Genomic DNA, 115,343 nt, shown 5'->3' on the forward strand with positions numbered 1-115,343 from the left:
ACTCTGACCCCAAATGTTGCAGCAGATGTCCTATAGGAAGCGTTAGGCTCTTTCGAATAAGTACGAGGCCTGTACTCAACACATGTCACTTCGTCGGGGCGGCACGGGACTTCTTTTGTAAGAATTAGGCAAGAGGGGATTGCTTTTGATCTCCTTTTGGCTCGGGTGTGGGCGAAGCACCACGACCTTTATCAAACGGAGTTTGATTATCTCAAGACCGATCAGGGATGCAATCCCACGACGTTAGTCAGGCTCAGCCTGATAAAAGCAAACCCAAAGTATGAATTTTCGCCCAAATCCAACCCAAAAATCACCAAAATTCAAAACTTTGGCTAGGCTTAAGCAAGCCTCCCCCAAACTCATAAAACAAAAGGATTTGTTTATGGCTCTCGCCTGTGTTGCAACCCGCGCAAGTAGCGGCGTCGATGCCCCTGCGGTGACAGTAGAAGTGCACCTAAGCAACGGCTTACCCGCATTTTCTCTGGTCGGATTGCCCGAGGCCTCAGTCAAAGAAGCCAAAGAGCGAGTTCGCAGCGCATTGATAAACGCAGGCTTCGAGTTCCCGATGCGCAGAATAACCGTCAACCTCGCCCCAGCCGATCTGCCAAAACAGGGTGGCCGTTACGATCTGCCCATCGCGATTGGTATTCTTGCCGCATCAAAACAGATCCCATTGCAATCGATTGAGCAGCATGAGTTTGTCGGTGAATTAGCACTTTCAGGCCATGTGCGTGGTTGCCAAGGCATATTACCGGTCATCGTTGCGGCAAGCCAAGTCAATAGCCGCTTAGTACTGCCTATTGATAACCGCGCCGATGCTGAACTTGTAGGTTATCAGCAAGTGCTATTTGCGACCCACCTGCAATCTTTAGCCGCCTACCTGCATGGACAGTCAGAATTACCCGGTATCGATCTTGATCTTGAATGGATCACACCGATCTCTAATAGCGGTGACAACAATAACTGCCTTAGTGAAGTGGTTGGCCAGCAACACGCAAAACAGGCGTTAGAGATAGCTGCTGCGGGCGGCCATAATTTGCTGATGCTTGGCCCGCCAGGTACAGGCAAAACCATGCTAGCTAGCAGAATGATGCAGTTACTGCCCTCGCTAAGTTATACCGATGCACTTGAGGTAGCTGCGATTCATTCAGTCGCAGGGCTTAATATACAGCCGACACAGTTCTATCAACGGCCTTTTAGAAGCCCACACCATACCAGCTCAGCAATATCATTGGTGGGTGGCGGTGCGATCCCCAAACCAGGGGAGATATCTTTAGCGCATCGCGGCGTGCTTTTTCTCGATGAAGTGGCGGAGTTTCCACGCAAGGTGCTTGACTGCTTACGTGAACCAATGGAAACCGGTGAAGTGAGCATCTCCCGCGCGGCGGCTAAACTCAATTTTTTGTGTCGCTTTCAATTGGTGGCGGCGATGAACCCAAGCCCTTGCGGTGACGTCGATAACGCCAGAGCCAGTAATGAGCAAATTTTGCGCTACCTTTCTAAGCTTTCAGGGCCATTTTTAGACCGTTTTGATTTGACCATTGATGTGCCTAAACTACCACTTGGCACTTTGAATAGCTGTGATACACAAGCTGAAACGAGCGCTGTTATCGCGCAACGAGTACATGCCGCAAGAGAGCTACAATTGGCCCGTTCAGGTGTGCTCAATAGTGAATTGACCGGCAAGCAGCTTAAGCAAGAGGCAAGATTTAGCAGTGAGGACCTGCTATTTCTAGAGGAGAGCGTCAATAAACTCGGTTTATCAGTGCGCAGTTACCATCGGCTGCAACGAGTAGCCCGCACCATCGCCGATCTACAACAGCAACAAGATGTATCTCGCCCACAAATTGCCCAAGCGCTGGGTTATCGCGCCATAGATCGGCTTCTGGCCAGCTTGAAGCAGTACTAAGTATGGCTGATAGAACACATTATTCGCTGCTTATAGCAGCAAAAATTAACATCTAGATTGAGACAAACCCCGACAACGAGTACTATAGGTCTCCGTTTTTTATCTTGGGGTTGTTAATGGGCGCGATAGTGTCACGCATTAAGGGAAGCTTAGCGTTCTTCTGCTACTTTATTAATACTATTTTTTGGGTCACTCCCATTTTAATCGTTAGTATTTTTAAGCTAATCCCACTCAAATTGACGCGTACAGCTTGCACCTATTTTCTTGATTTTTGTGCCAGTTCTTGGATCCGCTGTAATGGCGTTATTGAAGATGCTTTTCATCGAGTGACCATTGATGTGCAAGGTGATGCACAACTATCAACCAAAGAATGGTACATGGTAATAGCCAATCATCAGTCTTGGGTCGACATTCTAATTTTACAACGAGTGCTTAACGGCAAGATTCCATTTCTGAAGTTTTTCTTGAAACAGCAACTGATTTTTGTGCCTGTTTTAGGCTTAGCTTGGTGGGCCCTCGATTTTCCATTTATGCGCCGCTATAGCAATGCTCAGCTGCGTAAAAACCCGAAACTACGCGGTAAAGATATAGAGATCACCCGCAAAGCCTGCGCCAAGTTTAAGCATAAACCTGTCAGCGTAATGAACTTTGTCGAGGGCACACGTTTCCATCCAGGAAAACATAAGAAACAAAACTCGCCCTTTACTCACTTACTTAAACCTAAGGCTGGCGGTATGGCTTTTGCGTTATCGGCAATGGGTGAGCATATCCATAAGCTCGTTAATGTGTCTATCTACTATCCAGGAAAAGTGCCGACTTACTGGGAGTTTATTAGCGGTCAAGTCGATGAGATTAAAGTGCATATAGAGGTCAGTGAAATCGGCGACTCATTGCGTGGCGATTACATAAAAGATCGTGAGTTTAAAATTGAATTTCAAAATCAATTGAACCAAATTTGGCAACAAAAAGATCAAGTGCTTACCCAGTTAGCACAAGCAGATACAAGCAGCAAAGAGGCTTAAGTACAATGTTGAATTTTTTACCCGGCTCACTGTTATATTTTATGAGCACCACTTTATTAATCATCAACACCGTTTTATGGGCCTCACTTATCTCTATTGGTGGAATAATTAAACTTGTGGTGCCTTTTACCGCAGGTCGCAACGCATTAACCCATTTGATGAATCGTTTTATGTGGGCTTGGGCTACTTGTAATGGCGGGATCCTTCACTTACTAGCGGATATCGAGTGGGATATTGAAGGGCTAGATAATCTTGATAAAAACAGCTGGTACCTACTGATTAGCAATCATTTAAGTGGTTTTGACATTGCAGCGCAAACCTATGTATTGCGTAATCATATCCCTATGCTTAAGTTCTTTTTAAAACGCGAGCTTATGTACGTCCCTTTTCTTGGTTTAGGTTGCTGGGCTCTTGATATGCCGTTTATGAGCCGCACCAGTCCGGCTAAATTAAAGAAAAACCCTAAACTCAAAGGCAAAGATTTAGAGAGCACCCGCAAAGCTTGTGAAAAATTCCGCTTTATGCCGACCTCAATCATTAACTATGTTGAAGGCAGCCGATTTACTGAAGAGAAACATCGACGTCAAGATTCACCTTACCGCTACTTGTTACGCCCTAAAGCAGGTGGTATCGCCTTTGCCTTATCAGCAATGGGCGAACAGTTTACCAACGTCCTTAACGTAACAGTGCTCTACCCTGAAGTGTTTAAGAAAGATGCCTTGTACGAAGTGATGCATGGCCGTCTAAAGAAGATTGTAGTGCGTGTGAAGGTATTGCCGGTACCAGAAGTAGACAATAAGCGCTATTTTTCAGAGTCGAGTTACCGGGTTGAGTTCCAGCGCTGGTTGAATCAACTTTGGCTGGAAAAGGATGAAGAGATCCATCAGCTGATGATAAAACATGGTGCACCAACGGAGCCCAGCCAAGAAAAAAAGCCAACCATATAAGTTATTAGGACTGAGTATCCCTAAATTAAGGTGCACATCATGTGCACCTTTTTTATGTAAAACGGTTAATTTATCCCCAGCCATAACCCCATACAAATCACGTTAAAGATCACATAAACAATAAAAAAAACAAAACATAACAACGCTTAATATCAAGCACTTAAACAAACAAACCATCTAAACCAAGATATTCAACCGTCTCTGGAGTAAAACCGTCTTAAATTACGGGTTACAAAACTAGACACTAATACTTTTGGACTATATATTGCCATCTACAGTTACATTTAATCAACACAAGCATCAAAAGGTACGTTCCATGCATATAACTTGGCCCACACATAAAAATACCTTTCTGCTATGTTTATTTTTGCCTCTTTGGTTGGCCGGTTGTTCAAGCAACATCATTCAACAACAGAGCCCAAGAATTCTGCAACTAGAGAGTAAGGATTTCGCTAAATATTGGGTGACAAAAGATAAGCTAATTGATTGGCGTAAGGCGCTACCAGCAGAATTGCACAATGATTCCAAAGAAAATACCAGTCAATATAAAGCATCATTTGTAGTCGACAGTCAGGGTCAAATGACCCAGTTAGTGATTATTAATAGTGTAACTGGCGAGCTGTTAGAGCAAGCTGCTTTGGCGGAAATATCTAGCCAAGAGTTTTACCCTACCGCACAAAATAGTGCGCTGCAGGCAGTGCGGATAAATACCAGCTTTCGATTATAGCATTGGCTTTTAGAATGCTATTAAGAGCATAAAAAAAGCTCCTTTAAGGAGCTTTTTTTATGCCGAAAAGGAGAGATTAAACTCGACGCTCTACCAATTTAACCCAACCATCAGGCCCCGCAATATGGCCTTTTTGGATCTCAGTCAATACTTTATAAATGCGCTTGGTATGCTCGCCAACATTGCCATCACCTACCGTAACCACACGATTATCTTCAAAGATATATGAGCCTACTGGTGATACTACTGCAGCAGTACCAAAACCGCCCGCCTCGATAATTTCGCCAGATTCTATATCAGCAATAAATTGGTCTAACATCACGGTTTCTTGGCGAACTTCACAGCCTAGTAACTCACCTAAATCGAGAATCGATTGCGAGGTAATCGACTTCAAAATAGTGTCGGTAAATTTAGGAATGATAATGCTGCCATCTTTAAGCACATGGAAATGGTTCATCGCGCCCACTTCCTCAATCTGCTTGTTATTAGCATCTAAATACAGTACTTGCGCTGCACCATATTCAGCGGCCGCTTTACCCGCTTTCAGTGACGCTGCATAGTTACCCGCCGCTTTTGAGGCGCCAGTGCCACCCGATACAGCACGGTGAAAGCGTTCACTAATCAGCAAACGAATCGCCTTATCAAAGCCATCGGTATAATAAGGGCCACTAGGGCTGAGCATCACACAGAATGTGTATTGCTCACTTGGGCTGACAGAAAGCCTATCTTCAGTTGCAAATACAAACGGACGGATATAAAGACAAGCATCTTCTTGCATTGGGAACCACAAACGGTCGACATCAATCAACGCATTAATGGCTTCAATTTGTAGCGTTTCAGGGATTGCAGGAATACAGATAATGTCAGCTGAGCGGTTTAAACGCTCGGCATTTTTATCAATGCGGAAGGTATAGATTTCGCCATCTTCATGCTGAAAGGCTTTAGCGCCTTCAAACACTGATTGGCCATAATGCAATGCAATTGCACCGGGGGCGACCTCAAATGGACCATAAGGCACGACTCTAGGATCACACCATTGGCCATCACGGTAATCCATTAAAAACATATGGTCAGTTCTGAGGTTACCAAAACCAACATTTGTGGTTGGTTTGAACTGCTCTTTACGGCGCTCTGACGCAGGTTTTAAATTATAGTTTATTTGCATTGCATACCACCTTGAATACTGACTGAGCAGCCTATGCAGTGGTCACAAAAAAGTCAAGTGAAACGCGGGTTAGCATCAATAATTTCAGTCCAAAAATGCAATTCAACTACAGCTAAATTTCATTGAAATTGACGACCCGGCCAGCTTATTCCTATTCATATCCCAGGCTGACGACAATCGTTCAGCTTTCCAATGGCTAAGCAAGTATCACAAGTTCGAATTTTGCCCTGCCCTCTATCCAGAAAGTCACTTATTCTGTGACTCAAATTTTGCATCATTTCTTGGGTAATAGGCTTACGCCACTGATAATGATTCATTAAACGGCTGATGTGGCGATAGGCTAATATATCTTCGCTAGTAAAATACTGCTCATCCATCAACTTGCTCTCAAAGGAAGAGGTCGCCCCCGCTAGAAAGAAATACAGCGCTTGGCTCAAATCTCTGATATCTGCACTTGTTGCGTGTAAATCGCCACTGATAACAGCATCTTCTAATGGCCGCTTAATTCGACTCCAAAATAGATTAACTCTATTTCTTAATATTTCTATTTTGTCTGAGCTGGCTAACTGCCAGAACATACTATTTATTGATACGACTCGCAAAATATTAAATATTGGGCTTCTTTTCACAACTTCGAAAGTAAATAAAACCGCAACAACAGAACGTTCATTAATAGTTAAGTCTGGATTTTCTTTTATAAAAATGGGTATTTGGCTCGATGTTGTATTACGTAAAAAAAGACAAACCAACACATCTTCTTTGGACTCAAAATATTTATAGAGGGTATTAGTTGAACAGCCAGCACCCTTTGCTATCTGCGCAAACCTAAAAGATACAACACCTTGATTATCAATAAGTTCCTCAGCAACATCTAACAATTGATTACAACGAATTGCATCTGCATGGCTATTTGGACATTGCATTTTTATACCTAACTAAATATAAAACTTACTTCATTTTATTGCCTTAATGCTATTTAGATACATAAAAGAAACATTTTCTTGAACAGCACCACAAAAAACTTTCTTACCCGATACAAAGTGTGATTTAGCGCATAATTGAATCGCAAGCAGAAGCATATTGTAACCCCAAGTTAATTGGAGATAACAATATGCAAACAAGACGTTCGTTTTTAAAATTTGGAGCTGGAGCTGCTGCCGTTGGCGCACTTTCACCATTAGCAGTAAGCGCTAATTCATCTGATGTTGAATGGGATGAAAAACATGAAATCGTTATCGTGGGTTCTGGTTTTGCTGGTTTAGCTGCTGCTGTTGAAGCAGGTAAATTAGGCGCCAAAGATATCGTCATTTTTGAAAAATTAGGCGTATATGGCGGCAACAGTACCCTCAATGCTGGCCAAGCTTGTTTTGCCAATACAGACCTACAAAAACAACTCGGCATTGAAGATAGCGCCGAACTGATGGTGCAAGACCAACTCAAATCAGGTCGCGGTTATGCAAGTGAAGAACTGCTTAAACACAGCGCCGAGCTAGGTCCGTACATCTACCAGCTCACTAAAGATTGTGGCTGTGTTTACCGTGATCACATCATCAATACTGGCGGAACCAGCGCCACACGCAGCCACCAAGTGGTTGAACGCAGCGGCGCAGGCTTTATCCGCCCAATGCTAAAAACCGCACGCAGCTACGGTGTTAAAACCAAAATCCGCCATAAGTTTGAACATTTAATCACAGCCAAAGACGGCACTGTACTGGGCATCCAAGTTAGACGCGGCTACCACTTCGGTCATGAAAATTCTGGTGAGTTAATCAATGTAAAAGCAGAGAAAGGTGTGTTGATTGCAACTGGCGGCTTTGGTGCCAATGTCAGCTTCCGCCAAGCACTAGACCCAAATTTAGGTAATGAAGTGGGTTGTACCAACGCACGTGGTGCCACCGGTGATGGCCTTATCGCCATGCTGGCAGAAGGCGCTATGCCTGTGCATTTGAGCTTTATTCAGTCAGGTCCATGGGCATCTCCCGACGAAGGCGGCTTTGGTTACGGCGCAGGTTTCTCACTGTATAACTTCCCTCATTCTATTGCTATCGACCGTAATACTGGCCAGCGCTTCATGAATGAAACCGCTGACCGTAAAACCCGTGCCGACTTAGAAGTACAGCGCCGCGATAAAGACGGTAATCCTAACCCAGCCCTTCTCATCGCACCTAAGCATGAAGCGATGAAAGACCCATCTATGGCCAATGTTTTGAAATACAACGTTGCTTGGGAGTTTGACAGTGTCGATGCGATTGCTAAGCACTTTGATCTGCCTAAGAAAGCGCTTAAAAAGCAAATTGATGACTGGAACTCATACGTTAAATCTGGCGACGATCCGCAGTTTGGTAAACGTATGAACATGAGCACTGGTATCTACCTGACTGCACCATTCATCGTGCAACGCTTATGGCCAAAAGTGCATTACTGCCAAGGCGGTATCCAAATTAATGCCAAAGCAGAAGTGATTGCCGCGAAAACAGGACAAAGCATTCCAGGGCTTTATGCCGCAGGCGAAGTTTCCGGTGGTGTGCATGGCGTGAGCCGACTTGGTGGCTGTTCAACACCTGAGTGTATGGCATTTGGCGTAACTGCTGCTCGTTCAATGATGAAGGCATAAGGAAAATTACCATGAAGACAGTTAACACATTACTTGCACTCATTCTTGGTGGTTGCATTGCCGTTTCAGCACAAGCTCGTGACCAACGCGACTACCACGAAATGGTTTACGACTCAGGTTGTAAAACCTGTCATGACCAGGGAATGAAAGCTTTCCCATCGGACGATTCTTGTTTGCAATGCCACGATATGAGCGAACTGGCAGAACAAACAAAACGTGAAGGTCATGAAGCAAGACAGAACCCTCATGACAGCATGCATTACGGTCAAGAAGCGCCGTGTATGGAGTGTCATGGTGAGCATACACCTAAGCAAGCCATTTGCATGGATTGCCACAACTTTGATTTCCCTAAATTTAAGCAATAAACATAAAACTACATATATATAAGGAAGATGATGATGAAAAAACTACTCGCGATGTCAGCCATTCTTGTTACAGGTTGTGCTGTAGCCGGTGATAAGCCAGCAGATAAGCCTTGGCACAATGAAAAGCCAACCTTGTCGACCATTAATGCACCGACCAAAGTCATGCCAATGGTGTGTAAGCAAGAGCAAGCGATGAAGTACCTTGAAGAATTGAAGTCTGGCAAAAAAGACATCAACTCTATCATGTCAAACGATCACGGCGGCACTGGTGCTAACGAATCTGGCTGGTTAACTTGGCGTGTTGATGACCCAAGCAATCTTATCCCTTGTCCTGAAGGCGGCGCTGGCGCTACTGAAGTTGGCATGTGTTGGAAAGAGCTAAACGATGAGCCAACAGTAATTGGTTTAGTGCGAGTTGCACCAGGTACGGCTGCACCTCACTACCATCGTGAAATGGAATGTTACTACGGTCTAAGTGGTCAAGGTCTAACGTGGGCTCAAGAGCGCATGCAACCATTTGGACCTGGTGACTACATTGAGATCCCAAGTAAAGCAATGCACTACACACCAAACACCTATGATGATCAAGATCTGATCTACATGTACTGGTTCCCACTTGACGGTAAGTTCTCAACCTTTAAGTACCAGTGGCCACAAGATGTAGGTCCAGGTGAGCAGCTAATGTTCGACTTTATCCCATACACCAACTCTAAGCTTGTGCGCTCAGGTAATGGTGGTTACGGCTGGGATGTTGTTCAAAAAGCCAAGTAGTCCGACTTAAACTCCAACAAGAGTATGGGGCCAAGTTTAATTGGCCCCATTATAAAATATGAAAAATCTTATCCTGGCATTTAGTTTACTGTTTAGCTCGTCTGTTATCGCAGAAGAGCCGGTATCAATTCTATGGCACAACTTGGCTCCTGGAGCGGCAGATATGCCAGTTGAGACCAACGTCAACTTAGCCCTTGATGGCAAGAAGGTGGTAATTCCCGGTTTTATCGTACCGCTTGATGGTAAAAATAGTGGTTACGTAAAGAACTTTCTATTAACACCTCAGCAAGGTGCTTGTTTCCACAAGCCACCATCACCGCCTAATCAATTGATCCATGTTTCTTTTGATGTCCCTATCGCAATACCCGATCTCGAGCAGCCTATGTATGTGACTGGCATTTTGAACGTAAAAAGTGCTCAGGCAGGATTTGCTAAAACAGGTTATCACTTGAGTGGCATAGAAACGATCCCTTATCCAGTGAAGATCAATACTGCCGAAGAGCAAGATCACGCTCACTAAACAGCTAGCCGATAAGAAAAGCAAGGAATGATGATGAACAAGAGCAATAGATTTGTACTGTCGTTGGTCGCGGCAGCAATCGCACTTTCTAGCTCAACTGCATTTGCAGAGCAGCAAGAAGATGGCATTAATGTAGGCGGTGCGGTCAGGGTCAACTACGGTTATAAAGATTACAGTGAAGCGTCAAAAGATAAAGGTGGCGATCTTACCTTTGACATGGCGGCGATTAAGTTTAACGGCAAAAAAGGTGATTGGGGCTTAGCGGCCGAATACCGCTTTACCTCTGACACTAACTATATCAAGTATGGCTACGGCATTTACGATATCGATCCTGAGTGGCAGCTACAATTTGGTATCAACAAGGTCCCCTTTGGTAATCCTGAATTTATCTCCAACAGCTTCTGGTTTGGTATTCCCTACTACTTAGGGTTTGAAGATGACCATGATGTAGGTGTTAAAGCTATTTTTGAAAAAAATGGCTGGCATACAGATTTGGCTTTCTACAAGAATGCTGAATACGGTCCAACAGAAAACAAGCGTTATGCGACCGATCTGTACACTGGCACCATCAATGGTACAGAGTACAACAACGAAGAAACCAACCAAATTAATGTCCGCCAAACTTATACCATCGAGCACAATGGTGGTTCAACAACCTTGGGTGGCTCAGCGCAATTTGGCCAGATCTACAACAGTAAAACAGGCAACAATGGCGATCGTTATGCCGTCGCTCTGCACTTAGATTCAAGCTTTAACGGCTGGAATCTGCAGCTACAAGCGATGCAGTATGAGTACGATGCTGCTGATGCTGACGATCCAAATAAAATCGGCGTATCAGTGGTTAGCTGGCAGTATGAAATTGCCTCTAAAGGCCAGTCTTACAGCGCTAATATCGCTAAAACGTTTAATACCGATTGGGGAAGCGTTAAGTGCTACAACGATTTTGGCTTAATGACGCCTGATGTTGATGACGATGATTACGACAACAGCATGCAAAACGTCACTGGTTGTGCCATTGCCGCTGGCCCAACTTACACTATGATCGACTTTATCATGGGTAAGAACATGACTTTCTCAACGGCTAACAACGATCACGTTGGCTTGCCAGAAATGGGCGATGATTGGGATAAGCGAGTAAACATCAACTTTGGTTACTATTTCTAGTCATGCAGTTCCCCTGCGGCTCATGGTCATTGCTCCCAATATATACAATGACTATGAGCTTCAATTTTAGGATCGACAGCAACACCTCTATACATCACTAGTCGACACCATCTAATTTCGATCCAGCCCTCTAGATTGAGGGCCTTTTTTTGCCTAACGAGCAATAGCCTCTAAACGAGAACAGCTAGAGTTGACATCATTGTTAGCAGCACATAAGGCACTACAAGCAGCGCAGGTCATATGGTCGCGATAATGCTTATCAAAAAAGTCTGAACTTCTTTGCTCTAATGATTCAAACAGTTCAGGAGTTAAAGGTTTGTTCCATTTGTACTGCCCCATTAGTCGCGCTAAATGGCGGTAACAGGTTTCACGGCGATTGCCTAAATACTCAGGAGCAATAAGCTGACTCTCGAATTGAGTCAAAGAGCCTGTTAGGTAGAATGCGATACCTTGAACCAGTTCCTTAACCTGCAAAGGGGTCGCTTCGAGCTCTCCTCGCTCCACGGCTTCATTAAGTGATTGGGTAAACCAATTCCAAAAACCATTGATACGTTGCTTAAATTTGGCAATTTTTTCATCACTCGCCAACTGCCATACCATGGTGTTGACTGACACCGAACGTAACGTAAAAAAGCTTTTACTGCGCTTAATGGTTTCGAAGGTAAATAACACCGGCAGCAATGTCTTTTCCTGAGCGGTGAGTTCAGGATTCTTACTGACAAAAATAGGCAGATGATTAGAGGTTGCACCTCGAAGAAACAAGCACACCAATACATCCTCTTTACGCTCAAAGAATTTGTACAAGGTACCTGTAGAACAGCCAACCTCTTTCGCAAGTTGAGAAAACTTAAATGACACTATTCCTTGTGACTCTATTAGCAGCTCCGCAGCATCGAGTATTTGATTACAACGCATCATGGGTAGTGCTTCAGTCGGGCATTTCATCATTAAGCCTTATTATTAATTTGCGCTAATTATGCGCTGTTAATAATTGTTGGTTTAGTTGAGGCATCGCTAATCGAGATTAACATCACGCTAAAACTGCTTTATTGCTAACCTTTGTGAGTTACTTCAAACAAACATTCCAACTCAAACTATTAACTCAGTATAAAATCCTGTCACATTTTTCGCCTTAACTCGCTAACCAATTTTACTTAGAGAAAAGATCTTCGAGATCGGCCTCACGAATAAATTTGTCGCTGAAAAAATCGCGTGACTTAGTTCACCTTTAGCAGCCGAACTTGCGTTTATCGTTACCTCATTCCGATTCAGAGGATTTAAGAATGCAAGGCAGAAGAAACTTTTTGAAATTAACCGCGGGTGCCGCAGTTGGCACCGTAGCTGCAACATTACCCGGTACGGTTCAAGCAAACACATGTGGCGAAATTAACTGGACAGAAACTGTCGATACCTTAGTCGTCGGCTCAGGCTTCGCTGGATTATCTGCAGCGTTAAATGCCAAACGCCAAGGGCTTGGTTCGGTATTAGTGTTAGAAAAAATGCAGGTGATTGGTGGCAACTCGGCAATTAATGGCGGTTGGTTAGCGATTCCTAAAAATCCAGTACAACTGGCGCAAGGCGTTAATGACGATTCACCAGAAGAGCTGGTTAACGATCAGATTATTTCTGGTCGTGGTATGCAAAATGAAGCGGCGCTGCGTCAAATAGCCAATCGCGCATTAGATGCTTATGAGCTCTGTATCGACACGGGCGTTAAATTCAAAAAAGACTTCAACATTCAAGTTGGTGGCCATAACAAAGCGCGTGCTATCCGTACTCAACACGGCACAGGTGGCGATATCACCACCAAACTTTATGAAGCAGGTGTAAAAGAGGGCGTTGAATATCGTCTGCAGCATTACATCGAAGACTTCATCATGGACGGTCAGCAGATCATCGGCGTAAAAGCACGTAAAAACTACCGTTTTCCCGATCTAAAGACCGGCAGCAATATTTTCATTAAAGCTAATAAAGCGGTCATTTTAGCTAATGGCGGCTTTGCCCGTAATATGGCGCTGCGCGAAGCGGTTGATCCATCACTTGATCCAACATTGGACTGTACCAATGCTTTAGGCGCGACCGGTGAAGTGACCTTAACCGCGATGGCTCATGGTGCACTGCCAGTACACATGAACCTGATTCAAACTGGCCATTGGGGCTCGCCTGACGAGGGTGGCTTTGGCTGGTCTAATGCTTTGTTATCAATCGGTTGGCATCAAGGTGCTTCGATTAGCGTATTGAACGGTAAACGCTTTATGGATGAGCGTGCCGATCGTAAAACCTGCTCTGAAGCGATAATGAAAAACCGCTATCAAGACGGCAGTCCTGCCTACCCAATTGTACTGTTTAACTACAACAACTACGCCAAAGATGATCGAGTCGTGCGTGCAATCCGCGACAAGATGGCTTGGAAACTCGACTCGCTCGACGATATCGCTGCCAAATTCGATATTCCAGCAACCGAACTCAAACGCAGCATCAGTGAATACAACACCCACGTTGCCGCACGTAAAGATCCGCTATTTGGCCGCAAGATGGACACTGCAGAAGAACTACAAGGCCCGTTTGTCGTTTCACGTATTTGGCCAAAAGTGCACTACTGCATGGGCGGCTTAAAAACCGATCTTGGCGCTCGTGTGGTAGATGGTCGCTCAATGAAACCGATTAAAAACCTCTATGCCATTGGCGAAGTCACTGGCGGTATTCATGGTGAGGCACGCCTGAGTTCAACCTCATGCCTAGAGTGCCTCGCAATGGGAATTGTTGTTGCTGAAACCATCAAAGCTGATCTACAGGGAGCCGTCTAATGAACAAATTATTGCTAACCGCTCTGCTATCAATCGCTATCTCTGGCGGCGCTGTGGCCGGTGAACTGGTCAAAATGAAAGGCAGCACTAAAGGCCGAGTTAATCACGAAATTATTTATCAAGATGGCTGCCAGTCTTGCCATCAAGGTTCAGGTAAGAAAAACGCTACCGATGCGGCATGCGTTGAGTGCCACGGCGATATCAACAGTATTGAGGTTGATCAGAGCAAACTTGCAATTCCAGAAGCAGATCCACACAAGTCACTGCATTACAACCAAGGCGCTAGTTGCCTGGCATGTCATGGCGAGCACGAGAAAAAGGCACCAGTTTGCGCAGAGTGTCACCGTACTTGGTTTGAAGAGATGTAATGCCACAAATTGAAATACAAAAAATCTAAAAATAGATAGGGGAATGATGATGAAAAAAACCACTAAGTTTATGTTGTCGATGGTGGCTACAGCAATCACACTTTCAAATTCAGCGGCCTATGCCGACGAGCAGGAAGATGGTATTAACGTAGGTGGCGCTGTGCGCGTTAACTACGGTTACAAAGACTACGATGAAGCCTCAAAAGATAAAGGTGGCGATCTCACCTTTGATATGGCGGCGATTAAGTTTGACGGCAAGAAAGGCGATTGGGGATTAGCGGCAGAATACCGTTTCACCTCAAGCACTAACTATATTAAGTATGGTTATGGCTTCTACGATATTGACCCAGATTGGCAGCTACAGTTTGGTATTAACAAGGTGCCTTTTGGTAACCGCGACTTTATCTCCAACAGCTGGTGGTTTGGTCTGCCTTACTACCTAGGTTTTGAAGATGACCACGATGTAGGTGTAAAAGCCATCTATGAGAAAAATGGCTGGCACACAGATTTAGCTTTCTACAAGAATGCTGAATATGGACCAACAGAGAACAAGCGTTACTCTACCGATCTGTACACTGGCACCATTAATGGTACTGAGTACAACAACGAAGAGACTAACCAATTCAACGTACGCCAAACCTATACTGCAGAACATGAAGGTGGTGAAACAACCTTCGGTGGTTCAGTACAGTACGGCCAGATCTATAACAGCAAAACCGGTAACAACGGCGACCGTTATGCGGTAGCACTGCACTTAGACAGCAGCTACAAAGGTTGGAACTTGCAACTACAAGCGATGCAATATGAGTACGACGCCGCTGATGCTGAAGATCCAAACAAAATCGGTGTATCGGTTGTTAGCTGGCAGTATGAAATCGCCTCTAAAGGTCAAGCTTATAGCGTTAACTTAGCAAAAACCTTTAACACTGATTGGGGTAGCGTTAAGTGCTACAACGATTTTGGTTTAATGACACCAGATGTTGATGACGATGATTACGACAACAGCATGCAAAACGTGACCGGTTGTGCTATTTCAGCAGGCCCAACTTACACCATGCTCGATTTTGTTATGGGTAAAAACATGACTTTCTCAACAGCCAATAACGATCACGTTGGCCTACCAGAGATGGGTGATGATTGGGACAAACGCGTAAACATCAACTTTGGTTACTATTTCTAAAGGATAAAGAAATAGTCGACTAAAGCGTAGGCGAGGAAGTTGCTCCCACTTCCCCGTCTACCACCAGCTCTGTTAAGCACCGAGCGACAGCAAATCTTGACGGTTCACCTACCACAGTTGTAACCCCTACAAGTCGATTCCAATACAGCCAGAATCGCCCATTTCAACAAGAAAAAACCATGAAAACAATAGTGAAATTGCCCCTGTACTTCTGCGTTGCAGCGCTTCTATCTACGCCAGTGTTAGCCACTGAGTATCACTTTGGCGGCTTTTTAAAGGCCAACGCTCGCTATGTTGACGGTAACATTGCCTTTCAGGATAGCTGGACAGGTGGAGGAAGCGTGACAGAATCGGCTAAGCGTAGCCAGTTCAGCGCCGCTGAAAGCCGCTTTAACTTTAGCGCAAAACAGGGTGAAGTCAGTGGTTTTGCAGAAATCGACTTTGTAGGTTCAACCCAAGGTAACGCGGTGATTTCTAACTCTTACAGCCCACGCCTTCGCCATGCATTTATCGAATATCGAGGCGTCACTGCTGGGCAAACTTGGTCGACCATGGTCAACACCAGCGCCTTTGCAGAAACCGCCGATCTTGGCGGGCCACTCGTCGGCCAAGCAATGGTCCGTCAAGCACTCGTACGCTATCAAACTGGTCATTGGCAGTTTGCGTTAGAAAACCCCTACACCTATGGCACTACCGAACAAAGTTCAGATTTACAAAAGCAGTGGATAGACACCAGCAACGACTACGTCCCCGACGCCGTTGTCCGCTATGACCAGCAAGGTGACTGGGGCAATGTCTCAGTGTCTAGCTTATTACGTTATTTAGACCCGGAGGATAGCGCCCAATTTGGCGCTGGTGTTTCGGTCGCCGCCAAGTTACACACCTTTGGCAGAGACGACTTACGGCTGCAATTGCACTACGGCAATTTAGGCCGTTACGTTGGTACTGATGCCGCGCGGGATATTGTAAATGGGGAAATTGAAACAACCACTTCCGCCATGTTTACTTACCGTCACTTTTGGACCGACCGCACCCGCTCAAGCCTGTTTTATGGCCGCACGTTCACCAAAGTAGAGCAAACGGATCGCTTCCACATTGGCGCCAACATTTTTACTAATCTAAGCCCAGTATTAGCGCTAGGGTTTGAGTTGGGACGCTACCAAATAGATGACCAGTTGTCTGTGTATTCACAGCAACCCGCACCTCAAGGTTCATCTAATTACGCCCAGTTAAGCTTGCAGTTTCACCTTTAACCATCATTAAAGAAAAGAATATTCGCGACCCTGCTCACGAATAAGTTTGTTAAGCAAAACGCGGCGTGATCCATTTCAAACTTACGCCTTGATGATCGCTTTATTGTTAGTGCAAGCCCGTTAAAACGAGCAAAATATCGCAGCGAAAGCTGCACCAGCAAAATAGGATAGGAATGATGAAACTAAAAATGATCTTCGGCATTGCCGCAATGACTTCAACTGTTGCCATGGCAGCAGGACCGCAATGTGACCATGCACAACTACCATACCAGCAGATGACGCCAGTGCCATACGACAGCACACCATATTCACCACAAGACACTATGCCAGTGCAGTGTAGCAACCCAGAAGTTGAAGCGTATATTGCAGATTGGGAAGCGGGCAAGATTGATTTTAACAGCATAAAATCAAACAGCAGTATCGCTGCCGATCAACGCTTCTGTAAAACACTCGATGATGACGGTAATGTATTAGAAGTTAAAGACTGTGATAAGTCTAAATCACCTGTAGGCTACATCTGGAAAGAGCTTTCTGATAGCCCTACGGTTATCGGCATTACAGATGGCGGTAAATCAGATCATGCACCGCACTTCCATGGTCAGCCTGAGTGTTACTACGTAGTCAATGGTGAAGGGCAAACCCTTGCTGACAACAAGTTCCAAAAGCTAGCGCTTGGACAATACTTCTACATTCCTGGCGCGACTATCCACAATACACCAATCATGTCTGATAAAGGATTGGGGGTAATGTACTGGTATCCAAACAACGCTCATTTCGATGGTTTCAAGTACTACTGGCGTAAAGATGTTAAAAACCTACGCGTAGCTGAAGAAGCTTTTGATCGCGTCGATGAGATCCGCAAACGTGACCTTAACTTGGGCCCATACGGCACAAACGAAAAAGTCTTTAAGTAATCGTTAGCACTGTTAAACCGACAATATTAAAAGGGCTCATAAGAGCCCTTTTTTACGCCCGTAAGCGTAACTAAAACGCCTCATTGACGTTAAAGTAAAAACCTGTGTCGCCATCGCCCCACGCCATATCAAGCCTTAAATTGACCCTAGGTTTAACTTCAAAACGATAACCAACACCGCCATTTGGCAGTAATTTATCAGAGCTAAACTCACTGATATCATCTGCAATAGCACCTACACCGCCCCAAAAAACAATTCCATGACGACCCGGAAGGTTGAGCCGATACTCCACTTGGGTCATCAACATCTGTTTATCTCGGTAACGCCCCGATGTATAACCACGTAGTAAGTCGCCGCCACCAGCCTTTGAAAGTTGATCCCAAGGGACATCACCAGAGGTAAAACGACCACGAACTTGCCAAGCTAATATATCTTCACCATGGCCACTTTTCATGTATTCGCTATATAGTGCATTATAAACATCAAAATCAGTTTTACTGCCCAGATACTGCCGATAAAAAGCCGCATCGATCTCCAAAATCCGCCCCGATTGTGGATTCAGCACATTATCTCGACTGTCGTGATTCAGTAGTAAGTTCACACCGACACTGCGCGAGCTATCTTGCAATATCTCGGTCTCGACACTTGAATCTAAAGGGTTAATGCTATCTGCGCTGGCGTAGCTAAAGTCAAAGCCGATGCCTACAAAACTGCTTGGACTCATGCGCTGCAGCAGCATAGGATTGACCGACATTATCCGCTGGTTAAACTCAACTCGATTAACATCAGCATGGTTATTATCGTAACCGACACCATAAAACACATCCGGTGCGTCAAAAAACTCGGCATTGAGATAAAAGCGCTGACGGTCTTGGTTAATAAAGGTCTTATTGGCTATCGCGACACCTAAAGCGCCATTAGTGGATGCCAAGCCATTGATGACTAAAGAGGATAGCTGGCTAACCTCATCATCGGGATCATATTGGTATAAACCAACCGCAGAGATCCCCACCCCCAAATCCATCTCAGGGTTATAAAAAGGCCCCGGCAAATAACTAAAATCAATAAGCTTGTCAGAGTCAAACTCACCATCGGCACCAAGCGTCGCCAAAAAATCTTCCAGCCAACCTTGTGATTCAGCTTCAGTGTGCTGCTCAGGAGCAGCAACATGCTCACTGGCGATTGCCACATTTAACGCTAAAACTATCCCGCAACAGATCCCTACGGTTTTAGCACCAAAAACGACTCTCATGGCTGCACCTCTAATCCACTTAGATGCGGTGCTTTTTGCTGTATATGCTCAAGTAGCTCAATGTTGTCTTGAATTTGGTTGTATTCACTGATGCGATAGAAATGCTGGTGACTAAATCCATTGCGCCATAGCGACTCAGGAATATGCCCAAAGCTGGCTTGAAACTTATCGGCCACCCACAGTGTTTGCTGCGCGATAGCATCGATATCGATACCATATATTGTGTTAGTCAGCGCTAAGTGGTGTGGTTGAATATCAGCCTGATAGAGTTTGCTAACCTCAGTCCATTGAGCATGTGATCTTGCCAGCGCCTCAGGTACTAAAAAGGGAGATTGCTTATCCCCTAACTCATAGTGACGCTTAAGCAGCATAAACTTATTCGGCAGCGGCTGCGTGGAGTCCCACCACACACCATCAATAACATCAAACATGGCATTAGTTTGCGCTATCGTTACCGGCTCTAACCAGTTGAGCGTCGCGCTGAGCCATTGGGTCATATGCTGGTTATACAGCTGTTTATTCATCGCCAGATTATTGTTTAGCAAGGCCAGTGCGATTTTGGCGCCCAGCATGTTGGAATAGAGATCTTCTGGCGAATAAGCTGATACCGCCTCAGACCAAGGTGCCCAGCTACGGAAACCGTGCCACTGGGCTATTTCATGTGCTTCTGCCATAAAATAAGCCTGCCTGACGGCAATGGTAGCGGCCAGTTCCCAACGCTGAGCGGCAGTTAAACCTTGAGTATCAAACGCAGCGAGCTCTATGCTGCGCGGGCCTATCTCATCAGGCAATGTAATGGTTTGCGCCACGCCCAACTTAGGATAAATACGATAAAACAGTGCAATGGCATTGTCGGCGGTATCACGTACATGGGCTAAATCGATAAAGCCGCCACGCAGGGTATAGATCTGGCCGTTGTTTTCACCGCCACGACTGCCATTAGGCGCATCTTTCTGATAGCTAAATGTGCCCGCCTCAAAAGCATGTGGCCCAACACTGTCGATTGCTAAGGTATTGGCATAGCGAAAGAATGGCACTGATATTGACGCCACTTGTACCTTTTGAGCATTGCCAAACGCGCAGCAAGGGCGAACATCTTCCGGCATCCGCACCAGTGGTAAATCTTGCAGCACAATATCACCCAACAGCAATGGATCGGGCTCGTTATCGAGTGCGGCAGCAACTGCAGTTTCACTTGGTAGCGCCCGCACCTGCCAGTCAGCACTGCTGCATCCAGCCAATAATAATAGCCCCGAAAGAATCGTGATGAGCTGCTGATTAATCTGAATAGGCATCATTGGATGAATGCCTTAATCGCGCGGCTGATAATATCCGGATGATCATTACTCAGCCCGTGGGCGGCTTCGGGAATAACCACTATCGGCGAATTGAGATAATCAGCCAGTTGAATACCCGATGCTAATGGAAAAACTAAATCATTCTCTCCCCAAATAAGCATGCTATCGGGCAATGCATCGACATTGATATTGCTCGCAATACGATCTCTATCTTCAGTTAAGCCACCGATAAGCTGGCGCTTTTCATCAAGATGATTAGCAAAATAACGCTCGAAGATTGCACTGTCGATAAAGCTCGGGTACCAAGGGAAGTCAATAAATGTTGCTTCTAATAAGCGGCGCATCTGCTTTGGAGTCTGCGGCACAAATATATCGCTTGCATCAGCGGTCTCAAAACGCTGATTCATTGCTGCCAAATCGGCATTTGAAAATAACACACCAGGGCTTGCCAACAGCACCGCTTTGTCTACTCTTGGCTCGTGAATCATTAAATCAAAAGTGACAAAGCCACCATAAGAGATGCCAACGACATTAACCTCATCAAGTTCCAGCTTATCGATAAGCTGGGTCATTGCTTTTGATTGTACAGCTAAGCTGGGTTTAGCCTGACTAACCGAGTCACCAAACCAAGCAAGATCAGGTGCTATTACTTGGTAGTTCTGGCTCAGCTCCAACATCACTTGTTGCCAGCTCGTCACTGCGCTGCCACCAAAACCATGGATCAGTAAGATCGTTTTACCCTGTCCAGCCTGCCAATAGTTAAGCATGCCACCCTCAGCGAGATCCATTTTTTGCTGAACAAAACCCGCCTCTAGTAGCGCAGACTTTTCAGCTGAGTCAACCTGCTCTACGATTGAGCAACCACTGAGCAACAGCACAGCAAGTAATAGGTTTACAGTCCGCATAACTCCCCCAATCATTTAACTAGAAGCGGTAGCCTAATCCCATCATAAAGCTGGTTCGGGTACCAAAACCTAATTCCATTAACAGATCGATGTTATTAGTTAGGCCCACTTGACCGCCCAATAAGCCATTCCATTTATCTTCAAGATGCTGGTTTACTTCGAACTTGGCATTGCCTAGTGGAATGCCAATATCGCGCAAATAGCCACTAAAGGTTTGCTCGACGTTTTGGTACATGGCCCCAACCCAGACTTGAATATCGTGCTGCTCATAGCTAGTGCGATAACCCACTCGAGGAGAAACAACAATGCTGCTGATCTCACCGTCTAAAATATCGAGATCTGTATTAGTGTAATTAACATCGAGAAGTGCAAACCAATTGCCAATACCACCCACTAATGTGCCACCAACACCGTAGGTGGTACCTTTGAAATTGAGTTCAAAGTCAAAAGGATCGCTGCTGCCATTGCACGGAGCAACCAAGCAGGCAGCCGGCGGCAAAATAGTTGACCAGTCAGCTTCTAACTGCACATTGGCGACGCTACTGCCTTTTGTGTGTCCAATAAGGCCATAAAGATTTAAGAACGGCAGCACCCAAGCATCGGCTCGAAATGTAATGGTTTCAGAGTCCTGCATCGCCTCGCTGCCAGTGATACTAAGCATGTCATCTAGGCCTCCAAGGCCAGAAAATGCCACTGAGTCGACGACTAGCGGTTGTTCCATACTCATGTAGTTGAAAGTAAAGCCGTATGGTTTGGGCAGCTCATGACCTAGATCTATCGCTTCTTGTGCCCAAATAGGAAAAGTGCGGTCATAGCGCTCTTGATGAGGCTCCCGCTCAATAGCAATCGCAGATGTCATACAAAGCAGCATCGACGATACCGCCATAATTTTTAAAAAATTAAGCATGTCTAGATTAAGCCTATAAAGAAATAATGAGGTAAATGATGTTTAAATGAAGGTCAAACGGGTTGAACTTAAACCAAACAATCCATTAGCAATGGGTAATTATTACTCGCTAAGCTGAAGTGATGCTGAAGTTAAACTTAGAATGAGACAAATAGAGTTAATACTCTAAGCTTAATCTATTCTATGAATATTAGAACTGAACTTATCGCTTACCAATAAGTATTTTTAGCGAATAAAAATACTCGTTTTCTTGCTCATCAAGCTGAACGTAACCCTAACAGCCTTTAAGAGAACTTAAAAAAAGTTGCCATTTGGCGACACACACGTTCATTACTACAAATAAAGACAAACAATTTAATCCTTATTTATCAAAAGATTAACGGTATAGCATTCTGTTACTTATAGCTAAAGTGGAAAGTTCAGAGATCGTTAATATCATTCAGTTATCATTCAGCAACTCTCCCCTACTATGGCTCCAACAAAACGAAACACCCGATTGGCAACTAGCACAATCAAACTATTTCTTAGTGTGGGAGCACAAACATGAAAACTAAATCACTTATCTTAGCGTCAGTAATGGCAACAGTAATTTCGGCACCAACAATGGCAGCAGACTGGTTTATCGGCGGCGGCGTCGGCGCACAGCAGAACTCATACAAAGGCTCAACGACAACTGAAGCAACTGTTGACCCAGGGTTCAATAGCCAAACTGATAACTGGTCTTCTACTGAAAACAACGCAGTTTATGAGCTAAGAGCCGGTGTTTACTTAAATGACAACAACCGTGTATACGGTACTTACTCTTACAACTCAGATGATTTTTCTAAGCAACAAAGCCTATTAATGTCTTACGACTACCTTGTTGCTCTTGGTGATAGCAATAAAGTGAACTGGTTTATTGGTGCTACAGCGGGCGTGAATCACGTAAGCCCTGAGACTGCTGCAGTAAGCTCTAGCAACAATTTCGTTTGGGGTGGTCAAACCGGTATTATGTACAAAATTAACGACAAACTAAGTACTGAAATTGGTTACCGTTACCTCAAGCAAGATTATGATGCATCGACATCTATGACTATCACCCCTCCAATGGAAGGTGCTGTCGGAACAAACGTTACAGAGAGCGCCTCTTTGAATGACAGCCAGCAACTATATCTATCAGTAGACTACCGCTTCTAAGCGAGTCGAAAATAGATAACGGCCTAACGCTAGCGCAACAGGCAAACAAAAAATCCAGCAATATTAGATTGTTGGATTTTTTGTATCTGCAATTTGATGATATTTTCCTTGCTATCATCTAGTCACTAACCAGTGTTCAACTATGCTATTTTATACAGTTGAAGATTCATTCCAAAGGGATGCTTATGTGCGGACGACTAAATATAATTGACGATATGTTTGTACAGGCACTGATGGAAGATCTGCGCATTAATAACAGCGAGGAGATGCTGTTTTCGCGTTTTAAAATGCCCACCAATGATATCAGTATTGTGCGTGAATATAATGGCGAACGATTTTTGCAAACTGCCTCATGGTGGTTACTACAACAAACCACTTATGATGGCTTTAAGCCAAGTCAATTTACCTCATTTAATACCCGCTATGACAAGCTCAATCAACCCAATAGCGCTGGTTATGTAGCCTTTAGAGAAAGCCGTTGTATTGTGATTGCTAAAGGTTTTGGCGAAACAGAAAAGTCTGCTTCAAGTACTGTTTACCATGATTTTGTCGCTGAAAACGCTGCGATTGCTTTTGGCGGTTTATTTAGAGAATGGCATCACCCAAGAACAGGTGAGAGCTGCCTCTCCTGCTCGATTATCACCAACCCTCCGCACCCTGACTTAGTGCCGTTTCACAGTAAAGCTAGCCCAATGATTTTACCTCCAGATGAATTGATAATAGATGCGTGGCTAAACCCGAATAATCAGCAGGTAGATATGTTTGATGAGCTATTAAAGCCTGCGCTTAGGCATGACTTTGAAGTGCAACAAATAGATAAACCCAGCTTGCATAACCCCATTGGTCAGCCATCAAAATTAACGCCCAATGACTTCCTAGCAGGCCAATAAAACCTTAAACTACGACCTAGGACTAAACCTTAGCAGCCCAAATTGCGATGTCCCAAGCAAGAGGTATCGCAAATAGCATCAACCATTATAGGACGTGATTAAACCGTCAAGCCCCACATATCAAACGTCTCTTGGCAAAGCTGCTCTCTGAAGTCTGGATGAGCAATCGCAATTAAGTCTCGTGCTCGTTCGCGAAGTGATCGACCTCTTAAGTTGGCAATACCATATTCGGTGACAATATAGTGCACATGGGCGCGAGTGGTAACGACTCCCGCCCCTGGAGATAACACTGTCGCTATGCGTGATACCTTGCCACCAGCAGCGGTACTGGGTAGCGCAATTACCGAACGTCCACCGTCAGACAAACCCGCGCCACGGATGAAATCCATCTGTCCCCCTACGCCCGAATAGATTTTGGTGCCTAGGGAGTCGGCGCAGATCTGCCCGGAAATATCTACCTGCAGTGCAGAGTTAATTGCCATCATATTAGGGTTTTTACGGATAATAGAGGTGTCATTCACCTGCTCAATATCCATAAAAATTACCGACGGATTATCATCAACATAGTCGTAAAGTCGCTGGCTACCGAGAGCGAAACCAGTAACAATCTTGCCAGGGTGTACCTGTTTACAGCGGTTAGTGATCACCCCTTGTTCGACTAGATTCAGTACTCCATCAGAAAATAACTCAGTATGTACCCCTAGCTCTTTGTGCTCCGTTAAACAGGAGAGTACGGCATCTGGAATTGCGCCAATCCCCATCTGTAGGCAATCCCCATCACGCACTAGTTTGGCGACGTTCTGACCCACAGCAAGACTGACTTCATCGCTAGCAGCCAAAGGGTGTTGTGGCAGCGGCATACTCTGCTCATATACCGCGGAAAATTTATCATAATGGATAAAACCATCACCATGAGTTCGCGGCATTTGTGGATTTATATGGGCAATGATTTTACCTGCCACCTGACAAGCAGCCAGTGTGGCCTCTACTGAGATCCCCAAAGAGCAGATGCCATGCTTATCTGGTGGTGACACTTGAATCATTGCAGTATCGATTGCTTGCTCACCAGAGCGGAATAACTTAGGCACTTCAGAGAGAAAAATAGGCACGTAATCGGCGGCGCCTTGCTGCAGCAATCTCCGAGTGGGCAGCCCCCCAAAGTAACAACGATGCCGTAAATGCCCTTTAAGCTTTTCATCACTCAAAGACTCCGCGCATTCAGTGTGCAACTGCAATAAAGTTAAGTCATGTTTAGTCAGTGCATGCTCAGCCAACGCATTGAGTAAAAGGGTTGGTGTTGCCCCCATAGAGTGAGTCCAAAGTGTTTCACCACTTTCGATTAAAGACACTGCTTGTCGCGCACTACTACAGATTATTGGGGCCATCAAAGATACCTAAATTATTATTCTGCCTTTAGTGTATGAGGTTAACTCTGCCATTAACACTCTTATACCCAGCAGTTAACATTAGTTTGATCTTAAACAACTCTAGGCAATGGTTCAGATACAACAAACGGCTTAAAGTTGGCTAATTGAGATAGCCCTTTAATGTATCTTCTTGATTTAATAAGCTTTGATACAGGGTAAATTGATTTTCAGCACGTTCAAGATTATGACCTTGATGATGGATATGGAAATAAACGTCGCCGTTTAAGTGATCGGTTAAAAACCTCACGCCAATCATTAAGCACATGACTTTGGCACCTAACCATAAGCTGCGGCGTTCTAGATCAGATAGCACCGGCGCTAACTCGCCCAAATAACCTTTACAGATCGCGGCAAAAATAGACTCGCGCACAGTGACTTTATCTAATGCAGTTGAGTCTTCCTCTTCCGGGCTACAAAAAGTACGTACCATGTCTCCAAAGTCATACATCAAGTAGCCTTTCATGCAGGTATCAAGGTCAATAATCGCCATACTGCTCATATCGCGCTTATCAAACAGCATGTTGTTAATCTTGGTGTCGTTATGGCAAATTCGACGTGGTAGTTTTGCTTCAACCTCAGCAAGTTCTTGCAGTAGCTCAGTTTGTGCCATCACCATATCAACCCAGTGCTGACAACCACCAAGTCGCCCTTGGCTATCGTTAGCTGCAGCGAGCGATAGCTGTTCAATTCGGCCAGGAAGGTGATGGAAGTTTGGAATAACATCTGCGATAAGCTCGGCATTAAGATCGCTTAGCGAACAAGAGAAGTGACCAAAGGCTTTAGCCGCTATTTCAGCATGTGCTTCGCTACTAACCACATCAACACTGTGGCTGTGGGGCAGATAGTTAATCGCTCGCCAGAAACCATCTTCACCGAGATCAACACAAAGCCTACCCGCCTGAGTCTGCTCAGGAGAAACGACTTGCAGCTGGTACTGCTGTTGCTGGCTCTTAAGTGTTAAATGGCGACTGATCTTGTCAGCATTATTGACTAAAGCATTAGGAGTGGTAAAAACTTGAGTATTGATTTTTTGCAACACAAATTCACGCTTGGAACCACGAACAAGAAAAGTGTGGTTTATGTGGCCATTACCCAATGGCGAAACTTTGGTATCTTCCACCTCTACACCAAAGTGCGACAAAACGTTTTGTCTTATAAAATCAATCACCCAACTCTCCAGATTCTGTCAATATCGTTGCTTCAACCTGTTTATCGTTCAGGTTTTCCATGCAAACTCATTATGTATTAGCTTCTATGATTAACTTGTTGCTAATTTTTCAAATAATTTCTGTTTAACCCAGTTGGCATCTTCAGGATAGGTCACGCCATACCAAGATTCCTGCGCCACACTGACATTCACATTACGTGTCTCTTCGCTTACTCGATTTTGCTGCAATCTCGCTTGCACCACACTCGGTAGGTAGCACTCACTTTTGGCTTGGCTACCGTGCTCAATAATAAAGTCTGTTAGCTGCGCTTCGATCACAGCAAAAATATCGGCGTTAAAGCCCCAGCATGTCATCGATACTAAAGCATCACTGGCAATCGCTTGCTGCTTACCAGCAAAAGTACCGACAAGCTCATTGGCATGGGACTGAATATCTAACCACTCTGCAACATCAACAAGCTTGCCATTGTTAACTTCACACAAACCACGGTTTACACCGCCATTATCAGATAAGGTCAAATGGATTGGATAGGCTACCATCATCCAATCGTCCACGCTTTTAGCTAGGCCTTGAGCTAACAATGAAAATGCACTATCACCATAAAAATCATCGGCGTTAATGACTGCCATTGGGCCTGTTATCAGCTTTCTTGCACTCCATAGTGCATGGGCTGTACCCCATGGTTTTGTACGCGTTTCAAAATCAACATAATCCGTCACAGCCTCTGGCAAGTCATCCAGTGACTGCATGCAGTAATCACAATGGAAGTCCTGCGGCAACTTGTCAGCTAAGAGTCGATCTAAGCTTGCAGCAAGCTCGGGACGGATCACTAACACAGCCCGATTAAAACCTGCTTTATGAGCACTGCGTAACGACAGTTCCAACATGGTTTCGCCATTTGGCCCGAGTCCAGCAAGTTGCTTGTCACCACCAAAGCGCGTGCCTAAACCCGCAGCAAGAATAACTAAGGTTAAATCGACCATTCTGTCACCCATCAAGCCCAATGGTACATGCATTTAGCGCAAGCGATTATGCAAAAGTTAAGGCGGAGCAGTTTAATGACTCTCCCTGACAATTTCCAGCCATACCTAACAACAATACGCTAAGTTATAAATAAGTCGCGAACGCGGCAACTTTTCCGATGGCAGCTTGACTGCCTTTTAGACTGAAGTTATAGCCACAGAGACTCACATTTCCACGGCGCGCCATATCAACAATAATCGCCTTAGTATCAAGCGGCGAAAAACGAGCCTCGGTGCCAGTGTCGGCTAATAAATCAACCTCTACAGGGCGATACTCAGTACCATTATTAAACTTAAGCGCAGCACAAGTTCTATCACCTTTTGCAGTGGCAAGAGACCAAAGCGTTGTTGGTGTTCCTGTCTCCCCTAGCCATCTTACAATCAATACATCATCTTCAAGCACTAAACTAAAGCCATCCGGCAAGGTTGTCATTTTGCGTTCAACAGTGGGCGCCTTAGCGATCTGTTCGGCTGCAGTGCTGTCTTGCTCTGCCGCAGTAGCATTATCGCTAGGCACTAGCGACCAAATGCTCAATAACAACATGCTAACCAATAAAAATGCCCCTGCTGAGAACGCCATTTTTTGATTGGCCATCAGCCAACGCTGTATGTTAATAAAGCCGCTGCTATTTGAGTTTGCTCCCTGCACAGGTGATTCTGTTGCAGTGCCATTAGCGAACTCTGCTTCAAAATCAGTTTCTGAGTTCGAAAAAGCAGCCGTTGCCGCTTCAGTGGCAGTCTCGCTGGCAGTTAACGTTGGCTCAACACGTACCCTTGAACCTTTTGTAACTGCGCGATCGACTATTTTGATAGGGCCAGAATATCCCTGTCGGTAACTAGCCTTTGAAATCGAGGGTAGAATGGCGATGTAGCCTATGGCTAACGCCGCAAACACCATAAAGGTAAGTAGCAGCATCACACTGTCAACATGTACTAGAGTAAGCAATACCAAGATAAAAGGAGCCAGCGTTAACGCTATCAAGCGCGGCGTTTTGCCACTATCTCGTAGTCGTCTATAACTGGTTAAACCTAATATGGGTAGCAACAACATACCAACGACATACAATGTCGCTGTAGAGCCCAGTAGCACTGCAGCCAATAATAAAACAAAGAAAATCAGTCCACTGATGACCGCAAATCGCTGGCCGTTATCACGACCTACCAAACAAAAAAGTGCTGAAAACTGCATACCCTGATATTCCTACCTTCTCAATCAAACCTAAATGAAAGTGGATGACTTTCCACTTAACTGTATTAATGCTCAGGCGAAAGCATAAAACTCAGTAAATAGCCTACCCAATTTGCTTGAGTATGTCAGTGTTTTAGCTGTATACGGCGAAATTAGTCTGAGAAATAGAGAGAAGCACTAAATTATGCCTCTACACGCTGGGATCACTAGCGCAAATATCGTCCTAGGCTGTATAATGCGCGGCTAAATCTTTTCACTGGCCCAAAGAGGGCTAAAGCACCGGATAGGCAAATCATGACTGCACGCGGGAATCTATTTATCGTCTCAGCGCCAAGTGGCGCAGGTAAATCATCACTGATATCAGCTTTATTAAAAGATCAACCTGCTGATATGCAAGTATCTGTGTCGCACACTACACGTCAGCCCCGTCCTGGTGAAGCAAATGGTCAGCACTATCACTTTGTCAATCAAGATGAGTTTAAAGCACTCATTGCAGAAAATGCGTTTTTCGAGTGGGCTGAGGTATTTGGTAACTACTACGGTACTTCACGAGTCACCATTGAGCAAACATTGGCAAAAGGAATCGACGTATTTCTCGATATTGATTGGCAAGGTGCTCAGCAAGTGAAAAAAGTGATGCCAGAATCCATTGGCGTGTTTATTCTTCCTCCTTCACGTACTGAGTTAGAGCGCCGCCTTACTGGGCGTGGCCAAGATAGCCAAGAAGTGATTGCAGGCCGCATGGCACAAGCGGTATCAGAGATGTCGCACTATAATGAGTATGATTTTATTTTAGTGAACGATGATTTCGACAAAGCGCAGCGCGATCTTTTAGCAATCATTCATAGCCAAAGATTAACCACTGCTAGCCAAATTCATACGCAAAATGATATGATTAAAGATCTGTTGGCAGACTAACTGTCTTCATGTACAATTTTGCGTCATTTTTTCAATCGATAAAACACTGGAGTTTCCAAACATGGCTCGCGTAACTGTAGAAGACGCCGTAAACAAAATCGGCAACCGTTTTGATATGATTCTGGTTGCAGCGCGTCGTGCTCGCCAAATCGCCGTGCAGGGTAAAGACCCTATGGTTGAAGAAGAGAACGACAAGCCAACGGTTATCGCTTTGCGCGAAATCGAACTAGGTTTAGTCACAGCTGATACTTTGGACGCCGATGAGCGCCAAACAGTTCGTGAACGTGAAGCAGCTGAAATTGCTGCCGTTGCTGCCATCGCTGAAGGCCGTAACGCTATATAAGGAGTAGAGTCACTTGTATCTGTTTGAAGGTCTCAAGGAGTCTGCTTCAGGTTATTTAGAACCTGAACAGGTAGAATTACTCAAGCAGGCCTATCAGGTGGCGCGCGATGCCCATGAAGGTCAGATGCGCACGAGTGGCGAACCTTATATTACCCATCCGGTTGCGGTAGCCCGCATCCTGGCCGATATGCGTCTCGATCATGAGACGCTTATGGCCGCACTCTTACACGACACCATCGAAGACACTCCTGTAACCAAAGAGGAACTGGCTGAAATATTCAGTGAGTCTATTGCCGAATTGGTGGAAGGTGTATCTAAGCTCGACAAGCTAAAATTTCGCGATAAGAAAGAAGCCCAAGCTGAAAACTTCCGCAAAATGATGATGGCGATGACCCAAGATATTCGCGTCATCTTAATCAAACTTGCCGATAGAACGCATAACATGCGTACCTTAGGTGCCCTGCGTCCCGATAAACGTCGCCGCATTGCCCGTGAAACCCTCGAAATTTACGCCCCAATCGCCAACCGTCTTGGTATTCATAATATTAAGAGTGAGTTAGAGGATTTAGGTTTTCATGCCTACTATCCAATGCGCTATCGTGTATTAAAAGAGGTGGTGAAAGCCGCACGTGGTAATCGTAAAGAGCTGATTCAAAGTATTGAAGCTGCTGTTGGTACTCGACTCGAAGACACTGGCCTTGAAGGCACAGTTAAAGGTCGTGAAAAGAATCTTTATTCCATCTATAACAAGATGCGCAACAAAGAACTGCAGTTTCAAGAAGTCATGGATATCTATGCCTTCCGAGTTATCGTTGACTCCATCGATACCTGTTACCGCGTTATGGGTGCCATGCATGGCCTCTACAAACCCCGTCCAGGTCGATTCAAAGATTATATCGCTATCCCTAAAGCCAACGGCTACCAGTCATTACATACTTCACTATTTGGTCCTCACGGCGTGCCTGTTGAGATCCAAATTCGTACTGAAGATATGGATCAAATGGCAGATAAAGGGGTCGCGGCACATTGGTTATACAAAAAAGGCAGCTCACAGGAGCAAGGCACCACCACCCAAGTTCGGGCGCGTAAGTGGATGCAAAGCCTGCTTGAACTGCAACAAAGCGCCAGCACCTCTTTTGAATTCGTAGAAAACTTTAAGACCGAGCTATTTCCTGAAGAGATCTACGTATTTACCCCAGAAGGTCGTATTCTAGAACTGCCCGTTGGTGCCACTGCAGTAGACTTTGCTTATGAAGTGCATACCGATGTCGGCAACACTTGTGTTGGTGCTCGCGTTAATCGCCAAGCATACCCGTTAAGTCAACCGCTAATTTCAGGCCAAACCGTTGAGATCATCACCGCTAAAGGTGCTCGTCCAAATGCAGCATGGCTCAACTTTGTGGTGACAGGTAAAGCTCGCGCTAAAATTCGTCAGCTGCTCAAGAGTCTTAAAGAGGATGATGCTGTTCTGCTCGGTAAGCGCCTATTGAACCATGCGTTAGGCGACACTAAGCTAGATGACTTGCCAAAAGAGCAAGTTGAAAAAGTGGTCAACGATACTAAGCACGATACGCTTGATGAGTTACTCGCCGATATCGGCCTGGGTAATGCAATGAGTATTGTTATCGCCCAGCGTTTACGTGGCGATCAAGTTGATGCCCAAGAGACAAGAGAATCACATACCATGCCAATCCGCGGCGCTGAAGGTATGTTGGTGACATTTGCTAACTGTTGTCGTCCAATTCCTGGTGATGCGGTTATTGCCCATGTTAGCCCAGGTAAAGGCTTAGTGGTCCATATGGAAAGCTGCGCCAATATCCGCGGCTACCAAGGTGAACCCGATAAGTATATTCCAGTGCAGTGGGACAGCGCTGAAGGCGTTGAGTATCAAGCAAACTTACGAGTAGAGATCGTTAACCACCAAGGTGCGTTAGCTAAGATCACCTCAATTGTTGCCGCTGAAGGCTCGAATATTCATAACTTAACCACAGAAGAGCGCGATGGGCGTGTATTCCTCATCAATCTACGAATTTCTGTGCGAGATCGTATTCATTTAGCTAACGTGATGCGTCGTATTAGGGTTCTACCTGAAGTACTGCGAACGTCACGTAACCGCTAGCTCATTTGAGCTAAACATTAGTTTACTTAATACAGATAAAGGGAAGATCATGGCAGAGAAGATTATCATTGCAACCGACAAAGCGCCGCAAGCTATCGGTACATACTCTCAAGCAGTTAAAGTAGGCAGCACGGTTTATCTATCAGGTCAGATCCCACTGAACCCTGAGACAATGGAAATGGTAAGCAACGAATTTGAAGCACAAGTAGTGCAGGTTTTTGACAACCTAACTGCTGTTTGTGCAGCTGCCGGTGGTTCATTAAGCGATATTGTTAAGCTTAATATCTTTATGACGGACCTAAGTAACTTTGCTACCGTAAACGAAATTATGGGTCGCTACTTTGAGCAACCTTATCCAGCTCGTGCAGCAATCGGTGTTAGCCAACTTCCAAAAGGCTCATTGGTTGAAATGGACGGCGTAATGGAAGTGTAATTCCACTCCATTGACTAAAGAATCGGGCGCTTCGGCGCCCTTTTTATTGATAAAAGAGTTTGGTATAAAAGACATGAGTCCAGAACGCTTCGCCCGCATTAACAGTATGCTAGACAACCGCCAGCCAGATCTAACACTGTGTTTAGATAAGGTGCATAAAACCAATAATATTGCAGCGGTTATTCGCACTGCAGATGCGGTTGGCATTCATGAGATCCATGCAGTATGGCCTGAGATTGAGATGCGTGTTTCTGGCAACACCGCCTCAGGTAGCCAGCAATGGGTGAAGTCTAAAGCGCACCATAAAATGAGCGATGCCGTGGCTGAATTTCGCCGCCAAGATATGCAGATCCTCGCCACTAACTTCTCCGAAACTGCAATCGACTTTCGTGAAATCGATTACACCCGCCCAACCGCGATTATTTTAGGTAACGAGCGCGATGGCGTTAGCCCTGAAGGTATTGCTAGCGCCGATCAGCATGTGATCATCCCGATGATTGGCATGGTGCAGTCTCTCAATGTATCTGTTGCTGGGGCACTAATCATGTATGAAGCCCAGCGCCAACGTGAAGCCGCAGGTATGTACGGCACTCGAAAGCTTGATGAAGAGTATTGCCAGATCAAGCTGTTTGAACAAGGGCACCCTATTTACGCCAAAGCCTGCCGCCGTAAAAAGCTGGCCTATCCTGCTATTGATGAAGCCGGCCAAATTGTTGCTGATGAGCAATGGTGGCAAAAGATGCGCGCACCTTCTGAATAGTTACTATCGGAAAACAGTGCTAGCTCGATCAGTTAGCACTTCCTTAGCCCCAGCTGAACTCCCACTGCTTGTAGCCCCAAAGGTATGCTTTAACGACATCATTACGAGAAATTGTAACGAGCGTTTGAAAAAGTTGTCATAGATCACATTTTTCGCCATACTCAATATTAATACCAATCAATATAAGAATTTGATCAACTCAGAGCTATTTTTGGCAAACTAATTCAAGGCGAATAACTGAAACAATGGTTGTTCCCTTGTGAAGTTGTTCAACACAGAAATAGGCAGCCAAAAATACTCCAGAATGGCGAGTTTTAGCGATTCTGATGCTGTGTTAACGAGCTTAACCGTAGAACAACTATGCTCTTCACTCGTTGCCTTGCCTCAGAATCGCTAAACTCTCGCTGAGAGGCCAAATATTTATACTGATTGGTATAAACCAGCCTGTTAAACAAACGATTAAAACAAAAAAGCAGCAACAGACTGAATTGGAATTAACAATAATCAATATGGAATTGCGATGGAATCTTCTATGAAAACCCCAATTGAAATGCTTGAACATTGGGTTGAAAAACAAGGCGATCAAGTATATCTAAAGCAGCCTATTGACGGCCAATACAAGACCTTTACTTGGCGTGATGTACAAATCAAGATGCAGCAAATTGCTGGTGCACTTAGACATCTTGGCCTAAACCCGGGCGATAAAGTTGCCATTCTTTCTAAAAACTGTGCCGAATGGTTTATCACCGATTTAGCCCTTATGCATGGTGGCTATATTAGCGTTCCGATTTACCCTACAGCCAATGCAGACACCATACGCTACACCCTAGAGCACAGTGAATCTAAAGCGATATTCATCGGTAAACTTGATTACTGGGCAGACCAAGAAAGTGGCGTTGGCGGTGAAATTCTACGTATGGCCATGCCTTACGACACCATGCCAGCTCAATACCACTGGGATAAACTGCTCACCCTAGGTCAGCCATTAATTGATGCGCCATTGCCTACGCTTGAACAGATCATGAGCTTAGTTTATACCTCTGGCTCAACAGGAAAACCTAAAGGCGCAATCCAAACTTTTGCCAGCTATGGCTGGACTTGTAACGCTGTAGTGCGTGATTTGAAAACTGATGTTGAAGATAGATTAATCTCATATCTGCCACTAGCACACATCACCGAGCGCGTTGCGATGGAAGGCTCTTCATTCTACTCAGGTAGTAGTGTGGCTTTTGTTGAGAGTCTCGATAGCTTTGTTGCCGATGTGCAGCGCGCAAGACCGACAGTGTTTTTCTCGGTACCGCGCCTTTGGAGCCTGTTTCAAAAAAATATTATCGATAAAATTGGCGCCAGTAAACTTAACTTCTTACTTAAAGTGCCGATTGTTAGCGGCATTGTAAAACGTAAAATTCATGCAGGGCTTGGCCTTGAGCATTGCCATCTTCTTGGTTCCGGTTCAGCACCCATTCCACCATCACTTGTAAGCTGGTATCACAAAATCGGCCTTAATATTAGTGAAGCTTGGGGCATGACGGAAAACTGTGCCTACTCCATTATTAACCACCCTTTTGATGCCAGTAAAATAGGCACGGTTGGCCATGCAGTTGAAGGTTGTTCCATCAAACAATCTGATGTCGGCGAACTCATGGTTAAGAGCCCAGGGTTAATGCAGGGTTACTATAAGCAGCCAGAAGAAACCGCAGCTTGCTTTGATGAAGAGGGCTACTTCCACACAGGCGATGTTGTCAGTATCGATGATGATGGCTGCGTTACCATTACCGGACGCGTGAAAGATAACTTCAAGACATCTAAAGGGAAATACGTTGCACCAGTGCCTATCGAGCGCAAGTTAGCACAAGATCTTCATATTGAGATGATCTGCGTGATAGGTTCAGGTTTACCACACCCAATTGCATTAGTGCAGCTTTCTGAAGGCGCATCAATGCAACCTAGAGAAGAAATTAGAACCTCTTTGAAAAATACTCTAGATGCGGTTAACCCTCACCTTGAGTCCCATGAAACAGTCGATGCGATTATTGTTGTCAAAGAAAATTGGGACGTCGACAATGATGTATTAACTCCAACGTTGAAGATCAAACGTCACGTACTGGAGAAAAGCTTCAGTGACAAAGTCGATGGTATTCGCGGTGGCAAAATCTGCTGGGAAGATGAAATTTAACTATCTTCCGATGATGCTTTAAAAATTAACAGCACACCTTTAGGTGTGCTGTTTTGTAATCACTGTACTTCAAAGCCCCAACTCCTCCTATCAGGCTAAATGGGTAAACTATATTTAATCCTTGTTAGCTGATTATTTGTTGCGCTCTTAGCAAAAATAACTATGCTAGCCGTCCTTTTAATTTCATCTAATAAGTAGTGTTATGATCACTTGGTTATCGATTATTGGCGGGTTTGTGATTCTAACCCTTGGCGCTGAGTCACTAGTGAGAGGCGCAAGCAGTATCGCGCTTAAACTTGGCTTATCACCGTTAATTATCGGCTTAACGATAGTCGCTTTTGGTACCAGTGCGCCAGAGCTTGCGGTGAGTATTAAGTCGGCAGTTGCTGGCAATAGCGGAATTGCACTGGGAAATGTGATTGGCTCCAACATTGCAAATATCGGCTTAATCTTAGGTATTACCGCACTCATTCGTCCTATCAAAATTGAGTCGCAAATGGTGAAACGTGATATCCCTATTATGATTGCAGCATCACTGCTCTTTTGGGGGTTATTGCTTGATGATGGATTAAGCTTTATCGATGGTGCAATTCTTAGCACTCTGCTCGTCAGCTACTTAAGCTACAGCTATTTCACTGCTGATAAACAAACCTCAGATGAAGCTGCAGATGCAGGACAAAACCAGTGGCTATCCGTCATCTTTATCATTGTCGGTATTAGTATGTTGGTTGGTGGTGGGATCCTATTTGTTGATGGCGCGGTAGCGCTAGCGCAATCCTTTGGGATCAGTGAAATCATTATTGGACTGACAATTGTCGCTATAGGGACGAGTATGCCAGAGCTGGTGACTTCCATCGTTGCCGCACTCAAGGGGCAAAGTGATATCGCAATTGGCAATGTTGTAGGCTCAAATCTATTCAACATTTTGGGGATCTTAGGCGTCACCGCACTTATCCACCCCATTATTAGCAGCGATATCAGCCCCCTTGATTGGCAAGTCATGATCGGACTTGCGGTTATGCTACTCCCCTTTGCCTACACAGGTTTGCGTATTGGCCGCCGCGAAGGGGCAATTTTGGTATTGGGCTACCTGGCCTATATCTGCTATTTAGTGACTCAAGCCTAAACTGATGACATTTGTCATATTGATCTGATGACGTTTGTGCCTACAGCGTCATCCCACAATCTTTAATAATGGTTCCGTACCCAATACCGGGCTCAAAAGGAGATTGATATGAAATCACTATTACTGGTTACTTCAATGGCTATTATCAGCCAATTTGCTCAAGCAGATACCATTAGCAATATAGATGCCGCCGCAAACCATATGGACGTAAAAAGCTTACAATCACTCACCGAAAAAGGTGATGATTACCAGCAAGCTTATGCGGGTTACCGCCTTGCCATCAGCGCCAATATTCTGGGTCAACGAGAACTGGCTATCAGTGCACTCGAGTCAGCAAAAGAGAGCCTTGAGCCACTAACAGCATCGAGTGCCAATGCAGACAATCTAGCCTTGCTCTCTTCTGTTTACGGCATGCTAATCGGTCTAGATTATAGTAATGGAGCACTATATGGATCCAAAGCTGCCAAAGCGATTGAGCAAGCTAAAGCACTAGATCCTACCAACCCTCGGGTGCCATTAGTGCAGGCGATTGCGGCTTTTAATACCCCTGAAACCTATGGTGGCAGCAAACAGCGAGCTGTAGACTTGAGTTCCCAAGCGATTGAGCTTTACGCAATTCCCTGTGATAACATTTGCTGGGGTCACGCAGAAGCCTACACATGGCGAGGACTCGCCAAGCAGAGTTTGGGCGACGCTGAAGGTGCAATAGCTGACTGGCAACAAGCCTTAGCAGTTGAAGAGGATTATGGTTGGGCACAGTTTTTACTGCAGCAAAATAATCAAAGTGCACAGCGATAAACACAGCCTCAACAGTAGGAGAGCGAAGCAAGGCTTCGCTCTCCAATAACCACACTCGTACAATATTTCATTTAAGTGGTCAGCTTCTAAAAGGAATTTTTCATGACTGAGTCAGCGCAATCAAAAGAGGATAAATTGGCCTGGGTTTACCTAGTCAATCTGGGGTTTTATCTTATCCCCATCTTCGTCACAAAAATGCTGCCTTGGGAGATAGCCTTAAGCTTAGCGGCTTTAATCCCTTTTGTTTATTGCTATTTTTGGGCTTACCGTTCAACCACGGCTAACGCCTACCGACCGATTTTGGCGATGATAACCATTGGCGTGCTTGTCACACCAATTAATACTGGTTCACTATCACTGTTCACTTTTGCAGGCTTCTTTATCGGGTTTTTCTACCCGCTAAGAACCGCCATTTTCAGCTTAATTGGGCTCATAACTCTACTATCGCTACTTAATGCTGGGCTCAACTTTGACCATTACTATTGGGTGATTTATGGCGCTGGACTCATCGCCGGAATCGGTCTTTTCGGTGTAGCGGAGCGTAAAAGAGTCGAGCATAAATGTAAGGAAAAGAAGAGCCAAGCAGAGATCCAACAGCTGGCAACAATGTTAGAGCGAGAACGAATAGCTCGCGATCTGCACGACATCATGGGGCACAGCCTTTCATCCATCTCTTTAAAAGCAGAGCTGGCCGAAAAGCTCATCGCCAATAATCAAACCGAACAAGCAAGGCAGCAATTAACCGAGCTTAATAGCATTGCTAGAGATAGCTTAAGTCAGATCCGCCAAACGGTATCAGGCTATAAACACAAAGGCTTAGCTGCCAGCGTGACCCAGCTTTGTCAGACTCTGCGTGACAAAGGCTTGAGCGTAAGCTTATTTGGCGAGATCCCTAAATTAGATCCCGAGTTAGAAACTCAACTAATCTTAAGTTTAACCGAGCTTTGCAGCAACATTGTCCGCCACAGCAAAGGGACTCACTGCGAGTTGCACTTCGAGCAAACCCCAACAGAGCTACGTATTATCATTTGTGATGATGGCTGCCCAAGTCAAATTGAGCAGGGTAATGGACTAACTGGGATCAACGAAAGACTCGCTAAATTTAAAGGCGCACTCAGTTGGAGTTTAGATCCTGATTGCCAATTTACGATTAGCCTGCCAACACAAGGATAACCCTTAGGTGAGAATTTTATTAGCTGAAGATCAAGCTATGGTGCGAGGCGCACTTTCAGCGCTACTATCATTAAGTGGTGAATTTGATATCAGCCAAGCTGCTGATGGAGATGAAGCGATAGCGCTATTGAAAACCTCAGAATTTGATCTGTTACTCACCGATATTGAGATGCCAGGTCTCAGTGGTTTAGAACTGGCAAACTGGTGCCAACAACATAAGCCAAAATTAAAGATTGTGGTCATCACCACGTTTGGCAGAGCTGGTTATATAAAACGCGCCATAGAATCTGGGGTTAGCGGCTTTTTACTCAAAGACGCACCATCAGACACTTTGATCACCGCAATAAATCAAGTGATGGCAGGCAAACGAATTATCGATCCTGAGCTGGCAATCATGGCCGTAGGCGAGTCAGATCCTCTCAATGACAAAGAACGTAAAGCTCTGAAACTTGCAGGCGAAGGCAGATCGACTTCTGAGATAGCTGCTACGCTATTTATTGCTGAGGGTACGGTAAGAAATTATCTATCTGAAGCTATTAGCAAACTACATGCAACAAACCGCATTGACGCCGCCAGAATCGCTCAACAAAAAGGTTGGTTATAACGCTATAAGGCGTCAAATTTGCGTAAAATTATATCTCTGATAATATATGTATAAATTTACAGTGTTTGAGTGCTAAACGTTTGCAAAGACTCGATCTTGTTCCGATAACAGAACTCAAGGGTGTCGCTAAAAAGATGGCCGAGAGATTAGCAAAGCTGGGGATCACAACAGTGCAAGATCTGTTGTTTCACCTGCCGCTGCGCTATGAAGATCGTACTCAAATTTACCCCATAGCCTCACTGTACCCTGGCAGCTACGGCACAATAGAAGCTGTAATCCAATCAAGCCAAGTATTGCAGGGGCGTAAGCGCATGCTTACCTGCACTGTGCGTGATGATACCGGCAGTTTAACCTTAAGGTTTTTCAACTTCTCAGTTGCACAAAGAAATGGCCTGCAAACGGGTAGTGTTATCCGCGCCTATGGCGAAATCCGCCGCGGCAAGCACTTCAACGAGATCATTCATCCAGAATACAAATTAGTCTCTCCAGACGATCCCGCGCCATTAAGTGACACATTAACGCCAGTGTACCCAACAACTGAAGGCCTTAAACAAGCTAGCTGGATTAAACTCACAGAACAAGCCTTAACGATGTTGGCCAACGGCGGACTAGCAGAATTACTGCCTAGCAACCTACAGCCCAATAATATGGAGCTCAAACAGGCACTGCAGCTGCTGCACCGCCCCAATAATCAGGTGTCACTGTTTGATCTAGAAAATGGCAGCCATCCAGCACAACAACGCCTTATTCAAGAAGAGTTGTTAGCACATAACTTAAGTATGCTACGCCTTCGCCAACGCACCCGCCGCGACAAAGCCGTGAGTATGTCGGCGACTGGACAACTGCTAAATCCATTTCTAGCATCGCTGCCTTTTAAACCAACAGGCGCGCAGCAACGTGTGGTTAGTGACATCACTCATGACCTTGAAAAAGCAGAACCTATGATGCGTTTGGTGCAGGGGGATGTAGGCTCAGGCAAAACCTTGGTCGCCGCACTGGCCGCACTGCAAGCCATTGAGAGCGGTTATCAAGTCGCGATGATGGCGCCGACAGAGCTCCTTGCTGAGCAGCATGCAATCAATTTTCGAGGCTGGTTTGAGCCGCTTGGACTTAAAGTCGGCTGGCTAGCAGGCAAGTTAAAAGGTAAGGCAAGAACCCAATCTTTAACCGATATTGAATCAGGCTACGCCAATATTGTTATTGGTACCCATGCAATATTCCAAGAGCAAGTAGTGTTTAATAAGCTTGCGTTAATCATCATCGATGAGCAGCATCGATTTGGTGTTCACCAGCGTTTAGGTTTACGCGAGAAAGGTGTTAGCCAAGGCTTTCATCCGCATCAGCTAATTATGACCGCTACGCCTATTCCGCGAACGTTAGCGATGACAGCATACGCCGATCTCGACACCTCAGTCATTGATGAACTGCCACCAGGACGAACTCCTGTAACCACCGTCGCAGTATCAGATCAGCGCCGCGAAGAAGTTATCGACAGAGTACGCCAAGCTGCTGTTAACGATAATCGCCAAGCCTATTGGGTATGTACCCTGATTGAGGAGTCTGAGGCATTAGAATGCCAAGCGGCCGAAGACACCGCAGAGGAGCTCAAACTTGCTCTGCCCGAGCTAAAAGTAGGCTTAGTCCACGGCCGAATGAAGCCTGCAGAGAAACAACAGATCATGGCAAGCTTTAAAGCCGGTGAATTACACTTGCTCGTGGCGACAACCGTGATTGAAGTTGGCGTTGATGTACCCAATGCCAGCTTAATGATTATCGAGAATCCAGAGCGCCTTGGGCTTGCGCAACTGCATCAGCTTAGAGGCCGTGTTGGTCGTGGCGCCATCGCCAGCCATTGCGTGTTGATGTATAAGCCGCCGCTATCAGCCACCGCAACTAAGCGCTTGGGTGTATTAAGGCAAAGTAACGACGGTTTTGTTATCGCACAGCGAGATTTAGAGATCCGCGGACCAGGGGAAGTATTAGGGACAAAGCAAACGGGGGTTGCCGATATGAAAATCGCAGATCTAATGCGCGATCAAGCATTAATCCCTCATGTGCAAAAGCTAGCCCCTCATGTTATGCAGCAAGCTCCTAGCAGTGTCGACGCCATCATTCAACGTTGGCTTGGTGATCGTGAGCAATTTGTCCAAGCATAGAGGGAAAGCCACCAGTTTAAGACAATTTAGCCATACTCTATGTGGTAATTCGATACAGTTTAACGCTTGATACAAATTAAATATCCTTAATAGAGCTTCAACCTATAGACAAGCCTGTTTAATTTTGCAAAATGGGTAAATAGCAAATGCATTACCACTAAAACGATTATCGTGCGGTAGCAGAGGAAACTAAATGCAACTCAGTCAAGAAGATAGAATTACACCTCAGGAGAAATCCTCAGGTACAAATGGCCTAGCAATTATTGCCATTGCCGCAGTTGTGTTGATCTCTGCTGGAGGTTACTACTATTTAAGTGGTGATGATAAGAGTGAAGAGCCACAGATTATTGCACCGGTTATTGTGCCAGATCCAATCCCAGAAGAGCCGCTTGAAACAGAAGCGATTCTGCCTGAACCTGAGCCTGAAATTGTTGAGCCTATACCAGTGCAGTTACCTGAAGTTGAGCCAGCTCCTGAGGTTGAGCCGCTTCCTGCTCTTGCTGATAGTGATGCCTATATCCATCAAAAGGCGATAGACATCGCTGACGGAATGGCCATAGAGCCAATGATGATTGAAGATAATGTTGTACGCCAATTCGTGGTATTTGTAGATAACTTGGCTCAAGGTGAATTGGCTCGTAAAGTGAGCCCGTTAAAAGCACCAAACAACAGCTTCACAGTGTCTGAGATAGCAAACAAAACCTATGTCGATCCTGATAGCTACCATCGTTATGATCTGTACGCTGACTTTCTTGCCAGCCTAAATGAAGAGGAATTAGCCAAAAGTTACAAAGAGATAACTCCACTGCTAGGTGAAGCATTTAGTGAACTCGGCTATAACGATACTTCGTTTGATGAAAGAATGCAGCAGGCTATCGCTATCATGCTGGATGCGCCTATTATTGAGCAGCCTATTGAACTTGACGGAGTCAGCGTTAACTATCAATTTGTTGACCCGAACCTAGAAGCGCTGCCTAATGCACAGAAATTAATGATCCGTATGGGACCTGAAAACTCTCGCAAGGTAAAGTCAGCACTACGTCGCTTACAGAAACACCTAAACTAATCCGTTACCAACATTTAAAACAGTGTAAAGGGCTCTAAAATAACAGAGCCCTTACCTTAGCCCTACACTTCGATAACCACCGACCGCATTAAGTTACAGCCGTATCTTAAAACACTTCTTGTTCAAACATATTCTGTTGTAGAATGGCGCCTCGTCAGCGTACTTTTGATGGTCGTGTTGTACTCCCTATCCTAAGTTATCTCAGCTGATTATGAACTTAGTTAGCGCTCGAACAGCGTATTTGGTTTATAATTTAATAAATCAGTCACTTACACATTTTAATTTAGGCACTACGAACGGATATTCGTATGTGAGGCAGTGCAATGAAGTTTAGCATTCTTTCATGGGGCGCTTGGTCGCCACAGTATCAGCATAAAGCTGACTGGCAAGCATGGCCTGCTGCGATATTTGATATTGGAGCGATAGCAACGGCTGCGCCTAAATTGCCACAAGTTCCCGCAATGCAACGCCGCCGCCTCAGTAAGCTGACTAAAATAATCCTTGATTCGGTTTTTCAATGTGAGCCGCCCGCGCAATGCCGCAGTATTTTTGCCTCTCAACACGGAGAGATAAATCGTACCATCAACTTACTCAATGACATTGTCGGTCAGTCTCCACTATCGCCAACAGCTTTTAGCCAATCAGTACACAATACTGCCAGTGGTATCTATAGCATTTTGAGCCAAAACCAAAACGCATCGACCTCTATCGCAGCGGGAAGTGAAACACTTTACCAAGCATTTATCGAAGCATATGCGTTGTTAGTCGATGCTCCTGAACCCTTGCTACTTTCTTATGCTGATGACACAGTCCCTGATATCTACCAGCAGTTTGCCAGCGAGCCTGAGTGGCCAATCTCTGCAGCTTTTGTGATTGCCCCGAGTAACACTCAACAGGTTGCGCTTGCCCAAATCGATTTGCAACCAATACAGGCAGATGTAAACCCGCTAACACTAGTAGACATACTCGTGAGTATTGCCCACAAAAAAGCAACTTCAGGTAACTTCTCTGGCGCACATTGGAGCCTGAGTTTTGAGTAATCAACCTGCCCCTGCTCGACTAACAGGCATCGCTTACCTGCCACGCTGGTTGGGTGGCACATTGTGCTATATCATTTTTGGCCTTGGCGGACTACTCAGTTCACTAACGATTTTACCCATCCTCAGGTTTTGGCCAGGCACCACTACTCAGCGTATAGAGCGAGTGCAGTACGCAGTGCATATTATGTTTAAAGGCTTTGTCCATATGCTCACTTGGACTGGTCTGATCAAAGTTAGCCACGGCAACCTACAACAGCTAAAAGATGCCCAAGGAATGATTGTTACCTCTAATCATCCGACGTTAGTTGATGTTGTGGTGTTAATCAGCTTAATGCCTAATACCAGCTGCATTGTTAAACAAGGCATATGGCGTAATCCATTTATGCGTGGCGTCGTATCGAGTGCCGGTTACATCCCGAATCGTGGTGCTGATTTACTTCTAGCGGACTGCAAAGAGGTGTTAAACCGAGGCAACAACTTAATTATTTTCCCTGAGGGTACCCGCACAGTTATCGGCAAACGAGTCAATGATTTTGCCCGTGGTGCAGCTAACATCACCATCCGTACCCAAAGCGATCTACTACCATTACTACTTAAGACCAACTGTGTCGGCTTTAGTAAACAAGAGTCTTGGTATCAACTACCTCGACGTACAATCGGCATGCATATCGAAGTAGGCGAAAAACTGCCCTATCTACGTTATGATGCTACTGCGGGTGGCGATGCTAAAATGGCGCGCCAAATGACTCGTGATCTTGAAGAATATTATAAACAACAATTAGATAAATACTTATGAGCTTAGAAAACGAAATTAAACAATTGATCATCGACAGTCTTGATCTTGAAGATGTCACTATTGATGATATTGATGCCGATGCTGCGCTATTTGGCGAAGGATTGGGATTAGACTCTATTGATGCCCTTGAACTTGGTTTAGCCATCAAGAAGCTGTTCGATGTAAAAATTGAAGCAAATTCTGAAGCAACCAAATTGCATTTTTACAGCGTTGCTAGCTTAGCAAACTTTGTTAAGTCACGGCGAGTGTAGGAGATATTATGCAAACTCGTGAACAGATCCTAGAAGCACTGACTCACATCTTAGTTGATGAATTTGAAGTAGAAGCAGACGATATAACGTTAGAGGCATCACTCTATGAAGAACTGGATCTAGACAGTATTGATGCGGTCGATCTAGTGATCAAATTGCAACAGATGACAGGTAAAAAAATTAAGCCTGAAGAGTTCAAAGCAGTCCGTAGCGTCGGTGATGTCGTCACTGCGATTGAAGGTTTAGTTAAAGGCTAATGCGGCTATTTTTGCAAGTAGTGACCAGCTTGGTGGTTATTGGCTACCCACTAGCCGTCTACTTCGGTTTGCACTATTTGCCCGGCGGTACAATAGCACTGCTGCTGTGTGCAGTATTACTACTGCGCTTAATGCTGCAAAAGCAGAAACTTAAAGCATTACGCCTACCGATATTTATTGGTATTGGCCTTACTGCAGGTAGCTTTTTCGCCAGGGAGCATGATCTTCTATTGTTTTACCCGGTGGTGATCAACCTCACCATGTTGGGGCTATTTAGTTACTCACTGCTTCGTGGCCCTAGCATGATTGAACAGTTAGCCAGATTAAAAGAGCCTGATCTGCCACTGACAGCAGTTGGCTACCTCAAAAAAGTAACGCTGATTTGGTGTGGACTGTTTATTTTTAATGCTAGCGTGGCACTTTATACCGCGCTCTATACAGATTTAGCGACTTGGACACTCTATAACGGTTTAATCGCCTATTTGCTTATCGGTTTACTGCTCGCTCTAGAGTGGTTATACAGAACATTGTGGTTAAAAAAGACATGACTCAATTACTTAAATCTTGGTTGTCTCAAGGGCCATCCGCACAGCAGTTGATAAGCTTCAACCATCACAATATTGTGACGGGTTCCGTATTCAGCAGCCAAGTGGCTCACTTACATCAGCAATTAGTCAGCTCAATAGAGAAACGCTGGCTACTTAGTTGTGAAAGCAGTGATATGTTTGCCGTAGGACTCTGTGCAGGTTTACTCGCTGGCAAACAGATTATCTTACCAGCCAATACTCAAGCTGGAACATTAAGTGAATTGACTCATGAGTTTGAAGGGGTGATTTCTGATCTACCTCTCTGTGAAGGCAAAGCTTTTCTACGCCTAGATAAAGAGCTCAACCTGCCAACATCGGCCTGGCCTCAATTGGTACAATGGGGCGAACTGGTTCTATTTACCTCCGGTAGCAGCGGTAAGCCTAAGAAAATTGCCAAATCACTTAGCCAGCTCGATGCTGAGGTCAGTGTGTTAGAGCATACCTTTGCCGAACACTTGCCTCACTGTAGTGTGATATCCACGGTTTCACACCAACATATTTATGGTCTGTTATTTAAAATTCTTTGGCCTTTAGCTGCCAGTCGCCCATTCCTGAGTGACCTGGTCGAATACCCAGAAACTCTGAGCTATTATGCAAACCTGTTTCCAAACCTCTGCTTAATCAGTAGCCCTGCACAACTGTCTCGCCTACCGGATGCGCTGGATAACGAGCGGCAACTTCGCGCGCCGAGCTTAGTATTTAGCTCCGGCGGGCCGTTAAGCTTTGACGCCGCAATGGCAATTAAACATTGTTACGGTCAGTTACCTACTGAAGTATTTGGTAGCACTGAAACCGGCGGCGTTGGCTATAGACAACAACACTCTCCTTTAGAGCCTTGGCAAACATTTGCCAAAATAGAGATTAAGCAAGATACCGACGATGGTGCGCTACAGCTTCGCTCTCCCTATTTAGAAGATGAAAACTGGCTTAGATGTGAAGACAAAATTAGCATTGTTGCCGACGGTCAGTTTACCCTCGAAGGGCGCCTAGACCGCATCATCAAAGTTGAGGAGAAGCGTTTGTCTCTGGTGCAAATGGAGTCATTGCTAGAAAGTCATCCCTATGTCACCAAGGCTGTGTTATTGATGCTTGAGCAGCCTAGAACGCAATTGGGAGCGGCAATAGAGCTTTCGCCCCAAGGGCTAGAGCAGCTTGCACTTAATGGCAAGTTAGCGCTTAACAACCAGTTTAAACAGCACCTTTTGTCACAATTTGAACGTGTCACACTGCCAAGACGCTGGCGCTACCCCGAGCAACTACCACTGGATCAGCAGGGTAAACGCGTACATAGCACCATGTTGGCTTTATTTGATATCGATAAGTTTAAAAGTAAATGATTAAATCAGCACTACCAGCCATTATCAGTACTCAAGCCGAAACCGACTCCATCTGTTGGCGATTAAATATCGTCGCTGAGCTGGAGTACTTTAACGGCCATTTTCCCGAGCAACCGGTACTGCCAGGCGTCACTCAATTAGACTGGGCGATCAAACTCGGTTGCCAACACTTTGGCTATGATTGCAGTGTGGCAGTGCTTGAGGTACTCAAGTTTCAGCAGTTGATGTTACCTGACACCCAAGTTGATTTAACCATCACTCATAACACCGCAAAAGCCAAACTTATTTTTGCTTATAGCGATGGTGAAAAGCGTTTTGCATCGGGACGAATAGCACTCAACAAAGCTGAGCAAACCACCCTCCAAGCTGCGGATGAGGTAAACGATTAATGCGTATTGCCTTGGTCATCCCCAATTACAATCACCGAGCAGCCATTGCAGAAACGCTTGCTAAACTGGATGGGCTTGCGCTGCCCTGTTATTTAGTCAATGACGGCAGCGATGATGAAACTCGTTTTTTGCTTATTGAACTGGCAAACAAATATCCTTGGGTAACACTACTGCACCACCCTTTTAATCGTGGTAAAGGCGCGGCAGTAATGACCGGATTACGCACCGCCTACCAAGATGGCTTTAGTCATGCACTGCAGGTCGATGCAGATGGCCAGCACAACCTAGATGATATACCGGCAATGCTAGCAAGAGCAGAGGCGCAGCCGGAGGCTTTGATTTCAGGCTTGCCACAATATGATGACTCAGTGCCCAAAGGGCGCTTATATGGCCGCTACCTCACCCATTTTTGGGTTTGGATAGAAACCCTCAGTTTTGATATTCAAGACTCTATGTGTGGCTTTAGAGTTTACCCTTTAGCAGCAACAGAGAAGCTATTTTTAAGCCATGCCCTTGGCGAGCGCATGGATTTCGATATTGAAGTCTTAGTGCGTTTGTACTGGCAGGGCGTGCCGGTTGTGCATATTCCAACCCGAGTGACCTACCCCGAAGATGGCGTTAGCCACTTTCAAGGCTTTAAAGATAATGTGCGCATATCACTCATGCACAGCCAATTATTTTTTGGCATGTTGCTGCGTCAACCTAAACGATTATGGCAAAAAGTGAGCCTACGCAATCAAGATAAACACTGGTCAAGTCTACAAGAACGCGGTAACTACTGGGGCATAAAACTGATTGCCGATAGCTATCGTTACGGCGGCCACTGGTTATGCCGTGCCATTATGTATCCGGTTATTTGCTATTTCTTTGCCACAGGAACAACGGCTAGAGCCGCATCAAAACAATTCTTAGCTCAAGTGAAAATCACTCAGCCTAACCACCCACAACTGAGTGATAAACTAAGTTGGCGCGATAGCTTGAAGCACTTCTTTTCCTTTGGTAATGCCGCACTCGATCGTATTGATGCATGGTGCGATCGCATCAAACTTGCTGAAGTCGACTTTCCTAATAGACAGCTGCTGACTGACCAGCTAGAAACAGGAAAAGGCGCAGTTTTACTGGTCTCGCACATAGGAAACCTTGAACTTTGTCGGGCGATATCGATCCACCAGCGCAAAGTAAAAGTTAACGTCATGGTGCTAACCGACAACGCTGAAAACTTTAACCGCGTGCTTAAACAGCTCAACCCTGATAGCGCACTTAACCTTATTCAAGTCACTGAACTAGGCCCAAGTACCTCTATCTTGCTACAGCAAAAAATAGATGAGGGTGAATTGGTGGTGATTGCAGGTGATAGAACCTCATCACAAACTGCAGGACGGGTTATTTACGCACCATTTTTAGGTAAGCAAGCCCCCTTTCCCCAAGGACCTTTTATTCTTGCTGGTTTATTAGATTGCCCAGTATTCACCCTATTTTGCTTACGTGAGCAAGGGCGTTATCACGTACATGTAAGCCACTTTGCGAACACCTTAAAAGGCCCGCGTGCAGGCCGCGCTGAGCGGTTAGAAAATGCAGTACTCGATTTTAGCCAGCGCTTAGAATATTTTGCGCTGCGCCAGCCACTACAGTGGTTTAATTTTTATGATTTTTGGCACAAGGATGAAGATATCCAACGTACCAATGTTCAAAGCAGTAAAGGACAACAACAGAAATGACACAGGCAAGCCCCCTAAATACCAACAAGCAATCGGTAGAATTTGGTTACCGTAACCTTTCTCTTGAAGACGTGGTAGCAATTGCAAAAGGTGCTACTGCAAAACTGAACCAGACCGATGAGTATCGAGCCTATATCCAAAAAGGTGCCTGGTTTATCGATAGTTTGCTAAAAGAGGAAGGCGTAGTCTATGGCGTAACCACAGGTTATGGCGACTCGTGCACTGTTACTGTTGGTCTCGATTTAGTCCATGAACTGCCGCTGCATTTAACCCGCTTTCATGGTTGTGGCATGGGCGATATTTTGTCTATCTCGCAAGCGAGAGCGGTAATGGCCTGCCGCTTAAGCTCACTCGCTGTCGGTAAATCTGGCGTCAGCTATGAGCTACTCGAGCGCATAGAAACACTGCTTAATCTTAATATTACTCCAGTCATCCCAGAGGAAGGCTCTGTCGGCGCCAGTGGTGACTTAACGCCACTGTCTTACCTGGCGGCAGTACTAGTTGGCGAGCGTGATGTGATGTATCAAGGTGAACGTCGCCCAACCAGCGAAGTTTATCAGCAGCTAGGTATTACACCGCTGACACTACGTCCTAAAGAGGGATTAGCACTAATGAATGGCACAGCAGTGATGACCGCATTAGCCTGCTTAGCCTACGACCGCGCCCAATATATGGCACGTCTTTCAAGCCGTATTACTGCGATGGCATCATTAGTGTTAAAAGGGAATTCAAACCATTTTGATGACATCCTGTTTGCCGCCAAACCGCATCCAGGGCAAAACCAGATCGCGACTTGGATCCGTGAAGATCTCAATCATCACACTCATCCGCGTAATTCAGACAGGTTGCAAGACAGGTACTCAATCCGCTGCGCGCCGCACGTGATTGGCGTACTGCAAGATGCGCTGCCGTTTATGCGCCAGTTTATCGAAACTGAGCTAAATAGCGCTAACGACAACCCTATTGTCGATGCGGAAGGCGAACATATCCTCCATGGCGGTCATTTCTATGGCGGCCATATCGCCTTTGCCATGGATTCAATGAAAAACGCGGTGGCAAATATTGCCGATCTTATCGATCGCCAGATGGCATTAGTGATGGATCAAAAGTTTAATAATGGTCTACCAGCTAACTTGTCCGGTGCCATGGGGAAACGTAAAGCGATTAACCACGGTTTTAAAGCTGTGCAAATTGGCGTGTCTGCTTGGACTGCTGAAGCGCTAAAAAACACTATGCCTGCTAGCGTGTTTTCACGCTCGACTGAATGCCATAACCAAGACAAAGTCAGCATGGGGACTATTTCAGCCCGTGACTGCATCCGAGTGCTACAACTGACTGAGCAAGTGGCTGCTGCCGCGCTATTAGCCATGTCCCAGGGCATTCGTTTACGCATAGCACAACAAGAACTTGTGCCAAGCTCTATCACCCCCTCACTAGGCAAGACGCTAGCGCAGGTTGAAGAAGATTTTGAACTGCTTACCGAAGATCGACCGCTTGAGCAAACACTTCGCTCAACCGTTGATAAAATCCAATCGGGTTATTGGGAAGTATGCTAGTGCATAGCAGCGCTAAACGGAGAGTTATGAGCTGATGAAAGGCATAATAAGCACCGAGATCGAAGTTGTCATTCCATTCCATGATGTCGATTCTATGGGCATAACCTGGCATGGCAACTACCTACGCTATTTTGAAGTTGCCCGCTGTCAGTTACTCGATAAGATCAATTATGGTTATCGCGCAATGCAGGATTCTGGCTATAGCTGGCCCATTGTTGATCTGCAGATAAAATATGTGCAATCGAGTACTTTCGATCAAAAAGTGATTATCAAAGCAGCCATTGTTGAGTGGGAGAACCGCCTTAAAATCAACTACCAAGTGCTGGATGCCGCAACTCAAAAACGCATTACTAAGGGCTATACAATTCAAGCTGCAGTTGATATGCAAACCCAAGAACTGTGTTTTGTGACCCCCGATATATTTCAGCATAAAATCGCAGCGTTAATTGCCGATAGCGAGCTATCAAGCCCAGCAACCGACTCAGCTAAGGGCATAAGCCGATGAGATTGATGCAGCTGAAAAGAGCGTGTCAGCGACTCATATTGCTAACCACTTTACTTGTTGCAAGTAGCGCAAGTTTTGGCGCCGATAGCCAAACTGATTTTACTGCCTTGTTTAGTCAACAGGCATCAAGTTCTGAGCTTGAGCAACTAACACAGCGATTATCACCGAGCCCACAAGCTAAAGGACTGTTTACTCAATATCGCTACTTAAAAGTACTCAAAAAGCCATTAGTGAGTCACGGTAACTTTGTCTTTTCTAAGCAGCTTGGCATCGTTTGGCAGCAACAATCTCCTTTTAGTAGTACATTGATTTTACAAGCAGGCAGGCTGACGCAAATCGATAGCCAAGGGCAAATTCAGGTAACCGCCCAGCAACCAGCTAGTGCAAGCCAGTTATCACAGCTTATGCCGACCTTACTCAATGCACTGCTTAGCGGCGACCTGCAAACGCTGCAACAGCATTTCAAACTTAGCATCCACAGTGCCAGCAACAGCAATCCCCAATGGCAACTAGGGCTTATCCCTATTGACCCTATGGTGCAAAAGGCCATGCCTCGACTCGTATTGACAGGTGAACAGAAAATTCAAACCTTGACCCTATTTAGTGACAATCAAGACCGCAGCCGTATTGAGTTTTCCAAGCTTGTGGAGCTGCCATTAACTGCGCAAGACAAGGCACGCTTCTCGCCCGCGATGGCAGATCAGCTCAGAGAGACTCAATGAGCGTCAAACTTCAGCGTGTCGCACTTGGCTTTCTATCTGGAATAAGCCCAAATAAAAAGCTAACGTTATGGATAATACTCGTCATGAGCACGCTAATTGTCGGCGGCGTTCAATGGCAATCTGGTGCAAAAATTCAAACCGATATATTAGCTATGCTGCCCAAAGTGAGCGAAAGCCCACTGACACAGCGGGCAATGGCCGCGGTTGAACAGCAGCTTGCCAACAGGCTCTATGTTGGAGTTATTGCAGCAGATAAAAATCAAGCAGTTAATGGTGCATCACTGTTAATGCAGCATTTGAAAACACACAGTGCAGCAATATTTACCGATGTTGCAAGTGCAGATATATCGCAAGCGCAGGCTTTAAATGCTTTTTATTTCCCCTACCGCTTTAACCTACTCACCGATAGGCAACAACAACAGCTCACTCAACAGCAATGGCCGCAGCTCACCCAAGCGAGTCTACACAAACTCTATAGTGCATTTGGCTATGCCAATAGTGATCTCATTAGCCAAGATCCGCTGCTGCTCTACCCTGAGAACTTGTTGGCACTTGCTCCCAAGCAAGCGCTATCGGTACAAAATGGCATATTGCTAAGCGAATATCCGCAAGACAGCGGCAACACAACCTCTAAATACATCGCTATTGTGATGGCCAAAGGGCTGCAAAGCGCCTTTAGCCCCAATGCTCAACAACAGCAATTAGCGGCATTAAACCAAGCCATGAGCGCTGTCACCGATGATAATGCACAGATAAGTTTCATCAAGGCTGGTGCGCTATTTCATGCGGCAGCGGCCACAGACAATGCCAAGCAAGAGGTCTCAAGTATTGGGCTTATTTCGCTTGTCGGTGTTATCGCATTAGTGTGGTTCGCTTTTCGTTCGGTGATGCCACTGACCATAGCCGTCATGACTTTAAGTAGCAGCCTACTGTTTGCCATCGTGCTGACTCTATTAGTGTTTGGCGAACTGCATCTACTGACCTTAGTATTTGGTACTAGTTTGATAGGGATCGCCATCGACTACTGTTTTCACTTCTATTGCGAGCGCCTCAATAACCCAAAGCTTGATGCAAACCAAACCTCATTGGCAATTTTACCTGCCATATCACTGGCGTTGATTACCAGCATTGTCGCTTATGGTTCTTTAGGGTTAGCGCCTTTTCCAGGTATGCAGCAAGTCGCGATATTCTGTGCTGCAGGGCTCCTCGGCGCATACTTAACCTTGGTGTTTGCTTACCCTAAATTAGCCAGCGCAAAACTTAAAGATAGCCAGCATGTTCTCGATATAGCAGATCGCTACCAAGGCTTTATGCTTAAGCGTGTTATGCCATTATCTCCGTTTTCAAGGGCCGTATGGCTGCTGATAGGCGTGACGTTTACAACAATTGGATTAAGTCAGCTTCGTAGTGACGATGATATTCGGCAGTTACAACACACTCCGGCAGCCATTCAGCAGCAAGAAGACAGCCTGCGCACAGTGCTTAGTGGTGGCACAGATAATCAGTTCTTACTGGTTCATGCTAACAGTGAAGAAGCACTTAAAATACAGCTTGAGCAACTCGAACCAACCCTTGAGTCGGCAACTGAGCAGCAGTTGATAGCAAACCATTTCAGTTTAAGTCGCTTTCTTCCGAGTGAGAAAATCCAAGCAAGCAACTATCAGCTGCAGCAACAGATCTATATTGATAACCTCATTGAGATCTTAACCAGGTTAGGTATTGAACAGAGCATAGCTCAACCACTTGTGGATGAGTACCGTGCTGCAAACGGTCGTTATATCGACGCAAATGCATTTATAAACTCAGCAGCTGGCCAGCAGTTAGCTCCATTGTGGCTTATGCCTGAGCAAGGCTCAGATTACGGCGCGATTGTCATGCTTGGCGGTATTAAGCAACTTGATAAACTCTCAGCCTTGTTTCGCAACAACCCTAATGTACAGTTAGTTGATAAAGTCGGTGAGATCTCAAAGTTGATGAGCCACTACCGGCAACTCACCTTAGCATTACTGGTTATCGCGCTGGTTGCAGCACTGGCTATTTTCACATTTAGATTCGGCATTAAGTTAGCCACTATTGTCGTTTGCGTGCCTGCACTTTCAGCTTTATTAACCCTATCTGCTTTAGGTTTGCTACAGGCACCACTGACGCTATTTCATGCTTTAGCGTTGATCTTAGTGTTTGGGATCGGTATCGACTACAGTCTATTTTTTGCAGAAGCCAAGCAACAGACTCGCGGAGTAATGATGGCAGTGCTTATGTCTGCCACCTCTACTCTACTTGCTTTTGGTTTACTCGCCTTTAGCCAAACACCTGCCATTAGCGCGTTTGGTTTAACGCTACTAATTGGTATTAGCTTTACCTTTTTACTCTCTCCATTTATTCAGATTTTCACAAGGAAAACAGCCGAATGCTAAGCACTCACGCACATCAAAACACTCCGCGTGTTGAAGAGGTCGATGTCGCCATTATAGGTGCAGGGCCATCAGGTAGTATTGTAGCAAGTTTGCTGCATGCTCAAGGAAAACGTGTACTTGTGCTGGAGAAGCAACATTTCCCACGCTTTTCTATTGGTGAGAGTTTGCTACCTTGCTGCATGCAGGTAATAGCAGAAGCCAATATGCTCGATGCGGTTAACCGAGCGGGTTTTCAATATAAAGATGGCGCCGCATTTAGATGTGCAGACCAATACACCACCTTTAATTTTGAAGACAAATTTAGCCAGGGCCCGGGGACGACCTTTCAAGTTGAGCGGGCGAAGTTCGATAAACTACTGGCCGATGAGGCTACCAAGCAAGGCGTTGAGATCCGTTACGGGCAATCAGTAGAGTCAGTAGATTTAGCCAACGAGCCACAGCTAACCGTTGGCAGTGATACGGGCGAAAGCTACCGTGTTAATGCCAAGTTTATTCTTGATGCCAGTGGCTTTGGTCGAGTATTACCGCGATTACTTGAATTAGAAAAGCCATCAAGCTTGCCAACACGTACTGCAGTGTTTAATCATATTCAAGACAATATTACTTGTAGCGATTTTGACCGTAACAAGATCCTTATTAGCGTTCACCCACAGAACCAAGATATTTGGTACTGGCTTATTCCGTTTAGCGATGGCCGCTGCTCTGTTGGCGTAGTGGCAGAACCTCACCAACTTGGAGATCTAACCGCCAATCTAGACCATGTATTGCTTGAGATGATCTCCCAAGAGCCTGGACTAAAGCGCTTATTAGCCAATGCTGAGTTGATTAATGATAGCGGCATATTAAAAGGTTATTCCGCTAACGTCACCACCTTAGCAACTGACAAATTTGCACTGCTTGGTAATGCTGGAGAGTTCCTCGACCCCGTATTTTCATCGGGCGTCACCATTGCGATGCAGTCTGCATCTCTAGCGGCAAAAGCGTTGGTTAAGCAACTCGATGGCGAAAGAATTAATTGGCAAACTGAATATGCTGAGCCATTGATGCAAGGTGTTGATACCTTTAGAACTTATGTTGAAGCATGGTATGACTGCCGCTTTCAAGAGGCTATCTTCTATCAAAACCCTGATGTCACCATTAAGCAGATGATCTGCTCAATACTTGCTGGTTATGCATGGGATCAGAACAACCCCTTCGTTAGCGAGTCTAAAAGACGTCTAAATATGGTTGTAGAGCTATGCCGCAGTTAGGGTATCGATTAAAAATACTGGCCATTGTTGGGCTACTACTATTAACAGCCTGTAGCCAAACACTGCAAAGACAGACCTGCGTTGAGCTTCCAAGCGATGTGAGTTATTGCCTTGCGCCGATTGCTGGGAGCGGTCAGAATCCACAAACAGCAGTGACCGAGCGTAGCCTGACACAAAAAGCCACCATAAAAACTCAGTCAAGCCAGCATGAACTATTAACTCAACTTGAGCTTACTGCGCAGCAGTTAACTTTAGTAGGTTTAGCCCCTTTAGGGCAGCCACTATTCACGCTCACTTATGACGGTCATCAGCTCATTAGCGAGCAAAGTGCACTGCTCGGCTCGCAATTTAAAGCAGAATACCTACTAGCCATTATGCAGCTTATCTATTGGGATGAAGGCAGCATTAATCAGCATCTACAAAATGGTTATATACAAGGCTATAATTGCGATGCTGGCTATTGCCGACAGCTCTACACAGACACACAAGACACTGCTGGCAACGATGTGCCGATTGTCACTATTCGTTATAGTCAGCCGGACCTATGGTCAGCAAACGTTAAACTCAATATCGATGCAGCGAACTTTGAGCTCATCATCAACCCGTTATAAACCTGTTATGGTGATTAAAGTGAACTCAAAGACTGCAATAGCAATAACTCAAATAGGTTTATGCACCCCTTTAGGCGACAGCCCGACTACCGTGCTCAATAACCTGATTAATGCCAACATTGACGCTATGAAATGGCGCGATGACTTGATGCTTGAACGCCCTGCGCTTGTGGGTGAGGTCAGTACCTTATTGCATCCGTTAGCCATTGAATGGCAGCGTTTTGATACCCGCAATAATCAAATAGCGTTAGTCGCGGCAAAGCAGATTGAAGCGCAAGTCTTAGCAGCAAAAGAGCAATATGGCGCAGATAGAGTGGCGGTAATCATCGGCACCAGCACCTCAGGTATTGCCACAGGCGAGCAAGCTTTAGCTCACCACAGCCAGCATGGCGAGTTCCCGACTGGATACGATTATGCGCAGCAAGAGCTAGGCGACACTAGCCAATTTTTACAGCACTACTTTGGCCTCAGCGGCCCTTGCTTGACCGTTTCAACAGCCTGCTCTTCAAGTGCTAAAGCCTTTGCTAGCGCCCGCAGAATGCTCAATGCTGACCTTTGTGATATCGCTATTGTTGGCGGTGTCGACTCCCTATGCCAATTAACCCTCAATGGTTTTAACTCGCTTGAGTCTATATCTAAGGGGCACTGCCAACCTTTTAGTGTCAATCGTGATGGTATCAATATCGGTGAAGGGGCGGCGCTATTCCTGTTAGCACGGGCAACCGAGCAGGATGAAATACTATTAACAGGAGTGGGTGAATCAAGCGATGCCTACCATATCTCCGCGCCCCATCCTGACGGCATAGGTGCGATTACAGCTATGCAGTCAGCGTTAACAATGGCGCAGTTAACGCCGGAGCAAATTAGTTACTTGAACTTACATGGCACTGCAACACCTAAAAATGATGCAATGGAAAGCCGTGCTGTTAACACGGTATTTAATCATCATCCACCAGCATGCAGTTCGACTAAACCGCTAGTCGGTCACACTTTGGGAGCAGCGGGTGCGATTGAAGCAGCATTTTGTTATCTATTGCTTAGCGAACTAAATACTGGCAACCAGTTACCCCCTCAAGTGTGGGATGCAGAACAAGATCCCGATAATCCAATATTACCCTTGGTGAATTTAGGTGACTGCGCACCACTGCAGCATATTATGAGTAACTCTTTCGCCTTTGGTGGCAGTAATGCCAGCTTAATTCTCAGTAGAAGAGCAGCAATAATTAACCGAGTACATGCAGATGTTTGATTTAACCACACTTGCCAGCCAAAACGTTGAGCAATTCATCCCCCATCGACAACCAATGGTGCTGATCAGTAATTTACTTGAATATGAAGCTGATAGCTTACTTACTCAAACGGTTATCAGCAGCGCGAGTGCCTATTTTGATGATGCGCTGCCAGGCGTGCCTAACTATGTTGGCATTGAATATATGGCGCAAAGTATTGCTGCCTTAGCGGGAGTAGAGGCACGGCTAAGAGACGATATTATTAGAGTGGGTTTCCTGCTGGGTACCCGCAAGCTTAAGATGCATATACCCCACTTTAAAGACCGTGAGATCTATCAAACCCATGTCACTCGACTGTATCAAGAGGACTCAGGTCTAGCGGTGTTTGATTGTAAGATAATGCATAATAAACAGCTCGTTGCAGAGGCTAATGTCAATGTGTTTCAGCCACAAGATACCCAAGCCTATATTGCTGAAGCCACTGACTAACAATAAAAATAACATCATAGACAACAGCGTAATCCCATTAAGCAAATCTAAGGGGCTGTTAGGGAGAAAAGATGACTAAAAGAATACTCATTACTGGTTCTAGCCGCGGTATTGGTAAAGCAATTGCGCTAAAACTGGCAGAGTCAGGATTTGATATCGCCATGCATTACTATCAAAACATCAATGCTGCTAAAGAGACTCAGCAGGCACTAGAGCAACATGGCGTAAATGTCTCTTGCCTTAAATTTGATATTGCCGATCGTGCAGCAGCCAAACAAGCTATCGAACAAGATATTGAACAGCATGGCGCCTATTACGGCGTTGTGTTAAATGCTGGCATAAACTGCGATACCGCCTTCCCCGCCATGACAGAATCAGAGTGGGACAGCGTCGTGCATACCAACCTTGATGGTTTTTATAATGTTATCCATCCAACAGTGATGCCGATGGTACAAGCGAGACAAGGCGGGCGCATTGTCACTATGGCTTCTGTATCTGGCATTGCAGGTAATCGCGGCCAAGTAAACTATAGCGCTTCAAAAGCAGGCATTATCGGTGCCACTAAAGCGCTCTCACTTGAGCTGGCTAAACGTAAGATTACCGTTAACTGCATTGCCCCTGGGCTTATCGAAACCGATATGGTGTCAGACATTCCAAAGGATATGGTCAACGCTATCGTACCGATGCGACGTATGGGTAAAGCCTCTGAAATCGCAGGACTGGCTAACTTCTTAATGTCAGAAGATGCAGCTTATATCACCCGCCAAGTGATTTCGGTTAATGGAGGCATGATATGAGCCACCTGCCACGCAGAGTTGTGATTACAGGTATAGGCGGAATAACCGCTCTAGGCCATGACTGGCAAACCATTGCTGCGAATCTAAAAGCGCAGAAAAACTGCGTCGTTAGGCTTGATGAATGGGATAAATTTGATGGCCTAAATACCCGCTTAGCCGCGCCAGTTACCGACTTTCAGCAGCCAGCACACTATTCACGTAAAAAAATTCGCTCCATGGGACGAGTGTCCGTCATGGCCACCCGCGCGAGTGAACTCGCGCTGATTGATGCCAAGCTGCTGGACGACCCTGTCGTCACTTCCGGCGCGATGGGAATCGCCTACGGTTCCTCTACCGGCAGCACCGACCCTATCATCGCCTTTGGCGATATGTTGAAAACGGGCGATATGTCTGGCGTTACTGCCACCAGCTATATACGAATGATGGCGCACACCACAGCGGTCAATGTCGGGGTATTCTTTGGACTAAAAGGAAGAGTGCATACCACCAGCAGCGCGTGTACCTCTGGCAGTCAAGGCATAGGCTACTCTTATGAAGCGATCAAGTATGGCCAGCAAGATCTCATGCTAGCCGGCGGCGGCGAAGAACTTTGCCCAACCGAAGCTGTGGTGTTCGATACCCTGTTTGCCACCAGCACTCAAAATGACACTCCAGCAGCAACACCTAAACCTTTTGATAAGCAACGTGACGGCTTAGTGATTGGAGAAGGCGCATGCACTTTAGTGCTCGAAGAACTTGAACATGCAAAACAGCGCGGTGCAAAAATCTATGCAGAAATAGTGGGGTTTGGTACCAACTCTGATGGCTTGCATGTCACCCAGCCCAATGCCGACACCATGGAGCAAGCTATTCGGCTGGCACTCAAAGATGCTGATATTGACGCCAATAAAATTGGCTATGTCAACGCACATGGCACAGCAACCGATCGCGGTGACATTGCCGAAACGCAGGCAACCCATGCCGTATTTGGTGGTTCACAACCAATATCATCACTAAAAAGTTATACCGGGCATACCTTAGGTGCGTGCGGTGCGCTTGAAGCCTGGGCCAGCGTCGAGATGATGAATCAAGGTTGGTTTGCGCCGACATTAAACCTGAGCGAGATTGACCCAGAGTGCGGTCAGCTCGACTATATCAAAGATGATATTAGGCAGATTGAAACGGATTATGTCATGAGTAACAATTTTGCCTTCGGCGGCATCAACACCTCTCTCATCTTTAAAAAGTGGTCAAGTTAACGCTCAGACAGCGCCTCTTGTTAGGGGCCTTTTTTTCTCAAAAAGATCAATTAGAAAAATCTTATTGAAGTAAATCTAATAATAAGTTTTAATAGAGTCACTATTATTAAAATCACAACGAGAGAAAACCTATGTCTGAAGTAATACTGTCAAAGTTGTCTCACTGTGAGCCTGGCGATAAGTGCTGGCAGCTTATCGAACAAGGTGCCTTAGTGATTGATGTGCGCAGCCCACAGGAGTTTGCCAGCGGCCATCTCCCACAAGCGATTAATGTGCCGTTAGATTCACTGCTAAATTGGTATCAAGGTATTACCGATCCCCAACAAATATATCTGCTCTATTGCGGTGCGGGGATCCGAGCACAGAAGGGTTGCGATATTCTTGCAAATTGTGGCCTAGAACGCATTGTTAACGCAGGTGCACTTAACGATCTCATGGCCTGCCAACCTAAATAAAATGCAAGTTAGCCGCCATAATTAGCGGCTAACCTCTGCTACCGATCATGAGGATTTCAAGCTTCAATCAAGTCTAATTGAGATTTTGCCGCTTTAATCCCTTGCTCTGCAGCTTCTGGCCCCATGGCTAAGGCTTCACCATAAATGGTATCTACCTCAGTGATACCGATAAAGCCAAGTACTGTTTTAAGGTATGGCACAACATGATCAGAAGCGCTGTCTTTATGAACCCCGCCACGTGTGGTCACTAGCACTGCACGCTTGCCTTTTATCAGCCCTTCAGGCCCTTGTTCAGTATAGGTAAACGTCACCCCAGCCCTAGCCACCAGGTCGATCCAGTTTTTGAGTTGGGTTGGAATAGAGAAGTTATACATTGGAGCGGCAATAACAATAGTGTCATGCTCTTTGAGTTCTTTGATCAGCGCATCAGATAACGCTAATGCTGCGGTTTGTCGTTCAGACAGTGATTCATTGCCACGCATTCCGCTTGCTAGCTCTCCATCAAGCACAGGCAAAGGATCAGCCGCAAGATCGCGCACCATAATCTCGGCTCCTTTGTTTAACCATATATCGGCAACATGGTCAGTCAACTGGGCTGACTGTGAGTAATCTCCGAGAATACTCGATTTCAATATTAGTACTTTTGACATTTCAGCTTCCTCAATTTAGAAACAGAGCGAATAAGGCTTCTACTCAGTCGAATGAAGCCAAGCTTAAAGTACGATAAACACGAAATATAGCGGAATAAATTTGAGAAAATATTCGATTAAATAGAACTATTAGCATGTGCTATCAACGTCATAAACATGCACAAGCAAAAATCAAACCTCGGTGCAGAATAAAAAAACACAATTAATTAACTTTAGACTTTGCGCTTATAAAACAATGACAAAATACTTATTAACACTGAATAAAATTTTAGCCCTCTCGATTTAAGTTAAAAAAATGTGATCATTAATTTTTGAGGTGTCGTATAGCGAAATGAACCCCAACCTAACAAGGGAAATGCTATGCAACGCTTATATCCTAGTGCCTTAATAATCTCAACTCTGGCCTTAACTGCATGTGGCAGTGACGATGACAATGACAATATCACAGCAGTTTTACCTGAGCCTGCAGCGTCGACTCAAATCCGCGTCATCCATGCGAGCTCTGATGCTCCAATGGTTAACGTTACAGCCAATGGTTCAGCACTGCTTACAGATGTCGACTACTCTCAATCTTCTGGGTTGCTATCTGTTGATTCAGCTTCTTACGCAATCACAGTCGACGCCAAGCTTCCGGGAAATGAAACACTAACGGTTCTGGAAACTACGCTCGATGCTGAAGCTGATATGGAATACACAGCCGTTGCAGTCGGCAGCGTCGCTGACAACACCTTAGATCTTGCCCTAATTGAAAATGCTACAGCCGATATCGCTGCTGATTATGCCCGAGTTCAAGTGCTGCATGGCACTGTTGGTGTAGGTGAAGTCGATGTGTATGTTACAGGCGTCGATGCTGATATCAGCATGATGTCACCGACTCTTTCATTAGATTACATGGGATACACTGATCAAATAGAGCTTGCAGCGGGTGAATATCAGATCCGGATCACTGCAGCGGATCAAAAAGCGGTGGTTTATGACTCAGGCAATGTATCGCTAATGTCGCAAACTGATTACTTACTGACAGCGATTACCAATGTATGGAGTGGTTCATCACCTGTCGCACTGCTAGCAGCTCTGCCTGAAGGGCAAGTACTCATTCAAGACAAAGATGCGGGCGCCGACCTACGTGTTGTTCATGCTGTTGCCGATGCTCCCGCTGTTGATGTATTCCTAGATGGCAGCATGACACCTGCTGTCGATATGCTTGCATTTAGACAAGTGACCGGATTTTTAAATGTGCCCGAAGGCGACCACACAGTCACTGTTGCTGCGGATGCTGATAACTCAGTGGTGGTTATTGATGCAGCGGAAGTGACCTTAGAGCAAGGTATGAGCTACTCAGCCTTCGCAGTCGGTTCACTAACAGATTCGGACATTTCACCATTAGTTGTGATGGAAAGCCCGCGCAGAATAGCAACCGCGGCCAAGCTTAATGTTGCCCACACTTCATACTCAGCGGGTAATGTAGATATCTACCTTACAGCCACTGATGATATCAGTGATGCGACGCCAGCCTTGAGTGATGTGCCCTTTATGGCAACTTCTGGAGCACTCTCAATCACCGCGGGTGACTACGTGGTAAGCGTGACTCCTCACGACAGCAAGACCGTTGCTATTGGGCCATTACCAGTAAGCTTAATGGCTGGCGGGCTCTACAGTGTCGCTGCCGTCGACAATATGGGTGGTGGAGTGCCGTTAGGTGTAATTTTAATGGATGACTTTGTAGCAAAATAAAAGACTAAAAACCTTAAAAGCGGCATATTTCTAATGCCGCTTTTTTGTGTGAAAAATTTAGTCACTGCTTTTCGGTAGACTAACGAAGCGACCTTCAAATACCGCACACAGTTTATCAGCACACCAAAGCTCTATAGATAAATTGACTCGAATTCGTTTACCACGTTGCAATGCTGATAGATCTGTATCTATCCATGCTGTTCTGGCAACAGGATCTGCAGTTATAGGGGCAATATAACGAACATTGGCATCGGCGAGTACGATATCACCTTCAACCTTAGCAAGTTGTTGTTGCAGCCAAACCATGCCCCAACCCGTTAGGGTCATAAGGGTATAAATACTGCCAGCAAACATCGTTTGATGCAGATTAACATTGGGGGATAATGGTGCAGTAACACTAAAACTTTGCCCGGAAAAACTGACAGGAGTAATCTGCATAAACTGACTCACGGGAATCGTCTGATACCAAGTACTTTGCAGTTGCTTTATTAAGCCACCTTCGTCAAAAGCCAGTTTTTGCATAGCCACTATACCTGCAAATTAAAGGTAACCGGGCCGTCATTGACCAGTGAGACCTTCATATCAGCAGCAAACTCACCCGTTTGTGTGTTAACGCCTTTCGATAGACAAAAATCAACAAAAGCCTGATAAAGCTCACGCGCTTGCTCTGGTGTTCCTGCCCCCGAAAAGCTAGGCCGTAAACCGCGACCAGTATCTGCCGCCAAGGTAAACTGCGAAACCACTAATAAACTGCCGCCAGCCTGTTCGAGATTGAGGTTCATTTTACCGTTTTCATCGGAGAAGACTCGATAACTCATCACCTTAGTCGCCAGCTTTTCCATTTTGGCTAAGTCATCTTCGCGCTCAACACCTAATAGCACTAACAGGCCTTTATCTATCTCCCCAATGGTTTCACCATCAACGACTACGTTAGCTTCACTTACACGTTGAATTAAGGCAATCACTTACACACTCTCCTGTAAAAACTTAATGACTAAAATGAAAGAAGCGCAGATGAATACTCCGCTTACGGATAACTGAACGAACAGACATTCACTCACTCACTCACTCACTCACGGAAAACCGTTTTCCAGCGGTCTGTAGGTCGGCATTTATGCCGACAAATTCAAACAAGACATTTGATGGGCTAAAGCCTAAGCCACAGAAGATACATACTGTGAGTACACGCAGCGTTCCGTAAGTAACCGAGTCGCATCCGCAAGGTCACTTGTTTTAGTGTTCCCTTGGACCTTTCTTAGCCTTCCCTAAAGCCTAAAACTTTCTGCTTCTAGGGCTTTATTTTTCAATTACCTTGTTTAAATCGACTGAATATTCTGCATGACTGGAATCGGTTTAATCACACCTTCCGAGCCCTCAGGTAATGACTTACCGACTTGGCGCAAACCTTCATCGGTCCACAATATAAAGCGACGGATCTCTTCCATACTAATGGTATCAACAAAAGTTGCCGCACCTTGCACTTGGATCACAGCCCCTCGCTCTCTTACTACAAACTTAGCAAAGTTAAGTTTCTGATTAAGGGTACCAATCATCACTAATACCTCTTTACTACCCACATACTTAGGATGAATAGCGTAGAAGCGGTTCATTAAAATGCGGTCAATGCCTTCAGGATTAATGCTAGGTTGTAAGATAAACTGGCTATTATCAAAATTAACCGCCACACCATTCGGACCCGCTTTTTTGGCTAAATAACTTTTATTGAGTAATGCTTCCAGTAGCTTATCGGTAGCTTCAACATCCGTCATACCTCCAAGGGTCACACTGTCAGGTGCTTTTGCTGTTGCTTCTACTTCTGTATTACTTTCAGTTGCTGCACACGCAGTAAGTCCTAACATTAAACCTATGATTAATAGTTTCTTCATCTTTATTTTTTTCCTTGCTCTATTGTTTGGGCCATTTCACGTATCGCGCTTACCACGGCTCGAGTCATTTTTACATCAGCCAAGGCATGGTAGCCGCCTTTAATTTCCATCAACTTAATCATTTGATTCTGATGCTCTTGTAAAAAACTAATTACCACCCCAACTGGGCAAACCCAGTCCAGCTCTCCCTGTATAATGACGGTTCGCGTCTGAATATTTACCAATGAATCGCATAATTGATCAAAAGCAGCAAAATAATTATTAGCTACATAATAAAGCTCGATGCTTGCTAACACCTGACTGAGATTTACATTTTCCTTATATTGCTTACAACCTGGGTAAGCCAACGCCATTTCCCATCTGAGCCAGCGACGGGTAAAGTCCTGTCGAACGCTAGCGCATTGATGCTCTAGTCCATCTCTATAACGTGCAAAAAGCTGTTGAGTATCAGCGGTTGCAACAACACTAAAATCAAGCTGCTCAGATGAAAATAACCGTGCAGCCCCTTGTTGACCATATAGCCACTGGATACTCTCTTCGCTAGGAATGAATGCCCCCCATAACACTTGTTCGATGACGCGCTCAGGATACTTCGCTGCGTATAACAGCCCTAGCGTTGCACCAAAGGAGCCTCCAGCAAGCGCCCATGTTGATATGCCTAGCCATTGCCGAACCAGCTCTATATCCGTAAGCAGCTTGCTAACATTATTATGTTTGAGCTCTCCTCTGGGTCGCGAGAGTCCCGCTCCCCTTTGATCCATGAAAATGACCCGATACACAGACAGATCAAACAAAGCTAACTCTTCGGTAGAGCAACCAGCTCCAGGACCTCCATGTAGATAAAGCAGCGGGATCCCTTGAGCGTTACCATACTGCGCAATATAAAGCTCATGACCATCGCCAACCGCCAACCAGTTTCTGGCAATAGGTTTGAGATGATTCAACATGTCCTTTAAGCGCTCTTTTCAGATGTCGATTCAGCCTGCTTAGCCGCCAGTTCGGTCCTTTTCGTCGCTAAATCAAGCTCCTCGAGTTGAGCTGCCTCAGCCAATCGTGCCGCCCGGGCAATATGCCGCTCTCGCAGATACTCAGGCATCGCCGCCGTAATCTCTGCACCAACAAGTACAATAATCCATGAAACATATACCCAAACAAACAAAATCGGGATCACCGCTAATGCACCGTAAATAGCTTCATAACTAGGGAATTGAGTCACATAAAATGCAAAGCCTTTTTTACCAAGCTCAAACAACATTGCCGCGACAATAGCGCCCAAAAGTGCATGAAAGAACTTCACCTTCTTATTGGGCACGACCATATAGAGCAGCAAAAATGCCGCTACAGAGAACATCATTGGTAAACGCTCAATGATTAATGGCACCACCCCTGACAGCTCTGAGTCATTGAATAATTTAAGCGATACCAGATAAGAGGTCGCAACCAAACTAGCCCCCACCAGCACAGGCCCGAGTGTCAATACCATCCAGTACATCGAAAAAGACACTGCAACCTGACGCTTCTCTTTAGTACGCCAAATACTGTTGAGCGATTTATCAATTGCAGAAATAAGCATTAGCGCCACCACAACCAAGGCGGCAATACCGACGGTAGTTCCCTTTGAGGCATTATCGACAAATTCATTAATATAAATTTGTACCGTATCTCCAGCAGCAGGTAAGAAGTTGTCGTAAACAAAACCTTCTAACTGACCTCTAATGCCAGCAAATACCGGAAATGCTGACAACATAGAAAACATCACTGCAACTATCGGCACTAAAGACAGCAAAGTGACGTAAGCAAGATGTCCTGCCTTAATGTTGACTTGATCCTCTTTAAAACGGCGCAGCAAATGTAAAAAAAATGCCCAAATGCTCCACAAAAAAGACCTAAATTGATTTACTGCTAGCTTATTTTTCACTTGTTACTCTTGATTCTGTTAAAGTTGTACCAAATCTGTACGACAATATATGATTTATGAATACCTATATTGGTACAATAAAGCTTATAACCTTCTCTTTACAAGTATAAGGATTGAATTGATGTCTCAACAAGGTTCCGCAGGCAATGTTATCGCCGCTATCGCCAGCTTTTTCTTTCCCGGTCTAGGGCAATTAGTACAAGGTCGCATATTAGCCGCACTGATGTTTTGTATTGTCGCGGTAGTCGGTTATGCCATGTGGTGGTTGATCTTCCCTGCGATCATCGGCGGAATTGCACACCTGTGGAGTATTATCGATGCGGCTAAATTTCGCGCCAACTAGCGAATTTAACTTTTAGCCTAAACTTTAGAATCACTTTCAGGATTGAATAAGATGAAGAAAATATTATCGGTTGCCATTGTCAGTACCAGTTTATTACTGACTGGCTGTCAAAGTGCTTACTACGGTGCAATGGAGAAAGTCGGTTATCATAAACGCGATATCATGGTCGATCGTGTCGAGGACGCTAAAGAGTCTCAAGAGGAAGCACAAGAGCAGTTTAGCTCTGCACTGGAAGAGATGCAGGCACTGCTTAATCATGACGGTGGCGATTTAGAAAGTGCCTACAATAAAGCTAAAGATGAGTATGAGTCTGCCCAAGATGCCGCCGATGATGTGACAAATCGTATTGATAAAGTTGAAGATGTAGCTGAAGCTTTGTTTGATGAGTGGCAAACAGAAATAGGCGAAATCAGCAAAGCAAGTCTGCGCCGCAACAGTGAATCTAAACTAAAAGAAACCCGTCGTTCATATACTCAACTAGTGAAAAGTATGCGCCGCGCTGAAAGTAAAATGCCACCAGTACTGACGGCAATGAAAGACAATATGCTGTACTTAAAGCATAACCTTAATGCCCAAGCCATTGGTGCTATCAAAGGTGAGTTTACTAGCTTACAAACAGATATATCAGGTCTTATCAAAGAGATGAATAAATCGATTGATGAATCAACCAAGTTTATTGCTTCACTAGAAGGCAAATAAGCGCAGTCTAAAGTGAGGTTCCTAGATATTGACCTCTAGGAGCCATACTTGTGACCTTTCCCTTACTTTTTCACAAGCCATTTCCAATTACTCGATCCGCTGCACATCCTTGCTGCTGCAAAAGAACTTAATTGCTATAAAGTTTTCACATTAGTATCAATCATTACTAAACGTATTTGCTATGAGCTTTATCGAATCCTTAACGCTTACATTGGCACTCACCTACAGTGTGAGCCTGCTTTATTGGAGTGGCAAAAAATGGGGAGCAGCAATAAGCGGAGTCCTTGTTTCAGGCGCTGTCTTATCGAGTCTGTACTGGCCCCTAGTAGCCGCTCTCGTGATTGCGGTCATCATCATAGGCTTAGTTAACAAGTTCCAGCCTCAAGTCGCTCAGGGCGATATGAGGAGCAATAACCTTCGTGAAGGAATCCAACATCTGCTGGCATTATCGATGTTACTGGTTGGGGTGCAATTTGCCGTGAACAGTGCACTGCTCAAAGCTGGCGTGACCCCATGGTTAATGCGCCCAGATGTGGGCGACGCCTTTCTGCCCATTGCAGGCGGCATCGAACTAAAAGCCATTGTGACACTGGGTATATGGGATCAAACCCACCCAGCAGCCTCAGTCATGCTCACCGTCGTGCTATTAACTGGCTTGCTCTGTAAGCGTGCTTTTTGCGGCTGGGCTTGTCCACTTGGGATCGCTGGAGAGTACCTGTATAAACTCAGAAAGCGCTTTATCAAAGCTGAATACTTGCCACCAGCATGGTTGGATTGGCCGCTAAGAATGCTCAAGTATCTAATCTTAGCCGGCTTGCTATACATTATTATAGGAATGCCAGCTGCTGGTATCCCAGGCTATTTAAATAGTAATTACCACAAGATAGCGGATCTAAAAATGGCGCTGTTTTTTATCACTCCAGGCTTAGTCACGCTACTGTGTTTTGGCTTTATCTTGAGTCTGTCGGCATGGCGTCGACAAGGATTTTGCCGTTACATCTGCCCTTATGGTGCACTACTGGGGCTAGTTAGCTTTCTAAGCCCCTTTAAAATTCGCCGCAGCACACAGCATTGCTTGATTGAAAGTAAAGGCATGAACTGTGATAAGTGCACTCGTGCTTGTCCGGCCAATATTAGCGTACATACTCAGCTTAATGTTCGCTCAGACGAATGCCAAGCCTGTATGAGGTGCGTGTCTGCTTGCCCGAAACCAGAGGCATTACACCTTAGCACTCGCAATGGCATTAAGTTGTCAGCACGAGGCCTGACGATCGGATTAATAGTGCTACTGTTTTTAATCCCACTTATCGCCTATCTAAGTGGTTTCTGGGTCAGCCAGACCCCAACGGAAACGCGGATGTATTTGATCCAACATTTAAATTCGATAGGCCATTAAAGTCATCAACTCTAGACTGAGCGCAAAAGGTTCTAGGTTCTAGGTTCTAGGTTCTAGCAAAGACGGTAAAATTTTAGACGAACGGCCTGCGGCCTTACGGCGCGCTTCGCTTACGGTAAGATCTAGAAAAGAGACGGCATAAATGCCGACCTACTTTAAGAGAAGATTCTGGCAAGCCCTAAAATCAACATTAAAAGCCAAAAGATGTTTTCTGTTGATTTTCTAGCAAGAGCTAGTCTGTCCTCATTGTGAGTTGGTGAACATCTTGTACCTGCTCAGCTTTAAGGTAGGTGCTAGCTGTATCCAAAGCTCATTGGTATTTCATTGCCAATGGACTAGCCATTTTAAATCTAAATTTTTGTTAATGGAGAAAGTTGGAACCATCTAAAACTTTCGCACTCTGATTATATGAGGCCAATGTTTACGCGCCAATTTTATTAGCTAACCACTGTAAAATGCTTTGCTAAATATTTGTTTTCTTGTTTTGTTCATCATCCCAACTGCACATTCCTAGTTAGGTTTGGCACCAGATTCAGTTTCGACGCTAGCGCACTCCAAATTGAACAACTTTTACGGCAATCCATATGGGTTGCCTTTTTTTTGTTTTAAACATTTACATGAAAAAGGCTAATTGATTCAGTTTGATAATATCCTTTTTAAGTTGGCGCTGATAATGTAACCAGCTCTTACAAACATGGAAGCTTTATCAAAGATGGAATTACAACAACAGTCACTACAGGGCAACAAGATATCGCTTGAGCCCGCCCGCAACGCTAATATCGATTCGATTAGAGGCTTAGCAGTGCTGGGCATTTTATTTATCAACATCTACTTCTTTGGTAATGGCTATTTGGGCTATGCCGATCATGAAAGTGTCCCACTGCATGACACCTTAACAATGCTGTTCAGTAACTTTTTTCTAGAAGGTAGATTCATTAGCCTCTTTTCAATACTGTTTGGTGTCGGGCTAGCCATCCAATACGATAAGTTGTCGACTCAAGCTGGAGACGCATACAAAGCCATGAAGTCCAGATTAAAATGGCTATTACTATTTGGTGTAATCCATGGCATTTTTATTTGGTATGGCGACATACTGTTTACCTATGCCCTCGGTGGGTTTGTGGCGCTTTGCTACCTTAAGCTCGATAATCGTAAACTGATCAAGAAATCAGTTATGTTCATCACTATCCCGCTATTTCTCATGACCATCATCAGCTTATTTGCACCAGAAGAGCCTATTATCCGTGGCACAGCCCTTTTTGAAGAGGACATATCGATTTGGTCTGCAGCCTACAGTGAACAACTAATGATGCAATTTATCATCTTTGTTGGACTACTATTTATCACTCCGTTCACGACTATGTGGATGGCTGCAGGTTTAATGCTATTAGGAGTGATGCTGTATCGAAAAGGTGTATTTGAAAAAGGTTTTAGTCAAAAACAGCTAGTGGTGTTTGCCCTAAGCACCATACTGCTTTCTACTGTCGATAGTTTATGTTCACTTGCCGCAGATCCTAAATTGGCCTCATTGTCCATGACGATAGTGATGGCCAGTGCTATTCCTATGGCGCTCATTTATCTTCATCTGGCGGTAAAACTATGCCAAAACCGTGCAAACGTATTGGCTCCGTTACAGAAAGTCGGTCGCCTAGCATTTAGTCTCTACATACTGCAGTCAGTTTGTGGCGTACTGCTGTTTCGCCATTTTGCACCAACATTAACGAGTACTCTCGACCGCCCAGAGTACATGTTGATTGCCATTGGCTTTTCTATCTTCCAAGTCATGCTAGCCAGTATCTACCTTAAGTATTTCAATCAAGGGCCACTGGAGTGGTTATGGCGCAGACTTGCAAGTCAAAAACCGATAAATCCAGAGTCAACGTCAATAGCAGCAACTGACAGCTGATATTATCCGCTGCTTAAGTTAGCAGCGATGCAAATGAAGCTTATTCACTCAATAATAAAAGAACTTTATGAACAGCAGTATAACTGAAAGTAAGCCACTAGCTTTTATCTGGTTTTCAGTGGCGTTATTAATATCTGTCCTTAGCGTTTGCTTTGCGATAAATGACGCACTAATGCTCGTCCCTAGTTTTCTTGGTTTGGCGGTTATACATATATATGTAGGCCGCCAAAGATTAACTAAATATCAAATACCTGATGCACAATATAAAAAAGTGATCCAAACGCTAGGAATATTTGTAGTTATCACATCTGGGAGTGTTGCGGGGTTTTATCAACTTAGCGCAGCTTAACTCTTTCTGACAAGCTAAAGTGACAACAGCCTATCAAAAAGGAAATGCCAATAAATGAATGGGGCAATCTTACTCATAAAGTGTTGGCCATGTATTAATACCAGCACTACCCATGACTAAATGGATTTAGGAATACCAAGCAATATCGGGAATATTTCAGGTTCCATGGGTATTGGCATAAATGTTCTGACCTCCAAGGACGGAGGGAATGCCAATAAATGAATGGAACACTCTTACTCATAAAGGGTTGGCCAGACATAAATCCCCTCCTAGCACATCCTGTACTTCGGGGATAAATACATCTGACCGCCAAGGATGGTGGGAATGCTAATAAATGAATGGAACATTTATGGCCATGTATAAATACCAGCACTACCCATCCATGGGTACTGGCATAAATGTTCCAGACATAAAAAAGCCCCGAGCATTTGCATGCTCAGGGCTTTTATAACGTTACGCTTGAAACAAACTAACTGCGCAGCATTAGCTGCAGCAAATTATTTTGCGTCTTTAGCAGTACGGTTATGACGCTTACGCTCATTCTCAGTCAAGTAACGCTTACGAACACGGATGTTCTCTGGAGTTACTTCTACTAGCTCGTCATCATCGATGAACTCAAGCGCTTGCTCAAGTGTCATTTCGATATGCGGAGTTAGTACCTGTGCTTCATCAGTACCTGATGCACGCATGTTGGTAAGCTGCTTACCTTTCAAACAGTTAACTGTAAGATCGTTAGCGCGAGCATGTAGACCAACTACTTGACCTTCATAAACTTCTGCAGCGTGAGTGATAAATAGACGACCACGCTCTTGAAGGTTAAACAATGCAAATGTTAGTGCTTTACCGGTTGCGTTTGAGATCAATACGCCACGAGCACGTTGACCAATATCGCCGCCTTTCACTGGACCGTAATGGTCGAATGAATGGTAGATAAGACCTGTACCAGAAGTCGCTGTCATGAACTCAGTTTGGAAACCGATTAGACCACGGCTAGGAATAACGAAATCGATACGTACACGACCCTTACCATCTAGCTGCATGTCACGCATGTCACCTTTACGGGTACCAAGCTTCTCGATTACTGCACCTTGATGCTCTTCTTCAACATCAACAGTCAAAGTTTCGTATGGTTCGCACATCTCGCCATCGATCTCTTTTTCGATAACTTCTGGACGAGATACAGCTAGCTCATAACCTTCACGACGCATGTTTTCAATCAAGATTGAAAGGTGAAGTTCACCACGACCCGATACGCGGAAACGATCTGGGCTGTCAGTTTCTTCAACGCGAAGTGCAACGTTGTGTACTAGCTCCTGCTCTAGACGCTCAAGGATGTTACGTGAAGTGACGTACTTACCTTCTTTACCCGCGAATGGAGAAGTGTTGACTTGGAAAGTCATTGTTAGTGTTGGCTCATCAACAGACAATGCAGGCAGTGCTTCTACTGTTGTAGGTGCACAGATTGTGTCTGAAATTTGTAGCTGACCAAGACCAGTAATTGCAACGATGTCGCCCGCATTTGCTTCAGCAACTTCGTGACGCTCAAGACCCATGTAACCAAGCACTTGGCCCATTTTACCGTTACGTGTCTTACCGTCAGCACCAATAACGGTGACCTGCTGGTTAGTTTTAACGCTACCACGCTTGATGCGACCAATACCGATAACACCCACGTATGAGTTGTAATCGATTTGCGAGATTTGCATCTGGAAATCACCTTCAGCATCAGCATCTGGTGAAGAAACTTTTTCAACGATAGTTTCGAAAAGCGGTGTCATGTTGTCGCTTGTTTCGTCTGGATCTAACGTTGCAAAACCGTTTAATGCAGAGGCATAAACGATTGGGAAGTCTAGCTGCTCGTCAGTTGCGCCTAAGTTGTCGAACAAGTCGAATACTTGGTCGATAACCCAATCAGGACGTGCGCCTGGGCGGTCAATCTTGTTAATAACAACGATTGGCTTAAGACCTTGAGCAAATGCTTTCTTGGTCACGAAGCGAGTTTGTGGCATTGGGCCATCTACTGCGTCAACGAGTAGCAATACTGAGTCAACCATAGATAGAACACGCTCTACCTCGCCACCGAAATCGGCGTGACCAGGGGTATCAACGATGTTGATACGGTAATCGTTCCACTTGATGGCAGTGTTCTTGGCCAGAATCGTGATACCACGTTCTTTTTCAAGATCATTTGAATCCATCACCCGCTCAGTGGCTTCTCCTCGAGACTCAAGGGTTCCTGACTGCGCCAGCATCTTATCAACCAAGGTAGTCTTACCATGGTCAACGTGTGCAATAATGGCGATGTTACGTAAATTCTCTAACACGGCTAAACCTCTTACCATCGGTATAAAAATATAGGGGGTACTGACAACTGCTAAACCAAACTAGTATAGTAGTTGCAATAAAAAGCGTGACATTCTACTCTAGGTAGCGAGTATCTCACAGGATTATTTTTAACCAATCGTTAAAAATAACGCTTGCGCGTTGCTTTTCTTCGCCATAACGCCCGCTTTATATACACTTTTTATCAATCACTTTTATGACATTAATTCTACTCTACCTCTCTGTTGCAGTGCTCCTTTCGGCTGTTTGAGGTGATTTTTCGTCATTGTGCTACCAAATATCCTGTTTAATTTGTTTTTAACAGCATCTCCTTGTTTTAGGCATTTCAATATAGATGCCCTTCTACAACACTTTACTGTCTTGTATTGAAATAACACTTATCTATATTTGGTCGAGTTTTGTTTGACTTACACCCTATAAAAAATTCTTCTGCTTGCTATTCTGAGCGCCAGCTTTTGTATTTAGATAAGTTGCTTCTAAATAGATTGCACGATTATGACGCACGCACCAAAATGATCCATCAAGCGCACCATTATAGTGCAAAAAACTGCAGCGCAAGTTATTGCCGCAGCCTATAATTGATTAATATCAATTGGTTATAGGTTTGGCACAACTATCGCTTTAAACAAAGCAGAATCGCACTATGCGCTAAACATTAAGATAAGAACAAGGGATAACCCTTTACCCTACTCGGAGACTTTAGAATGTCAGCTGAATCAGTTTTACAACAACTAAAAGAATTAGAAGTTAAGTTTGTTGATTTGCGTTTTACCGACACCATAGGTAAAGAGCAACATGTTTCAATTCCTAGCCATCAGGTTGATGAAGACTTTTTCGAAGACGGTAAGATGTTCGATGGTTCTTCAATCTCAGGATGGAAAGGCATTAACGAATCAGACATGGTATTAATGCCAGATGCTGCAAGTTTCGTACTTGACCCTTTCACTGCGGAAACAACAGCTAACATTCGTTGTGACATCTTAAACCCAGGCACTATGACAGGTTACAACCGTGACCCTCGCTCAATTGCTAAGAAAGCGGAAGACTACTTACGCTCTACAGGTATCGCTGATACTGTATTGATTGGTCCAGAGCCAGAGTTTTTCCTATTTGACGATGTTAAATATGGCGCTGACATGTCTGGCTGTTTCTACAAAGTAGATGCAGAAGAAGCAGCTTGGAACTCAGGTACTAGCTACGAAGATGGCAACAAAGGTCACCGTCCAGGTGTTAAAGGCGGTTACTTCCCAGTAGCGCCTGTTGATTCATCACAAGATATCCGTAGTGCTATGTGTTTAGTACTTGAAGAGATGGGCCAAGTTGTTGAAGCGCATCACCATGAAGTAGCAACTGCTGGTCAAAACGAAATTGCGACTCGCTTTAATACTCTTACGCTTAAGGCTGATGAAGTTCAGGTGCTTAAGTACGTTATTCATAACGTTGCTCACGCTTACAATAAGACAGCTACGTTTATGCCTAAGCCAATCGTTGGTGACAACGGCAGCGGTATGCACGTTCACCAGTCTCTAGCGAAAGATGGCGTTAACATCTTTGCTGGTGACAAGTACGGCGGATTGAGCGAAACAGCACTATTTTACATCGGTGGTATCATCAAGCATGCGCGTGCAATTAACGCATTTGCTAACCCATCAACTAACTCTTACAAGCGTCTTATCCCGCACTTTGAAGCGCCAGTAATGCTAGCTTACTCAGCAGCTAACCGTAGCGCTTCAATCCGTATCCCTGTGGTACCAAGTGCAAAAGCTCGTCGTATTGAGCTACGTTTTGGTGACCCAATGGCAAATCCATACTTAGCATTCTCTGCAATGTTAATGGCTGGCCTTGACGGTATCCAAAACAAGATCCACCCAGGTGAAGCAATGGATAAAGATCTTTATGATCTTCCAGCTGAAGAAGCGGCTGAAATCCCAACTGTTGCTACTTCACTAGAAAATGCACTTGAGTGTCTAGATGCTGACCGTGAGTTCTTGACTCGTGGCGACGTATTCAGCAACGACTTCATTGATTCTTACATCAAACTTAAGTCAGTTGACGTTGAGCGTGTGAACCAAACAACTCACCCAGTTGAATTCGAGCTTTACTACAGCTTGTAATATATAAGCCGCTGTAATGGCTTAACGGGTACAAAATACAAAGCCCTAAGCAGAAATGCTTAGGGCTTTTTTGTGCTTACAATTCAAGCGTTTCTTTTTTGTACAATGCGACTACAATGATCAACAGCTATAGTTATGACAGTAAGTACTTGTCACACAAGAAGGAACTGCTATGCCTGCCGGGATCTACGCTCAATGCCGCTTCATTTTTGCCGCTTTCACACTGATGTTGATTGGCCTAATTAATGCTAACGCTATTGAGTGGCCACAGGAGGTGACCGCTAAAGAGGGCAACATTGTGGTGTATCAGCCGCAACCAGAATCGCTAGACGGCAATATCTTGCAAGGGCGCGCCGCGATGTCTTTAGAGCTCATCGATAGAGACGAGCCTATTTTTGGGGCCTTCTGGTTTAGTGCTCGCATTGACACCAGCACCGAGAATGCAACCGTTAGGGATGTAAGAGTGACTCGTGTACGCTGGCCGGAGTCAACTGAAGCCGACGAACAACGCTTTACTGAAGTGGTAGAGAGCTCCATTGGCAGCAGTAGCTTTACTATCTCGATGGAGCGCCTGTCAGCCAGCCTTGCCAACGCCAAACAGGAAAAACAAAGCCTAGAGAATATTAAAAATGATGCGCCGAACATTGTTTTTCGTCAGCAACTTACAGTACTTCTCTCCTATGATGGTTCACCGCAATTTAGAGAGATCGAAAATAGCCCTTATGAGCGAGCGTTAAACACGCCCTTTGCCGTGGCGCGCAACAAACAAACCAAAAAAATGTACCTAAGCAGTGGTACTTTTTGGTACACAGCAGACAACCCTATGGGGCCTTGGCAAGTTACCGAGTACCCACCTGAAGATTTAGTCAAGATGTTGCCAAAGCCCGAGGATTCAGAAGCAAAAAGTAGCGGGACGGCGCCAGCTGTAATCGCAGTTAGCACTCCAACAGAATTGGTGGCAACCGATGGCAAACCCAGATGGAAGAGCCTAACCGAAGGTAAGTTGCTTTATGTCAGTAATACTGAGACTGCTTGGATAAGAGAGGTCTCTTCCGGTGACATGTATCTGTTACTTTCTGGCCGCTGGTTTCAAGCTAAAAAAGAAGCTGGGCCATGGGCCTTTGTCCGTGCAGATAAACTTCCCCCTAGCTTTAATGATATTCCACCCGAATCAGACATTGGTGGATTAAGGGTATCCGTCGCGGGCACAACCGAAGCGGATCAAGCGATGCTTGATGCCCAAATTCCGCAAACAGCAGCGATTAAACGCAGTGAGGCCAAACTCAACGTTGAATATGATGGTGAGCCAAAATTTGATGCGATCCCCGGCACAAAAGTCGCTTACGCTGTCAATACGGCAACCCAAGTGCTAAAAATAAATGGTCAATACTACGCTGTCGACAATGCCGTTTGGTTTGTTGCCTCTGCTGCCAAGGGACCATGGAAAGTTGCTGACAATGTGCCGACTGACGAAATAGCAAAAATTCCGCCAAGTTCGCCAGTTTACAACACCACCTATGTCGAGATTTATGACTCAACACCCGAGGTTGTCTATGTCGGTTATACCCCAGGCTATATGTGGTCTTACCCTTATTACGGCGTCCCGGTATATGGCACAGGTTGGTATTACCCTCCCTATTGGGGACGTTACTACTACCCTCGCCCACCAACCTGGGGGCTGCATGTTGGCTATAACCCGTGGACCGGCTGGAATGTGGGCGTAAGTTGGAGCAACGGCTTTTTCAGGGTTGGGGTTGGTTGGAGTGCAGGTTGGGGTAACCATTATTATCCCGGCCGTTGCTGTGGTGGCTACTACGGTGGTGGTTACCGACGCCCAGTGGTCATAAACACTGGCGACATCAACATCGGCAATAGCGTCAGTATTGGCAATAGAACTAACATCTCTAATAAGGTTGCGCGTAACAATAATATTTCCGGTAATCGTGTCGGTAAAAACAACCTGTATAATCGCCCTGAGAATAGAGTTCGCAATGCAGATACCACTAAAATAAACAGCAATTTCAAACAAGCCACTCACAATAAAGATCGCGCCAACAATGTTTTTGCTGATAAAAATGGTAACGTAGCACGAGACTTGAACGGTGAATGGCAAAGCCGTGACAAAGGTAGTTGGACTCCCGCACCAGCAACTAGAGACAGAGTTGAAACAGGATTAAATAATCGCAATGTCAATCAACCTGTGACGCTGCCTTCTAGACCAAATACCGAATTAAACAGGTCTAACAATATGAATAGGCAGATGAATAACCGTAACTTTGACCGTGAAAGCCTAAACCGCTCCCGCAATGCTCGCCAGCATGGTATGGCGCGTGAAGGCCGCAGAGGACGCTAATCCCGCTTTGATCATAATAAAAGGCTTGCACACCGCAAGCCTTTTATATTTCCATACCTATCTCGCCCTGACTAAGTTGACACCCTGTTAATGGCTCGTTAGTTTAACTGTTAAAACACACCATAAGTCAGTGTTCTGACGTTAAATAATAAGTGGTTCCTGATCTATGTGGCAAAAACTTCAACCCTATCGTTCTTCGATAATCCTTTTGTCAGCACTACTTATTGGTGGCGCTATCGGTATCGTGTTACCCGACTTGGCTTTATCGCTAAAACCTATAGGCCAAGTGTTTCTAAACTTGCTGTTTATGATCATTGTACCGCTAGTAGCGATTAGTGTGACCTCGTCTATTGCACGTATGACGGATCTAAAAAAGCTAGGCATTATTCTTATCACACTATTCATGGTATCCATTGCGATGGCAATTATTCCTGCGGTATCGATTGTCGGGTTAGCATTGGCTTTTGACCCTGCACAAGGCGTGGTACTCGATCTGCATCAGCAGGTTGAAGCGGGAGCTGGCAACATGGATTTTGTTGGACTGCTGACCACTAATGACTTTGTCGGCTTACTGTCAAAATCTAACATACTGGCACTGATCATCATGTCAGTCATTGCAGGCATTGCGATTGGTCAATCAGGCAAAGACGGCGAGAAAGTCTCTGCCATGCTCGACAGCCTCAATACTGTAATCATGAAAATCGTCTCTATATTAATGGTCGCAGCGCCTGTGGGTTTAGGCGCTTACTTTGCCTCAACCATGGCCAGCCAAGATACCGAGCTACTCAGCACCTTTGCTCGCGCAATTGGCTTATTCTTTGTCGCAGCCTTTTTCTACTTTACTGTTGGTTCAACAATTTACGCATGGCTTGGTGGCGGAGTAAAAGGTGTTAGCCAGTTTTGGAGAAATGCGGTTGACCCATCGGTCACAGCATTAGGCACCAGCTCCTCATTAGCCACATTGCCAGTCAATATTCGCGCAGCAAATAAGATGGGGATAAAAGAAGAGATCGCAGACATCTGCCTGCCTCTATTAGTTAATCTCAATAAAGGCGGCGCTTCAATGACTACCGCATTGAAGATTGTTTTTATCTATTCGATATTAGGCTTAGATTTTAGCGCTGATGTTTTTGCTCTCACCGTACTTATCTCAGTGCTATCCGCCTTTATTATAAGTGGCGTACCTGGAGGGGCTTTTTTAGGGGAGATTTTTATAGTGACCACCCTCGGGCTCCCCATCGAAGTGATCCCAATTCTAGTCATTATTGGTGCAGTCACCGACGCCCCAGCAACGTTAATCAATGTCATTCACGACCTTAATGCCACGCAGATCATCGAACGCATAAATGGTAAGCGCTATAAAAGCGCCACAACTAGTGAATAAGTGCCGATAACAACATGAGTAATTAAAATATATTTAAACGACTATTATCAACCACTTAAAAACACGACACTTGGCGTGTCATATGCCTATTGTGCGACTGTCATATCAATGACGGCGTAGATTATAGGAATTTGTGTTCAACTTGCTGCAATTCAAATGCAAACACAGCGAGGAGCACATTATGGAAAACTCAATCACTCGACATAAAATGGATACCACTATGGATATGGCGACGATTACCAATGGATATTGGTACTATTTTGAAGATGCCGGAGTGCGCATTACTGCTCACGGTTCAGGGTATTCAGGCCAAGAAACTGTCTATGTCAATGACGAGGTTGTGAGTGACAAGCGCAACCTTGGAATGAAAAGCTCGCACGAGTTCTGCCATATGGGCAATGATTACGAGGTGAGATTTCAAGTAACCAATCTTCTTACTGCCACTGTAGCTTGCGCCCTTTATAAAAATGGCGAGTATGTCACTACAGAAACCAAAGCCTACCGTAATATGGATGGCAAATCAGCCCTTAAGCAAATATCGATTTTTTTCATCGCTGGACTTATTTTTGGTGGGGTAGCGGCTTGGTTAGCCCATCGATTTATAGCTTGATTAAATGCCAGAGATATCGAAAAAACTAAAGGAGCTAGCGGAGTAAAATATGGAGATTGATGCGATAACCGTAAAAGCACTGCGCCAGTCTAAAGGCTGGACACAACAGCATCTGGCCGATGCTTGTGCTATTAGCTTACGCACGGTTCAGCGAGTAGAAAAAGAGGGCAGCGCATCAAGTGAGACATTGTTGGGTTTGTGTGCGGTGCTGGAGGTTGAACAAAAGAATTTGTTACAGATCCCAATTCCCGACCGCCAACAGATGCAACAAGTCTCTTTGCGGTCTCAATCAATAATACTCGCTATTGCAGTGGTGTGTGGTGGCTGTATAGGTGCCATTATCACCTATCTAGCACTAAGCTAACACAAAGCCCAAGTTAAATACTTGGGCTTTGTGTTATATCTTCTTAATACTGTTAAAAATTTGCCTTGGCAATTACTGCCTTTGAGGCATGGTAAATACTGCAACTCTGCCGTCATGCCCAGCAGCAACCACGCTGTCATTATCAATGGCCAGCGAATAGTAACCTTGCTTTAATCCGTCTATCTGCAGCGACTGCCAACTGTAACCATGGTCAAATGAAATATCTGTTGCGAGCTTTCCCGTTACGATACAAGTCGTTTGATAACAAACCATCGCAGTTCTGAGACCTGGGGTAGATTTTCGGGTTTTATGCCACACTTTATTCTTTAAATATACGATATTGGCATCATGTTTATCCCGTTGCTGGTAGTCACCACCAACCACAAAAATATCATTAACGCTATTTTTAGAAATGCCATATCCGCCAGCAGTTTGGGTGTCATCGAACAAGGGGATATGCGTTCGTTGCCAGTACTCACCATAATCTTGCGAGGTATAAATAGAACTGCTATACCCTCCTGTGGTAAACCACGCCTGACCCGCTTCACCGACCATAAGGGTGTTACCACTAGCGGCAAATGCAACTTCACGATCCAATAATTCCGGTAACCTGCCACGGGCAATTCGCTGCCAACTCTTTCCACCATCACGTGTGCGCAAGATAACAAAGCAACCGTCAACCGGATCGCCTAACAACAATCCATTGTTTCGATCCCAAAAAGCAATCGAATCAAAAAAGCCTGCTTGATGTTTGTTTTGCAACAATAACTGCCATGAAGCGCCCTGATCTTCGGTAATGTAGAGTTTAGATAGCTCGCCTTCGCCAGCCCCCATGACTATCGCCGTATTGGCATCAAACACTTCAATGTCGCGAAAGTCTGTTAGCGGCTGATTTTTAACAGATACATCAAGCCAAGTTTTGCCTGAATCCTTGGATAAGAACACGCTATTTTTAGACCCACTAACCCAGAAAACACCGTCAGCAGCAGCGCTACCACGAAACGATAGATTGGCATTTATTTGCTGGGTATTCCACACACTGGAGACAGCTGAAAAACTGAATAGACAAAGTAACGACATGATTAACTTCATTAAACTCACCTTGTAATACTGAAGTACTGTAACTATCACCTAATACTAGGTAATAGGCAACTAACGCTTAAAAGACAAAACCATATCAATCATCTTAATTCTCTCAATAAATATTAGCACTCGGTTAATTAAGCCAATATTAAACAACAACTTAGCTTAAAGTAAATTTAAAAAACAGTGGACAATTATTATGCAACACCTCTAAACTGTGAGCTCGATCACAGTTTTACGGAAGGAACTAAAAATGAAAACATCCCTTACGACTCCATTGATACTAGCAACACTGCTTTTCTCAACATCAACTTTGGCAGCAATGGCGCCAGTGGCAAAGTGTAACGATTGCAGTGCAACAGCCGCACTTGATGCAGCCAAGGCATTAGCTGCAGGCAATGTTTACGTCGTTGATTTTGTAAATGCTACAGCCCAGAAATATGTATCTGATGATAAAGGCAACACTGTTGTAGCGAAAATGAGCCTAGGTGATATCACTAGACTAAACCAACAGTTTGACTACCGTAAAACGCATTTACGTGCACTTAATCGCTAGCAACTACTAGCATTAATCGACGCCTTGAGCCCCATAGATATGGCTCTTAAAAGGCGTCGCTAAGTTTAAGTGTTAAGTCGCTTTTACCCATTTCAAGAACTCATGTATATCGGCCTCATCATTATAAATATGTGGCGACACCCGCATTCCAAAGCTTCGTACATCAACACTAACATTAGCACTTTTTAGTCTTGGTAAGACTTGTTGCTGTTTATCGGCAAAATCTAGAATAATGGTACCACTACGTTGACTTGGCGCCCGAGGAGAAACCACTTTGCCTTCCAGTTCTGCAGCAATAACATCGAGTAACTGTTGGTTATGTTGCCGTAGTGCAATCGAGCCCACGCGACTAAAATACTCAATGCTGTGAGATGCTATGGCAAAAGGGGCAATAGAGGGAGTACCTCCCCAAAATTTCAATGCACTTTGATGATAACGAAAGTCATGAATATCAAACTCGAATGGATTCTCATGGCTAAACCAGCCGACATCTTTAGGTTGGCAATCCGCGATATGTTGTTTATTGACCCAGAGATAAGCCGCTCCAGGCCCACCACATAACCATTTAACGCTAGAACCTATCATGAAATCGGCCTGCAACGCGTTAAGATCTAGCGGTACAATACCTGCTGACTGTGCGATATCGACTAAGGTCAATGCCTCTCTCGCTTTAGCTGTTTCGACAATCTGCTCTATTGGCGATAACTGCCCCGTGTTTGAGTAAGCATGACTGACAAACACCATATCAACATCTGAAGTAATAAAGCTATCCCACACATTAGCGTCAGTAATGTCGTTTGCAGCGGGGATAAATCGCAGCTCACAACCATGAGGTAACGCCTTCTTCAGCGCAAAACCCATGCTGGGAAAATCAAGCTCACTCAATAAAATTACAGCATCACTTTGCTGCAAGCGTTCTACTGACATCACCAGTTTAGTCAACGCACTCGACAGGTTAACTTGCGGGCAAAACTCGTTAGCAGGGGCGTTAAACAAAGTTGATAACGCCTGAGTAAAGCGTTCAATAATACCAAGCCAATCTCCCCAAGGTTCAACTCCAGAGTCTTGCCACGGGGTAAAAAATTGCTGTTTAAAAGATTGCTCTGCCGTTTTTAGCGGCCGTCCCACTGAGTGGTTTAATAAGTAACAACCTGGCGCCAACATAAAGTCGTTTTTAAAGTCCTTCATATCAAAGCGCCTCTAAACTGGCTTTGAGCGACTTAATATCATCGTAACGCGTGTTGATATCACTGCGCTCAGCGGCAGCCCGGCGATCACGTAGTTTCTCCAACGCATTCAAAAGTACCGGTAATGGTGGGCCACTGGCAGTCACCTTATCCATATGCTGTTGCTGCAGTTTCTTTGAAGGAACAGCAATGTACTTGTTCACTAACTCGTTATGATGTTGAATAGCTGTATCACCATGCAGCGCACAAACTTCTAAAAACAGTGTTACGTTTTCTGTAAACCAGGATTGCTGATTTAGATGTTGTAGTGCTAAAAGCTCATCCATAAAGCTAGTCCGGCGCATACAGTCACGCAAAATACTTTGATCTTCAGGCATCATATACAAAAACTTATCCACCAGCATTTGCGAATAAGCAGGTTCGTTGGCCTCACACAGCCCTAACAACATATCAATGACGTTAATGCCTGCAAAATCACCCGCATTGGCACCACGATATACCTGAGAGCCCACTCTATATGGCTTGTAATAGGGTCTTACACAATAGAAAAAATCATCAGTATCGAGCTTTTTAAATAACTGTTGATTTGACTCTTTAACATCGACTAGCGCTTGCTTGGCAACCTTGAGTAAATCTGCTGCGATAGGATGAGTGATCCCAAGAGGCTCAATTTTAATCAGCGCATCAGCTGCACGCTTATATGCCAAAATGCCCTTAGTATTGTAATCAACAAATAGCTTTTCGGCAGGCAGGTTAGTAAAGCGTTTATAGAGACCGTTTTGCGCACTGTTATGGGTGGTTAAATGGGCTGTGGCAAATCTTGGCGTCACGCCGATAGAGGCGCCAATATGCATTGCTAACGCCGATGCCTCAGTGAGTGGTGAAACTCTTTCTCGAGAAGGCTCAGTGATCTCATGACGGCGACATGCCGCCATATACAAACCAACATTTCCCAATAGATCAAAGGCATGATCAAATCCTTCATCGGTGTTTCCCTCTGCCAGCAGGGTCGCAATCATCTCTCGCCCTTCCCCTTGCAAGGCTTGCTTCAGATGCTCACCCACACCTTCAACATTGGCGCGGTCAGCCTGCCCTGCATAAAGTTGCTCTAATTCGGTATTAAGCTCGACAAATCGAGTGCGGATCCAGTGATCAAAGGCACGGGTATTGAGAGTCATAGAGTAAGTCCTATTATTGTTATTATTTTGTTGAATTAGCCTATCAGTATCTCTTGGGTTGAAATCATCATTCTTCATTGAATAACTTTAGATTAAGATCGAATTCCACTATAAATTAGCGTTATAGTGTTGAAATAGACTAAAAGTAAATAATGGGATGACTCATTGGACAGTAAAGATCGTAATATTCTCGCTATTTTGCAAAAGCATGGTCGTATTGCAATCTCTGAGCTCGCCTCACGACTCAATATGTCTGATACGCCTTGCCTGCGCAGAGTCAGAAAACTCGAAGACAGTGGAGTTATCAGCGGCTACGCTGCTCAAATAGAGCCAAAAGAGGTTGGCCTTAACGTGGTGGTATATGCGTTTGTGCGCCTCACCGAAAACTCAGATCAACATGCACAGCGATTTGAAAGTGCAATGGAGCGACTTGAGCAAGTGATGGAATGTTCAGTTGTGACAGGGGGGCATGATTATGTGCTCAAAATCGTTGCAAGCGATCTACTCAGCTACGAAAGTTTTGTAAAAAAATCCCTTGGCAGTCTTAACTGTATTGCGGGTATAGAGTCTACCGTGGTGCTAAAACAAAACTTTTCTCGAAGCACCCTACCGTTATAGCAAGGTTAACTATTTGACCTTAAACAATTTAACTGAGCGTATCATCTAGAATTCAGATTGAAAATATTGTTGATAGATCAAGCATGTCAAAAATCACTAGACGACCGGTCTAATAGCGGCTAAGCTAATAACCATGAAAATTGAATCTCAGCAGACACGTCAACATATTATCGATTCTGGCTATAGCCTTATTTCGAGTAAAGGCTTTTCGAATGTCGGCTTATCACAGATCTTAAAATTTGCCGATGTGCCAAAAGGCTCTTTTTACCACTACTTCAAATCTAAGGAGCAGTTTGGCGAGGAGATAATCAATAGTTACTTCAAGGGCTACCTTAGCAGTATCGATGAACTATTTGAGCCTCGGCATGGGACAGGTCTTGAACGGCTGATGAGCTATTGGTTACGTTGGCAAACAACACAGAGCGATTGCAGTATCGACCAGAAATGCTTAGTGGTTAAGCTCAGCGCTGAAGTTGCCGACCTATCAGAATCAATGCGCCTTGCACTTGATAAAGGTTCCTCGGCTGTCATCGCTCGTCTAGCTGGATGTATTCAAGCTGGTATTGAAGATGGCTCACTGCCAACAATGCAAGCTGACATAACAGCAGAAACCTTATACCAGCTTTGGTTGGGCGCTAGCTTAAGAAATAAGTTATCCCGTGATCCAAATGCAATCGAGCGCGTATTGCAAGTCACCAAAGCCCTGTTGGCTCAGCCTATCCCTCCACTGAAATAGCCAGCAGTTTTATCTCCCCCGCCTATGCTTAGGGCGGGTATTTTTTAACTATTTACTAGACGACTGGTCTACTAAATTGTATTCATTCGGTGTATACACCGATAGATAGGAACCATTATGAATAGCTTTGATTACTACAATCCAACCCACATTAGCTTTGGTGAAGGAAAGATTGCTGAACTGGACAACCTAGTGGCAAAAGATGCCAAAGTGCTAGTGTTATTTGGTGGCAGCAGCGCGGAAAAAACAGGCACTCTAGGCGAAGTAAAAGCCGCACTAGGACAACGTGAAATCGTTGAGTTTGGCGGTATCGAAGCGAACCCGACTTATGAGACATTAATGCAAGCTGTTGAAATAGTTAAGCAGCAGAACATCGACTTTCTACTCGCAGTGGGTGGTGGCTCAGTTATTGATGGTACTAAATTTGTTGCGGCTGCAGCACTTTTTGAAGGTGAGCCATGGGATATTCTTTTAAGCTGGGGTGCAAAAGTCACGCAAGCAATGCCTTTCGGTACAGTACTGACACTGCCAGCAACAGGCTCTGAAATGAACAGCGCCAGCGTTGTCACTCGTAAAGAGTATCAAGCTAAGCTGTCATTCATGAGCGACCATGTATATCCAAAGTTCTCCGTTTTAGATCCGAGTAAAACCTTTACCCTGCCTGAGCGTCAAGTCGCCAACGGTGTGGTCGATGCATTTATTCATATCACCGAGCAGTACTTAACCTACCCAGTAAATGCTGCCGTGCAGGACCGTTTTGCCGAAGGTTTACTACAAACATTGATTGAGCTTGGCCCTAAAGCCTTGAGCGAACCCAAAGATTTTGATGTTAGAGCTAACCTAATGTGGGTAGCCACCATGGCACTTAGCGGTGTGATTGGCCGTGGTGTTCCCCATGACTGGGCAACCCATATGATTGGTCATGAACTCACAGCACTTTACGACATCGACCACGCCCGTACTATCGCTATCGTTTTGCCAGGTATGCTTGATTGTCGTCGCGAAGGTAAGCAAGAGAAACTGCTGCAATATGCTGATCGTGTTTGGGGAATAACTCAAGGCACTAACGACGAAATTATTGATGCTGCAATCGCTAAAACACGCGAATTTTTCGAAGCTATGGGTATCAAGACTCGTCTTACCGACTATGGTTTAGATGCCAGCAGCATCGACAAAGTGATCGAGCAACTAGAAGCTCACGGCATGACAGCTTTAGGCGAAAAGCAAGATGTTGACTTAGCCATGAGCCGCAAAATTTTAGAGCGCAACCTGTAAGCATAATAACTCTACTGCAATCAACTTATCGCATAACCCGCTGGTAAAGCGGGTTATAGCGATAACAATTAAGCATGAAGAAGGATGATTAAATGAATGTGTTAATGGTACTAACCTCACACGATAAACTCGGCGACACTGGGTTAAAAACAGGCTTTTGGTTGGAAGAGTTTGCCAGCCCATACTATCGCTTTAAAGACAGCGGGTTTAACGTCACCCTAGCGTCACCAGCTGGCGGCCAGCCACCACTCGATCCAAGCAGTGAGCAACCAGATTTCCAAACTGCAGCAACTGATAGATTCAATAAAGACACTGACGCGCAGCAACAACTTGCTAGCACCCAAGTACTTGCACAAGTTAACGCTGATGATTACGACGCTGTTTTTTACCCAGGTGGGCACGGGCCACTTTGGGATCTAACCAATGATGCGAACTCAATTGCACTGATAGAGAACTTTTATCAAGCCAGTAAGCCAGTCGGCCTGGTATGTCATGCACCAGGGGCGCTTAAAAACGTCAAAGCCGCTGATGGCACGCCATTAGTTGCCGGTAAAAAAGTGACAGGTTTTACCAACACAGAAGAAGCCGCAGTGCAGCTAACTGACATCGTGCCTTACCTTGTTGAAGATATGATGCTAGCTCACGGTGCGCTCTACAGTAAGAGTGATGACTGGGCGAGCTATTTAGCCGTTGATGGCAACCTCATTACCGGTCAAAATCCTGCATCTTCTGAAGTTGTGGCCGATGAGATCATCAAGCAGCTTAAGTAATCACTATCGCTAGTTATAAGCGGCGTACTTTTGGGTTAGCCGCTCAATATATTTTGTAAAGGACTGCCAATGATCACTCTGCACCATCTTAACAAATCACGCTCAAAGCGGATTATCTGGTTACTTGAAGAGCTGGGACTAGACTATCAAATTAAAGCGTATCAGCGAGATAGCCAAACCTTCTTAGCGCCACCAGAGCTTAAAGCGATCCACCCGTTGGGTAAATCTCCAGTGATTGAATATAAGCAACAGGTTATTGCCGAGTCAGGTGCGATCACCGAGTATCTTATTGATACCCATGCAGCAGGTAAGCTCGCTCCAGAAAAAGGCAGTAGTGATTATGTCGAGTATCTGCAGTGGCTTCACTTCGCTGAAAGCTCGGCCATATTGCCTTTACTGCTTAGAATGTTTGTCGCTAAAGATGGTTGCCAAACCAATTTCTTAGAAGGTTACGCGGCGGTAGAAACTGAAAAAATTCTTAGCTATGTCAACCAAGCGTTGGCAGGAAAACGCTACTTAGTTGCAGATAAGCTCACTGGGGCAGACATCATGATGTCGTTCATCGTAGAGCTGTTAGTGGCCAGCGGTGAAGTGGAGAAATACCCTCATATAGCCACATATGCCAAACAGTTAGCTCAGCACGCTAATAGCATTAAGGCGGGTGAAATAGAGCTAAAGTACGAGAATAGCTAATCTATACCCGTTCTACTTGAAGAAGTAAAAGGCAGCTCATGGCTGCCTTCATTATTTTCGGATTACACATTTCGCCGCGGTGTCAAAATAGCGAACGCTTGCTTCGCCATGATGCTCCCAAAATTCAAAGTTTTGCCCCAGATACTTGGCGCCACTCGCACTGATCACATTACTGGCAATCAGCTGTTGATCATCAAAGCTAAAAACTGCAGTTATCGGGTCTAATTGAGTATAAAAAACGGCACTGATCTTTGAGAACTCACCACAGTCAAATTCTACACTTGCAGGAACCTCTAATAGCCCACCTTGGATCTGTAACTCAATGATACGGCTTTGGTAGTTTTGCGCTGTGCATTGACGAACATCTGCTGACTTCCAGCAATCATTACGCCCTTTTATCCAACCTCTTTGCATCGCCTTAGGTTGCTCTGCAGCAGGAATATTGACCAAGGCTTGCTGGTATACGCTTGCCAGTTGCCTATCTAACTTAGCCAGTCCTTCATCGTTGCAGATCAGTATTTCAACTTCACCACTTGCCTTACTACAGTCAAAGCTTGGCGACGCCGCTAATGATGAGAAACTAATAAAAATTGGCAACATCAGCCAGTATCTCAATGTCATAAATCCCTCTTCCAAATTAACGTAATTTAGCTGCAATCACTTAAATCGAGTTCAACGATAGGTAAGCTACCTAAACCAACAACGTTACGACGGTTAGGTGTAAAGTAATACAGATAACACGCATCTTGATTGACGTTATTCCCTTGGGGGAAAATCACAAAGCCTCGCCCCCTTTCGGTGCTATAGCCGCGATTGTTAAACCAGCCACGATTTTTCTCACGCGCGCACCAAGCAGTGAGTGAATTATCTTCAGTACATTGATTAGTGCTCACGAAAGTAACACTATTAAAGTCAACTATTTGGTCGAAGGTGTCTTGCCACCTACCATCAGGATATTGACCACGCACCTCAATGAGTTGGCCATTTTCAAGCGTAAAGCTTCGATTATTAGCGCTTAAATTTTCGGGTCTAAGTGCAATTTGAGCTGCGACCAAGTCTCGAGCGGACTTTAAACTCCCCTGCATCCCTTTCATTACGGCATGATCTGCATCTGTTCTTAAGTCGAGGAATTTTGGCGCTGCAATCACCGCTAAAATACCCAGTACAATAATCACTACAACCAGCTCAATTAAGGTAAAGCCTAGATTAGATTTTTTCACACCCTATTCCCTATACCAACTCTATCCATGTACGCTGCACGCTTCTCTATTCAACAGTAGCACAAAAGTCGCACAGACTTATATTTAACATGAACACCTTAAGAATCAGTATAAGTTAACGGCAACAAAGTTCATGATTTATTGTTAAAAAAGCGTTAATCTGACAAAGCCAATGTTCATCAAGGAAACCACTATGCGCCTTAGTTTACTTATGTTAGCTCTACTCATTAGCCCGCTGATCCATGCGACGGTATACAAGTGGGTAGATGAAGATGGCAAAGTTCATTTTTCTGACGAGCCAGTAAAGAATGCAGAGGTGGTGGAATTTAATAAAAATACCGAAAACCAAGTAAAACTTCCCCAGCCTTATAGCAAAACAAAGTCCGCTCAACCACCAGCTGATCGCGTCGATTATACCATGCGTATCACTTCGCCAAGCGAAGAGGAAACGATTAGAAGTAACGAAGGTGAGATCTCAATCGCGGTACAGCTTGAACCAGAACTCGCCTCTTCTCACCTACTTGTTCTATTCATGGATGGCAAACAGTATGGTGATGCGCAGCAAAGAGGTTTATTCCGAGTGACCAATATCGATCGTGGCGAGCATAGCTTTGTGATTAAGGCGCTAACACAAGACGGCAAACTACTTGCATCTACCCCACCAAGAAAAGTATTTCTTCATCGAACAATACAAAATAGAGCTAGATAGTACTTACAATAAAGGCGATGAAACACATTAAAACCTTTAAATACAAATCCTTAATTATTAACGATTAGTATTATTGCTTCGATGAAGTCTAGTTGCAGAGCGCACCACTTTGGTGCACCATAGTGGTGCAACCAAATTAAAGTCCCAAAGTGGTGCAACTGAATAAGGCGGAGTCGTAGATGGATACAGGTTTATTGCTCAATCATTTAGTGACTGCGGTGTTAGTCATAAATGATGAACTCGAGCTGCTTTATACTAATGTCGCCACTGAGCAACTTTTAGGCGTGAGTAACAACAAGCTGCTTGAACTGAGCTTTCCTAACCATTATCAAACTTTAGCGGTCGATCTCCCCCTGTTACAAGTTGCTATTAGAGACAATCAGGGGCTTACGGTTAACACGGTATCACTCGTCACTTTAGATGGGCAACAGCATACTGTTGATGTCACCTTAACTCCAATTGAACAGGAAAATAGCCAAGCGTTACTTGAGTTGAGACAGGTCGATCAACAACGACGGATCCACCAGCAACTCACTCAAGATGCCCAGCAACAAGCCGCACAATTTCTTGTTAGAAACCTTGCCCACGAGATCAAAAATCCACTAGGAGGGTTACGCGGCGCGGCGCAACTGTTATCGCGAGAACTAAAAGAGCCTGAGCTCAATGAGTTTACCGACCTTATTATTGAGCAAGCCGATCGTCTGCGCAGCCTGGTTGACCGGTTATTAGGCCCACAAAAGCCGACTCAACACAGCCTTTATAATATCCACGAAGTGGTACATAAGGTATTGCAGCTGGTGAACTTAACCTTGCCTGACAATATCCGTTTGACTCAAGATTATGATCCCTCCATCCCCGATATCGAAATGGATCCCGATCAGCTGCAACAAGCTCTGCTTAATATTGTGCAAAATGCGGTGCAAGCACTCGACAACGCAGGTGGAAATATCAGTATAAAAACCCGCACCCAACATCAAGTCACAATCGGCACTCAACGGCACAAATTGGTATTAATGCTATCCGTTATTGATAACGGCCCAGGCATTAACCCGGAGCTGATGGATACCCTGTTCTACCCTATGGTCACAGGCCGTGAGCAAGGTTCTGGCTTAGGTCTATCCATTGCCCATAATTTTGCCCGACTCCACGGCGGCCGCATTGATTGTGACTCATCTGTAGGTCGCACCGCTTTCACCATTACCCTACCCATCAATAGTTAATTGAGGAATATATAAACATGACAGAACAAGTATGGGTCCTCGATGATGACAGCTCTATTCGCTGGGTACTTGAGAAATCACTGAAGAGCGCGAACTTAACTAGTGCTAGCTTCGCTGCAGCTGAGTCGCTATGGGATGCTTTAGAAATGGCACAGCCCAAAGTCATCGTGTCTGATATTCGTATGCCAGGCACCGACGGGTTAACTTTATTAGAACGGTTGCAAAACCACTATCCGCACATTCCCGTTATCATTATGACGGCTCACTCAGATCTTGATAGCGCTGTTAGCGCCTACCAAGCAGGCGCCTTTGAATACCTGCCAAAACCGTTTGATATCGATGAAGCCATCTCTTTGGTCGAGCGGGCGATAACACATGCTAACGAACAGAACAGCAGTAATACGGCAGCAGAGCCGGTTATTGCCACACCAGAGATCATTGGTGAAGCCCCAGCTATGCAGGAAGTGTTTAGAGCCATTGGCCGACTATCACGATCATCAATCAGCGTATTAATCAATGGCCAATCAGGAACCGGTAAAGAACTGGTGGCAAGCGCGTTGCACAAACACAGCCCGAGAAAAGATAAACCTTTTATTGCCATCAACATGGCAGCTATCCCAAAAGACTTAATTGAGTCAGAGCTGTTTGGCCATGAAAAGGGCGCCTTTACTGGTGCAGGCGGCGTGCGCCAAGGTCGATTTGAACAGGCGAATGGTGGCACCCTGTTCCTCGATGAAATAGGTGATATGCCATTAGACGTGCAAACACGTTTACTTAGGGTTTTAGCCGACGGTCAATTTTACCGAGTGGGTGGTCACTCGCCAGTGCAAGTCGATGTGCGAATTATCGCAGCTACTCATCAAAACCTAGAATTACTGGTGCAACAAGGCGAGTTCAGGGAAGATCTGTTTCATCGACTCAATGTCATTCGAGTACACTTGCCACCTTTATCGCAACGACGAGAAGATATTGCCCAACTAGCTCGCCACTTTCTCGCGATTGCAGCAAAAGAGATCGATGTTGAACCCAAAACATTGACCAAAGAAACTGCCAATAAGCTAGCAACTTTGCCTTGGCCGGGTAACGTACGTCAATTGGAGAATACTTGTCGCTGGTTAACGGTTATGGCGTCAGGACAAGAGATCCTCCCGCAGGATTTACCGCCAGAATTACTGCAAGATAGCAGCGTATCAGCAGAAAATAACAGCCATGACAATGACTGGGAAACTGCGCTCAAGCTGTGGATTGACCAACGCTTAGGTGAAGGCGAAAGTGACCTGCTTACAGAAGTCCAGCCAGCTTTTGAACGTATCTTATTGGAAACAGCACTTAAGCATACCAATGGTCATAAACAGGAAGCAGCCAAACGCTTGGGATGGGGACGCAATACCCTCACTCGAAAACTGAAAGAGTTGGCAATGGAATAGCTGAAGCCCCAGCCTCAAAACTAAAAAAGGATATCAAACGATATCCTTTTTATTACTAGCCAGATACAGCATCAACTCAGCTTATACCAATCAGTATAAAGATTTGATCGCTCTGAGTAGATCAACTTCTTATACTGATTGGTATTAAAACTGGTAATGCATGCCTAGTGTTACATTAGAGAATTCGACATCCGCATCGGGCAAGTCGAAGTCATCAGATTCAAGTGTCGCAGACAAAAAGTCATAACCTAACCGCACAGTTAACTTTTCAGTTATCGCAGCGTTGATCCCTGCGCCGTAAGTCAAACCAATGCCCGTATATTCAATATCTGGAAGCGCACTTTCAATAACAATCGCTGCAGATGCAACACCGACTTTACCGTACAAAGAAAAGGTATCGTTGATCACCCATGTAAATTTAGGTGCGGCCGAGAATGAAAGCGCATTAGCTGTTGCCTCTCCTTCGTCGATGAAGTCATTGGTAAGGTAGAGCGCACCTTCTAAGCCAAACCACTCATTAAAGTTATAACCGCCGTAGGCCCCAAAGCTTTGCCCAGATTCTGACCCGCCTTCTAGATCAGCAGAAAAGGCACCAATTTGCCCACCAGCATACGCTCCAACACGATCCGTCTCAGCTAAAGCAATATTTGAAGCTGTTAGCCCTAAAACGGCTAATGCCATAATTGATAATTTTTTCATGATGATTCCCTTACATCGTTTTTTTGAGGTTCGGAAACTATCACAAACTTTATTACCTTGATAACATTAGGGTTTAACTATTATAAATTCTCAACTTAATAACAAAGTTTCACTTATATTCAAAGCTCAGATACAAAGTCGATGTTTAAGTAAACCGATTTATTCCTTGCTAATACCGTTGATATTTCTAAGAGATCAAAAAAGGATATCCTTTTTATTACTAGCCAGATACAGCATCAACTCAGCTTAGAACTGGTAATGCATGCCTAGGGTAACGTTTGACAGATCCATATCAATATCTTGGGCACCAAAATCATCTGAATCAAGATCGGCACTCGTATAGTCATAACCCAAGCGGATGTTTAGGCTGTCAGTAATTGCCGCATTAACACCCGCACCAACTGTTACACCAAATCCTTGGTAATCAACATCACGAATAACGTTATCGATAACAACGGCAACCGATGCTACACCCACTTTGCCATACAACGAAAAAGTATCATTAAGGACTAAGGTAAATTTAGGTGCAACACTAAACGATGCAGCATGTACACTAGCAAATTCATTATCAACAAAGTCATTAGTTACGTAGATTGTACCTTCTAAACCAAACCACTCGTTGAAGTTATATCCACCATAAGCACCATAGCTTTGGCCTGATTCAGAGTCACCTTCAGCATCAACTGAAATAGCGCCAATTTGGCCACCTACGTATGCGCCAACGCGATCCGTCTCTGCAGAAGCAACAGTTGAAGTGGTTAATCCAAGTACTGCTAGCGCTATAATTGATAATTTTTTCATGATTTATTCCCTACATCGTTTTTGATGCGGAGGAATTTATCATAGCGGTGATACAAATTGCGACAACTATATGCAAGTAATTATTTTAACTATCTTTATCCAACAAATACCCCCATAAAGCACAACATTTAACCAACAAGGTTAGGCTGCCGTTTTTCATCAAACCAGCCCAATTTTACACTGGGTCTTGATGGATAATAACTTCTGCATCAGTAAACTCTTGGCGGATCCTAACTGAGGTTTCTACTGCTATGTTGTGCGCTTTATCGAGGCTCAGCGCACCATCAAGCTCTAAATGGAATTGAATGAACATGGTTTTGCCAGATTCACGGGTTCTCAAGTCGTGGATCCCTCTAACTTGAGGATCGTTAATAGCGATATCAGTGATTTTGTTTCGTGTTTCATCGTCTAATTCACGATCAAGTAGTGACTGTACAGAGCGATAGGCAAGCCCAATAGCTTGTTGCCCAATGAATAAAGCGATTAACACTGCAAATAAACCATCAGCCCACCACCAGCCATATTGTGAAAGCACCAAAGCAAGTAACACTGCGGCATTTAAAAATAGATCTGACTTATAGTGCAATGCATCGGCTTCAACCACTGTGCTAGAGGTTGCTGCCAGCGCCCTTTTCTGCAGCATCACAAGTGCAAAGGTCATTATTATCGCAATAATAGACACAATCACACCTAAGGTGGCATGCTTAACTTCTACGGGATTAATGAGCCGCTCTCCACCGTGGAAAAATAGCAGAAAGGCAGACCCTAGAATAAAGGCTGATTGCGCGAGCGCCGCTAACGGCTCCGCTTTACCATGACCATAACGATGGTCTTGATCAGCTGGCACAATCGCATAGCGAATCGCAATAAAGTTAACGATAGAAGCCAAAGCATCAGCAAAAGAATCAGTTAAAGATGCCAACATACTGGCTGAGCCTGAATACATCCATGCAGCAAGCTTAATAACAATGAGGGTTAAAGCCGTTGCAACCGCAGCGCGGCTGGCCAGCTTTACCCAGAAGTCATATTGAGAAGAGTCATTCATAAGATCTGTTTACTATTACAGTAAGGGAAACACAGAGCTTAAGTTTATAACAAACTTGGGAGAAAATCCGATGACTCCTCCCAAGTTAATACAATCAACTTAATAGATAAAAGTAATTAACCGTTCAGCCAATTGCCTAATCTACAATAGCGACTTGTTATCTTTTACCGTGCTTAGCAAAACGTTGCTTAAACTTCTCTTGCTGCTCAGGTGTTAATATTTGATAGGCTTGGTTTTGTAGTTTTAGCATATCGACAGCTTTTTGCTGACGCGCTTCTTGCTTAGCTGCTAATGCTTGTCTAACTTCATCTTCACTAAAATTAGCGGCTGTAATAAAGTTCAACATCTGCTCTTTCTGTGCAACCCTTTCCTCTTTTGATGGACGATTCTGCTTCATCTCATCACGATGCGAAGTAAACAAAGCCTTCAGCTCAGTTTTCTGTTCATCTGTTAGATCTAAACCGCGGAACATTTTACGCATGTCATGATGACCGCCACGATCACCTTTCATTTGGTGATATCCTTGTTTACCATGACCGTCGTTAGAGTCTTTAGCATTATCAGCCGCGTAAACACCTGCTGTTAATAGTGTTGTGCTGGCCACTATGGCGAGCAAACTTGCTTTCAATGTATTGTTTTTCATAATGGTAGCCTCTTAAAATATTATTGAGCTTAGCATCGCTAAGCTGTAATTGACGGTTCCCAGTATAGTGATTGCAATGTAAGCGAGAGTTTTGCGTGCGTAAAACACTGTAAAGTTCCTGCAACTACTCGTGTCAATAATCATCTTTACGTTCGATTACACTCCTAAACTGCAATTGACACCAAACAGGGTATACTCCAAATATTAAGTAAGCTAAAAAGGGTTAACATGAGCCGTATATTGTTGATAGATGATGACTTAGGTCTTTCAGAACTGCTGGCACAGCTATTAGAACTTGAAGGGTTCGATTTAACGTTAGCCCATGACGGACAAGCGGGGCTCGATCTCGCTGTTGAGCAATCCTTTGACCTTATCTTGCTAGATGTCATGCTGCCTAAGCTCAACGGCTTTGAAGTATTACGTGCACTGCGCACCAAAAAACAAACCCCTGTGCTGATGCTAACCGCACGAGGCGATGAGATAGACAGAGTTGTCGGCCTTGAAATTGGCGCTGATGACTATTTACCAAAACCTTTTAATGACCGTGAACTTGTTGCCCGCATTCGCGCAATAATTCGGCGTACCAATGTAAAAGCTGATGACAAAACAACTGCTGTGCAGTCTTTTGGCGATCTTAATTTAGATCCTGCCCGCCAAGAGGTGCACTGCCAAGAACAGCTTATTGTACTGACAGGCACAGAGTTTAGTTTGTTATATGAACTGGTCCAAAATGCCGGTGAGCTCGCCTCTAAAGAAACGCTCAGCGAAAAAGTACTGGGTAAAAAATTGATGCCGTTTGATCGCAGCTTAGATATGCACCTATCAAATTTACGCAAGAAAATGCCCGAACGTATTGATGGTCGCCCAAGGGTGAAAACCATTCGTGGCAAAGGTTATATCTGGTTACCTTAAGATGCCAAAAATTAAAAGCCCCAATAATATTTTTGTAAAACTGCTGCTTGGTTTTTGGCTCTGCAGTTCGTTAATTATTGCCTTAATCGGTATTTTGCCGCTATTGCAGCAAAACCACGATCAAACCGAGCTACCACCCTCTTTAGAACACCTATTATCAAAGGTGGCTGATAAACTAAAAGCTAATCCTCATCTGTTGCAAGAAGACAAACTAAGACGTTGGGGCCGCTTTAAGGAGTTTAATGGTCGGCCAGTTAAAATTTATTTAGTTGATCAAAATGGCCGAGTACTTAATTCCCATAAGCCATCCCGTTCATTGCGCCGCTTTATGCTACTTGCTGATGAAGCTGAGCAACCAATCAAACACCAGTTTAGGGACGAGCTAATATTTGGCCCTTATATCTTCGAAGCAAACCAACAACAATACTCATTATTTGGACGGCTACCGGATCATCATCCTCGGCCGTGGTTTTTCTTCTTTATTGACAATAAATTGCTTACATTGAGTATCGCAATAGTACTCTCAGGCCTGCTGTGCGGGTTATTTGCCTGGCACCTCGGTAAGCCACTGCGATCACTTAAACGCAGTGCCGATGCGCTCGCTAACGGCGATCTCAGTAGCCGTGTCGACACGGCCACCGCCAAGCGTAATGATGAAATAGGTCAACTCGCGCAGGCTTTCAATGGCATGGCTGATTCCGTTGAAGATATGGTCAACAGCCAACAGCGGCTAATAAGTGATATTTCACACGAACTTCGCACCCCACTGACTCGACTAAAACTCTCCTTGGCACTCAGCCGCAAAAAAGGCCAGCAGACCCAAGAGATTGATCGCATAGAATATGAAGCCGATCAATTAGAGAAAATGATTGCTGAGCTATTAGAGCTGTCTAGAGTGAAGCTAAATGCCAACGAGTCTAAACACCAGTTAGAACTTGCAGAAGCATTAAGCCAGATACTCGATGATGCTGATTTTGAAGCGCAACAACAGAATAAGCTGTTGCATATTGATATCGACGACTCGATACAAGTGCCTATCTATCCAAGACCACTCACAAGGGCGGTGGAGAACTTACTACGCAACGCCATTCGTTATGCAGTTTCACAAGTCACCATTCAAGCCTCTATAACAGCCAAACAACTTACACTAGAGATCATTGATGATGGCCCAGGGATCCCTGACCAATCAGACTTAGAAGCGATTTTTAAGCCATTTTATCGACCACAATCAGCAAGAGATAGAGAGTCAGGCGGATGGGGCTTAGGTTTAGCGATTGCAGAAGCAGCTGTTAGCGCCCATCAAGGCAAAATAAAGGCCGACAATTGTCAGCCTCATGGTTTGAAAGTTACGATTACTCTACCGCGCTAACAAATTTGATATTAAATTTTAGCGATTCGTGACAGGTTCAGCAGGAATTAAATGGCGACTTAGGTTCAGCACTTCAGCTGCCGTTCTCCCTAAGGTGTACCTTCCTGACTGCGACTCCGCTTGATTATATTGAGACTGCCATTCATTGAAGTGCTGATTAAGCTGTTGCAAAGAGGTCACTTTATTCGATTTAAGGAAAGGCTCAAAAAACTCGTTGTAGGCAAAAGTCTGGAACCTAGCAGCAATACCATTAACTACAGGACCGTTATACGCCCTCATTTGGATATGTTTAATCTGTTGTTCTGTAAGAACATGATTAAATGCTATCCCTTTCTTTCCGGAAAATTCAGTACCCCTATCGGTCAAAATACTATTGATTTTGACCTGGTTCTCTTGGTACCAAGGTAAAACGATTTCGGTTAGGAATTTGGCTACCGACTCCGAACTGTTGTCTACCATCACCGCAGCGATTGCATATTGAGTATACCCATCAACAAAAGTGTGCTGATAAAGTCTGCCCAAAGGCGCTATATCACCTAAATCAAAGGTATCTTGCACACAGATATCGCCTGGGAACAAACACTCAATCATTGGTTCATCAGGCGATAACTTATGTAACTGCTCCAGATGTTGCTGCTCTAATGGCGACCAATCTTCCTCTTGTTTAAGCTTGGAATTTAACGCCAACAAGCGGCTTTTTTTTGTCTCTAAATTATGTCGAACCCAAATAGTACGTACACCAGAGGCTGAAATGACACAACCTCTGGCAGTCAATAATTCCGCCGCTTTCGCCTGACCATAATTGGGATAATCTAAGGCAATCTCTATCACCTGCTCTTCAACTGCAGCTGATACCCGATTTTTTATTGCAGGCTTTTTGCGAGATAGGTTTTTCAGTCCACGTTCACCGGCAGTTGCGTACTGTTTTTTAAACCGATAATAACTATCACGACTGTAGCCCATAATGTCGCAGGCTTTACTAATGCTGCCTAACTCTTCTGCTAGTTGTAATAACGCCAGTTTACTGCGAATTTCATTATTCTTGGCACTCATACTCTATCTCGCTAATCCATGTAAATTTACAGCCATATCTCGCATCACCAGAATACACCATTTGGTGCGTAGCCTAACCACTTAAACCAAGTTTCTCCCATTAGGATACTCACAGCCCAACCTATCATCAACATGGTAAAACCAAATTTAAAGGTATCACTTAAGCTGTAATGGTCGGTGGAATAGAGTAGTAATGCAGGCTTACTATTAAACGGTAAAACATAAACATGTTCAATGAGTAATGCCACTGGTAGCGCTAAACTCATAATCGGAAAATCAAATCGTTGTGCAATACCGATTGCTATCGGTACAAACAGCATAGTTCGCATCGTTTTAGACTGAAATACTAAGGAGCTAAGTAACATGGCACCTGTTAGTGCGATATAAAACACACTAAATGGTGTGGTTTCATCTAAACCAAAATATTCCAAGCTAAAATTAACCGCCAAATTGGGCAGATCCGTTTGTTTAAAGCCTGCCCCCAAAGTGTAGGCGCCCGCGGAGAACAACAACAGATGCCAAGGCACATCAACTTCATTCCAGTTAACCACGCCAATGCGTGGACAAAGCGCAACTATCGCACCAATAAACGCCACAGCTGTCGCACTTACACCATGATATTTATCTGTCGCCCAAAAAACCAAAATGGTAATAAAGATAACTAGAGACTTTATTTCTCTCCAGCTAACCTTACCCATCTTGTCTAGCTCTAACTGCAGCCGCTCCATGCCACCTTCAATCTGCGGTAACCTTTCTTCTGCTGCCAAAGGAAAATATATTTTGGTGGCTATAAGCCAGCCGATAACAATCATGCACAATACAATTGGCAGAGCCACTATCATCCAGTCAGCAAAAAAGAAGCTACCGCCTATCGCACCGGCAATTAAACTCGCCGCGAGCAAATTAGCCCCAGACCCAGTCACAAACGCACCAGCACATAAGTTAATTTGCAGCAGGTTTTGCAGCACTAAATTACGGCCAAAATTATTTTTATTATCACCACCGCGGGCGCCATAGACCGCAGCAATAACCATGAAAATCGGCATTAAAATCGCTGCTTTAGCCGTTGTCGCAGAGATAAAAGCTGACAACACTAAGTTAATGACCATAAAACTGTAAAAAATGGGCGTTGCACTGGTACCAAAGCGACAAACAAACCACAGCGCAAAACGTTTTGCAGCCCCCGAAGTAACGAGCATTGAGGCAAGAATAAAAGACAGAATGTTCAACCACATAATAGGATGACCCAACTGTGCATAGGCGACTTTTTCAGGCAACACTCCTGTCAGCACCATAGTGATAATCACCATTAAAGAGGTGAGGTAATTCGGAATGGGTTCGGTTATCCACAAAATGACTGCCGCACAGAAGATAGCGAGCATTGCAGTCCCTCGCGCGCTAAAAACCGCTAAGCCATTAGCTTGAAAGCTTTCAAATGCCGTTTTACTCAAAGTTTGTGGATCGAAATTAACGAGGAATGAAGCAGGGTCTGAACAAATAATTCCAACAAAAACCACTAAGGCTATCCATATCCCAGCACGCGCGAGCCATTGCTCGAAACAACTTTTAGAACGCACAGGAAGTGTTTCCATCCGGTACTGACTCATATCCAGGGGATCAACCTGCACTGCGGTTTCTTTAGACATTATTATTATTCCCTAAGTTAAGTAACCTTTGTCTAAACCTTAACGATATTCGCCATTAAAAAAGTCGATCAAGATCAATAAAACAACCTATTAGTTACAACTAAAAAATTAAGCTGCGTTTTATGATGCGCACAACAACCATAACAACATGTTGATTTTTAAGCGGTTAAAATAAGAAGCAGTCAGATCCGACTAAGACAATGTAAGATTAGGTCTAAACTTATTAAGTTAAATATTGATCTAGATCTATTTTTAATCTGCTGATTATCAGTACTGTAATGATGTTCCTAATCAAATAACAATCTAATCACAAAGGGTTCTATCATGTCAGAGTTAAAAATCGGTGAAATATCTAAACCTCGCTTTGAGTTTCGCACTTTCGGTCAAGACTTTACAGCTGCTGCAGAACGCATGGCTAGACTATCTATGCCTATACCAGAGAAGGTTTGGCACCGTGAAAGTGATGAAATCTATATCATGTCTCGCACAAACGATCTCAATAACACCAAAATTCGTGATGGCAAAATGGATGTAAAATCTTATGTCACCACCACTGACGGCCTAGAGCAGTGGGATCCAAAGTTAAAAGCCGAATTCCCTATAAGCAAACAACAGCTCGTTGATGAGATATTTCCAGCTTTTATGGTAGAGCTACCCGAGCTTAACGAAGCAGAGTACAGCTTTGATGCATTTATCGCACTTATCGATCAGCACCCCGATCTACAAGCAGTAAAAATCCATAAAGAACGCTTTGGTTACATGGTGAACAACACCATTTGTGAAGTTGCCAATGTCTTAGTTAATGGCGCAAAAATAGTCAGTATCAACAGTGAGTCCACAGAATTGGAAGATATTCAACAAACAATCAAAGATGTGAAACTTGAAGGCGTTGAAAACATCAACTACCTACAAGCAATTAAACGTATTATTGGTATGAAGAATCTACCGTTAGCTAACTAATTTAGGGAAGCAAAAAAATGGCTCAAGAAATTGAAAGAAAATACTTAGTAAAAAGTGAAGACTTTAAAGCACTTGCCTCTCGTTCAGTACGTATTATTCAAGGCTATTTAAGCTCTGTACCTGAGCGTACAGTTCGAGTCCGTATAAAAGGAGACAAAGGTTTCCTTACGATTAAAGGAATTGGCAATGAATCTGGCGCCTCACGTTATGAGTGGGAAAACGAAATCCCAGTGCCGGAGGCTGAAGAGCTATTGAAGATTTGCGAACCAGGCGTAATTGATAAAACTCGCTATTTAGTTGACTACACCAATCATATTTTTGAAGTCGATGAATTCTATCAAAGCAACCAAGGCTTAATTGTCGCCGAAGTTGAACTGACTGATGAAGCCGAAACAGTTAGCAAGCCGGATTGGCTAGGCGAAGAAGTCACAGGCGATGCACGCTATTACAACTCTATGCTTATGAAGCAGCCTTTTACCACGTGGTAAATTAAATGACAGTGTCGCTATTTCAAGCTGATCAGTATCACCTTAATGTGAAGGCGGATTTTCCGCCTCACTTAAGACATGCCCAGCTCAAAATCCATTTTTTTCTTCCACCTCAATTGGCTGAGAATAGCGACATTACAAATCCTGCAAGTTTTTATCAAAATTTATTACAAAAACAGATTCTTAAATCTGCATCAACCCCCAGCATTCCATCATTACAGCAGGAGTTGTTAGTCATTCGGCAAACAGCTTATGCAAAAGCCGCTGATAACATTAGTCGTTACCGTAAAGCAGTTTCTCACTTTGTGACTGATTTTCGCATCATCGTCGTCGATGCTGATTTAACCACATTAATGCTACTCGATGACTATATTGAATCTTTTTACCTAATTCACGATGATGAACAGGCACTGACTGATAGCCGTCTCTATAAGCTAGCTTTGCATCAAGTGATTTATTACTTCTATCAATCACTGCTCAAGCAAGCGCGTAATCAACAACCCCAAGCTGACAACATCAATCAGCTTATAAATAAAATAAAAGACTTCGCCAGCAACAACCAACTAAAACTACACGACTCAACAGAAGAGGGCCGTGAACGCTTACTCAACAAGCTCCACGTTGCTCGCAAGGTCATCAATAGTCCCTACAAAGTTAAGCGAAGAAAACTTAGAAATGGTGAGTTAGCAGAGCAGTTTATTTTTGGTATTGCTGCGGCATTTGCTATGGCGTTTGCCACCGCGGTAGCCTTTGCAACTCAACGAGCTTTTGGCAACTTTTCAACACCCTTTTTTTTCTCGCTGGTGCTATCTTACATCTTCAAAGATCGAATCAAGGAACTGGGTAGGAATTACCTGATGGAAAAGTTTTCTTCACGTTATTTCCAGCACCAGTCTCGGTTTTATCAAGGTAATAACTCACAAGAAATCGCGACCACCAAAGAGAGCTTCTACCAGCAGAAACGTAGCAAGTTGCCGGTCAAAATCCAGTCAATTATAAAGCGCTTTTCTCCCCAAGAACCAACGGATAGCTCATCTCATTGGGTTTACCAGAGAAGTTATCAGTTTAGCAGTGCCAAACAACAAATTAGTAACGAAAAGTTCATAGATGAACTTACAATAAATCTCAGCAAAACCTTACGTTCTCTACCAAAAATATTGAGTAACCATCACTACTTTAATGACCAACAAGTACGGACTACTACCGTGCATAAGGTGCATACAATACATTTGTTAGTCGATATGTCTGTTGATGATAAAACTGAATATCAACAGTATCGAATTGTCACCAGCAGAAAAGGGATACACGGAGTTTACAAATTAAATATCAATAACATATAGAACTTACTGAGTTATAAAAAATGTAGCCACTCTTACTGTGAAACTTCCTTTCACTCACGGTGAAGCCTTGCTGTGCCTCCTATATGAATCTAAATATTTACAGTAATACCGCCCTATTAATACCGGCTAAAGAAACTCATCAACTTATAACAATGATTGTACGATTAAGTTGAAATTAGTAGACCTAGATCATGTTTTTATTCCAAATATATCTCTACTATTAAGTCATCAAGAGACACTAAGTTTTTACACTGCGTTAACACTAATAAGAATGACATTAAGGAAAACTACTATGGTGAACAAAAACATCTTTTCCCCTTCTCGTGTTGCACTTGCTATTTCTGCATCCCTACTTTGCTTTTCTTCTGCAGCAATGGCGTCTGAATCAGATAAAGTAATGGAACTTGAAGAGAGACTTAATGCGCTAGAGATAGAGTTAATTGAAGCAAAGGATGCAGCTAAAGATACTGACCGCGTTAAATTTAGCAGTGGCGATCCATCACCGGAACTAGTCTCCAAAGATGGCCAATCAACAATGCAATTTACCGGTCGAATTCAACTCGATTATGTCAATGCTGATCCATTCTATACTGGCAGTAAGCTCGAATATGAAGATGGACTCAACGAAGTCAGTTTCCGCCGCGTACGCTTTGGTGTTGAAGGCTACTTCTCAAATGTATGGAAATACTCACTAGAGTTTGATTTTGATGGCGTTTCAGAAGTTGAAGTCAAAGATGCAAACGTCAATTATCGTGGTTTTGACAACAGCCAAATTAAACTTGGCTTCCAAAAGTTTGGTTTTGGTCTTGAGGCCACTGGCAGCTCTAAAAACTTAGCATTCCTTGAACGCGCAAGCACAGATACCTTCTCTCCTGAACGTGCAGTGGGCGCCTCTTGGTTACATTATGGCGATGGCTATAACTTTACTGTTGGCTATGGTGTGACTGCTGTCATTAACGATGATGACCTGAATGAAAAGCAAGACGTTTTCAACACTCGCTTTACTATGACGCCGATTAAAAATAGCGATCACTTACTGCATATAGGTGCAAGCGCGCTTTATACCCAAAATAATAGCAACATGGAAGAGACTCGCTATCGCGCCCGCCCTAATACTAAGGCCACAGGCAGAATCATCGATACCGGTAAGTTCAATACTAAGTCTACCCAACACTATGGGCTTGAAGCTGCTTATCAACATCGTAATTTCTTGATACAAGCCGAATACATGATGGCGAAAACAGATGATCTGTTTATCAAAGGTGACAATAAAGGCAGCGCGACGATCAACAGTGGTTATGCACAGGCCGTTTATACCTTGACGGGCGAAAGCTGGAGATACGGCACTAAAAAAGGCACCTTTAAAACAGTTAAGCCTGAAAATGCAATTTCAGCAGGTGGTTACGGTGCTTGGGAGTTAGCTGCACGTATTGATTATGCTGATTTCAACGATACTGACGCTGGAATATACGGTGGTGAAAAAACCGATTATGTCATTGGTATCAACTGGTATCTTGAGAATAACTTAAAAGCGCAATTTAACTATGTGCATACCAAAGCTGACTATGAACAGGGCTTTGAAAGCATCAATGATCCAGACGTAATGCTGTATGAACAAGATGGTAATATCTTCCAAGCTCGTCTGCAGTATGCATTTTAACTGAGGAGTTAATATGAGAAACAATCTATTACTCGTTGGACTGGTCAACTTATGCCTAAGCTCTGGTGCTTATGCTTTATCAGCAGATCAATTCAAATCTCTTGAATATCATGTCAATACAGGCGTAGGTAAAACACTTCCCTATGCATCTAACAAGATAACACCAGAGTTTAAACAGGCATTTAGTTTCATCAATTTTGACGAAGATATCTCAATTAAATTGGTCACTTATATCGACACCCCAAGCCGTGCCTTTAAAGAGAAATCTGTCAGTATTCGTGTTCGAGAGCATGTAACCAAACCAAGAAAAAGCAAGATTACGGTAAAGTTACGCGCAGCAAATCCTGAAGCATTTGGTGATGTCAGTAACTACAGAAAAGCTGAAATTGACTATACCAACGGCAAAGCTGCGTACAGTGTTAGCTACGATATCCCATACTCTCCTGCCGATATTAATGTCAAACAGGTTGATTATGAGGAAGTGTTCAAGGTGCTTAGAACCAACAGTACTGTTTGGGACATTGTCGGTGACATCTACCAGGATAATAAAAAAGAGTTGGCACAAACGGTCGTCATGCGGACCCATGGCTGGGAAGGCACCCTCGAAGATAGACGTTTCGATGACATTGAGATCGACTTCCAACTTTGGACGCCGTACTACCGTCAACCTAGAGTAACCTTTACCGAATTTTCATTTAAGGGCAGCTTAAAAGACGAAGAGCGTCTTGAACAAGCTTATGACTACTTATTTGAACAGGTTAATAAGGTCAACCTTGGTGCGGGCGACAACCAAGGCTCTAAAACCAATGCAACATTTGAAATGAGTAAAGCGTTCAAGTAATACCTTTCGACCCGATTGCAAACTTGGCGGTGCACCGCTCCCGTACGGCCTTGTTTGCAATCCACTCCCCGTGATCATCTAACTACAATAATAAGGAGATGCCAATGTTTGGCTTTTCTCGGCTCACTACGCTTCTTTCTCAGAGTGAAACAACAGAAACAAAGGTTTACCTTTTCTTTGAACAAGTGACATTGTCACATCACAAGTCAGTCCAAATGTGGAACAGTTACCTAACCTATGGCCCCACCAGCTCGGAGTTTGAGCAAGCTTTAACTGAACTGCAAGAGATTGAACATCAGGCTGATAACTTAAAGCGCGAGATTGAACAAACGCTTTACCGTAAAACCTTGATCCCCGATCTACGTTCAGATGTGGCGTCATTAATTGATCTCACCGACCGCCTGATCAATAAACAAGAAACCATTGGCTTGCATCTAAAAATAGAGCAGCCCCTCATCCCACAGTCGATTGCGGCAGAGCTACTGACTCTGTTAGATAAGGTCGGTGAGACTATCGACCATACGCTGTTATGTGCCAAAAGCTTTTTCACCGACCTTCAGCGCGTACAGGAATATCACACCAAAGTTATCGCCTTTGAAAGTGAAGCTGACCGATTATGTACCCGCACTAAAGTGCTGTTATTTGATACCGACCTTCCCTTAGTTAATAAAATCCAGTTGCGCTACTTTTGCGATCGTATCGATCAAGTCGCCAACCTCGCTGAAGATATCAGTGACCGCATTGCAATCTTCACTCTTAAACGTGTGCAATAACAGGAGATAGCATGGATATCGCAATCTGGATTTTTCTCTCTAGCGGTTTATTTCTTGGTTGGTCACTTGGGGCAAATGATGCCGCAAATGTATTTGGTACTGCTGTTGGCTCCAACATGGTTAAGTTCTCAACCGCCGCACTCATCTGCTCTGTGATGGTTATTTTAGGTGCTGTGATCAGTGGTGCTGGAGCTTCTCATACCATTGGTTCTTTGGGTAAAGTATCAGCCATTGGCGGTGCATTTACAGTGGCATTGTCGGCAGCAACAACCGTTTACTTTATGACAAAGTCGGGCTTACCAGTATCAACAGGGCAAGCCATTGTAGGCGCAATTATTGGATGGAATTTGTTTAGTGGCATGCCAACCGACTCTGCCGTGCTTACTAAAATCATGTCCACTTGGGTGTTATGCCCTATTCTTGCTGCCGTTACTGCCGTACTGCTATTTAAGGCCGTCACCGCCGCAATAACCAAGTTGCGCCCAGGGCTTTTTCAGTTAGATAAATGGACTCGTATTGGTCTTATTACTGCAGGGGCATTTGGCTCGTACAGCTTAGGGGCTAACAATATCGCCAATGTGATGGGAGTATTTGTGCTTAGTACTCCGATTAATCCAATGACCATACTTGGTGTTGAGTTTACTGCGGCTATGCAGTTATTTTTTATCGGTGCGCTAGCTATCAGTATCGGGGTATTCACCTACTCCAAGAAAGTGATGATGACCGTGGGTGATAACCTTATTTCAATGACCCCTGTCACCGCATGGGTGGTGGTGATGGCCCACTCTATTGTGCTATTTATTTTCTCTTCCCAAAGCCTATCTAACGCCTTTGTTGCTATAGGTTTACCACCTATTCCCCTCGTGCCAGTTTCAAGCTCTCAGGCGGTTATCGGCGCGGTTATCGGTATTGCGCTGCTTAAACGCTTGCCCCTGCAATGGGCAGTACTTTCAAAAATTATTGTTGGATGGATCATTACCCCGATTATGTCCGCGATCGCTTGCTTCATCGGATTATTTATTATCCAAAACCTGTTCAAGCAAGTTGTGATATAGCGCAGCTAAAAGACAATGGACCTATTATGAAATTACGTTATAGATTTAACGCATTACTGATCCCATTAGTAGCACTTGGGTTTATTGTCATTGCGTGGGTTACCATCACTAACAGCTTGAACATGATGCAACGCGCATCTGAAAATGCTATGCAAACGAATGCTGATTTGCTAAAGAGTAATATTGCCGGCTGGGTCAACAACAATCTAAATACCATCAATGCATTAGCAAAAAGTCCCTTTATAATGATGGCGATTGATGATGCGCAATACCGAGTAAGAACTTCGGCTCACCTTAATGCTATTGCCCAACAAGTCGGTGCACGAAACATTGCACTTTTAGACAATCAAAAAAAGGCGATAGCTGCCAGTAATAGCCAGCGTATCGGAAAAAAATACAACAGCATGGGCTACGTTTCACAAGCTCTGGCAAGTACTAAAGCAATTGTTTCAGAGCCAGTAACAAGTAGGGTCGATGGCAAATTATTAGTGACATTTGCTGTCAAAGTCACCAAGCAAAATGTGCTTTTTATGAGCATGCCGTTAGATAACTTTTATACGGATTACGTCAATACGCAAACACTCGACCAGCACAGTAATTCATTTGTTTTATCTAGCAACTGCCTATTAGTTGCGCATCAAAATTTACAACAACAGCAAAGTAACCAAGCTCACCTTGCCGATTTGTGCCAAGCTAAAAATCAGCTTATTAACTTTGAAGAGCAGCAACAAGATTATATGGGCTGGATTAGTTCAGAGCCTCTTAGTGGCTGGCTAATTGTCAGTGCGGTAAAAACGCAAGAACTCGAAGATAGTCAGCATCAGCTTATCTTTTTTAGCGCGGTGGTGGCTTTCATTGCAATACTCATTGTGGCACTACTGATTGTTAAGCTCGTCAACATCATAACCCATGGCTTAAGTACGGTATCTGCTGCAGTCAACGATCTCTCTAAGGGCGATATTGATCTTAGCCATTCAAATCAAACAGCATGGCAAGCTGTGTTACTTCGAAAAGATGAGTTAGGCCACATTGCCAAGTCGGTGTCACATTTAATAGAAGTGCAACGCCTACATATAAATGCGGCTGAAGTCATAGCTCATGGCGACCTCTCGTGCGCGGTAAAAGTAGCGAGTAAAAAGGATGCGTTAGGGCTTGCATTGAATAAAATGCGCACTAATCTCGCCACTTTAGTGAATGCGGTTAAAGATTGCAGTCTTGCCATCCGACACACTTCAGCTTCACTTCACAGTGATAGCGCTAAGCTCGCCAACGGCGCAGATAATCAATTATCGTCCTTATCAACTATGAGCGCAGCGCTGCAAGAGATAGAAAATCAAACCCAAGAAGGCGCGAACTCAACCGCCATGGTCGATAGCAAAAGCCAACAAACACTGGTTCAAGCCGACCAAGGCCACCAGCGGATGCAGTCTCTACTCGATTCGCTTGCAGGGATAAATCATTCTGGCAATGAGATAGCGAGTATTATGCATGAAATTACCAACATAGCCGCTCAAACTAACCTAATAGCGCTCAATGCAGCAATAGAAGCTGCCAGAGCAGGAGAACATGGTAAAGGCTTTTCTGTGGTTGCTGATGAAGTGAGAAACCTCGCTAACCGCACAGCTAAAGCTACATCAGAAAGCATCCGCTTGGTCGATGGCTCTTTAGATAAAATGTCACAGGGCAATGATATAGCGACCGCCACAGAAAATGACTTTGACCATATTGTTCAGCAAATGCAAGACTCAAACCTACAGCTAAGGTCTATTGCTCTAGGCAGTAAAGAGCAAGCCTTGGCAACGTCGGAACTGACTCAGAACTTGGCTCAAATCGAGGAGATAAGTCAAAATGTCGCGTCAATTTCAGCCACTGTCGCTTCGGAGTCGCGCCAGCTGGGGGAGCTAACCAAACAGCTCAGTAATGAATGCGACAACTTTATACTTTAATCAAGTTTGATATGGAGTTAACGCTAATGACGGCACCATCAAGCCGCGTTGGCAGCACCATCCAGCTCTGCTAGCCAGTCGATATAGTAATTTAACGTCGGTAGGCGCTTATTTGACTGCCCAAGTAGCTGCGCCAATGCATAGCTAAATTGATAGTAGAGATGCGGGTCGTTGTAGTGTTTATCAGCGTCGTTACAATTTATCTGTGCTCCGCGCAGGTAGTTAGCCACCAGCTCAGCTCTGTTAAAGCCTTCAACCACGCCCATAGACTCAATGGTCTGATAATTCCATTCTATATATTCAGAATAAACCTGCTCAAAGGCAGAGCGATTATCATCTGTTGCTTGCGCTAATAGTTCAGAGTTAGGCATCACTCGAGCGATGATGAAACGATCATGTAAAAGATCATCACGAATTGACCAACAATGATGCATAAGAAAGCATTTGAGGTGATCAGGATAAAGTTCGCTATCAATCGCTGCCCTTTCTAAACGATGCTTGATATGTGCAGTCGCCACTGCAACCACTAAATCCGCTTCGCTGGGGAAATGATTATAGATAGTTCCTTTTGAGATCTGGCTGGCTTCAACCAAATGAGACCGGCGCAAATCAAAACTTTTATGACCGCGTAAACATCGCTCCGCCACTTCAGTCAAATAGCTTTCTCGCTGCTGCCAATTACTCATGTCGACCTCTTCACAAATCTAACAATAAACTTAAATAAACTTCACATTCATACATTAGCAGACTAGGAGCAATGGGGTTATTGAGTAATACTGATAGCATCATGAACAAACTCAATAGCCCATGCTTAAAATTGAACTATTAGAAAGCTTTATTGCAGTAGTTGAATGTGGAAACCTCTCCAAAGCGGCGGACAAACTATGCCGAACACAGTCAACTATTAGCTTACAAATCAAAAAGCTAGAAGAGAGTGTTGGCCAACCTTTACTGTTAAGAGACAATAAAGGTGTCAGTTTAACTGAGTCAGGCAAGACGCTATTAAACTATGCGTACAAGATGATGCAACTTAGCTCTCAAGCACTTGATGAGTTAAAAGAATGTCAAAACCGTGAAGTCATACGACTCGGCGTACCGACAGATTACATCAACCGTTATCTTGGCAGCTGCTTACTTGAGTTTATTCGTGAATTTACCTGTATTGAGCTAGTGATTGATACCGATGTAAGTGGCAACCTCTATAAGCGCTTACATAATGGCGAGTTTGATGTGATTGTCGCAACTCATTGGCAAGCGCCAGCAGCAGGTCTTGGTGAATTGCTGTTTGAGCGTCGATTCCATTGGGTCGCGGCAAAAGGCGGCAGCGCCCATAAACGTGAAACGGTTCCCGTTGCACTCTACCCAGAAAACTGCCCTATTCGGGCACAAGTCTTTGCTAACCACCAAATATCGATGCGACCATTGAGCGTACTGCTATCGACACCCTCACCTGCCGCCATGTGCTTAGCGGTAGAAAATGACATAGTCATTTCACCCATCGCTGAGTTCCGTATTAACGACAACATGCAGATCCTCGATCCGGTCGAACATAACATTCCACCCTTACCGGTATTTAATGAGTCGTTATACCTAAACCCAGAAACTCAAACTGACGCAACTCACCAACTTATTAACCTAATTAAAGCCAACGTGACTGAATTAGGTGAAGCATCACCCCCTAAAGAAGCTGATTCAGATTACCAATAAAGTTATTTGAACATAAAAATGCCAACGATAACGTTGGCATTTTTGTTTTATACCGATTGGTATAACAGGCTTACCTAGAAGTAGTAAGCAAAGTTGATGTTGAAGCGATGATCCCAATCGTCATTAGCTTGGGTCAATCCAAGGCTGTTGCCACCGAGCCAAAGCACATTTTTTGCTGTGTAATAATCAACATAAACGAATACTGGTCCATAGCTTAATGAAACACCGGTGGTATTCAGTATCGAGTCATCGTATTCATCAAAATCTGGCTGAACCATGCTGAAATCATTGTAGATAGTATAACTCCCCCAAGAGGTCGCAATGTTCTTTGATAGGTTAGCGGTGTAAATATTACCTTTACTGGCTACTTCAAAGAAACTATCCAACATACCCATACCAATCTTATTTGGATCAATACGACCATCATCATATTGGTCATAGTCATAAGCTAGGTATTGTGCCTGAAAGCCCCAACCGTCATAGTTCATATCCAGATGCACAGCGTAATTGAGAGTATCACCATTTTCGCCAAATTCGGTATTGTACAGCTGACCATATTCAACCGATGCACCAATAACCGTGGTTAAGTCTCCACTATTTAAGGTAAAGCTCTGACGACCCGCGATGGTGTTAGTTTCTTCGTTATTGTAGTCAATATCACCAATGGTACCTTTGGCTACGGTACCGGCGAAATCTCGGTGATCACTACTACCGTATACCGCATTTTTAATGAATGCGAGTTCAGTTAATGAACTGCCTTTTTGATATTTAGCAGCAACACCAACACCGTAGTCATCTTCAAAGCCTAGATAGTAGTTTAAGCTATACCACCAGTTGTGAGATGCATAACCTTTATTGCCAAAAGGTTTATTGATAACACCACCACTCACGGTAAGATCTTCATTAACATCCCAGTAGGCATAGCCATATTTTAAAAAGTCATAGCCTTGGTAAAAACGATATTCAGCAGCAACACCAATATCGTTCCATTTATCAGCAAAAGTGATTGAAACCAAGTTAAAATCAAAGTCGCCAGCTTTATCTTTTGAAGATTCAGAATAATCGCTATAACTGTAGTTCGCTCTAACAGAACCACCAATTTTTAAATCGTCTGCAACTGCTGGGGTAACAAGCATTGGAAATAGCACACTTGCAACCGCTAAGCTTATAATTTTATTTTTCATCATTACCTCTAATCGAATCCTTGCCGTCACAATATATTTTTTGTATTTATGAGTATGTTTATAAGAACAGACTAATTAGTGCGACGGGCATATTTAGTTTTATTATTTAATTAAAACAATATTCCTTGGCGTTAGTGGCAGGGGGAGCTCCTGCCACTAATACCTAAAATATATTTACCACTTCAACTTAGTTAAGTCACACTGAATAACTTCACCTCGTTTAGCAGGTGTCCCTGGGTTTTCTGCTGATTCACAAAGTAGAGTCGTACCATAATCATTACGCTTGTCATGAGCATTGCTTCGAGCCCATACCGACACGATGGCACGCTCTTCAGGCTTGGCTTCGCAGCTGCCGTCGATGTCAAAAGCGTGAATGGTATTTTGATGGAAGTACATTAATGGATCTTGTTCTGCACTTGCTGATAACCACATCGTTTGCGAGTTATGTTGACCTTCATCGAACTGTACGCGACGCATCGTGTCGTCTTCTTTAACCGTCTTAACTAATGGCGAGTCTTCGCGCACAGCCATTGTCTTAAACTGATTAGTACAAGCAGGAACGCGCATGTTGTAATACATTTCAGAAATGGCATGGTTATGGAACGGGTACAAAGTATCAACAGATTGCACTGTCATACCCACTTCAGCACCGACCTTTTCACCATTGATTTCGTCAATACGCAACAAGCCCCAGTGACCAAAAATTTCCGCGTAGGCGTAACCGCCACGTATGTTATTAAAGTTCTTGTCATTACGCTTACTTTCTTCAGCGTACATAGGGAACCAACCCGCTGCTGCCCATAGGTTTGGCAATGCTTTAGCACTAATGTCATACGGGAATACTGCAGGCATTTTAACTTCGTCACCTGTCACCATTTTGTAGAAGTTTTTGGTGAATTGCTCACCATACTTTTTAACGTCTTTGTCGGTGACTTTCTTATCAAAAAACTCTTTAAATGTCGTACGCTTAAAATGCTGTGCAACGGGTGAGTTTTTAGTTAACTCTCCGCCTGGATTGTAGATCCAACTAACGTCTTCTCTGGCACCAAAACATTTTTTCGCTGCATCTTTGTTATTCAATACTTGATAGATATTCTTGACCATAAGCTTCATGTCACGTCTATCCATGACGCACATGCTCTGGCCACCTTCGGTAGAATCAATCAAGGCGGTGTCTGAATTTAAACAGCCACTCGATTGGTCATTGGTCAACGCAACTGCATAGGCTTCTAAATAACTTAATGTTTCATTCCATAAAGTATCAATGTACTTTTGATCTTTAGCTGAATAACTTGGTTGTTCCCCTAAACAAACAAATTCAGCGGACTTAACTTCTTTGGAATCTAGGAAGTCAGGAATATCTGCAGCAATAGCGCCATTAGATAATAACAGCGCTCCTAATAACATTTTAGTTTTCATACATCACACCTGTTTATTTATAATTATTAACATCAGGAATAATACATGTGGAATTGGTTCCAAAAATTGGTAACAAGCAAGTTTTAAATAAAAAACAAAAAATAAATAATAATACAAAAGAGTTAACAATATCACCAATAAATTATAAAGCACCAACTAAAAAATAGAGCCGTATAATTTAAAAATAAAAAAGGCCTCTAATAGAGGCCAAATAAAATTCTTTGCAGGGAATTTCAATTTAAATAAAAATGGCTATAACTAATAACTGTTATAGCCACCGCCTAATGATTTAGGACAATTGAGATGGAACTTAGCTCAAAGTAAAGCTAATTATTACTTCTTAAACTTATCAAACTTGAATGTATGACAGTTACTACAAAGTGGTTGCTTTGGAGTATGCTCACCATGACATTCTTGACAAGGTAACTCTTTACCGTAGTGAAGGTTATTATGTGGGTTTTGCCACTTATCTTCTTCACTGCGTGCAGTTTGCTCAGCTAAGTCATCAATATCATGGCATTGCAAACAAGCTTGATCGGATGGGAACTGTTTAATGCCATTGTCATGACAAGTTTTACAGTCTTTACCAATCACTTCTTTATGATGGTCACGTACTTCTACCGCTTGCGCAGATAAAGTTAATAGGCAACCAAAGGTTAGCGCTAGTACCGCTTTTAATTTAATCATCGCTCATTCCTCGTATTATCTGGCAAAATTAGGCTTTCATGACACTGCGAGCAGCTGTCATACCCATCACCATGCATTCAGGAATTGAGCAACTACCTAAGCGACTCACACCGTGAATAC

At 44.4% G+C, this 115,343-nt stretch carries 110 protein-coding genes and 1 pseudogene (1 of these 111 running past the window's edge); 77 read left to right on the plus strand and 34 right to left on the minus strand.

Features of this window, described 5'->3' with window-relative positions:
- The first annotated feature begins 382 nt into the window (after nt 1–382).
- The 4 genes from AB4135_RS01015 (at nt 383) to AB4135_RS01030 (ending at nt 4,605) form a co-directional block, all read left to right on the plus strand.
- Nucleotides 383–1,909 (plus strand): YifB family Mg chelatase-like AAA ATPase, encoded by a 1,527-nt coding sequence (locus tag AB4135_RS01015; protein WP_371989543.1) that lies wholly within the window; start codon nt 383–385, stop codon nt 1,907–1,909.
- 116 nt (nt 1,910–2,025) lie between these two features.
- Entirely contained in the window at nt 2,026–2,931 is a 906-nt protein-coding gene (locus AB4135_RS01020) for an acyltransferase (RefSeq protein ID WP_371989545.1), read from the plus strand.
- Between the two features lie 5 nt (nt 2,932–2,936).
- Nucleotides 2,937–3,878, plus strand: coding sequence for an acyltransferase (locus tag AB4135_RS01025; RefSeq protein WP_371989547.1), 942 nt, complete (start codon nt 2,937–2,939; stop codon nt 3,876–3,878).
- A gap of 316 nt (nt 3,879–4,194) precedes the next feature.
- A complete protein-coding gene (locus AB4135_RS01030; protein WP_371989548.1) occupies nt 4,195–4,605 on the plus strand; it encodes an energy transducer TonB in 411 nt (136 codons plus the stop codon).
- A gap of 76 nt (nt 4,606–4,681) precedes the next feature.
- Here AB4135_RS01030 and AB4135_RS01035 read toward each other — a convergent pair whose 3' ends face one another.
- Nucleotides 4,682–5,770 carry a branched-chain amino acid aminotransferase gene (locus AB4135_RS01035; protein ID WP_371989550.1) on the minus strand — a complete coding sequence of 363 codons (1,089 nt, stop codon included), beginning with the start codon at nt 5,768–5,770 and terminating at the stop codon, nt 4,682–4,684.
- Between the two features lie 155 nt (nt 5,771–5,925).
- A complete protein-coding gene (locus tag AB4135_RS01040; RefSeq protein WP_371989552.1) occupies nt 5,926–6,693 on the minus strand; it encodes a TetR/AcrR family transcriptional regulator in 768 nt (255 codons plus the stop codon).
- Nucleotides 6,694–6,881: 188 nt separating this feature from the next.
- On the opposite strand from AB4135_RS01040, the gene AB4135_RS01045 reads away from it, so the two are divergent.
- The 5 genes from AB4135_RS01045 to AB4135_RS01065 are packed head-to-tail and all read left to right on the plus strand — an operon-like array spanning nt 6,882 to nt 11,204.
- Nucleotides 6,882–8,384: a flavocytochrome c gene (locus AB4135_RS01045; RefSeq protein WP_371989554.1), complete on the plus strand. Its 1,503-nt coding sequence runs from the start codon at nt 6,882–6,884 to the stop codon at nt 8,382–8,384.
- Between the two features lie 11 nt (nt 8,385–8,395).
- Nucleotides 8,396–8,749, plus strand: a complete 354-nt coding sequence (locus AB4135_RS01050; protein ID WP_220740333.1) for a cytochrome c3 family protein — start codon at nt 8,396–8,398, stop codon at nt 8,747–8,749.
- A 33-nt stretch (nt 8,750–8,782) separates the two neighbouring features.
- Nucleotides 8,783–9,520 carry a cupin domain-containing protein gene (locus AB4135_RS01055; RefSeq protein WP_371989555.1) on the plus strand — a complete coding sequence of 246 codons (738 nt, stop codon included), beginning with the start codon at nt 8,783–8,785 and terminating at the stop codon, nt 9,518–9,520.
- A gap of 58 nt (nt 9,521–9,578) precedes the next feature.
- Nucleotides 9,579–10,040, plus strand: a complete 462-nt coding sequence (locus tag AB4135_RS01060) for a DUF3299 domain-containing protein (protein WP_371989557.1) — start codon at nt 9,579–9,581, stop codon at nt 10,038–10,040.
- Nucleotides 10,041–10,070: 30 nt separating this feature from the next.
- Entirely contained in the window at nt 10,071–11,204 is a 1,134-nt protein-coding gene (locus AB4135_RS01065) for a hypothetical protein (RefSeq protein WP_371989739.1), read from the plus strand.
- Between the two features lie 153 nt (nt 11,205–11,357).
- Here the strand turns inward: AB4135_RS01065 and AB4135_RS01070 are convergent, their stop codons facing one another.
- On the minus strand, nt 11,358–12,149 hold the full coding sequence (locus AB4135_RS01070) for a TetR/AcrR family transcriptional regulator (RefSeq protein WP_371989559.1): 792 nt from the start codon (nt 12,147–12,149) through the stop codon (nt 11,358–11,360).
- A gap of 338 nt (nt 12,150–12,487) precedes the next feature.
- Here AB4135_RS01070 and AB4135_RS01075 point away from each other — a divergent pair, with 338 nt between their 5' ends.
- The 5 genes from AB4135_RS01075 to AB4135_RS01095 all read left to right on the plus strand — a co-directional run bounded on the left by AB4135_RS01075 (nt 12,488) and on the right by AB4135_RS01095 (nt 17,726).
- Nucleotides 12,488–14,011: a flavocytochrome c gene (locus AB4135_RS01075; RefSeq protein ID WP_371989561.1), complete on the plus strand. Its 1,524-nt coding sequence runs from the start codon at nt 12,488–12,490 to the stop codon at nt 14,009–14,011.
- A complete protein-coding gene (locus AB4135_RS01080; RefSeq protein ID WP_371989563.1) occupies nt 14,011–14,379 on the plus strand; it encodes a cytochrome c3 family protein in 369 nt (122 codons plus the stop codon). Before AB4135_RS01075 ends, AB4135_RS01080 begins: the two co-directional genes overlap by 1 nt.
- 46 nt (nt 14,380–14,425) lie before the next feature.
- On the plus strand, nt 14,426–15,559 hold the full coding sequence (locus AB4135_RS01085; RefSeq protein ID WP_371989741.1) for a hypothetical protein: 1,134 nt from the start codon (nt 14,426–14,428) through the stop codon (nt 15,557–15,559).
- 179 nt (nt 15,560–15,738) lie between these two features.
- Nucleotides 15,739–16,812, plus strand: coding sequence for a hypothetical protein (locus tag AB4135_RS01090; RefSeq protein ID WP_371989565.1), 1,074 nt, complete (start codon nt 15,739–15,741; stop codon nt 16,810–16,812).
- Between the two features lie 173 nt (nt 16,813–16,985).
- Nucleotides 16,986–17,726: a cupin domain-containing protein gene (locus AB4135_RS01095; protein ID WP_371989567.1), complete on the plus strand. Its 741-nt coding sequence runs from the start codon at nt 16,986–16,988 to the stop codon at nt 17,724–17,726.
- 70 nt (nt 17,727–17,796) lie between these two features.
- Here AB4135_RS01095 and AB4135_RS01100 read toward each other — a convergent pair whose 3' ends face one another.
- From AB4135_RS01100 to AB4135_RS01115, 4 genes are read right to left on the minus strand one after another with little or no spacing between them, the layout of a single operon-like run.
- Nucleotides 17,797–18,978, minus strand: a complete 1,182-nt coding sequence (locus AB4135_RS01100; RefSeq protein ID WP_371989569.1) for a BamA/TamA family outer membrane protein — start codon at nt 18,976–18,978, stop codon at nt 17,797–17,799.
- Entirely contained in the window at nt 18,975–20,276 is a 1,302-nt protein-coding gene (locus tag AB4135_RS01105) for a DUF4056 domain-containing protein (RefSeq protein ID WP_371989570.1), read from the minus strand. Before AB4135_RS01105 ends, AB4135_RS01100 begins: the two co-directional genes overlap by 4 nt.
- On the minus strand, nt 20,273–21,181 hold the full coding sequence (locus tag AB4135_RS01110; RefSeq protein ID WP_371989572.1) for an alpha/beta fold hydrolase: 909 nt from the start codon (nt 21,179–21,181) through the stop codon (nt 20,273–20,275). Before AB4135_RS01110 ends, AB4135_RS01105 begins: the two co-directional genes overlap by 4 nt.
- A 19-nt stretch (nt 21,182–21,200) precedes the next feature.
- Nucleotides 21,201–22,052 carry a virulence protein gene (locus tag AB4135_RS01115; RefSeq protein WP_371989743.1) on the minus strand — a complete coding sequence of 284 codons (852 nt, stop codon included), beginning with the start codon at nt 22,050–22,052 and terminating at the stop codon, nt 21,201–21,203.
- A 579-nt stretch (nt 22,053–22,631) separates the two neighbouring features.
- Between AB4135_RS01115 and AB4135_RS01120 the strand changes: the two genes are divergently transcribed.
- Both AB4135_RS01120 and AB4135_RS01125 read left to right on the plus strand, forming a co-directional pair.
- Complete coding sequence (locus AB4135_RS01120; protein ID WP_371989574.1) at nt 22,632–23,264, plus strand: outer membrane beta-barrel protein; 633 nt, start codon at nt 22,632–22,634, stop codon at nt 23,262–23,264.
- Between the two features lie 185 nt (nt 23,265–23,449).
- Entirely contained in the window at nt 23,450–24,154 is a 705-nt protein-coding gene (locus AB4135_RS01125) for an SOS response-associated peptidase family protein (protein ID WP_371989576.1), read from the plus strand.
- A gap of 98 nt (nt 24,155–24,252) precedes the next feature.
- On the opposite strand, the gene AB4135_RS01130 is transcribed toward AB4135_RS01125, so the two are convergent.
- The 4 genes from AB4135_RS01130 to AB4135_RS01145 all read right to left on the minus strand — a co-directional run bounded on the left by AB4135_RS01130 (nt 24,253) and on the right by AB4135_RS01145 (nt 28,961).
- Nucleotides 24,253–25,539, minus strand: a complete 1,287-nt coding sequence (locus tag AB4135_RS01130) for an acetyl-CoA hydrolase/transferase family protein (protein WP_371989577.1) — start codon at nt 25,537–25,539, stop codon at nt 24,253–24,255.
- A gap of 142 nt (nt 25,540–25,681) precedes the next feature.
- The gene (locus tag AB4135_RS01135; RefSeq protein WP_371989579.1) at nt 25,682–26,749 is read right to left on the minus strand and encodes a phosphotransferase enzyme family protein; all 1,068 of its coding nucleotides are present in this window, start codon (nt 26,747–26,749) and stop codon (nt 25,682–25,684) included.
- Between the two features lie 90 nt (nt 26,750–26,839).
- A complete protein-coding gene (locus AB4135_RS01140; protein WP_371989581.1) occupies nt 26,840–27,733 on the minus strand; it encodes an NDP-sugar synthase in 894 nt (297 codons plus the stop codon).
- A gap of 124 nt (nt 27,734–27,857) precedes the next feature.
- Nucleotides 27,858–28,961 carry a DUF805 domain-containing protein gene (locus tag AB4135_RS01145; RefSeq protein WP_371989583.1) on the minus strand — a complete coding sequence of 368 codons (1,104 nt, stop codon included), beginning with the start codon at nt 28,959–28,961 and terminating at the stop codon, nt 27,858–27,860.
- A 294-nt stretch (nt 28,962–29,255) separates the two neighbouring features.
- On the opposite strand from AB4135_RS01145, the gene gmk reads away from it, so the two are divergent.
- The 31 genes and pseudogenes from gmk (at nt 29,256) to AB4135_RS01300 (ending at nt 60,274) form a co-directional block, all read left to right on the plus strand.
- Nucleotides 29,256–29,879: a guanylate kinase gene (gmk, locus tag AB4135_RS01150; protein ID WP_371989584.1), complete on the plus strand. Its 624-nt coding sequence runs from the start codon at nt 29,256–29,258 to the stop codon at nt 29,877–29,879.
- A gap of 61 nt (nt 29,880–29,940) precedes the next feature.
- Entirely contained in the window at nt 29,941–30,222 is a 282-nt protein-coding gene (rpoZ, locus tag AB4135_RS01155) for a DNA-directed RNA polymerase subunit omega (RefSeq protein WP_020910538.1), read from the plus strand.
- A gap of 13 nt (nt 30,223–30,235) precedes the next feature.
- Nucleotides 30,236–32,341 (plus strand): bifunctional GTP diphosphokinase/guanosine-3',5'-bis pyrophosphate 3'-pyrophosphohydrolase, encoded by a 2,106-nt coding sequence (spoT, locus tag AB4135_RS01160; protein WP_371989586.1) that lies wholly within the window; start codon nt 30,236–30,238, stop codon nt 32,339–32,341.
- Nucleotides 32,342–32,390: 49 nt separating this feature from the next.
- A complete protein-coding gene (locus AB4135_RS01165; protein WP_371989588.1) occupies nt 32,391–32,774 on the plus strand; it encodes a RidA family protein in 384 nt (127 codons plus the stop codon).
- A gap of 73 nt (nt 32,775–32,847) precedes the next feature.
- Entirely contained in the window at nt 32,848–33,534 is a 687-nt protein-coding gene (trmH, locus tag AB4135_RS01170; protein WP_371989590.1) for a tRNA (guanosine(18)-2'-O)-methyltransferase TrmH, read from the plus strand.
- Between the two features lie 520 nt (nt 33,535–34,054).
- Nucleotides 34,055–35,710: an AMP-binding protein gene (locus AB4135_RS01175; protein ID WP_371989592.1), complete on the plus strand. Its 1,656-nt coding sequence runs from the start codon at nt 34,055–34,057 to the stop codon at nt 35,708–35,710.
- 202 nt (nt 35,711–35,912) lie between these two features.
- A complete protein-coding gene (locus AB4135_RS01180) occupies nt 35,913–36,836 on the plus strand; it encodes a calcium/sodium antiporter (protein WP_371989594.1) in 924 nt (307 codons plus the stop codon).
- 108 nt (nt 36,837–36,944) lie between these two features.
- Nucleotides 36,945–37,634: a hypothetical protein gene (locus AB4135_RS01185; RefSeq protein WP_371989596.1), complete on the plus strand. Its 690-nt coding sequence runs from the start codon at nt 36,945–36,947 to the stop codon at nt 37,632–37,634.
- A gap of 102 nt (nt 37,635–37,736) precedes the next feature.
- On the plus strand, nt 37,737–38,807 hold the full coding sequence (locus AB4135_RS01190; RefSeq protein WP_371989598.1) for a sensor histidine kinase: 1,071 nt from the start codon (nt 37,737–37,739) through the stop codon (nt 38,805–38,807).
- Nucleotides 38,808–38,814: 7 nt separating this feature from the next.
- Nucleotides 38,815–39,411, plus strand: coding sequence for a response regulator (locus AB4135_RS01195; RefSeq protein WP_371989600.1), 597 nt, complete (start codon nt 38,815–38,817; stop codon nt 39,409–39,411).
- Between the two features lie 80 nt (nt 39,412–39,491).
- Nucleotides 39,492–41,567, plus strand: a complete 2,076-nt coding sequence (gene recG / locus AB4135_RS01200; protein WP_371989602.1) for an ATP-dependent DNA helicase RecG — start codon at nt 39,492–39,494, stop codon at nt 41,565–41,567.
- Between the two features lie 193 nt (nt 41,568–41,760).
- Nucleotides 41,761–42,633, plus strand: coding sequence for a DUF3014 domain-containing protein (locus AB4135_RS01205; protein ID WP_371989604.1), 873 nt, complete (start codon nt 41,761–41,763; stop codon nt 42,631–42,633).
- A 323-nt stretch (nt 42,634–42,956) separates the two neighbouring features.
- Complete coding sequence (locus tag AB4135_RS01210; RefSeq protein ID WP_371989606.1) at nt 42,957–43,673, plus strand: beta-ketoacyl synthase chain length factor; 717 nt, start codon at nt 42,957–42,959, stop codon at nt 43,671–43,673.
- Nucleotides 43,666–44,488: pseudogene (locus tag AB4135_RS01215) on the plus strand (lysophospholipid acyltransferase family protein). Before AB4135_RS01210 ends, AB4135_RS01215 begins: the two are co-directional and overlap by 8 nt.
- Complete coding sequence (locus AB4135_RS01220) at nt 44,466–44,720, plus strand: phosphopantetheine-binding protein (protein WP_371989608.1); 255 nt, start codon at nt 44,466–44,468, stop codon at nt 44,718–44,720. Before AB4135_RS01215 ends, AB4135_RS01220 begins: the two are co-directional and overlap by 23 nt.
- 8 nt (nt 44,721–44,728) lie before the next feature.
- On the plus strand, nt 44,729–44,977 hold the full coding sequence (locus AB4135_RS01225; protein ID WP_020910524.1) for an acyl carrier protein: 249 nt from the start codon (nt 44,729–44,731) through the stop codon (nt 44,975–44,977).
- Nucleotides 44,977–45,525: a hypothetical protein gene (locus AB4135_RS01230; RefSeq protein WP_371989610.1), complete on the plus strand. Its 549-nt coding sequence runs from the start codon at nt 44,977–44,979 to the stop codon at nt 45,523–45,525. The genes AB4135_RS01225 and AB4135_RS01230 overlap by 1 nt, the downstream gene beginning before the upstream one ends.
- Nucleotides 45,522–46,901, plus strand: a complete 1,380-nt coding sequence (locus AB4135_RS01235) for an AMP-binding protein (protein WP_371989612.1) — start codon at nt 45,522–45,524, stop codon at nt 46,899–46,901. Before AB4135_RS01230 ends, AB4135_RS01235 begins: the two co-directional genes overlap by 4 nt.
- Nucleotides 46,898–47,290 (plus strand): thioester dehydrase, encoded by a 393-nt coding sequence (locus tag AB4135_RS01240; protein WP_371989613.1) that lies wholly within the window; start codon nt 46,898–46,900, stop codon nt 47,288–47,290. Before AB4135_RS01235 ends, AB4135_RS01240 begins: the two co-directional genes overlap by 4 nt.
- Nucleotides 47,290–49,008 carry a glycosyltransferase gene (locus tag AB4135_RS01245; RefSeq protein ID WP_371989615.1) on the plus strand — a complete coding sequence of 573 codons (1,719 nt, stop codon included), beginning with the start codon at nt 47,290–47,292 and terminating at the stop codon, nt 49,006–49,008. Before AB4135_RS01240 ends, AB4135_RS01245 begins: the two co-directional genes overlap by 1 nt.
- Nucleotides 49,005–50,564, plus strand: coding sequence for a histidine ammonia-lyase (gene hutH, locus AB4135_RS01250; protein WP_371989617.1), 1,560 nt, complete (start codon nt 49,005–49,007; stop codon nt 50,562–50,564). Before AB4135_RS01245 ends, hutH begins: the two co-directional genes overlap by 4 nt.
- 34 nt (nt 50,565–50,598) lie before the next feature.
- Complete coding sequence (locus AB4135_RS01255) at nt 50,599–51,069, plus strand: acyl-CoA thioesterase (RefSeq protein ID WP_371989619.1); 471 nt, start codon at nt 50,599–50,601, stop codon at nt 51,067–51,069.
- Nucleotides 51,066–51,791 (plus strand): outer membrane lipoprotein carrier protein LolA, encoded by a 726-nt coding sequence (locus AB4135_RS01260; RefSeq protein WP_371989621.1) that lies wholly within the window; start codon nt 51,066–51,068, stop codon nt 51,789–51,791. Before AB4135_RS01255 ends, AB4135_RS01260 begins: the two co-directional genes overlap by 4 nt.
- Complete coding sequence (locus AB4135_RS01265) at nt 51,788–54,205, plus strand: MMPL family transporter (protein WP_371989623.1); 2,418 nt, start codon at nt 51,788–51,790, stop codon at nt 54,203–54,205. The genes AB4135_RS01260 and AB4135_RS01265 overlap by 4 nt, the downstream gene beginning before the upstream one ends.
- A complete protein-coding gene (locus tag AB4135_RS01270; RefSeq protein ID WP_371989625.1) occupies nt 54,199–55,455 on the plus strand; it encodes an NAD(P)/FAD-dependent oxidoreductase in 1,257 nt (418 codons plus the stop codon). The genes AB4135_RS01265 and AB4135_RS01270 overlap by 7 nt, the downstream gene beginning before the upstream one ends.
- Nucleotides 55,443–56,066 (plus strand): DUF3261 domain-containing protein, encoded by a 624-nt coding sequence (locus tag AB4135_RS01275; protein ID WP_371989627.1) that lies wholly within the window; start codon nt 55,443–55,445, stop codon nt 56,064–56,066. The genes AB4135_RS01270 and AB4135_RS01275 overlap by 13 nt, the downstream gene beginning before the upstream one ends.
- Before the next feature lie 19 nt (nt 56,067–56,085).
- Nucleotides 56,086–57,315, plus strand: coding sequence for a beta-ketoacyl-[acyl-carrier-protein] synthase family protein (locus AB4135_RS01280; protein ID WP_371989628.1), 1,230 nt, complete (start codon nt 56,086–56,088; stop codon nt 57,313–57,315).
- Nucleotides 57,308–57,784: a thioester dehydrase gene (locus AB4135_RS01285; protein WP_371989630.1), complete on the plus strand. Its 477-nt coding sequence runs from the start codon at nt 57,308–57,310 to the stop codon at nt 57,782–57,784. Before AB4135_RS01280 ends, AB4135_RS01285 begins: the two co-directional genes overlap by 8 nt.
- 71 nt (nt 57,785–57,855) lie before the next feature.
- On the plus strand, nt 57,856–58,581 hold the full coding sequence (locus AB4135_RS01290) for a 3-ketoacyl-ACP reductase FabG2 (RefSeq protein WP_371989632.1): 726 nt from the start codon (nt 57,856–57,858) through the stop codon (nt 58,579–58,581).
- On the plus strand, nt 58,578–59,819 hold the full coding sequence (locus tag AB4135_RS01295) for a beta-ketoacyl-ACP synthase (RefSeq protein ID WP_371989633.1): 1,242 nt from the start codon (nt 58,578–58,580) through the stop codon (nt 59,817–59,819). The genes AB4135_RS01290 and AB4135_RS01295 overlap by 4 nt, the downstream gene beginning before the upstream one ends.
- A gap of 131 nt (nt 59,820–59,950) precedes the next feature.
- A complete protein-coding gene (locus tag AB4135_RS01300; protein WP_371989635.1) occupies nt 59,951–60,274 on the plus strand; it encodes a rhodanese-like domain-containing protein in 324 nt (107 codons plus the stop codon).
- A 56-nt stretch (nt 60,275–60,330) separates the two neighbouring features.
- Here the strand turns inward: AB4135_RS01300 and AB4135_RS01305 are convergent, their stop codons facing one another.
- Nucleotides 60,331–60,924 carry an FMN-dependent NADH-azoreductase gene (locus AB4135_RS01305; RefSeq protein ID WP_371989637.1) on the minus strand — a complete coding sequence of 198 codons (594 nt, stop codon included), beginning with the start codon at nt 60,922–60,924 and terminating at the stop codon, nt 60,331–60,333.
- A 360-nt stretch (nt 60,925–61,284) separates the two neighbouring features.
- Between AB4135_RS01305 and AB4135_RS01310 the strand changes: the two genes are divergently transcribed.
- Nucleotides 61,285–62,658, plus strand: a complete 1,374-nt coding sequence (locus AB4135_RS01310; RefSeq protein ID WP_371989639.1) for a DUF4397 domain-containing protein — start codon at nt 61,285–61,287, stop codon at nt 62,656–62,658.
- Between the two features lie 57 nt (nt 62,659–62,715).
- Here the strand turns inward: AB4135_RS01310 and AB4135_RS01315 are convergent, their stop codons facing one another.
- From AB4135_RS01315 to AB4135_RS01335, 5 genes are all read right to left on the minus strand, one after another.
- Complete coding sequence (locus tag AB4135_RS01315; protein WP_371989641.1) at nt 62,716–63,180, minus strand: thioesterase domain-containing protein; 465 nt, start codon at nt 63,178–63,180, stop codon at nt 62,716–62,718.
- Nucleotides 63,181–63,185: 5 nt separating this feature from the next.
- On the minus strand, nt 63,186–63,623 hold the full coding sequence (gene dtd, locus AB4135_RS01320) for a D-aminoacyl-tRNA deacylase (RefSeq protein ID WP_248974782.1): 438 nt from the start codon (nt 63,621–63,623) through the stop codon (nt 63,186–63,188).
- Between the two features lie 351 nt (nt 63,624–63,974).
- The gene (locus tag AB4135_RS01325) at nt 63,975–64,544 is read right to left on the minus strand and encodes a hypothetical protein (protein ID WP_371989643.1); all 570 of its coding nucleotides are present in this window, start codon (nt 64,542–64,544) and stop codon (nt 63,975–63,977) included.
- A gap of 2 nt (nt 64,545–64,546) precedes the next feature.
- A complete protein-coding gene (locus AB4135_RS01330; protein WP_371989645.1) occupies nt 64,547–65,491 on the minus strand; it encodes an alpha/beta fold hydrolase in 945 nt (314 codons plus the stop codon).
- Nucleotides 65,492–65,496: 5 nt separating this feature from the next.
- Nucleotides 65,497–66,462, minus strand: coding sequence for a virulence factor BrkB family protein (locus tag AB4135_RS01335; RefSeq protein WP_371989647.1), 966 nt, complete (start codon nt 66,460–66,462; stop codon nt 65,497–65,499).
- A 121-nt stretch (nt 66,463–66,583) separates the two neighbouring features.
- Here AB4135_RS01335 and AB4135_RS01340 point away from each other — a divergent pair, with 121 nt between their 5' ends.
- The 4 genes from AB4135_RS01340 (at nt 66,584) to AB4135_RS01355 (ending at nt 70,806) form a co-directional block, all read left to right on the plus strand.
- Nucleotides 66,584–66,805 (plus strand): hypothetical protein, encoded by a 222-nt coding sequence (locus tag AB4135_RS01340; protein ID WP_371989649.1) that lies wholly within the window; start codon nt 66,584–66,586, stop codon nt 66,803–66,805.
- Between the two features lie 51 nt (nt 66,806–66,856).
- The gene (locus AB4135_RS01345) at nt 66,857–67,504 is read left to right on the plus strand and encodes a DUF2959 domain-containing protein (RefSeq protein ID WP_371989651.1); all 648 of its coding nucleotides are present in this window, start codon (nt 66,857–66,859) and stop codon (nt 67,502–67,504) included.
- A gap of 181 nt (nt 67,505–67,685) precedes the next feature.
- Nucleotides 67,686–68,900: a 4Fe-4S binding protein gene (locus tag AB4135_RS01350; protein WP_371989653.1), complete on the plus strand. Its 1,215-nt coding sequence runs from the start codon at nt 67,686–67,688 to the stop codon at nt 68,898–68,900.
- 712 nt (nt 68,901–69,612) lie between these two features.
- Entirely contained in the window at nt 69,613–70,806 is a 1,194-nt protein-coding gene (locus AB4135_RS01355; RefSeq protein WP_371989655.1) for a DUF418 domain-containing protein, read from the plus strand.
- Nucleotides 70,807–71,652: 846 nt separating this feature from the next.
- On the opposite strand, the gene typA is transcribed toward AB4135_RS01355, so the two are convergent.
- A complete protein-coding gene (gene typA, locus AB4135_RS01360; RefSeq protein WP_020910493.1) occupies nt 71,653–73,497 on the minus strand; it encodes a translational GTPase TypA in 1,845 nt (614 codons plus the stop codon).
- Nucleotides 73,498–74,202: 705 nt separating this feature from the next.
- Between typA and glnA the strand changes: the two genes are divergently transcribed.
- From glnA to AB4135_RS01385, 5 genes are all read left to right on the plus strand, one after another.
- A complete protein-coding gene (glnA, locus tag AB4135_RS01365) occupies nt 74,203–75,612 on the plus strand; it encodes a glutamate--ammonia ligase (RefSeq protein WP_020910491.1) in 1,410 nt (469 codons plus the stop codon).
- 172 nt (nt 75,613–75,784) lie between these two features.
- Complete coding sequence (locus AB4135_RS01370) at nt 75,785–77,965, plus strand: carbohydrate-binding family V/XII (RefSeq protein WP_371989657.1); 2,181 nt, start codon at nt 75,785–75,787, stop codon at nt 77,963–77,965.
- Between the two features lie 166 nt (nt 77,966–78,131).
- Nucleotides 78,132–79,349, plus strand: a complete 1,218-nt coding sequence (locus tag AB4135_RS01375; RefSeq protein WP_371989659.1) for a dicarboxylate/amino acid:cation symporter — start codon at nt 78,132–78,134, stop codon at nt 79,347–79,349.
- Nucleotides 79,350–79,530: 181 nt separating this feature from the next.
- Nucleotides 79,531–79,959 (plus strand): hypothetical protein, encoded by a 429-nt coding sequence (locus AB4135_RS01380; RefSeq protein WP_371989660.1) that lies wholly within the window; start codon nt 79,531–79,533, stop codon nt 79,957–79,959.
- 49 nt (nt 79,960–80,008) lie between these two features.
- Nucleotides 80,009–80,323 (plus strand): helix-turn-helix domain-containing protein, encoded by a 315-nt coding sequence (locus tag AB4135_RS01385; protein ID WP_371989662.1) that lies wholly within the window; start codon nt 80,009–80,011, stop codon nt 80,321–80,323.
- Between the two features lie 72 nt (nt 80,324–80,395).
- On the opposite strand, the gene AB4135_RS01390 is transcribed toward AB4135_RS01385, so the two are convergent.
- Nucleotides 80,396–81,415: a WD40/YVTN/BNR-like repeat-containing protein gene (locus tag AB4135_RS01390; RefSeq protein ID WP_371989664.1), complete on the minus strand. Its 1,020-nt coding sequence runs from the start codon at nt 81,413–81,415 to the stop codon at nt 80,396–80,398.
- Nucleotides 81,416–81,659: 244 nt separating this feature from the next.
- Here AB4135_RS01390 and AB4135_RS01395 point away from each other — a divergent pair, with 244 nt between their 5' ends.
- The gene (locus tag AB4135_RS01395) at nt 81,660–81,962 is read left to right on the plus strand and encodes a hypothetical protein (RefSeq protein WP_371989666.1); all 303 of its coding nucleotides are present in this window, start codon (nt 81,660–81,662) and stop codon (nt 81,960–81,962) included.
- A gap of 72 nt (nt 81,963–82,034) precedes the next feature.
- On the opposite strand, the gene AB4135_RS01400 is transcribed toward AB4135_RS01395, so the two are convergent.
- Both AB4135_RS01400 and AB4135_RS01405 read right to left on the minus strand, forming a co-directional pair.
- On the minus strand, nt 82,035–83,150 hold the full coding sequence (locus AB4135_RS01400; RefSeq protein WP_371989668.1) for an aminotransferase class V-fold PLP-dependent enzyme: 1,116 nt from the start codon (nt 83,148–83,150) through the stop codon (nt 82,035–82,037).
- Between the two features lies 1 nt (nt 83,151).
- Nucleotides 83,152–84,327 (minus strand): monodechloroaminopyrrolnitrin synthase PrnB family protein, encoded by a 1,176-nt coding sequence (locus tag AB4135_RS01405; protein WP_371989670.1) that lies wholly within the window; start codon nt 84,325–84,327, stop codon nt 83,152–83,154.
- A gap of 165 nt (nt 84,328–84,492) precedes the next feature.
- On the opposite strand from AB4135_RS01405, the gene AB4135_RS01410 reads away from it, so the two are divergent.
- The 5 genes from AB4135_RS01410 (at nt 84,493) to AB4135_RS01430 (ending at nt 88,419) form a co-directional block, all read left to right on the plus strand.
- The gene (locus tag AB4135_RS01410; protein ID WP_371989671.1) at nt 84,493–84,945 is read left to right on the plus strand and encodes an Lrp/AsnC family transcriptional regulator; all 453 of its coding nucleotides are present in this window, start codon (nt 84,493–84,495) and stop codon (nt 84,943–84,945) included.
- Between the two features lie 133 nt (nt 84,946–85,078).
- Nucleotides 85,079–85,681 carry a TetR/AcrR family transcriptional regulator gene (locus AB4135_RS01415; protein WP_371989672.1) on the plus strand — a complete coding sequence of 201 codons (603 nt, stop codon included), beginning with the start codon at nt 85,079–85,081 and terminating at the stop codon, nt 85,679–85,681.
- A gap of 117 nt (nt 85,682–85,798) precedes the next feature.
- A complete protein-coding gene (locus AB4135_RS01420; RefSeq protein WP_371989673.1) occupies nt 85,799–86,956 on the plus strand; it encodes an iron-containing alcohol dehydrogenase in 1,158 nt (385 codons plus the stop codon).
- A gap of 92 nt (nt 86,957–87,048) precedes the next feature.
- Nucleotides 87,049–87,726, plus strand: a complete 678-nt coding sequence (locus AB4135_RS01425) for a type 1 glutamine amidotransferase domain-containing protein (RefSeq protein ID WP_371989674.1) — start codon at nt 87,049–87,051, stop codon at nt 87,724–87,726.
- 69 nt (nt 87,727–87,795) lie between these two features.
- Nucleotides 87,796–88,419, plus strand: a complete 624-nt coding sequence (locus tag AB4135_RS01430; RefSeq protein ID WP_371989676.1) for a glutathione S-transferase family protein — start codon at nt 87,796–87,798, stop codon at nt 88,417–88,419.
- A gap of 51 nt (nt 88,420–88,470) precedes the next feature.
- Here AB4135_RS01430 and AB4135_RS01435 read toward each other — a convergent pair whose 3' ends face one another.
- Nucleotides 88,471–89,040 carry an MliC family protein gene (locus tag AB4135_RS01435; RefSeq protein WP_371989678.1) on the minus strand — a complete coding sequence of 190 codons (570 nt, stop codon included), beginning with the start codon at nt 89,038–89,040 and terminating at the stop codon, nt 88,471–88,473.
- Between the two features lie 26 nt (nt 89,041–89,066).
- The gene (locus AB4135_RS01440) at nt 89,067–89,639 is read right to left on the minus strand and encodes a prepilin-type N-terminal cleavage/methylation domain-containing protein (RefSeq protein ID WP_371989680.1); all 573 of its coding nucleotides are present in this window, start codon (nt 89,637–89,639) and stop codon (nt 89,067–89,069) included.
- A 193-nt stretch (nt 89,640–89,832) separates the two neighbouring features.
- On the opposite strand from AB4135_RS01440, the gene AB4135_RS01445 reads away from it, so the two are divergent.
- From AB4135_RS01445 to glnG, 3 genes are all read left to right on the plus strand, one after another.
- Entirely contained in the window at nt 89,833–90,348 is a 516-nt protein-coding gene (locus AB4135_RS01445) for a DUF4124 domain-containing protein (protein WP_371989682.1), read from the plus strand.
- A gap of 179 nt (nt 90,349–90,527) precedes the next feature.
- Complete coding sequence (glnL, locus tag AB4135_RS01450) at nt 90,528–91,568, plus strand: nitrogen regulation protein NR(II) (protein ID WP_371989684.1); 1,041 nt, start codon at nt 90,528–90,530, stop codon at nt 91,566–91,568.
- 17 nt (nt 91,569–91,585) lie between these two features.
- A complete protein-coding gene (glnG, locus tag AB4135_RS01455) occupies nt 91,586–92,995 on the plus strand; it encodes a nitrogen regulation protein NR(I) (protein ID WP_371989686.1) in 1,410 nt (469 codons plus the stop codon).
- Between the two features lie 144 nt (nt 92,996–93,139).
- On the opposite strand, the gene AB4135_RS01460 is transcribed toward glnG, so the two are convergent.
- From AB4135_RS01460 to AB4135_RS01475, 4 genes are all read right to left on the minus strand, one after another.
- A complete protein-coding gene (locus tag AB4135_RS01460) occupies nt 93,140–93,694 on the minus strand; it encodes a porin family protein (RefSeq protein WP_371989688.1) in 555 nt (184 codons plus the stop codon).
- Between the two features lie 246 nt (nt 93,695–93,940).
- A complete protein-coding gene (locus tag AB4135_RS01465; protein WP_371989690.1) occupies nt 93,941–94,495 on the minus strand; it encodes a porin family protein in 555 nt (184 codons plus the stop codon).
- Between the two features lie 175 nt (nt 94,496–94,670).
- The gene (locus AB4135_RS01470) at nt 94,671–95,540 is read right to left on the minus strand and encodes a cation diffusion facilitator family transporter (protein ID WP_371989692.1); all 870 of its coding nucleotides are present in this window, start codon (nt 95,538–95,540) and stop codon (nt 94,671–94,673) included.
- 157 nt (nt 95,541–95,697) lie between these two features.
- Nucleotides 95,698–96,183 carry a Spy/CpxP family protein refolding chaperone gene (locus AB4135_RS01475; RefSeq protein ID WP_371989694.1) on the minus strand — a complete coding sequence of 162 codons (486 nt, stop codon included), beginning with the start codon at nt 96,181–96,183 and terminating at the stop codon, nt 95,698–95,700.
- Between the two features lie 228 nt (nt 96,184–96,411).
- Between AB4135_RS01475 and AB4135_RS01480 the strand changes: the two genes are divergently transcribed.
- Both AB4135_RS01480 and AB4135_RS01485 read left to right on the plus strand, forming a co-directional pair.
- Complete coding sequence (locus AB4135_RS01480) at nt 96,412–97,095, plus strand: response regulator (RefSeq protein WP_371989696.1); 684 nt, start codon at nt 96,412–96,414, stop codon at nt 97,093–97,095.
- A gap of 1 nt (nt 97,096) precedes the next feature.
- Nucleotides 97,097–98,464 carry an ATP-binding protein gene (locus tag AB4135_RS01485; protein WP_371989698.1) on the plus strand — a complete coding sequence of 456 codons (1,368 nt, stop codon included), beginning with the start codon at nt 97,097–97,099 and terminating at the stop codon, nt 98,462–98,464.
- Between the two features lie 18 nt (nt 98,465–98,482).
- On the opposite strand, the gene AB4135_RS01490 is transcribed toward AB4135_RS01485, so the two are convergent.
- On the minus strand, nt 98,483–99,517 hold the full coding sequence (locus AB4135_RS01490) for a helix-turn-helix domain-containing protein (protein WP_371989700.1): 1,035 nt from the start codon (nt 99,515–99,517) through the stop codon (nt 98,483–98,485).
- A 44-nt stretch (nt 99,518–99,561) separates the two neighbouring features.
- Nucleotides 99,562–101,163, minus strand: coding sequence for a DASS family sodium-coupled anion symporter (locus AB4135_RS01495; RefSeq protein ID WP_371989702.1), 1,602 nt, complete (start codon nt 101,161–101,163; stop codon nt 99,562–99,564).
- 324 nt (nt 101,164–101,487) lie between these two features.
- On the opposite strand from AB4135_RS01495, the gene AB4135_RS01500 reads away from it, so the two are divergent.
- The 8 genes from AB4135_RS01500 to AB4135_RS01535 all read left to right on the plus strand — a co-directional run bounded on the left by AB4135_RS01500 (nt 101,488) and on the right by AB4135_RS01535 (nt 110,226).
- Entirely contained in the window at nt 101,488–102,123 is a 636-nt protein-coding gene (locus AB4135_RS01500) for a hypothetical protein (RefSeq protein WP_371989703.1), read from the plus strand.
- A gap of 17 nt (nt 102,124–102,140) precedes the next feature.
- On the plus strand, nt 102,141–102,611 hold the full coding sequence (locus AB4135_RS01505) for a CYTH domain-containing protein (RefSeq protein ID WP_371989705.1): 471 nt from the start codon (nt 102,141–102,143) through the stop codon (nt 102,609–102,611).
- A 5-nt stretch (nt 102,612–102,616) separates the two neighbouring features.
- Complete coding sequence (locus AB4135_RS01510; RefSeq protein ID WP_371989706.1) at nt 102,617–103,951, plus strand: hypothetical protein; 1,335 nt, start codon at nt 102,617–102,619, stop codon at nt 103,949–103,951.
- Nucleotides 103,952–104,243: 292 nt separating this feature from the next.
- Nucleotides 104,244–105,611 carry an OprO/OprP family phosphate-selective porin gene (locus AB4135_RS01515; RefSeq protein WP_371989708.1) on the plus strand — a complete coding sequence of 456 codons (1,368 nt, stop codon included), beginning with the start codon at nt 104,244–104,246 and terminating at the stop codon, nt 105,609–105,611.
- 13 nt (nt 105,612–105,624) lie between these two features.
- The gene (locus tag AB4135_RS01520) at nt 105,625–106,452 is read left to right on the plus strand and encodes a hypothetical protein (protein WP_371989710.1); all 828 of its coding nucleotides are present in this window, start codon (nt 105,625–105,627) and stop codon (nt 106,450–106,452) included.
- Between the two features lie 104 nt (nt 106,453–106,556).
- The gene (locus tag AB4135_RS01525) at nt 106,557–107,225 is read left to right on the plus strand and encodes a DUF47 domain-containing protein (RefSeq protein ID WP_371989711.1); all 669 of its coding nucleotides are present in this window, start codon (nt 106,557–106,559) and stop codon (nt 107,223–107,225) included.
- An 11-nt stretch (nt 107,226–107,236) separates the two neighbouring features.
- On the plus strand, nt 107,237–108,280 hold the full coding sequence (locus AB4135_RS01530) for an inorganic phosphate transporter (RefSeq protein WP_371989713.1): 1,044 nt from the start codon (nt 107,237–107,239) through the stop codon (nt 108,278–108,280).
- A 26-nt stretch (nt 108,281–108,306) separates the two neighbouring features.
- The gene (locus tag AB4135_RS01535) at nt 108,307–110,226 is read left to right on the plus strand and encodes a methyl-accepting chemotaxis protein (RefSeq protein WP_371989715.1); all 1,920 of its coding nucleotides are present in this window, start codon (nt 108,307–108,309) and stop codon (nt 110,224–110,226) included.
- Between the two features lie 38 nt (nt 110,227–110,264).
- On the opposite strand, the gene AB4135_RS01540 is transcribed toward AB4135_RS01535, so the two are convergent.
- The gene (locus AB4135_RS01540) at nt 110,265–110,912 is read right to left on the minus strand and encodes a TetR/AcrR family transcriptional regulator (RefSeq protein WP_371989717.1); all 648 of its coding nucleotides are present in this window, start codon (nt 110,910–110,912) and stop codon (nt 110,265–110,267) included.
- Nucleotides 110,913–111,033: 121 nt separating this feature from the next.
- On the opposite strand from AB4135_RS01540, the gene AB4135_RS01545 reads away from it, so the two are divergent.
- Nucleotides 111,034–111,933, plus strand: coding sequence for a LysR family transcriptional regulator (locus AB4135_RS01545; RefSeq protein ID WP_371989719.1), 900 nt, complete (start codon nt 111,034–111,036; stop codon nt 111,931–111,933).
- Between the two features lie 74 nt (nt 111,934–112,007).
- Here AB4135_RS01545 and AB4135_RS01550 read toward each other — a convergent pair whose 3' ends face one another.
- The 4 genes from AB4135_RS01550 to AB4135_RS01565 all read right to left on the minus strand — a co-directional run.
- A complete protein-coding gene (locus AB4135_RS01550) occupies nt 112,008–113,117 on the minus strand; it encodes a hypothetical protein (RefSeq protein ID WP_371989721.1) in 1,110 nt (369 codons plus the stop codon).
- Between the two features lie 174 nt (nt 113,118–113,291).
- Entirely contained in the window at nt 113,292–114,536 is a 1,245-nt protein-coding gene (locus AB4135_RS01555) for a hypothetical protein (RefSeq protein ID WP_371989723.1), read from the minus strand.
- A gap of 333 nt (nt 114,537–114,869) precedes the next feature.
- The gene (locus AB4135_RS01560) at nt 114,870–115,223 is read right to left on the minus strand and encodes a cytochrome c3 family protein (protein WP_371989724.1); all 354 of its coding nucleotides are present in this window, start codon (nt 115,221–115,223) and stop codon (nt 114,870–114,872) included.
- Nucleotides 115,224–115,251: 28 nt separating this feature from the next.
- Nucleotides 115,252–115,343: the 3' portion of a flavocytochrome c gene (locus AB4135_RS01565; RefSeq protein WP_371989726.1), read on the minus strand. 1,429 nt of this gene lie beyond the right edge of the window; 92 of the gene's 1,521 nt are visible here — the last part of the coding sequence; its start codon lies off the right edge, out of view; its stop codon occupies nt 115,252–115,254.

It is taken from the genome of Shewanella sp. 10N.286.54.B9, from assembly GCF_041468565.1.
Taxonomy (GTDB): domain Bacteria; phylum Pseudomonadota; class Gammaproteobacteria; order Enterobacterales; family Shewanellaceae; genus Shewanella.

Excerpts from the sequence above, each read along its gene's own strand:
- AB4135_RS01205 (WP_371989604.1), top strand. The coding sequence starts at position 41,761 with ATGCAACTCAGTCAAGAAGATAGAATTACACCTCAGGAGAAATCCTCA.
- AB4135_RS01355 (WP_371989655.1), top strand. The coding sequence starts at position 69,613 with ATGGAATTACAACAACAGTCACTACAGGGCAACAAGATATCGCTTGAG.
- AB4135_RS01475 (WP_371989694.1), bottom strand. The coding sequence starts at position 96,183 with ATGAAAAACAATACATTGAAAGCAAGTTTGCTCGCCATAGTGGCCAGC.
- AB4135_RS01025 (WP_371989547.1), top strand. The coding sequence starts at position 2,937 with ATGTTGAATTTTTTACCCGGCTCACTGTTATATTTTATGAGCACCACT.
- AB4135_RS01100 (WP_371989569.1), bottom strand. The coding sequence starts at position 18,978 with ATGAGAGTCGTTTTTGGTGCTAAAACCGTAGGGATCTGTTGCGGGATA.
- AB4135_RS01500 (WP_371989703.1), top strand. The coding sequence starts at position 101,488 with ATGTCAGAGTTAAAAATCGGTGAAATATCTAAACCTCGCTTTGAGTTT.
- AB4135_RS01065 (WP_371989739.1), top strand. The coding sequence starts at position 10,071 with ATGATGAACAAGAGCAATAGATTTGTACTGTCGTTGGTCGCGGCAGCA.
- AB4135_RS01265 (WP_371989623.1), top strand. The coding sequence starts at position 51,788 with ATGAGCGTCAAACTTCAGCGTGTCGCACTTGGCTTTCTATCTGGAATA.
- AB4135_RS01390 (WP_371989664.1), bottom strand. The coding sequence starts at position 81,415 with ATGAAGTTAATCATGTCGTTACTTTGTCTATTCAGTTTTTCAGCTGTC.
- glnA (WP_020910491.1), top strand. The coding sequence starts at position 74,203 with ATGTCAGCTGAATCAGTTTTACAACAACTAAAAGAATTAGAAGTTAAG.
- AB4135_RS01230 (WP_371989610.1), top strand. The coding sequence starts at position 44,977 with ATGCGGCTATTTTTGCAAGTAGTGACCAGCTTGGTGGTTATTGGCTAC.
- AB4135_RS01430 (WP_371989676.1), top strand. The coding sequence starts at position 87,796 with ATGATCACTCTGCACCATCTTAACAAATCACGCTCAAAGCGGATTATC.
- AB4135_RS01045 (WP_371989554.1), top strand. The coding sequence starts at position 6,882 with ATGCAAACAAGACGTTCGTTTTTAAAATTTGGAGCTGGAGCTGCTGCC.
- AB4135_RS01510 (WP_371989706.1), top strand. The coding sequence starts at position 102,617 with ATGACAGTGTCGCTATTTCAAGCTGATCAGTATCACCTTAATGTGAAG.
- AB4135_RS01290 (WP_371989632.1), top strand. The coding sequence starts at position 57,856 with ATGACTAAAAGAATACTCATTACTGGTTCTAGCCGCGGTATTGGTAAA.
- AB4135_RS01495 (WP_371989702.1), bottom strand. The coding sequence starts at position 101,163 with ATGTCTAAAGAAACCGCAGTGCAGGTTGATCCCCTGGATATGAGTCAG.
- AB4135_RS01180 (WP_371989594.1), top strand. The coding sequence starts at position 35,913 with ATGATCACTTGGTTATCGATTATTGGCGGGTTTGTGATTCTAACCCTT.
- glnL (WP_371989684.1), top strand. The coding sequence starts at position 90,528 with ATGGATACAGGTTTATTGCTCAATCATTTAGTGACTGCGGTGTTAGTC.
- AB4135_RS01505 (WP_371989705.1), top strand. The coding sequence starts at position 102,141 with ATGGCTCAAGAAATTGAAAGAAAATACTTAGTAAAAAGTGAAGACTTT.
- AB4135_RS01185 (WP_371989596.1), top strand. The coding sequence starts at position 36,945 with ATGAAATCACTATTACTGGTTACTTCAATGGCTATTATCAGCCAATTT.
- AB4135_RS01090 (WP_371989565.1), top strand. The coding sequence starts at position 15,739 with ATGAAAACAATAGTGAAATTGCCCCTGTACTTCTGCGTTGCAGCGCTT.
- gmk (WP_371989584.1), top strand. The coding sequence starts at position 29,256 with ATGACTGCACGCGGGAATCTATTTATCGTCTCAGCGCCAAGTGGCGCA.
- AB4135_RS01370 (WP_371989657.1), top strand. The coding sequence starts at position 75,785 with ATGCCTGCCGGGATCTACGCTCAATGCCGCTTCATTTTTGCCGCTTTC.
- AB4135_RS01435 (WP_371989678.1), bottom strand. The coding sequence starts at position 89,040 with ATGACATTGAGATACTGGCTGATGTTGCCAATTTTTATTAGTTTCTCA.
- AB4135_RS01225 (WP_020910524.1), top strand. The coding sequence starts at position 44,729 with ATGCAAACTCGTGAACAGATCCTAGAAGCACTGACTCACATCTTAGTT.
- AB4135_RS01515 (WP_371989708.1), top strand. The coding sequence starts at position 104,244 with ATGGTGAACAAAAACATCTTTTCCCCTTCTCGTGTTGCACTTGCTATT.
- AB4135_RS01525 (WP_371989711.1), top strand. The coding sequence starts at position 106,557 with ATGTTTGGCTTTTCTCGGCTCACTACGCTTCTTTCTCAGAGTGAAACA.
- AB4135_RS01105 (WP_371989570.1), bottom strand. The coding sequence starts at position 20,276 with ATGATGCCTATTCAGATTAATCAGCAGCTCATCACGATTCTTTCGGGG.
- AB4135_RS01240 (WP_371989613.1), top strand. The coding sequence starts at position 46,898 with ATGATTAAATCAGCACTACCAGCCATTATCAGTACTCAAGCCGAAACC.
- rpoZ (WP_020910538.1), top strand. The coding sequence starts at position 29,941 with ATGGCTCGCGTAACTGTAGAAGACGCCGTAAACAAAATCGGCAACCGT.
- AB4135_RS01030 (WP_371989548.1), top strand. The coding sequence starts at position 4,195 with ATGCATATAACTTGGCCCACACATAAAAATACCTTTCTGCTATGTTTA.
- AB4135_RS01405 (WP_371989670.1), bottom strand. The coding sequence starts at position 84,327 with ATGACTCTCAATACCCGTGCCTTTGATCACTGGATCCGCACTCGATTT.
- AB4135_RS01095 (WP_371989567.1), top strand. The coding sequence starts at position 16,986 with ATGATGAAACTAAAAATGATCTTCGGCATTGCCGCAATGACTTCAACT.
- AB4135_RS01145 (WP_371989583.1), bottom strand. The coding sequence starts at position 28,961 with ATGCAGTTTTCAGCACTTTTTTGTTTGGTAGGTCGTGATAACGGCCAG.
- AB4135_RS01460 (WP_371989688.1), bottom strand. The coding sequence starts at position 93,694 with ATGAAAAAATTATCAATTATGGCATTAGCCGTTTTAGGGCTAACAGCT.
- AB4135_RS01425 (WP_371989674.1), top strand. The coding sequence starts at position 87,049 with ATGAATGTGTTAATGGTACTAACCTCACACGATAAACTCGGCGACACT.
- trmH (WP_371989590.1), top strand. The coding sequence starts at position 32,848 with ATGAGTCCAGAACGCTTCGCCCGCATTAACAGTATGCTAGACAACCGC.
- AB4135_RS01055 (WP_371989555.1), top strand. The coding sequence starts at position 8,783 with ATGAAAAAACTACTCGCGATGTCAGCCATTCTTGTTACAGGTTGTGCT.
- AB4135_RS01080 (WP_371989563.1), top strand. The coding sequence starts at position 14,011 with ATGAACAAATTATTGCTAACCGCTCTGCTATCAATCGCTATCTCTGGC.
- AB4135_RS01255 (WP_371989619.1), top strand. The coding sequence starts at position 50,599 with ATGAAAGGCATAATAAGCACCGAGATCGAAGTTGTCATTCCATTCCAT.
- AB4135_RS01110 (WP_371989572.1), bottom strand. The coding sequence starts at position 21,181 with ATGCGGACTGTAAACCTATTACTTGCTGTGCTGTTGCTCAGTGGTTGC.
- AB4135_RS01175 (WP_371989592.1), top strand. The coding sequence starts at position 34,055 with ATGGAATCTTCTATGAAAACCCCAATTGAAATGCTTGAACATTGGGTT.
- AB4135_RS01345 (WP_371989651.1), top strand. The coding sequence starts at position 66,857 with ATGAAGAAAATATTATCGGTTGCCATTGTCAGTACCAGTTTATTACTG.
- AB4135_RS01085 (WP_371989741.1), top strand. The coding sequence starts at position 14,426 with ATGATGAAAAAAACCACTAAGTTTATGTTGTCGATGGTGGCTACAGCA.
- AB4135_RS01140 (WP_371989581.1), bottom strand. The coding sequence starts at position 27,733 with ATGGTCGATTTAACCTTAGTTATTCTTGCTGCGGGTTTAGGCACGCGC.
- AB4135_RS01035 (WP_371989550.1), bottom strand. The coding sequence starts at position 5,770 with ATGCAAATAAACTATAATTTAAAACCTGCGTCAGAGCGCCGTAAAGAG.
- AB4135_RS01245 (WP_371989615.1), top strand. The coding sequence starts at position 47,290 with ATGCGTATTGCCTTGGTCATCCCCAATTACAATCACCGAGCAGCCATT.
- AB4135_RS01530 (WP_371989713.1), top strand. The coding sequence starts at position 107,237 with ATGGATATCGCAATCTGGATTTTTCTCTCTAGCGGTTTATTTCTTGGT.
- AB4135_RS01420 (WP_371989673.1), top strand. The coding sequence starts at position 85,799 with ATGAATAGCTTTGATTACTACAATCCAACCCACATTAGCTTTGGTGAA.
- AB4135_RS01480 (WP_371989696.1), top strand. The coding sequence starts at position 96,412 with ATGAGCCGTATATTGTTGATAGATGATGACTTAGGTCTTTCAGAACTG.
- AB4135_RS01070 (WP_371989559.1), bottom strand. The coding sequence starts at position 12,149 with ATGAAATGCCCGACTGAAGCACTACCCATGATGCGTTGTAATCAAATA.
- AB4135_RS01275 (WP_371989627.1), top strand. The coding sequence starts at position 55,443 with ATGCCGCAGTTAGGGTATCGATTAAAAATACTGGCCATTGTTGGGCTA.
- glnG (WP_371989686.1), top strand. The coding sequence starts at position 91,586 with ATGACAGAACAAGTATGGGTCCTCGATGATGACAGCTCTATTCGCTGG.
- AB4135_RS01125 (WP_371989576.1), top strand. The coding sequence starts at position 23,450 with ATGTGCGGACGACTAAATATAATTGACGATATGTTTGTACAGGCACTG.
- AB4135_RS01350 (WP_371989653.1), top strand. The coding sequence starts at position 67,686 with ATGAGCTTTATCGAATCCTTAACGCTTACATTGGCACTCACCTACAGT.
- AB4135_RS01305 (WP_371989637.1), bottom strand. The coding sequence starts at position 60,924 with ATGTCAAAAGTACTAATATTGAAATCGAGTATTCTCGGAGATTACTCA.
- AB4135_RS01545 (WP_371989719.1), top strand. The coding sequence starts at position 111,034 with ATGCTTAAAATTGAACTATTAGAAAGCTTTATTGCAGTAGTTGAATGT.
- AB4135_RS01235 (WP_371989612.1), top strand. The coding sequence starts at position 45,522 with ATGACTCAATTACTTAAATCTTGGTTGTCTCAAGGGCCATCCGCACAG.
- AB4135_RS01470 (WP_371989692.1), bottom strand. The coding sequence starts at position 95,540 with ATGAATGACTCTTCTCAATATGACTTCTGGGTAAAGCTGGCCAGCCGC.
- AB4135_RS01415 (WP_371989672.1), top strand. The coding sequence starts at position 85,079 with ATGAAAATTGAATCTCAGCAGACACGTCAACATATTATCGATTCTGGC.
- AB4135_RS01555 (WP_371989723.1), bottom strand. The coding sequence starts at position 114,536 with ATGAAAACTAAAATGTTATTAGGAGCGCTGTTATTATCTAATGGCGCT.
- AB4135_RS01120 (WP_371989574.1), top strand. The coding sequence starts at position 22,632 with ATGAAAACTAAATCACTTATCTTAGCGTCAGTAATGGCAACAGTAATT.
- AB4135_RS01315 (WP_371989641.1), bottom strand. The coding sequence starts at position 63,180 with ATGCAAAAACTGGCTTTTGACGAAGGTGGCTTAATAAAGCAACTGCAA.
- AB4135_RS01340 (WP_371989649.1), top strand. The coding sequence starts at position 66,584 with ATGTCTCAACAAGGTTCCGCAGGCAATGTTATCGCCGCTATCGCCAGC.
- AB4135_RS01400 (WP_371989668.1), bottom strand. The coding sequence starts at position 83,150 with ATGAAGGACTTTAAAAACGACTTTATGTTGGCGCCAGGTTGTTACTTA.
- AB4135_RS01330 (WP_371989645.1), bottom strand. The coding sequence starts at position 65,491 with ATGTTGAATCATCTCAAACCTATTGCCAGAAACTGGTTGGCGGTTGGC.
- AB4135_RS01375 (WP_371989659.1), top strand. The coding sequence starts at position 78,132 with ATGTGGCAAAAACTTCAACCCTATCGTTCTTCGATAATCCTTTTGTCA.
- AB4135_RS01295 (WP_371989633.1), top strand. The coding sequence starts at position 58,578 with ATGAGCCACCTGCCACGCAGAGTTGTGATTACAGGTATAGGCGGAATA.
- AB4135_RS01060 (WP_371989557.1), top strand. The coding sequence starts at position 9,579 with ATGAAAAATCTTATCCTGGCATTTAGTTTACTGTTTAGCTCGTCTGTT.
- AB4135_RS01380 (WP_371989660.1), top strand. The coding sequence starts at position 79,531 with ATGGAAAACTCAATCACTCGACATAAAATGGATACCACTATGGATATG.
- AB4135_RS01520 (WP_371989710.1), top strand. The coding sequence starts at position 105,625 with ATGAGAAACAATCTATTACTCGTTGGACTGGTCAACTTATGCCTAAGC.
- hutH (WP_371989617.1), top strand. The coding sequence starts at position 49,005 with ATGACACAGGCAAGCCCCCTAAATACCAACAAGCAATCGGTAGAATTT.
- AB4135_RS01020 (WP_371989545.1), top strand. The coding sequence starts at position 2,026 with ATGGGCGCGATAGTGTCACGCATTAAGGGAAGCTTAGCGTTCTTCTGC.
- AB4135_RS01165 (WP_371989588.1), top strand. The coding sequence starts at position 32,391 with ATGGCAGAGAAGATTATCATTGCAACCGACAAAGCGCCGCAAGCTATC.
- AB4135_RS01490 (WP_371989700.1), bottom strand. The coding sequence starts at position 99,517 with ATGAGTGCCAAGAATAATGAAATTCGCAGTAAACTGGCGTTATTACAA.
- AB4135_RS01445 (WP_371989682.1), top strand. The coding sequence starts at position 89,833 with ATGCGCCTTAGTTTACTTATGTTAGCTCTACTCATTAGCCCGCTGATC.
- AB4135_RS01395 (WP_371989666.1), top strand. The coding sequence starts at position 81,660 with ATGAAAACATCCCTTACGACTCCATTGATACTAGCAACACTGCTTTTC.
- AB4135_RS01270 (WP_371989625.1), top strand. The coding sequence starts at position 54,199 with ATGCTAAGCACTCACGCACATCAAAACACTCCGCGTGTTGAAGAGGTC.
- AB4135_RS01535 (WP_371989715.1), top strand. The coding sequence starts at position 108,307 with ATGAAATTACGTTATAGATTTAACGCATTACTGATCCCATTAGTAGCA.
- AB4135_RS01310 (WP_371989639.1), top strand. The coding sequence starts at position 61,285 with ATGCAACGCTTATATCCTAGTGCCTTAATAATCTCAACTCTGGCCTTA.
- AB4135_RS01015 (WP_371989543.1), top strand. The coding sequence starts at position 383 with ATGGCTCTCGCCTGTGTTGCAACCCGCGCAAGTAGCGGCGTCGATGCC.
- AB4135_RS01130 (WP_371989577.1), bottom strand. The coding sequence starts at position 25,539 with ATGGCCCCAATAATCTGTAGTAGTGCGCGACAAGCAGTGTCTTTAATC.
- AB4135_RS01540 (WP_371989717.1), bottom strand. The coding sequence starts at position 110,912 with ATGAGTAATTGGCAGCAGCGAGAAAGCTATTTGACTGAAGTGGCGGAG.
- AB4135_RS01285 (WP_371989630.1), top strand. The coding sequence starts at position 57,308 with ATGTTTGATTTAACCACACTTGCCAGCCAAAACGTTGAGCAATTCATC.
- AB4135_RS01040 (WP_371989552.1), bottom strand. The coding sequence starts at position 6,693 with ATGCAATGTCCAAATAGCCATGCAGATGCAATTCGTTGTAATCAATTG.
- AB4135_RS01260 (WP_371989621.1), top strand. The coding sequence starts at position 51,066 with ATGAGATTGATGCAGCTGAAAAGAGCGTGTCAGCGACTCATATTGCTA.
- AB4135_RS01550 (WP_371989721.1), bottom strand. The coding sequence starts at position 113,117 with ATGAAAAATAAAATTATAAGCTTAGCGGTTGCAAGTGTGCTATTTCCA.
- AB4135_RS01385 (WP_371989662.1), top strand. The coding sequence starts at position 80,009 with ATGGAGATTGATGCGATAACCGTAAAAGCACTGCGCCAGTCTAAAGGC.
- AB4135_RS01325 (WP_371989643.1), bottom strand. The coding sequence starts at position 64,544 with ATGAAGAAACTATTAATCATAGGTTTAATGTTAGGACTTACTGCGTGT.
- AB4135_RS01485 (WP_371989698.1), top strand. The coding sequence starts at position 97,097 with ATGCCAAAAATTAAAAGCCCCAATAATATTTTTGTAAAACTGCTGCTT.
- AB4135_RS01190 (WP_371989598.1), top strand. The coding sequence starts at position 37,737 with ATGACTGAGTCAGCGCAATCAAAAGAGGATAAATTGGCCTGGGTTTAC.
- AB4135_RS01465 (WP_371989690.1), bottom strand. The coding sequence starts at position 94,495 with ATGAAAAAATTATCAATTATAGCGCTAGCAGTACTTGGATTAACCACT.
- AB4135_RS01075 (WP_371989561.1), top strand. The coding sequence starts at position 12,488 with ATGCAAGGCAGAAGAAACTTTTTGAAATTAACCGCGGGTGCCGCAGTT.
- AB4135_RS01300 (WP_371989635.1), top strand. The coding sequence starts at position 59,951 with ATGTCTGAAGTAATACTGTCAAAGTTGTCTCACTGTGAGCCTGGCGAT.
- AB4135_RS01560 (WP_371989724.1), bottom strand. The coding sequence starts at position 115,223 with ATGATTAAATTAAAAGCGGTACTAGCGCTAACCTTTGGTTGCCTATTA.
- AB4135_RS01115 (WP_371989743.1), bottom strand. The coding sequence starts at position 22,052 with ATGCTGCTTTGTATGACATCTGCGATTGCTATTGAGCGGGAGCCTCAT.
- typA (WP_020910493.1), bottom strand. The coding sequence starts at position 73,497 with ATGGTAAGAGGTTTAGCCGTGTTAGAGAATTTACGTAACATCGCCATT.
- AB4135_RS01220 (WP_371989608.1), top strand. The coding sequence starts at position 44,466 with ATGAGCTTAGAAAACGAAATTAAACAATTGATCATCGACAGTCTTGAT.
- AB4135_RS01050 (WP_220740333.1), top strand. The coding sequence starts at position 8,396 with ATGAAGACAGTTAACACATTACTTGCACTCATTCTTGGTGGTTGCATT.
- AB4135_RS01210 (WP_371989606.1), top strand. The coding sequence starts at position 42,957 with ATGAAGTTTAGCATTCTTTCATGGGGCGCTTGGTCGCCACAGTATCAG.